111 protein-coding genes, 1 pseudogene and 1 riboswitch (2 of these 113 cut by a window edge) are annotated in these 114,464 nt (G+C 62.7%); of the genes and pseudogenes, 56 read left to right on the top strand and 56 right to left on the bottom strand.

Annotated features, from left to right (window positions below; genetic code table 11):
* The 4 genes from ABZ728_RS08020 to ABZ728_RS08035 all read left to right on the top strand — a co-directional run.
* Positions 1-260 carry the 3' end of a hypothetical protein gene (locus ABZ728_RS08020; protein WP_366655568.1) on the top strand. The gene continues 856 nt to the left of window position 1, outside the view, so only the last 260 of its 1,116 coding nucleotides appear in the window; the start codon falls outside the window, past its left edge; it ends in the stop codon at positions 258-260.
* Positions 261-428: 168 nt separating this feature from the next.
* Positions 429-923: a xanthine phosphoribosyltransferase gene (gene gpt / locus ABZ728_RS08025; RefSeq protein WP_366655730.1), complete on the top strand. Its 495-nt coding sequence runs from the start codon at positions 429-431 to the stop codon at positions 921-923.
* Positions 924-928: 5 nt separating this feature from the next.
* Positions 929-1,411, top strand: a complete 483-nt coding sequence (locus ABZ728_RS08030; protein ID WP_366655569.1) for an NUDIX domain-containing protein — start codon at positions 929-931, stop codon at positions 1,409-1,411.
* A 32-nt stretch (positions 1,412-1,443) separates the two neighbouring features.
* A complete protein-coding gene (locus ABZ728_RS08035; RefSeq protein ID WP_366655570.1) occupies positions 1,444-1,773 on the top strand; it encodes a hypothetical protein in 330 nt (109 codons plus the stop codon).
* Between the two features lie 69 nt (positions 1,774-1,842).
* Here ABZ728_RS08035 and ABZ728_RS08040 read toward each other — a convergent pair whose 3' ends face one another.
* The 10 genes from ABZ728_RS08040 to ABZ728_RS08085 all read right to left on the bottom strand — a co-directional run bounded on the left by ABZ728_RS08040 (position 1,843) and on the right by ABZ728_RS08085 (position 13,489).
* Positions 1,843-4,644: a TRAP transporter permease gene (locus ABZ728_RS08040; protein ID WP_366655571.1), complete on the bottom strand. Its 2,802-nt coding sequence runs from the start codon at positions 4,642-4,644 to the stop codon at positions 1,843-1,845.
* 97 nt (positions 4,645-4,741) lie between these two features.
* On the bottom strand, positions 4,742-5,722 hold the full coding sequence (locus ABZ728_RS08045) for a TAXI family TRAP transporter solute-binding subunit (protein WP_366655572.1): 981 nt from the start codon (positions 5,720-5,722) through the stop codon (positions 4,742-4,744).
* A 351-nt stretch (positions 5,723-6,073) separates the two neighbouring features.
* The gene (locus ABZ728_RS08050; RefSeq protein ID WP_366655573.1) at positions 6,074-7,843 is read right to left on the bottom strand and encodes a proton-conducting transporter membrane subunit; all 1,770 of its coding nucleotides are present in this window, start codon (positions 7,841-7,843) and stop codon (positions 6,074-6,076) included.
* Positions 7,840-9,363, bottom strand: a complete 1,524-nt coding sequence (locus ABZ728_RS08055) for a proton-conducting transporter membrane subunit (protein WP_366655574.1) — start codon at positions 9,361-9,363, stop codon at positions 7,840-7,842. The genes ABZ728_RS08050 and ABZ728_RS08055 overlap by 4 nt, the downstream gene beginning before the upstream one ends.
* Positions 9,363-10,874: a proton-conducting transporter membrane subunit gene (locus tag ABZ728_RS08060; protein WP_366655575.1), complete on the bottom strand. Its 1,512-nt coding sequence runs from the start codon at positions 10,872-10,874 to the stop codon at positions 9,363-9,365. The genes ABZ728_RS08055 and ABZ728_RS08060 overlap by 1 nt, the downstream gene beginning before the upstream one ends.
* Position 10,875: 1 nt before the next feature.
* Positions 10,876-11,187, bottom strand: a complete 312-nt coding sequence (locus ABZ728_RS08065) for an NADH-quinone oxidoreductase subunit K (protein WP_366655576.1) — start codon at positions 11,185-11,187, stop codon at positions 10,876-10,878.
* Between the two features lie 16 nt (positions 11,188-11,203).
* Positions 11,204-12,343 (bottom strand): hydrogenase subunit MbhD domain-containing protein, encoded by a 1,140-nt coding sequence (locus tag ABZ728_RS08070; protein WP_366655577.1) that lies wholly within the window; start codon positions 12,341-12,343, stop codon positions 11,204-11,206.
* Positions 12,343-12,654 (bottom strand): monovalent cation/H(+) antiporter subunit G, encoded by a 312-nt coding sequence (locus tag ABZ728_RS08075; protein ID WP_366655578.1) that lies wholly within the window; start codon positions 12,652-12,654, stop codon positions 12,343-12,345. The genes ABZ728_RS08070 and ABZ728_RS08075 overlap by 1 nt, the downstream gene beginning before the upstream one ends.
* Positions 12,651-12,950, bottom strand: a complete 300-nt coding sequence (locus tag ABZ728_RS08080) for a monovalent cation/H+ antiporter complex subunit F (protein WP_366655579.1) — start codon at positions 12,948-12,950, stop codon at positions 12,651-12,653. Before ABZ728_RS08080 ends, ABZ728_RS08075 begins: the two co-directional genes overlap by 4 nt.
* A complete protein-coding gene (locus tag ABZ728_RS08085; protein ID WP_366655580.1) occupies positions 12,947-13,489 on the bottom strand; it encodes a Na+/H+ antiporter subunit E in 543 nt (180 codons plus the stop codon). Before ABZ728_RS08085 ends, ABZ728_RS08080 begins: the two co-directional genes overlap by 4 nt.
* Before the next feature lie 161 nt (positions 13,490-13,650).
* On the opposite strand from ABZ728_RS08085, the gene ABZ728_RS08090 reads away from it, so the two are divergent.
* The 6 genes from ABZ728_RS08090 to phoB all read left to right on the top strand — a co-directional run bounded on the left by ABZ728_RS08090 (position 13,651) and on the right by phoB (position 19,880).
* Positions 13,651-14,688 (top strand): substrate-binding domain-containing protein, encoded by a 1,038-nt coding sequence (locus ABZ728_RS08090; RefSeq protein ID WP_366655581.1) that lies wholly within the window; start codon positions 13,651-13,653, stop codon positions 14,686-14,688.
* Positions 14,689-14,863: 175 nt separating this feature from the next.
* A complete protein-coding gene (gene pstC / locus ABZ728_RS08095) occupies positions 14,864-16,246 on the top strand; it encodes a phosphate ABC transporter permease subunit PstC (protein ID WP_366655582.1) in 1,383 nt (460 codons plus the stop codon).
* Positions 16,239-17,540, top strand: coding sequence for a phosphate ABC transporter permease PstA (pstA, locus tag ABZ728_RS08100; RefSeq protein ID WP_366655583.1), 1,302 nt, complete (start codon positions 16,239-16,241; stop codon positions 17,538-17,540). The genes pstC and pstA overlap by 8 nt, the downstream gene beginning before the upstream one ends.
* 10 nt (positions 17,541-17,550) lie before the next feature.
* Complete coding sequence (pstB, locus tag ABZ728_RS08105; RefSeq protein ID WP_366655584.1) at positions 17,551-18,363, top strand: phosphate ABC transporter ATP-binding protein PstB; 813 nt, start codon at positions 17,551-17,553, stop codon at positions 18,361-18,363.
* 29 nt (positions 18,364-18,392) lie between these two features.
* On the top strand, positions 18,393-19,112 hold the full coding sequence (gene phoU, locus ABZ728_RS08110) for a phosphate signaling complex protein PhoU (protein ID WP_366655585.1): 720 nt from the start codon (positions 18,393-18,395) through the stop codon (positions 19,110-19,112).
* A gap of 15 nt (positions 19,113-19,127) precedes the next feature.
* Complete coding sequence (gene phoB, locus ABZ728_RS08115) at positions 19,128-19,880, top strand: phosphate regulon transcriptional regulator PhoB (protein WP_366655586.1); 753 nt, start codon at positions 19,128-19,130, stop codon at positions 19,878-19,880.
* A gap of 40 nt (positions 19,881-19,920) precedes the next feature.
* Here phoB and ABZ728_RS08120 read toward each other — a convergent pair whose 3' ends face one another.
* On the bottom strand, positions 19,921-20,712 hold the full coding sequence (locus ABZ728_RS08120) for a cyclic nucleotide-binding domain-containing protein (RefSeq protein WP_366655587.1): 792 nt from the start codon (positions 20,710-20,712) through the stop codon (positions 19,921-19,923).
* Between the two features lie 86 nt (positions 20,713-20,798).
* Positions 20,799-21,689 (bottom strand): cyclic nucleotide-binding domain-containing protein, encoded by an 891-nt coding sequence (locus ABZ728_RS08125; protein ID WP_366655588.1) that lies wholly within the window; start codon positions 21,687-21,689, stop codon positions 20,799-20,801.
* Positions 21,690-21,969: 280 nt separating this feature from the next.
* Between ABZ728_RS08125 and ABZ728_RS08130 the strand changes: the two genes are divergently transcribed.
* Genes ABZ728_RS08130 through ABZ728_RS08140 form a run of 3 tightly spaced genes read left to right on the top strand, consistent with a single transcriptional unit; the run spans position 21,970 to position 24,411 of the window.
* Positions 21,970-22,770, top strand: a complete 801-nt coding sequence (locus tag ABZ728_RS08130) for an SDR family oxidoreductase (RefSeq protein ID WP_366655589.1) — start codon at positions 21,970-21,972, stop codon at positions 22,768-22,770.
* A gap of 10 nt (positions 22,771-22,780) precedes the next feature.
* The gene (locus ABZ728_RS08135; protein WP_366655590.1) at positions 22,781-23,809 is read left to right on the top strand and encodes an NAD-dependent epimerase; all 1,029 of its coding nucleotides are present in this window, start codon (positions 22,781-22,783) and stop codon (positions 23,807-23,809) included.
* A gap of 44 nt (positions 23,810-23,853) precedes the next feature.
* Positions 23,854-24,411 (top strand): macro domain-containing protein, encoded by a 558-nt coding sequence (locus ABZ728_RS08140; RefSeq protein ID WP_366655591.1) that lies wholly within the window; start codon positions 23,854-23,856, stop codon positions 24,409-24,411.
* Here ABZ728_RS08140 and hisD read toward each other — a convergent pair.
* The 5 genes from hisD to ABZ728_RS08165 all read right to left on the bottom strand — a co-directional run bounded on the left by hisD (position 24,392) and on the right by ABZ728_RS08165 (position 30,022).
* Complete coding sequence (gene hisD, locus ABZ728_RS08145) at positions 24,392-25,753, bottom strand: histidinol dehydrogenase (protein WP_366655592.1); 1,362 nt, start codon at positions 25,751-25,753, stop codon at positions 24,392-24,394. The genes ABZ728_RS08140 and hisD overlap by 20 nt on opposite strands.
* An 11-nt stretch (positions 25,754-25,764) precedes the next feature.
* On the bottom strand, positions 25,765-26,565 hold the full coding sequence (locus ABZ728_RS08150) for an ABC transporter permease (RefSeq protein ID WP_366655593.1): 801 nt from the start codon (positions 26,563-26,565) through the stop codon (positions 25,765-25,767).
* Positions 26,562-27,530, bottom strand: coding sequence for an ABC transporter permease (locus ABZ728_RS08155; RefSeq protein WP_366655594.1), 969 nt, complete (start codon positions 27,528-27,530; stop codon positions 26,562-26,564). Before ABZ728_RS08155 ends, ABZ728_RS08150 begins: the two co-directional genes overlap by 4 nt.
* A gap of 113 nt (positions 27,531-27,643) precedes the next feature.
* A complete protein-coding gene (locus ABZ728_RS08160) occupies positions 27,644-28,780 on the bottom strand; it encodes a PotD/PotF family extracellular solute-binding protein (protein WP_366655595.1) in 1,137 nt (378 codons plus the stop codon).
* A 105-nt stretch (positions 28,781-28,885) separates the two neighbouring features.
* On the bottom strand, positions 28,886-30,022 hold the full coding sequence (locus ABZ728_RS08165) for an ABC transporter ATP-binding protein (protein WP_366655596.1): 1,137 nt from the start codon (positions 30,020-30,022) through the stop codon (positions 28,886-28,888).
* Between the two features lie 231 nt (positions 30,023-30,253).
* Here ABZ728_RS08165 and ABZ728_RS08170 point away from each other — a divergent pair, with 231 nt between their 5' ends.
* The 4 genes from ABZ728_RS08170 (at position 30,254) to ABZ728_RS08185 (ending at position 34,724) form a co-directional block, all read left to right on the top strand.
* Positions 30,254-30,712 carry a PAS domain-containing protein gene (locus ABZ728_RS08170; protein WP_366655597.1) on the top strand — a complete coding sequence of 153 codons (459 nt, stop codon included), beginning with the start codon at positions 30,254-30,256 and terminating at the stop codon, positions 30,710-30,712.
* A 69-nt stretch (positions 30,713-30,781) separates the two neighbouring features.
* A complete protein-coding gene (corA, locus tag ABZ728_RS08175) occupies positions 30,782-31,972 on the top strand; it encodes a magnesium/cobalt transporter CorA (protein WP_366655598.1) in 1,191 nt (396 codons plus the stop codon).
* 171 nt (positions 31,973-32,143) lie between these two features.
* Positions 32,144-33,307 carry a HAMP domain-containing sensor histidine kinase gene (locus ABZ728_RS08180; RefSeq protein WP_366655599.1) on the top strand — a complete coding sequence of 388 codons (1,164 nt, stop codon included), beginning with the start codon at positions 32,144-32,146 and terminating at the stop codon, positions 33,305-33,307.
* Positions 33,291-34,724 (top strand): hypothetical protein, encoded by a 1,434-nt coding sequence (locus ABZ728_RS08185; protein ID WP_366655600.1) that lies wholly within the window; start codon positions 33,291-33,293, stop codon positions 34,722-34,724. Before ABZ728_RS08180 ends, ABZ728_RS08185 begins: the two co-directional genes overlap by 17 nt.
* 10 nt (positions 34,725-34,734) lie before the next feature.
* On the opposite strand, the gene ABZ728_RS08190 is transcribed toward ABZ728_RS08185, so the two are convergent.
* The 8 genes and pseudogenes from ABZ728_RS08190 to ABZ728_RS08225 all read right to left on the bottom strand — a co-directional run bounded on the left by ABZ728_RS08190 (position 34,735) and on the right by ABZ728_RS08225 (position 43,543).
* A complete protein-coding gene (locus tag ABZ728_RS08190) occupies positions 34,735-35,466 on the bottom strand; it encodes a Crp/Fnr family transcriptional regulator (protein ID WP_366655601.1) in 732 nt (243 codons plus the stop codon).
* 566 nt (positions 35,467-36,032) lie between these two features.
* Positions 36,033-36,236 (bottom strand): annotated as a pseudogene (locus ABZ728_RS08195) (transposase); the annotation flags it as partial.
* Positions 36,237-36,609: 373 nt separating this feature from the next.
* Positions 36,610-37,899 (bottom strand): FAD-binding oxidoreductase, encoded by a 1,290-nt coding sequence (locus ABZ728_RS08200; RefSeq protein ID WP_366655602.1) that lies wholly within the window; start codon positions 37,897-37,899, stop codon positions 36,610-36,612.
* 10 nt (positions 37,900-37,909) lie between these two features.
* Positions 37,910-38,839, bottom strand: coding sequence for a L,D-transpeptidase family protein (locus ABZ728_RS08205; RefSeq protein ID WP_366655603.1), 930 nt, complete (start codon positions 38,837-38,839; stop codon positions 37,910-37,912).
* A gap of 165 nt (positions 38,840-39,004) precedes the next feature.
* On the bottom strand, positions 39,005-39,751 hold the full coding sequence (locus ABZ728_RS08210) for a sulfite exporter TauE/SafE family protein (protein WP_366655604.1): 747 nt from the start codon (positions 39,749-39,751) through the stop codon (positions 39,005-39,007).
* Between the two features lie 115 nt (positions 39,752-39,866).
* Positions 39,867-40,802: a carbon-nitrogen hydrolase family protein gene (locus ABZ728_RS08215; RefSeq protein WP_366655605.1), complete on the bottom strand. Its 936-nt coding sequence runs from the start codon at positions 40,800-40,802 to the stop codon at positions 39,867-39,869.
* Between the two features lie 85 nt (positions 40,803-40,887).
* Positions 40,888-42,387: a pyridoxal-dependent decarboxylase gene (locus ABZ728_RS08220; protein ID WP_366655606.1), complete on the bottom strand. Its 1,500-nt coding sequence runs from the start codon at positions 42,385-42,387 to the stop codon at positions 40,888-40,890.
* Between the two features lie 70 nt (positions 42,388-42,457).
* Positions 42,458-43,543, bottom strand: coding sequence for a pyridoxal-phosphate dependent enzyme (locus ABZ728_RS08225; protein ID WP_366655607.1), 1,086 nt, complete (start codon positions 43,541-43,543; stop codon positions 42,458-42,460).
* Positions 43,544-43,717: 174 nt separating this feature from the next.
* Between ABZ728_RS08225 and ABZ728_RS08230 the strand changes: the two genes are divergently transcribed.
* Both ABZ728_RS08230 and ABZ728_RS08235 read left to right on the top strand, forming a co-directional pair.
* Complete coding sequence (locus ABZ728_RS08230; protein WP_366655608.1) at positions 43,718-45,307, top strand: winged helix-turn-helix domain-containing protein; 1,590 nt, start codon at positions 43,718-43,720, stop codon at positions 45,305-45,307.
* 298 nt (positions 45,308-45,605) lie between these two features.
* Entirely contained in the window at positions 45,606-45,950 is a 345-nt protein-coding gene (locus tag ABZ728_RS08235) for a hypothetical protein (protein ID WP_366655609.1), read from the top strand.
* Between the two features lie 16 nt (positions 45,951-45,966).
* Here the strand turns inward: ABZ728_RS08235 and ABZ728_RS08240 are convergent, their stop codons facing one another.
* Positions 45,967-46,632: a hypothetical protein gene (locus ABZ728_RS08240; protein ID WP_366655610.1), complete on the bottom strand. Its 666-nt coding sequence runs from the start codon at positions 46,630-46,632 to the stop codon at positions 45,967-45,969.
* 283 nt (positions 46,633-46,915) lie between these two features.
* Here ABZ728_RS08240 and ABZ728_RS08245 point away from each other — a divergent pair, with 283 nt between their 5' ends.
* From ABZ728_RS08245 to ABZ728_RS08270, 6 genes are all read left to right on the top strand, one after another.
* Complete coding sequence (locus ABZ728_RS08245; protein WP_366655611.1) at positions 46,916-48,541, top strand: ATP-binding protein; 1,626 nt, start codon at positions 46,916-46,918, stop codon at positions 48,539-48,541.
* 23 nt (positions 48,542-48,564) lie between these two features.
* Positions 48,565-49,227, top strand: a complete 663-nt coding sequence (locus ABZ728_RS08250; RefSeq protein ID WP_366655612.1) for a response regulator — start codon at positions 48,565-48,567, stop codon at positions 49,225-49,227.
* Between the two features lie 102 nt (positions 49,228-49,329).
* Complete coding sequence (locus ABZ728_RS08255) at positions 49,330-50,469, top strand: methyl-accepting chemotaxis protein (protein ID WP_366655613.1); 1,140 nt, start codon at positions 49,330-49,332, stop codon at positions 50,467-50,469.
* Positions 50,470-50,765: 296 nt separating this feature from the next.
* Complete coding sequence (locus ABZ728_RS08260; protein WP_366655614.1) at positions 50,766-51,182, top strand: hypothetical protein; 417 nt, start codon at positions 50,766-50,768, stop codon at positions 51,180-51,182.
* 42 nt (positions 51,183-51,224) lie between these two features.
* Positions 51,225-51,674: a helix-turn-helix transcriptional regulator gene (locus ABZ728_RS08265; protein WP_366655615.1), complete on the top strand. Its 450-nt coding sequence runs from the start codon at positions 51,225-51,227 to the stop codon at positions 51,672-51,674.
* Positions 51,675-51,676: 2 nt separating this feature from the next.
* Complete coding sequence (locus ABZ728_RS08270) at positions 51,677-52,273, top strand: hypothetical protein (RefSeq protein WP_366655616.1); 597 nt, start codon at positions 51,677-51,679, stop codon at positions 52,271-52,273.
* Between the two features lie 148 nt (positions 52,274-52,421).
* On the opposite strand, the gene hydA is transcribed toward ABZ728_RS08270, so the two are convergent.
* Positions 52,422-53,885 (bottom strand): dihydropyrimidinase, encoded by a 1,464-nt coding sequence (hydA, locus tag ABZ728_RS08275; RefSeq protein WP_366655617.1) that lies wholly within the window; start codon positions 53,883-53,885, stop codon positions 52,422-52,424.
* 105 nt (positions 53,886-53,990) lie between these two features.
* Between hydA and ABZ728_RS08280 the strand changes: the two genes are divergently transcribed.
* Positions 53,991-54,659, top strand: a complete 669-nt coding sequence (locus ABZ728_RS08280) for an aspartate/glutamate racemase family protein (protein ID WP_366655618.1) — start codon at positions 53,991-53,993, stop codon at positions 54,657-54,659.
* On the opposite strand, the gene ABZ728_RS08285 is transcribed toward ABZ728_RS08280, so the two are convergent.
* The 10 genes from ABZ728_RS08285 to ABZ728_RS08330 form a co-directional block, all read right to left on the bottom strand.
* Positions 54,651-55,340, bottom strand: coding sequence for a flavin reductase family protein (locus ABZ728_RS08285; protein ID WP_366655619.1), 690 nt, complete (start codon positions 55,338-55,340; stop codon positions 54,651-54,653). The genes ABZ728_RS08280 and ABZ728_RS08285 overlap by 9 nt on opposite strands.
* A 4-nt stretch (positions 55,341-55,344) precedes the next feature.
* A complete protein-coding gene (locus tag ABZ728_RS08290; RefSeq protein ID WP_366655620.1) occupies positions 55,345-56,277 on the bottom strand; it encodes an N-carbamoyl-D-amino-acid hydrolase in 933 nt (310 codons plus the stop codon).
* Between the two features lie 72 nt (positions 56,278-56,349).
* Positions 56,350-57,015, bottom strand: coding sequence for an amino acid ABC transporter permease (locus ABZ728_RS08295; RefSeq protein WP_366655621.1), 666 nt, complete (start codon positions 57,013-57,015; stop codon positions 56,350-56,352).
* A complete protein-coding gene (locus ABZ728_RS08300) occupies positions 57,015-57,758 on the bottom strand; it encodes an amino acid ABC transporter permease (RefSeq protein WP_366655622.1) in 744 nt (247 codons plus the stop codon). Before ABZ728_RS08300 ends, ABZ728_RS08295 begins: the two co-directional genes overlap by 1 nt.
* A 30-nt stretch (positions 57,759-57,788) precedes the next feature.
* On the bottom strand, positions 57,789-58,535 hold the full coding sequence (locus ABZ728_RS08305; protein ID WP_366655731.1) for an amino acid ABC transporter ATP-binding protein: 747 nt from the start codon (positions 58,533-58,535) through the stop codon (positions 57,789-57,791).
* Positions 58,536-58,614: 79 nt separating this feature from the next.
* A complete protein-coding gene (locus tag ABZ728_RS08310; RefSeq protein WP_366655623.1) occupies positions 58,615-59,460 on the bottom strand; it encodes a transporter substrate-binding domain-containing protein in 846 nt (281 codons plus the stop codon).
* A gap of 538 nt (positions 59,461-59,998) precedes the next feature.
* Complete coding sequence (locus tag ABZ728_RS08315; protein ID WP_366655624.1) at positions 59,999-60,568, bottom strand: hemerythrin domain-containing protein; 570 nt, start codon at positions 60,566-60,568, stop codon at positions 59,999-60,001.
* 145 nt (positions 60,569-60,713) lie between these two features.
* Entirely contained in the window at positions 60,714-62,099 is a 1,386-nt protein-coding gene (locus tag ABZ728_RS08320) for a HAMP domain-containing sensor histidine kinase (protein WP_366655625.1), read from the bottom strand.
* Positions 62,100-62,220: 121 nt separating this feature from the next.
* Positions 62,221-62,733: a molybdopterin-dependent oxidoreductase gene (locus tag ABZ728_RS08325; protein WP_366655626.1), complete on the bottom strand. Its 513-nt coding sequence runs from the start codon at positions 62,731-62,733 to the stop codon at positions 62,221-62,223.
* 172 nt (positions 62,734-62,905) lie between these two features.
* The gene (locus tag ABZ728_RS08330; protein ID WP_366655627.1) at positions 62,906-63,670 is read right to left on the bottom strand and encodes an SDR family oxidoreductase; all 765 of its coding nucleotides are present in this window, start codon (positions 63,668-63,670) and stop codon (positions 62,906-62,908) included.
* A 315-nt stretch (positions 63,671-63,985) separates the two neighbouring features.
* Here ABZ728_RS08330 and ABZ728_RS08335 point away from each other — a divergent pair, with 315 nt between their 5' ends.
* The 3 genes from ABZ728_RS08335 to ABZ728_RS08345 all read left to right on the top strand — a co-directional run bounded on the left by ABZ728_RS08335 (position 63,986) and on the right by ABZ728_RS08345 (position 66,168).
* Positions 63,986-64,141 (top strand): hypothetical protein, encoded by a 156-nt coding sequence (locus tag ABZ728_RS08335; RefSeq protein WP_366655628.1) that lies wholly within the window; start codon positions 63,986-63,988, stop codon positions 64,139-64,141.
* Positions 64,142-64,243: 102 nt separating this feature from the next.
* Positions 64,244-64,387 carry a hypothetical protein gene (locus ABZ728_RS08340; RefSeq protein ID WP_366655629.1) on the top strand — a complete coding sequence of 48 codons (144 nt, stop codon included), beginning with the start codon at positions 64,244-64,246 and terminating at the stop codon, positions 64,385-64,387.
* 263 nt (positions 64,388-64,650) lie between these two features.
* Positions 64,651-66,168 carry a peptidoglycan-binding domain-containing protein gene (locus ABZ728_RS08345; RefSeq protein ID WP_366655630.1) on the top strand — a complete coding sequence of 506 codons (1,518 nt, stop codon included), beginning with the start codon at positions 64,651-64,653 and terminating at the stop codon, positions 66,166-66,168.
* Between the two features lie 103 nt (positions 66,169-66,271).
* Here the strand turns inward: ABZ728_RS08345 and hppD are convergent, their stop codons facing one another.
* Positions 66,272-67,384, bottom strand: coding sequence for a 4-hydroxyphenylpyruvate dioxygenase (gene hppD / locus ABZ728_RS08350; RefSeq protein WP_366655631.1), 1,113 nt, complete (start codon positions 67,382-67,384; stop codon positions 66,272-66,274).
* 140 nt (positions 67,385-67,524) lie between these two features.
* Between hppD and ABZ728_RS08355 the strand changes: the two genes are divergently transcribed.
* Positions 67,525-67,995 (top strand): Lrp/AsnC family transcriptional regulator, encoded by a 471-nt coding sequence (locus ABZ728_RS08355; RefSeq protein ID WP_366655632.1) that lies wholly within the window; start codon positions 67,525-67,527, stop codon positions 67,993-67,995.
* A gap of 54 nt (positions 67,996-68,049) precedes the next feature.
* Here the strand turns inward: ABZ728_RS08355 and ABZ728_RS08360 are convergent, their stop codons facing one another.
* From ABZ728_RS08360 to ABZ728_RS08380, 5 genes are all read right to left on the bottom strand, one after another.
* The gene (locus ABZ728_RS08360; RefSeq protein WP_366655633.1) at positions 68,050-68,544 is read right to left on the bottom strand and encodes a copper chaperone PCu(A)C; all 495 of its coding nucleotides are present in this window, start codon (positions 68,542-68,544) and stop codon (positions 68,050-68,052) included.
* A gap of 119 nt (positions 68,545-68,663) precedes the next feature.
* A riboswitch (cobalamin riboswitch) is annotated at positions 68,664-68,885 on the bottom strand.
* Positions 68,886-68,991: 106 nt separating this feature from the next.
* Positions 68,992-70,008, bottom strand: a complete 1,017-nt coding sequence (locus ABZ728_RS08365) for a fumarylacetoacetate hydrolase family protein (RefSeq protein WP_366655634.1) — start codon at positions 70,006-70,008, stop codon at positions 68,992-68,994.
* Positions 70,009-70,066: 58 nt separating this feature from the next.
* A complete protein-coding gene (gene hmgA / locus ABZ728_RS08370; protein ID WP_366655635.1) occupies positions 70,067-71,386 on the bottom strand; it encodes a homogentisate 1,2-dioxygenase in 1,320 nt (439 codons plus the stop codon).
* 144 nt (positions 71,387-71,530) lie between these two features.
* Entirely contained in the window at positions 71,531-72,142 is a 612-nt protein-coding gene (locus ABZ728_RS08375; protein ID WP_366655636.1) for an alpha/beta hydrolase, read from the bottom strand.
* Between the two features lie 70 nt (positions 72,143-72,212).
* A complete protein-coding gene (locus ABZ728_RS08380) occupies positions 72,213-73,145 on the bottom strand; it encodes a VOC family protein (RefSeq protein WP_366655637.1) in 933 nt (310 codons plus the stop codon).
* Between the two features lie 169 nt (positions 73,146-73,314).
* Here ABZ728_RS08380 and ABZ728_RS08385 point away from each other — a divergent pair, with 169 nt between their 5' ends.
* From ABZ728_RS08385 to ABZ728_RS08395, 3 genes are all read left to right on the top strand, one after another.
* Positions 73,315-74,388 (top strand): maleylacetate reductase, encoded by a 1,074-nt coding sequence (locus ABZ728_RS08385; protein WP_366655638.1) that lies wholly within the window; start codon positions 73,315-73,317, stop codon positions 74,386-74,388.
* Between the two features lie 133 nt (positions 74,389-74,521).
* Complete coding sequence (locus ABZ728_RS08390; RefSeq protein WP_366655639.1) at positions 74,522-75,307, top strand: methyltransferase domain-containing protein; 786 nt, start codon at positions 74,522-74,524, stop codon at positions 75,305-75,307.
* Between the two features lie 105 nt (positions 75,308-75,412).
* Entirely contained in the window at positions 75,413-76,225 is an 813-nt protein-coding gene (locus ABZ728_RS08395) for a hypothetical protein (protein ID WP_366655640.1), read from the top strand.
* A 107-nt stretch (positions 76,226-76,332) separates the two neighbouring features.
* Here the strand turns inward: ABZ728_RS08395 and ABZ728_RS08400 are convergent, their stop codons facing one another.
* Both ABZ728_RS08400 and ABZ728_RS08405 read right to left on the bottom strand, forming a co-directional pair.
* Positions 76,333-76,911, bottom strand: a complete 579-nt coding sequence (locus tag ABZ728_RS08400; protein WP_366655641.1) for a GNAT family N-acetyltransferase — start codon at positions 76,909-76,911, stop codon at positions 76,333-76,335.
* 230 nt (positions 76,912-77,141) lie between these two features.
* Complete coding sequence (locus ABZ728_RS08405; protein ID WP_366655642.1) at positions 77,142-78,071, bottom strand: IclR family transcriptional regulator; 930 nt, start codon at positions 78,069-78,071, stop codon at positions 77,142-77,144.
* 282 nt (positions 78,072-78,353) lie between these two features.
* Between ABZ728_RS08405 and ABZ728_RS08410 the strand changes: the two genes are divergently transcribed.
* From ABZ728_RS08410 to ABZ728_RS08445, 8 genes are all read left to right on the top strand, one after another.
* Complete coding sequence (locus tag ABZ728_RS08410; protein WP_366655643.1) at positions 78,354-79,805, top strand: amidohydrolase family protein; 1,452 nt, start codon at positions 78,354-78,356, stop codon at positions 79,803-79,805.
* Positions 79,806-79,972: 167 nt separating this feature from the next.
* Complete coding sequence (locus ABZ728_RS08415) at positions 79,973-81,511, top strand: ABC transporter substrate-binding protein (RefSeq protein ID WP_366655644.1); 1,539 nt, start codon at positions 79,973-79,975, stop codon at positions 81,509-81,511.
* 102 nt (positions 81,512-81,613) lie between these two features.
* Entirely contained in the window at positions 81,614-82,555 is a 942-nt protein-coding gene (locus ABZ728_RS08420; RefSeq protein WP_366655645.1) for an ABC transporter permease, read from the top strand.
* Between the two features lie 4 nt (positions 82,556-82,559).
* A complete protein-coding gene (locus ABZ728_RS08425; protein ID WP_366655646.1) occupies positions 82,560-83,447 on the top strand; it encodes an ABC transporter permease in 888 nt (295 codons plus the stop codon).
* The gene (locus tag ABZ728_RS08430) at positions 83,444-84,490 is read left to right on the top strand and encodes an ABC transporter ATP-binding protein (protein WP_366655647.1); all 1,047 of its coding nucleotides are present in this window, start codon (positions 83,444-83,446) and stop codon (positions 84,488-84,490) included. Before ABZ728_RS08425 ends, ABZ728_RS08430 begins: the two co-directional genes overlap by 4 nt.
* A complete protein-coding gene (locus ABZ728_RS08435; RefSeq protein ID WP_366655648.1) occupies positions 84,483-85,544 on the top strand; it encodes an oligopeptide/dipeptide ABC transporter ATP-binding protein in 1,062 nt (353 codons plus the stop codon). Before ABZ728_RS08430 ends, ABZ728_RS08435 begins: the two co-directional genes overlap by 8 nt.
* Positions 85,541-86,977 carry an amidohydrolase family protein gene (locus tag ABZ728_RS08440; protein ID WP_366655649.1) on the top strand — a complete coding sequence of 479 codons (1,437 nt, stop codon included), beginning with the start codon at positions 85,541-85,543 and terminating at the stop codon, positions 86,975-86,977. Before ABZ728_RS08435 ends, ABZ728_RS08440 begins: the two co-directional genes overlap by 4 nt.
* Before the next feature lie 117 nt (positions 86,978-87,094).
* Positions 87,095-88,681 (top strand): ABC transporter substrate-binding protein, encoded by a 1,587-nt coding sequence (locus ABZ728_RS08445; protein WP_366655650.1) that lies wholly within the window; start codon positions 87,095-87,097, stop codon positions 88,679-88,681.
* 342 nt (positions 88,682-89,023) lie between these two features.
* Here ABZ728_RS08445 and ABZ728_RS08450 read toward each other — a convergent pair whose 3' ends face one another.
* Positions 89,024-90,460: an amidohydrolase family protein gene (locus ABZ728_RS08450; RefSeq protein WP_366655651.1), complete on the bottom strand. Its 1,437-nt coding sequence runs from the start codon at positions 90,458-90,460 to the stop codon at positions 89,024-89,026.
* 94 nt (positions 90,461-90,554) lie between these two features.
* Positions 90,555-91,979, bottom strand: a complete 1,425-nt coding sequence (locus ABZ728_RS08455; RefSeq protein ID WP_366655652.1) for an SLC13 family permease — start codon at positions 91,977-91,979, stop codon at positions 90,555-90,557.
* A 236-nt stretch (positions 91,980-92,215) separates the two neighbouring features.
* On the opposite strand from ABZ728_RS08455, the gene ABZ728_RS08460 reads away from it, so the two are divergent.
* The 4 genes from ABZ728_RS08460 (at position 92,216) to ABZ728_RS08475 (ending at position 96,254) form a co-directional block, all read left to right on the top strand.
* Positions 92,216-93,025: a putative hydro-lyase gene (locus ABZ728_RS08460; protein ID WP_366655653.1), complete on the top strand. Its 810-nt coding sequence runs from the start codon at positions 92,216-92,218 to the stop codon at positions 93,023-93,025.
* A 76-nt stretch (positions 93,026-93,101) separates the two neighbouring features.
* Complete coding sequence (locus ABZ728_RS08465; RefSeq protein WP_366655654.1) at positions 93,102-94,169, top strand: TRAP transporter substrate-binding protein; 1,068 nt, start codon at positions 93,102-93,104, stop codon at positions 94,167-94,169.
* Between the two features lie 163 nt (positions 94,170-94,332).
* Positions 94,333-94,968, top strand: coding sequence for a TRAP transporter small permease (locus tag ABZ728_RS08470; protein ID WP_366655655.1), 636 nt, complete (start codon positions 94,333-94,335; stop codon positions 94,966-94,968).
* Positions 94,965-96,254, top strand: coding sequence for a TRAP transporter large permease (locus tag ABZ728_RS08475; protein WP_366655656.1), 1,290 nt, complete (start codon positions 94,965-94,967; stop codon positions 96,252-96,254). Before ABZ728_RS08470 ends, ABZ728_RS08475 begins: the two co-directional genes overlap by 4 nt.
* Before the next feature lie 51 nt (positions 96,255-96,305).
* Here ABZ728_RS08475 and ABZ728_RS08480 read toward each other — a convergent pair whose 3' ends face one another.
* Both ABZ728_RS08480 and ABZ728_RS08485 read right to left on the bottom strand, forming a co-directional pair.
* Positions 96,306-96,767, bottom strand: a complete 462-nt coding sequence (locus ABZ728_RS08480) for a CIA30 family protein (RefSeq protein ID WP_366655657.1) — start codon at positions 96,765-96,767, stop codon at positions 96,306-96,308.
* Positions 96,768-96,889: 122 nt separating this feature from the next.
* Positions 96,890-97,570: a DUF2848 family protein gene (locus ABZ728_RS08485; RefSeq protein ID WP_366655658.1), complete on the bottom strand. Its 681-nt coding sequence runs from the start codon at positions 97,568-97,570 to the stop codon at positions 96,890-96,892.
* 153 nt (positions 97,571-97,723) lie between these two features.
* On the opposite strand from ABZ728_RS08485, the gene ABZ728_RS08490 reads away from it, so the two are divergent.
* Genes ABZ728_RS08490 through ABZ728_RS08500 form a run of 3 tightly spaced genes read left to right on the top strand, consistent with a single transcriptional unit; the run spans position 97,724 to position 101,036 of the window.
* A complete protein-coding gene (locus ABZ728_RS08490) occupies positions 97,724-98,692 on the top strand; it encodes a DMT family transporter (protein WP_366655659.1) in 969 nt (322 codons plus the stop codon).
* A 30-nt stretch (positions 98,693-98,722) separates the two neighbouring features.
* Positions 98,723-100,168 carry an amidase gene (locus ABZ728_RS08495; protein WP_366655660.1) on the top strand — a complete coding sequence of 482 codons (1,446 nt, stop codon included), beginning with the start codon at positions 98,723-98,725 and terminating at the stop codon, positions 100,166-100,168.
* A gap of 58 nt (positions 100,169-100,226) precedes the next feature.
* Complete coding sequence (locus tag ABZ728_RS08500) at positions 100,227-101,036, top strand: glutathione S-transferase family protein (RefSeq protein WP_366655661.1); 810 nt, start codon at positions 100,227-100,229, stop codon at positions 101,034-101,036.
* A 96-nt stretch (positions 101,037-101,132) separates the two neighbouring features.
* Here the strand turns inward: ABZ728_RS08500 and ABZ728_RS08505 are convergent, their stop codons facing one another.
* Complete coding sequence (locus ABZ728_RS08505; protein ID WP_366655662.1) at positions 101,133-102,515, bottom strand: MmgE/PrpD family protein; 1,383 nt, start codon at positions 102,513-102,515, stop codon at positions 101,133-101,135.
* 272 nt (positions 102,516-102,787) lie between these two features.
* Here ABZ728_RS08505 and ABZ728_RS08510 point away from each other — a divergent pair, with 272 nt between their 5' ends.
* The 6 genes from ABZ728_RS08510 (at position 102,788) to ABZ728_RS08535 (ending at position 110,385) form a co-directional block, all read left to right on the top strand.
* Entirely contained in the window at positions 102,788-103,768 is a 981-nt protein-coding gene (locus ABZ728_RS08510) for a tripartite tricarboxylate transporter substrate binding protein (protein ID WP_366655663.1), read from the top strand.
* Positions 103,769-103,816: 48 nt separating this feature from the next.
* Positions 103,817-104,332, top strand: a complete 516-nt coding sequence (locus tag ABZ728_RS08515) for a tripartite tricarboxylate transporter TctB family protein (RefSeq protein ID WP_366655664.1) — start codon at positions 103,817-103,819, stop codon at positions 104,330-104,332.
* A gap of 60 nt (positions 104,333-104,392) precedes the next feature.
* On the top strand, positions 104,393-105,892 hold the full coding sequence (locus tag ABZ728_RS08520; protein WP_366655665.1) for a tripartite tricarboxylate transporter permease: 1,500 nt from the start codon (positions 104,393-104,395) through the stop codon (positions 105,890-105,892).
* Positions 105,889-107,274, top strand: coding sequence for an MmgE/PrpD family protein (locus tag ABZ728_RS08525; RefSeq protein ID WP_366655666.1), 1,386 nt, complete (start codon positions 105,889-105,891; stop codon positions 107,272-107,274). Before ABZ728_RS08520 ends, ABZ728_RS08525 begins: the two co-directional genes overlap by 4 nt.
* Before the next feature lie 94 nt (positions 107,275-107,368).
* Positions 107,369-108,160 carry a hypothetical protein gene (locus tag ABZ728_RS08530; protein WP_366655667.1) on the top strand — a complete coding sequence of 264 codons (792 nt, stop codon included), beginning with the start codon at positions 107,369-107,371 and terminating at the stop codon, positions 108,158-108,160.
* A 191-nt stretch (positions 108,161-108,351) separates the two neighbouring features.
* A complete protein-coding gene (locus ABZ728_RS08535; RefSeq protein ID WP_366655668.1) occupies positions 108,352-110,385 on the top strand; it encodes a HAMP domain-containing methyl-accepting chemotaxis protein in 2,034 nt (677 codons plus the stop codon).
* 495 nt (positions 110,386-110,880) lie between these two features.
* On the opposite strand, the gene ABZ728_RS08540 is transcribed toward ABZ728_RS08535, so the two are convergent.
* From ABZ728_RS08540 to ABZ728_RS08555, 4 genes are all read right to left on the bottom strand, one after another.
* A complete protein-coding gene (locus ABZ728_RS08540; protein WP_366655669.1) occupies positions 110,881-111,555 on the bottom strand; it encodes a type 1 glutamine amidotransferase domain-containing protein in 675 nt (224 codons plus the stop codon).
* A 30-nt stretch (positions 111,556-111,585) separates the two neighbouring features.
* Positions 111,586-111,858, bottom strand: coding sequence for a hypothetical protein (locus tag ABZ728_RS08545; protein WP_366655670.1), 273 nt, complete (start codon positions 111,856-111,858; stop codon positions 111,586-111,588).
* Positions 111,855-112,109: a DUF808 family protein gene (locus ABZ728_RS08550; RefSeq protein WP_366655671.1), complete on the bottom strand. Its 255-nt coding sequence runs from the start codon at positions 112,107-112,109 to the stop codon at positions 111,855-111,857. Before ABZ728_RS08550 ends, ABZ728_RS08545 begins: the two co-directional genes overlap by 4 nt.
* 65 nt (positions 112,110-112,174) lie before the next feature.
* Complete coding sequence (locus tag ABZ728_RS08555) at positions 112,175-112,666, bottom strand: redoxin domain-containing protein (RefSeq protein WP_366655672.1); 492 nt, start codon at positions 112,664-112,666, stop codon at positions 112,175-112,177.
* 107 nt (positions 112,667-112,773) lie between these two features.
* Here ABZ728_RS08555 and ABZ728_RS08560 point away from each other — a divergent pair, with 107 nt between their 5' ends.
* Positions 112,774-113,148 (top strand): hypothetical protein, encoded by a 375-nt coding sequence (locus tag ABZ728_RS08560; protein ID WP_366655673.1) that lies wholly within the window; start codon positions 112,774-112,776, stop codon positions 113,146-113,148.
* A 23-nt stretch (positions 113,149-113,171) separates the two neighbouring features.
* Here the strand turns inward: ABZ728_RS08560 and ABZ728_RS08565 are convergent, their stop codons facing one another.
* Positions 113,172-113,471 (bottom strand): hypothetical protein, encoded by a 300-nt coding sequence (locus ABZ728_RS08565; RefSeq protein ID WP_366655674.1) that lies wholly within the window; start codon positions 113,469-113,471, stop codon positions 113,172-113,174.
* A 231-nt stretch (positions 113,472-113,702) separates the two neighbouring features.
* Between ABZ728_RS08565 and ABZ728_RS08570 the strand changes: the two genes are divergently transcribed.
* Positions 113,703-114,146 (top strand): hypothetical protein, encoded by a 444-nt coding sequence (locus ABZ728_RS08570; RefSeq protein WP_366655675.1) that lies wholly within the window; start codon positions 113,703-113,705, stop codon positions 114,144-114,146.
* Between the two features lie 150 nt (positions 114,147-114,296).
* On the opposite strand, the gene ABZ728_RS08575 is transcribed toward ABZ728_RS08570, so the two are convergent.
* Positions 114,297-114,464: the end of an HTH domain-containing protein gene (locus ABZ728_RS08575; RefSeq protein ID WP_366655676.1), read on the bottom strand. It continues 1,209 nt past the right edge of the window; 168 of the gene's 1,377 nt are visible here — the last part of the coding sequence; its start codon lies beyond the right edge, outside the window; its stop codon occupies positions 114,297-114,299.

A 114,464-nucleotide genomic window follows, 5' to 3' on the forward strand; every position in this document is an offset into this window, starting at 1 on the left:
ATGTGGCGTACGAGCAAGCCGTGCACCAGGTCGTACGCGAGGCGATGGAACGACGGCCGGCGTCCCGGTTCGAAGTTGTTGCCGTTTCTCCCCCGGACGATCGGCCGGGGACGGCGCGAATCGCCAACCGTGCACGGCGGCATGCCGCCGACGTCCGCCAGACTCTGATGCGCCTCGGACTCGAAGCGAGTCGGGTGCAGATCGCGTCACGCGCATCCGGGGATGTTTCCGGCCCCGAAGTCCATCTGTTCGTCAGATAGCCATCCAGCCTTCTGAGTCGAGGCGCGCAGAGACCCGTCATGAAACGGTCTCGTCGCCGTCCATGGCACGGCCGGTCGTCCATGGCGCTCAAGGCCGTGATTGCCCAGGCACCGCCGCTCGGCTATAAGCGGGTAACTCCGCGTCCAAAGCCTGAAGGGTGCCAATTCATGTCGGAAACCGCCCCATTCTCCAAAAATTTCCCGGTTTCATGGGAAGAACTTCACCGCCACGCGAAGGCGCTCTCCTGGCGGTTAGCCGATATTGGAGAGTGGAAGGGCATCGTCGCCATCGCGCGCGGCGGGTTGGTTCCTGCTGCCATCGTCGCCCGGGAACTCGATATCCGCCTCGTCGATACGATGTGCGTCGCCTCATACGACCATCAGAACCAGGGCGAGGCCCGCATCCTGAAGCCGCTCGAAGGCGATGGTGAAGGCTGGCTGATTATCGACGACCTCGTGGATACCGGCAAAACCGCCCGCCTCGCCCGTGACATGCTGCCGCGCGCCCATCTGGCGACGATTTACGCCAAACCGGAGGGCCGACCCTTGGTCGACACCTTCGTGACGGAGGTCAGCCAGGACACCTGGATCTTTTTCCCCTGGGACATCGAGCCACAATATTCGGTGCCGATCGCCGAATCCCGGCTCAAACCGACACCGTGAGGCCGATGACGTCCGCCGGCACCGCACCGGTCCCGCAATGGCCGCGAGTAGGTGTCGGCATCGTCATCATGCGCGACACGCCGGGGGGACCGGCGGTTCTCCTCGCCAAGCGCGGCCGGGCACCCCGTCTGGGCGAATGGAGCCTGCCGGGTGGTCGTCAGGAAGCCGGTGAAACGGTATTCGAAACCGCCCGGCGTGAAGCCGCCGAGGAAACGGGCACGACAATCCGGCCGATCGAAATCATAACCGTCATCGACAGCATCACCCGTGACGCGGGCGGCCAACTGGCATTCCACTATACCCTGATCGAGGTGCTCGCCGCCTGGGAAGGCGGAGCGGCCGTCGCTGGAGACGATGCCGACGCCGTGGCGTGGGTCCCGGTTTCCGACGCTGCAGACTGGCTCGATTGGGACAAGGCGGTTACCGTCGTCCGTCGGGCCACTGCTGTCTGGCAGGAAGCAGGGCGATCTCGAGACGACATTCCCTGAGACAACACCCAGAAACGAACAACGGTGTCCAAATGTATGTCCGCCAGCTTACCTATTCGATAGACCTGGATCAGGGCGAAACCTTTACAATGGTCCAACAGCACCTGGCCTCACTCTATCGGCGCTATGGGCTGGTCCGTTTCCTGCTGCTGGCCGATCCGGAGGCTCCGGAACGGATCACGGAATTCCAGGTCTTCTATGACGAGGATGCCTGGCGGGACGCATTTGCGGGGATCAAGGAAGACCCGTTCTACCCCAATTTGACCGAGACGCTCGACACCGTAACCGGCGGCACGCGCCGGGACGACCAGTCACGCGTCCATTCGCTGATCCTCGACGTCGGTGGTGCGGCCCGGGGATAAGCCACCGACCCCGGCACGCAAGAAGCGGCGCGCCCCGAAAAACCGGGCGCGCCAACTTCAGCGCCCGCCCTATCTGCCTGCCGCTGCCGGCTGCCTGGATCGGCCGGACTGCCGTTGTGCGCGGTACCACTGCATCAGGAAGACCGCGAGCAGCAGCGCCAGCGCCGGAATGAACATCCACTGATTGGCAGGGCGGTCCTCTGCCGGCTCAAGAACGGCCAGCACATCCCACCCGATTTCGACCCCGTACCGCTCGGCCTGGCTGCCATAGCGGACATTCATGATGTTGACCTCGTCGCCCATCGTCATGAGGCTCATGCCTGCGCCTTGCAGCCGATCTTCGCCCGACCCCGGCTCCCCGACCGGCAGCATCACCGTGCGGGTAACGTCGTCACCATTGAAATCCAGGCCACCAACGACCATGCGAATGTGGCTGCCGGCCGGCTTCTGTTCGACGCGTTCCACAAGTTCGGTCGCCGGCAGTTCATCATACTGGTCATACAGCATGTTCATCCAGTAGCCCGGCTGGAAAAGTGTGAACGCGACCAGCAGCAGCGCGACGGACTCGTACCACTTGCTTCGGATATAGAAGTAATTCTGCGTAGCCGCCGCAAATACCAGCATTGCCGTGGTCGCCGATACGATGGTCAGGACCAGTTCCCATGTCGTCGTCAACCCGATCAGCAGCAGCTGCGGATTGAAAATGAAGATGAACGGCAGAGCAACCGTCCGCAGGCTGTAGAAGAACGCCGTTATACCGGTTTTCAACGGGTCGGCCCGTGCGACCGCCGACGCTGCGAACGATGCCAGCCCCACAGGCGGCGTCACATCCGCCATGATACCGAAATAGAACACGAAAAGATGGACCGCGATCAACGGCATGATCAGACCGTTCAGCGCGCCGATATCGACCACGACCGGCGCCATGAGACTGGCGACGACGATATAGTTCGCTGTCGTCGGCAGGCCGAGCCCCAGTACGAGGCTGATCAGCGCCGTCAGCACGAGCATGATGATGATGTTGCCGCCGGACAGGAATTCGACCAGCTCCGTCATGACGAGCCCGATGCCCGTCAATGTGACCGTCCCGACGACGATGCCGGCCGCCGCCGTCGCGATGCCAATGCTGATCATATTGCGGGCGCCGACCACCATGCCTTCGATCAGCTCGCGGATCCCGACCGCAATTTCGGGCACGATCGACTTGTTCTGCCGGAAAAAGGCGAGGATGGGCCGCTGTGTGACCATGATTCCCATCATCGTCACCACGGCGTAGAAAGCCGACAGACCCGGCGACAGCCGTTCGACCATCAGGCACCAGATCAGCACGACGACGGGAAGCAGAAAATGCAGCCCGGTCTTGATCGTCGGCCCGGATTCCGGCAGCGAGACGATCTCGGCTTCGGGATCGTCCAGTTCCAGTTCTTCATACCGGGCGGCATACCAAAGCAGGCCGACATAGACCGCAACGACGGCGATGGCGATGACATAGGACGAAACAGGCCCCATGACGTCGCGGATCCAGCCGATCCCCCAGTAAACGATACCCGACAGGATGACGATGCTCGACACGGTGATGCCGAGGGAAATCAGGCTCATGTAAAAGGGGCGAACAGTCGGCTTCGGGATGGCGCGCAAATCCATCTTCAATGCTTCGAGATGGACGATATAGAGCAACGCGATATACGAAATCACCGCCGGCAGGAAGGCGTGCTTGATCACGTCGATATAGGGAATGCCGACGAACTCGACCATGAGGAACGCTGCCGCGCCCATGACCGGCGGCATGATCTGGCCATTGACCGACGCCGCGACCTCGACGGCACCAGCCTTGTGTGCGGGCATGCCGACCCGTTTCATCAACGGAATCGTGAAAGTACCGGTGGTCACGACATTCGCGATGGAGGACCCGGAAATAACGCCGGTCATGCCGGATGCGAGCACGGCCGCCTTGGCTGGTCCGCCACGAAGATGCCCCAGCAGCGAAAATGCGACCTTGATGAAATAGTTGCCGGCGCCAGCCCGTTCCAGCAGAGACCCGAACAGGACGAACAGGAACACGAACTGCGTGGAAACCCCCAGGGCGATGCCGAAAATGCCCTCCTGACCGATCCACTGATGGGTCAGGATCCGCTCTACCGAATGACCGCTATGGGCGATCATGTCGGGCATGTACCGCCCTAGATAGGAATAGGCGAGGAAGATGATCCCGATGACCATCAGGGGCGGGCCGAGCGCACGGCGTGTGGCTTCGAGCAGAAGCAGCAGGCCGCAGACGCCCGTCACGATATCCAGCAGAATGGGGGCGCCCATGCGCTGCGACAACGCATCGTAGAATACATACAGATAGAGCGTCAGCAGCGCCGCCACGATCGCCATCAGCCAGTCGCCCAGCGGGATTTCGGTCGTCGATGACGGAACGATCAATGGCCAGGCCGCGATCAGAACGGTCGCACTGCCGGCCAGGAATGCCCATCCGACCGCCTCGCCGGCGGCAAGCTGTTGTGCGGCGGTGACCGCCATGAAGACTGCCGCGATGCCATAAATCCCGGCCAGAACTGGTTTGCGGCCGCTGGTGGAGTCGACGGCGGCAGGAAAGGCCGTGAAGGCCAGGAAGAGCGCGAACGCGAGATGCAGGGCGCGCGCTTCGGCGTCATTGACGATGAAGACGCCAAACACGAAAGGCAGCGGCGATGCGTACCACAGCTGAAAAGCCGACCAGAGGAAAGCGACGACGAAAATGACCCTGGCGGCGATTCCGGCAGGCTGTCTGGCCCCGGTATCGGCCTTGGCGACAAGACTTTCGGCATCCGGAACAACTTCGTCACCGGCGGCACGGTTGTCCGGCGAGGTGGAAGACTGTCTGGCCATCGACGCATAGCCTCGTGATCACGCCCGAACTGGGCATTGCAAAAAATAGGGGTGGCCCGGCCTCGGCCGACGACCACCCCCGCTTGTTCAGCCCGCCTTACCGGAGGCCTGCTTCTTCGTAGTAGCGCATGGCCCCTTCGTGGATCGGCGCGGAAAGTCCGGCCGTCGCCATCGATTCGGCTTCGAGGATCGAGAACGCCGGGTGAAGCTGCTTGAACTGCTCCAGGTTCTCGAAGACGGCGGAAACGACGGCATAGATGCTGTCGGCCGGAACGTCGGCCGACGAAACGAACGTCGCGCCAACACCGAACGTCGTCACGTCTTCGTCGGTACCGTCATACATGCCGCCCGGGATCGTCGCCTCGAAATAGAACGGCTCTTCCTCGATCAGGTCCGTGATGATGTCGCCGGTCACGGGGATCACGTTCGTATCACAGGTCGTGGTGGCTTCCTGGATCGAGGCGCTGGGATGGCCGACCGTGAACAGGATCGCATCGACGCGGTTGTCGCACAGCGCCTGTGCCTGTTCGCGGGATGGCAGTTCCGAGGCCAGTTCGAGATCGTCGAACGTCCAGCCGTAAAGCTCGAACAGCATTTCCACAACGCCGCGCTGACCGGACCCCGGATTGCCGACATTCACGCGCTTGCCCGGCAGATCCTCGAAATGTTCGATCCCGCTATCGGCACGCGCGACGACGGTGAACGGTTCGGGATGGAGCGAAAAGACGGCACGCAGATCTTCGTTGGCGCCCGCTTCTTCGAATTGGTCGGTGCCGTGATAGGCATGGTACTGCCAATCGGACTGGACGACGCCCATGTCCAGCTCGCCCTGGGCGATGGCGTTCAGGTTGAAGATCGAACCGGCTGTGCTCTCGGCCGAGCAGCGCAGGCCGTGTTCGTCGCGACCCTGGTTGACCAGACGGCAGATCGCGCCACCGGCCGGGTAGTAGACGCCGGTCACACCGCCAGTGCCGATGGTGACGAATTGCTGTTGCGCGTTGGCCTGGCCAACCGATCCCAGCGCAACCATACCTGTCGCGGCCAGCGCGATCGCAGATGTCGTAACCACTTTTTTCATGGTTCATGTCCTCCGATTGTGTGGTTGAATTGCAGTGTCGCCCGCCATCTCGCGCCCGCAATGTTCGCGGACGCTGGCGAGCGGTTGTTTTCGACGGGACGGAACGTCAGCCGCCCAACCCGATCCGTCCGCGCGGGCAGCTCGGCGCTCATCATTGCCGCTCAAATCGGGAGAGTCAATTTTCCTGTTGCGCAACCAAAGGATGTCGACCCTCCCCACATAATATGTCACTATGCCTGCCGTTTGAGCAATTGAGGCTTGCTACAGTCTTAGCGATCCAGGCCCACGCGCGCAACCCTGGCCTGTCCCGGAACCGGCGATGTCCGCAATACTATTACTTTGAGTCCCGGATCACCCGCGGAGTACCGCGAAAAGCGCGGCCGCGACGGCAATGATCGATATGGCGGTCACGGCCCGCTGGCCGACCGCCCGGTTGACGGCATCCTCGATCCCTGACCGGCGGCGGACACTGTCGTCCCAGACCGACTGGACACTGGACCTGACACAGCGGACCGCGGAACCTGAATACTCCGACACTTTCCGGGCAAGGCGAACGGAGGACGCCGCCAAAGCCACCGCAGGCGGTGACGAGAGCGCCAGCAGGTCACCCTGGGGCACACGCCAGGCTTGCCGACCCCGGACCGCGAGCATGGAAGCCGCCGCCACGCCAAGTCCGACGGCGAGCGGCCAGCCGTTCTCCCACAGCCCATAGGCAGAAAACGTATCCGCGATCTTCGATGCCGGCGCGATCCACCAGATCGCCACCTGCCCGGACAGTATCGACGCCGCAGCGGTACCTGTCAGGATCCGGCGCGCGGGGCCGGCGGCACTGCCGTCGTTGGCAGTCGGCCGCCAGGGTGCGAATATATAAAGGAACCGCAGCACCAGCAGTGTCGTGGCGACCGCTGACAACGACAGCAGGGTGACGATCCGATCGGCCGCTTCCGTAGACGCCCCTTCGATGGCGCTTTTCAGGGTGAGTTTTGCGACCGCCCCGCTCGACAGGGGCAGACCGGCCAGAGCCAGCGCCCCAACGCTTGCCAGCAGAATAAAGGCGACGCGGCTTCCGGCGGTCATTGCACCTTTCTGCCGGGCGCCGACAAGAAGAAACAACCCGCCTTTCGTCAGCCCGTGATGCAGCATATAAACCGTAACCGCGACCAGAAGCGCGGGCCAGACAGCGGGCGCGGTCCAGCCCACCCCCAGAGCCGCAGCCAGTATCCCCATCTGGCTGAGGCTGGAATAGGCCAGCACCGCCTTGGCATCGTCCTGCGCGACGCCGCATATCACGCCATAGAACGCCGTAAAGAGACCGATGACGATCAGAACCGTACCCCCGGCCGACCACGGATCGAGCCCGATCGGCAGGAAGGTGATCATGCCGAACAGACCGGCCTTGATCATGGTACCGGAAAGAACCGCGGAAGCGGGCGCCGGTGCCGCCGGGTGAGCCAGCGGCAGCCAGACATGCAACGGGAACAACCCCATCTTGATGGCGAAAGCCAACGCAAACAGGACGATTGCGACGGCATTCGGGCCCGGCGGGTTCAATGCCAGCCGTGCGTCGGCGATGGAGATGCCACCCGACGTTACGGCCGCCAGCATCATACCGACAAGCAATGCGGTTTCGCCGATCACCGCCAGCACGATGTACACCGACCCGGCATGGAGCGCCTTGTCCGATTGGTCGTGCACCACGAGAACATAAGACGCCAGCGACATCATCGCGAAGAAGAGATAAAAGCTGGGGAAATCCCGCGCGATCAGCAGACCGAAATTGCCGGCCATTACCAGAAGAAACAGCCCGGCGAATCGCCGGCGGGGCGAGGACGGCGACAGATAGGCGCCGGCGTTCATTGCCGCCAGAAGCCAGAGAAACGCGGTGAAGCCCAGCACCGCCCGGCCGGTCGGCGTCATGACGAATCCGGCGCCGAACAGAAAATCGTGCAGGACAACGCTCCTCCCGTCCGGGACAAAGGCGATTGCGGCCAATGCCGGCAGGGGCGCGATCCATCCCGTGCGCAGAATTATGCGCTCGAACGCGGGCACCAGTGCGGCCACTGCCATGACCGCCGGCAAAACCGGCGTCAGCACCAGCAATATGGTCGAGAGCGACATCATAGCAATGTGTACTCCCGCTCGACGATCAGGATCGCCCATTGCAGCGGGCTGGCGGCAAAGGCCGCGAACAGACCGGCACCGACAGCAGCGGCGGCCGTAAACACGGCGGGAATGACAAGGGCCGGCTTTGCCTCCCAGACGGCTCCGCGCCAGGCCAATCCCGGATCGCGGTCCGGCCAGGGGTGCACCGGCGGGCGAAACCAGACGGCATAAAGGATCGGCAAAAAGTAAGCGGCATTGAGCAATGAACTGGCCGCGAGGACGGCGACGACCCAGTACTGGCCGCTCTCGATCGCGCCGATGCCCAGATACCACTTGCTCACGAACCCGGCCAGGGGCGGCGTTCCTACCATGCCGAGCGCCCCGGCGGAAAAGGCCAGCATGGTCGCCGGCATGCGCCAGCCGACACCGGCCATTTCATCGATTTCGTGGATGCCCAGTGTCTTCTGAAGTGTCCCGGCGCAGAAGAACAGGGTGATCTTCATCAGGCCCTGGTGGACGAGATGCACCAACCCGCCGGCAAGGGCAACCGGCCCCAGCATTGCCACGCCAAGCACGATGTACGACACCTGGCTGACGGTCGAGTAGGCCAGCCGCCGCTTGAGGCCGCGCTGGGCCAGCGCGATCATGCTGGCACCCAGGATCGTGACCGATGCGGCGATGGCCAGCGGCAGTGCGACGCCGAGCGCGGTGGTCAGTTCGATACCATAAAGATCGAGGACGACGCGCAGAATGCCGAACGCGCCCGCCTTGACGACGGCGACGGCGTGCAGGAGCGCGCTGACCGGCGCTGGCGCGACCATCGCGTTCGGCAGCCAGCCGTGGAACGGCATCATCGCCGCCTTCACGGCCAGGCCGCCGACCAGCAGCACGAAGCACGCGGTCAGTGCCGCGCGGTCGTCCAGCACATGGGCGGCCAGTTGTCCCGCCTGGCCGAAGCTGAGTTCGCCCGCCATGGATTCCAGCCAGACCGCGCCGATCAGGAATGCAGCACTGCCGGCCATGGTATAGCGCAGATAGCGCCGTCCCGCAGCGAGTGCCGCCCGATCTCCGCCATGAACGACCAGGGGATAGGTCGACAGGGTCAGCAACTCGTAGAACACGAAAAAGGTCAGCGGCGTCCCGGCAAGGGCGATACCGGAGGTCGACGCCACGCACAGATTGAAAAAGCCGAAAAACCGCCGTTGATCGGGCGTCCCGGCCAGATAGGCCAGCGCATAGATCGTGGTCACGAACCACAGCACGGCCGAGAGGCTGACGAACAGCAATGCCAGGGCATCGATCCGGAACGACAGCGCCATGCCGGGACCGATCGGGAGTTCCACGGCGAACAGCCGACCCTGCTGAACGCCGATCATGGCAATGGCCAGGACGATGAGCTTGGCCGTCGCGCCAGCCATGGTCCATATGGACCGCGCCCGGCTATGGGCGTCGCTCAGCAGGAACACCGCCACCGCCGGCAACAGCGAACAGGCGATCAGTACCAGTGGCAGCGCCTGGGACAGGATTGCCTCGGCCATTATCGACCCTCTCCGGCCCAACCGGGCTCGGCCATGGTCAGGGGCAGGATGCCGCCCCCGGCAATGCCGACGGCTATCGACGAAAACGCCAGGAGCAGGGCGACAACCTCCAGCGCCGGGCGGCGACGCCCGAGAATCCTGTCAGCGACAGCCTGGAACCGGCTATCGGGCAAGGGGCGGAAGGCGTATGCGAAAATCTTGAACATGTAGGCCGCCGACAGGAATCCGCCGCCGACGATCGGCACGACCCACACATATGCATCGCTCGCCATCGCCGCCCGCAGCATCAGCCACTTCCCCAGAAAGCCTGCACTGGGTGGCAACCCCATGATCGAGACGCCGGCAACGGCGATCGCCATCATCGCCACTGGCATGGTCCGGGTCGATCCAATGAGCACACGCAGATGGTCGCTGCCGGCCGCGACGACGATGGACCCGGCAGCCAGGAACAGGGCGGCTTTTGCCAGTCCATGGGACAGCGCATGAATGACGGCGCCGGACCATGCCTCAGCGGCGGCTTCGGGCATTCCGGCGGCGATGATCGGGATTGCGACCAGAAGATAGCCCATCTGGGCAACCGTCGAATAAGCAATGATCGGCTTCAGCCGCGACTGCCGAAGCGCCTGGATCGAGCCCCAGACAATCGCGCCGGTGCCGAGCAGACCGAGCAGCACGGGCGCGGCCGGTGGCACGATGCCGGCAAACGGGCCCGTCCACAGCCGCAACAGGAACAGCGCCGCGGCCTTGACCAGCAGCGCCGACAAGATGGCGCTGACCGGCGCGACCGCACCGGTATGAGCCGGTGGCAGCCACCCATGCAGCGGCCACGCGGCCATCTTGATCAGCAGCCCGACGGTCATCAGCGTGACGCCGGCCAGGACAATACCGGCGCCATCGACCGACAGTGAAACCGGAATCAGCATCTCCGGGACGAGCCCATGCCCGTCCAGGCGCCCGGTCACCGCGTAGATCAGAGCCACTCCCATCAGATAGATCAGCGACGCGCCGGTCGCCACCAGCAGATACCGTATCTGAGCGGTCAGCGCCCTGGCGGTCCCGGAAAGGGCGATCAGTGCCACGCCGGCCAGACCCGTGACCTCCAGCGTGACATAGGCGGTGAACAGGTCGGAGGTCAGGAACAGCGTGTTGAGGCCGGCCCACAGGAAGAGGATCGTGGCCCAGACCGCCGGCGACCGCGCATACCAGCCGTCTTCAATCAGGATATGGACGCCCGCGGCAGCGAGGACACATGCCGCCATCAGCACCATGATGGCCGCCGCCCGGTCGGCCAGCAACGCTATGCCCAGAGGCGTCGGCCAGCCGCCCACCGTCGCCCCGATCGTACCGCCGACGGCCACGACGGCGGTCAACACGATGGCCGCGGCAGCCACGAAGACGAGCGCAGTCGCCGCCAGCCGCGACACATGGCGTCCCGGCGCCAGGGCGGCCGAGGCCGCAAACCCGATCGGACCGAGGATGACGGCGGTGAAAATCAGATCCGTCGGCTGCATGTCAGCGCCGGTCCCCCGGCTCGTCCAGGGTCAACCGGCCGGTTTCCCGGTACAGCCGAATGACGATCGCCAATGCCAGCGCCGTCGCGGCAACCGCCACGACCAGTCCCGTAATCACCATGGCCTGCGGTATCGGGTCGGGCACGCCGCCGCCACGAACGGCGACGGCGCAAAAGGTCATGAACACACCGCTGCCGGCAATGTTCAGCCCCAGGACCCGGCGCACCAGATGACGCCGGGCGAACAATCCGTGCAGCCCGATAACGAACAGCGCCGTGCCACTCAGGAAATATAACGCGACCGTCAACGACATGGTTGTTTCCACTATCCTATGCGTCGCGATCCCGACCGTCGGACGGGTCGGTGCCGGACTCGTTGACGCTTGTCGTATCGGCATCGCGCATCTGCGGCCACCGCTCGCGGTCTCCCAGCGCCAGGGCCGCCAGGACCACTGCTATCCCGACGGTCAGGGCGATCTCGACCGCAATGATCACCACCTTCTGATCGCCGCCGATGAACGGAATGCCGCCGAAACCCGGCCCAACGACCGACGCGATCGCCAGCACCGCCGCCAGCACGGCGATCGCGGCCGACACCGTGGCGGTCACGAGCCGCGACCCGGCCGCAGGGTGGCGAAGCCGCCCGGAAAGGACAGCCACGATCAGCCCGGCGGCGGCAACCGTCCCGCCCTGAAAGGCGCCCCCGGGCCGATCGGCGCCGATCGCCACCAGATAGCCCGCCGTCACAAGCGCCACGGGCAGGATGACGGTCGTCAGCAAGCCCAGTGCCGCGTTGCTGTCGCGGGGAACGCGATGATACTGCGCTGCCGATGGTGCCTCGGCGGCTGGTCTGCCATCGGCGCCGACCAGCACGACACCCAGAAGCGCAATCATCAGAATGCTCTTCTCAAGCAGCGTATCCAGCACACGAAAGCTCAGCAGGACGGCATTGACCGCATTGCCGAGTCCGGTCGCTTCGGTCTGGGCGAGCGCCAGCGTTCCGGCGCTGTCCACCCCGGCAGATCCGGTCACGGCCAGATCGGTGAATTCGGCAAAACCAATCAGCCCGACACCCCCGATGCCTAGCGCGAGCAACAGGACGGCCATACCACCGGCCCACCGTTCGCTCCGCCCCGCCGATTCGTCGATGTCGACGGCGTCGCGCGGCGTCGCCCCTTCGGGCGACCGCGCGATGTGCCCCAGCCGTGCCAGGGTACCGATGAGCAGGACGCCCGTCAGTCCCGCGCCGATCGCTGCCTCGGCCACGGCGATATCCGGGGCATCGAGCCGGAACCACGCCAGCGACAGGATGATGCCATAGCTGATGAACAGCATCACGCCGGCCATGATGCGCGGGTGGGCCAGTGCGGCCCACGCCAGCACCGGCAGCAGGGACGCCAGCGCAATATCGAACGCCGCGCCGCTGTCGGCGATCGTCGCGGCAAGGATGTCCTCAGCGGCGTCCGCCATCAGCTATCGGCCCCGGGCCGATCGGTGTCGGACCGACCCGGGTCAACGGCGACGCGCGCCGCGACGAGCTGCGAGACCGTCGCCGCCGACACCAGCGCCAGACCCCAGATCAGCACCAGCTTGACGATAGTGGCGAATTCGCCCGACAGAAGGCAGAGGCCGAGGACGATCAGTCCCAGGCCGACGGTATCGGCCTTGGTCAATGCGTGCAGGCGGCTGAGCAGGTCCGGCAGCCGCAAAATCCCGAGCGTTCCGACCAGAAAGAAACCGGTGCCGGCGACCAGCAGGAGCACGGCGACGATGGCGATCATGGTTGCTCCTCCCCCGGTTCGGCTGTTTCCGACCGGCTTTCCTGCATCGCCAGACCGGATCTGGCCAGCGCCAGGCCGGTTACCGCGGCGAGCAAGCCGAGGATCAAGGCCGCGTCGATCGCCGCCTCTTCACCCGTCGCGATTCCCAGTATCAACAATATGGCGATGCCCGTTGTTCCGAACAGTTGGACCGCCAGCATGCGATCGCCCGGCCCCGGTCCCCGATGGACCCTGATCAGCCCGACGCCAATGGACAACAGCAGGATCGTCGCGACGACATAAAGAAATGCGCTCATCGGCGGCCCCTTAATGATCCCCTTGTCATGTGGCGTATCCGCCGCTCTTCTTCGTGCACCCCGGCAACGATCGACGGGTCATCGACGAGAACGTGGACCCGGACCCGGTCGCCCGCGCTGCCCGCCGTCAGCGACCCCGGCACCAGACTGACGACACCGGTGAACAACGCCCGCGGCCATCCATCCGGTGTCGACGTTGGAATATCGGTTAAACGCGGCGTTATGTTCAGGCGCGGGGCCAGAACACGCCCGGAGACATCGACCGCGCCAGCCAGGGCGCGCCAGAGAAAACCCGGTATCCAGGCAAGGAACCGTATCGGCGACAGGTGGGGGCCAGAGCGTGGCCCGGATTCCGGCCCCGGACTCGGCACTGCAAGGACCACGAGTCCGGCAGCCGCCGCGGCCACCGCGATTCCAGGCACCAGCATCGATGCGGCACCGCCGGTAAGCACCAGCCAGACCGCCGCACAGACGGTCGCAACCGCCGCATACCGGCGAACGGTGGCCGGCTCGGGGCGGCGCGAAATGAGGTGTCCCATGGCTAAGGATCTCGTTGGATCGCGTGCGGGAGCGACTGTCACAAAACAGTAATGGAAACGAAATATATCCATTACAGACCCTCTGTATAGTCCGCGGCGTTCAATCAGGGAAGTGACAACGCGCTTCGCCGAACCCACATTACAGGCCAATGGAGAAATCCGTGAAATTCAGGACCTATGCCAGCGCCGCCGCGCTCGCGGTTGCCGGCGTCGCCCTTGCCGGCACGGCCGACGCCCAGACCCGCGATCAGATTTCCATCGTCGGCTCGTCGACGGTGTTCCCTTATACGCAAGCCGTGGCGGAAGTCTTCGCCAACAGCACCGACTTCCCGTCCCCCGTCGTTGAGTCGACCGGCTCCGGCGGCGGCATGCAGATCTTCTGTCAGGGCGTCGGCGTCGACAATCCCGACATCACCGGCGCGTCGCGGGCCATGACCCAGTCGGAATACGATCTGTGCCAGGAAAACGGCGTCGAAAGCATCACCGAAGTCCAGATCGGCAGCGACGGCCTGTCGCTCGCGATCTCGGTCGACGGCCCGGATTTCGATCTGACCAAGGCCGAAATCTTCCAGGCCCTGGCCGCGCAGGTCGAGGTTGACGGCGAAATCGTCGACAATCCCTACACCAACTGGTCCGAGATCAACAGCGACCTGCCCGATATGGACATCGAAGTCTTCGGTCCGCCGCCGACATCCGGCACCCGCGACGCCTTCGTCGAACTGGCGATGGAAGAAGGCTGCATGGAATTTCCGGCGATCGCCGCGCTTGAAGGCGACGAGCAGGAAGACGTCTGCGCACGCATGCGCACCGACGGCCCCTTCGTCGAAGCCGGCGAGAACGACAACCTGATCGTCCAGCGCCTCCAGGAAGACTCTGCCACGGTCGGCATCTTCGGCTACTCGTTCCTTTACGAGAATCAGGACGCGCTCAAGGCCGTGACGGTCGGCGGCGTTTCGCCGAACCCCGACACGATTGCCGACGGCAGCTACGGCATTTCGCGTCCGCTGTTCTTCTACATCAAGAACGCGCACCGTGAGGCCATTCCGGGCATGGAAGAATTCATTGCCGAGTATTTGTCCGAAGAGGCCTTCGGCAATGGTGGCTATCTTGAGGAGCGTGGCCTTGTTCCGCTGCCGGAAGCGCGCCGTGAAGAGGTTCGCGAGGCCGCTATGAACGGCACGCACATGGACCGCTACTAAAGTCTTGTCCGGGGTCCTCGTATCGGGTACCCCCCGCCGGTTCGGTCACCTCAAAGGTGGCCGAACCGATCGGCGTTTTTTCATCGTGCTGTCTTGTTCGATACCCACTTTGCGTTGACGGACCAATGGATCGTCATTTTACGAACCTTTCGCCATTTCCAAGGGCTCACACGCCATGGTGACATCCCTGACATTCGGCCTGATCTTTCTGTTGACCGCCATCGCCTACATGACCGGCCGCAAGCGGGCCATCGGCAAGGCACGCGCCGCGAACGCAGCCCTGCATTCGCGCCCGCAATATTACGGGGCCTACGTCGCGCTGTGGTGTGCCATACCCTCGCTGGTTTTCGTCCTGCTCTGGCTGGCGTTCGACGAGACGATCGTCCAGCTCATCGTTTTGGCCAGCCTTCCGGCCGACCAGGTGGCGTTGTTGAATCCGGGGCAAATGAGTCTTCTGGCTGGCGAAATCATTTCAATCTACCACGGCCAGATATTCGGTGAACCGGAACCCTATCTGCGCGAGGCCGCCGCGTTTTACGGTACGCTGCAAGCCCTGTCGTCATGGGCGGCGATCGTCGTCGGGCTCGCCGCCGCAAGCTTCGGCCTCCTGTTCGCACAGCGCCAGATCGCACCGTCCATGCGTGCACGCAACAGGGTCGAGCGGACGATCACGACCCTGCTTCTTATTGCGGCCCTGGCGGCGATTCTGACCACCATCGGTATCGTCACGGCGCTGGTCTTCGAAAGCAGCCGGTTCTTCGCCCGCGTTCCGCCGCTTGAATTCCTGTTCGGCCTGAACTGGGAACCGCAGATTCCGATACGCGACGATCAGGTCGCCGGACTGGGAGCATTCGGGGCGCTGCCCGTGTTCTGGGGCACCATTTTCATCAGCATCATCGCCATGACGGTCGCCATTCCGATCGGCATCTTGTCGGGCGTCTACATGGCGGAGTTCGCTTCGCGGTCGATCCGGAGCATTCTGAAGCCGGCTCTGGAAATTCTGGCCGGGGTGCCGACGATCGTCTACGGCTTTTTCGCGGTGCTGGTGATCGCCCCGGCCCTGCGTCGGTACGGCACGATTCTGGGCCTGGACGTGGCCTCCAACAGCGCCCTGGCCGCCGGCGGCGTCATGGGCTTCATGCTCATACCGTTCATATCGTCGTTCGTCGACGACGCGCTCAATGCCGTTCCCCGCTCGCTGCGCGAGGGATCGCTGGCGATGGGCGCCACCAACACCGAAACCATCACCCGCGTGCTGCTGCCGGCCGCCCTGCCGGGCATCGTCGGAGGCGTTCTGCTGGCCGTCAGCCGTGCGATCGGCGAAACCATGATCGTCGTCATGGCCGCTGGTCTGACCGCACGCTTCACGCTCAACCCGCTTGAGGGCGTAACGACGGTAACGGTGCAGATCGTCACCCTTCTGATCGGCGATACGGCATTCGACAATCCAAAGACACTGTCGGCCTTCGGGCTGGGGCTGGTTCTATTCCTGTCGACCCTGTCACTGAACATCGTCGCCTTGCGAACGGTGAAAAAGTATCGGGAACAATATGACTGATATCACACACCGGACCGGCACGACGGTGGCAGCCTCGCCGCAAAGCGGGCCGTCGGCCGCCGAACGACGCCTGAAACGGCGCTATGCGAAGAACTGGCGCTTCCAGGCCTATGGCATTTCCGCGATCGCGATCGCGTTGCTTATCCTGGGCACGCTGATCGGCTCCATGATCGCCACCGGCTATCATGCGCTGACCCAGACGCATCTCGACCTGACGGTCGAGATACCGGCCGATGCCGTGGACCCGGCCTCTCCCGGCGACGGCGATTATCGCCAGATGGCGCGCACCGCACTGCTGGAACAGTTTCCGACAGTGGCGGCCGAGGACGAACGCGCGTTGACCGATATGCTGTCGGCCGGCGCCCCCCTGGCGCTGCGCGACCGCATCGTTGGCGATCCATCACTGATCGGCAGCACCATCGCCATAATGGTCCCCGTTTCCGATCCTTTCGACCAGCTTGCCAAGGGCCTCGTTCAGAGAGACACGCCGGAGGACAGGCGCCGCGTAACCGACCAGCAGATTGTCTGGTTCGACCAGTTGGCCGACGACGGCGCAATCTCGCGGCCCCTGAACTGGGCGCTCCTGACCAGCGCCGATAGCCGGCATCCGGAACTCGCCGGCCTCAAAGGGGCGTTGATCGGCTCGTTCTACGCCCTGCTCGTCTGCTTTCTGATCAGTTTTCCGGTGGGAGTTTCGGCGGCGATCTATCTGGAAGAGTTCGCACCGAAGAACCGATGGACGGACCTGATCGAGGTCAACATCAATAACCTCGCTGCCGTGCCGTCGATCGTGTTCGGCCTGCTCGGTCTGGCCGTGTTCCTGAATTTCTTCGGGCTGCCGCGCTCCGCCCCGCTGGTCGGCGGCATGGTGCTGTCACTGATGACGTTGCCGACCATCATCATCGCCACGCGCAACGCGTTGAAGGCCGTGCCGCCATCGATCCGCGAGGCCGCACTGGCGGTTGGCGCATCGCGGTTGCAGACAGTGCTGCATCATGTGCTGCCACTCGCCATGCCCGGCATCCTGACCGGCACGATCATCGGGCTGGCGCAGGCGCTGGGCGAGACGGCGCCGTTGCTGTTGATCGGAATGAACGCCTTCATCACGTCGGCGCCGGACAGCATGTTCAGTCCGTCGACGGCTCTGCCGACCCAGATCTACATCTGGGCCGACAGTCCGGAACGAGGCTTCACGTCGCGCACGTCGGCCGCGATCCTCGTCGTTCTGTGCTTCATGATCTGCATGAACGCCATTGCGATATTCATGCGCCGCAAATTCGAGAACAGATGGTAGGCCAATGACGATGCAATCCGCCCTCCCGCAAACGCATGTATCCGAACCAGCCGCCGCGACCGACAACCCGGTCAAGATCGCCGCCAACGGCGTCAACGTCTTCTATGGCGAGACCCAGGCGCTGCACGACGTCTCGCTGTCGATCAACCAGCACGAAGTGACCGCGTTCATCGGCCCTTCCGGCTGCGGCAAGTCAACGTTCCTGCGCTGCCTCAACCGGATGAACGACATCATCGCTACCGCCCGGGTCGAAGGCCTGATCACCATTGACGGTCAGGACATCTACGACCGCAGCGTCGATCCGGTGCTTTTGCGCGCCAGGGTCGGGATGGTTTTCCAGAAACCGAACCCGTTCCCCAAATCGATCCTGGAGAACGTCGTTTACGGCCCGCGCATCCACGGCCTTGCGAATACCAAGGCCGAATTCGAGGCGATCGCCGAACGCAGCCTGCGCCGTGCCGGTCTCTGGGACGAGGTCAAGGACCGCCTTGATGCGCCGGGCACCAGCCTTTCCGGCGGCCAGCAGCAACGCCTGTGCATCGCGCGGGCAATCGCCGTCGAGCCGCAGGTGATCCTGATGGACGAACCCTGTTCGGCGCTCGACCCGATTGCAACGGCCCGGATCGAGGAACTGATCGACGAGCTTCGGGAAAACTTCACGATCGTGATGGTCACCCACGCCATGCAGCAGGCGGCCCGGGTCTCGCAACGAACGGTATTTTTCCATATGGGCAAGGTGATCGAGGTGGGCGAGACGAGCCAGATATTCACCAATCCGCGCGAAAAGATGACCGAGCAATACATCACAGGGCGGTTCGGCTGAGCGAACAGATTCCAGGGGACGAGAGATCCATGGCGACAGACCACACGTCGAAATCCTTCGACAAGGAGCTGGAAAAGCTCAAGCAGCACATCTATCGCATGGGCGGCGCCGCGGAAGCGCAGTTCGAGGCGGCCATTCACTGCATTGGCAAACGCGACGGCGACAGCGCGCCGGACGTCATCGCCGGCGACAAGCAGATCGACGAATTCGAAGCGACGATCAATGCCGAAGCCGTGCGGGTGCTCGCTCTGCGTCAGCCCATGGCCAACGATCTGCGCGAGGTCCTTTCGGCCCTGAAAATCGCCAGCGATCTGGAGCGGATCGGCGACTACGCCGCCAATATCGCCAAACGCTCGATCGCCCTGGCCCAGGTGCCGGCAGTCGAGCCGGTGCGTGCGGTGCCGCGCATGGGCCGCCTGGCGCAAGGGATCATCAAGGACGTCCTCGATGCCTATATCGATCTCGACGTGGACCGGGCAATCGACGCTTGGCGGCGGGACGAAGAACTCGACGACCTCTATACCGCGCTCTTCCGCCAGACATTGACCTATATGATGGAAGACACGCGCATGATCACGCCCTGCACCCATCTTCTCTTCATCGCCAAGAATATCGAACGCATCGGTGACCACGCGACCAACATCGCGGAAACGGTTCATTTCCAGATCACCGGACGAACCATGGCCGACGACCGGCCAAAGGGCGACAACAGCAGCTACGAAGTCGTCAATCCCTCGCAAGACAAATAAAGGCGGACAAATATCATGGACGGAGGGGATAAGGCGGGCCGGTCAAGCGGTCGGCAAACCGTCCTCATCGTTGAGGACGAAGAAGACCTCGTCATCATGCTGACTTACAATCTTGAGCGCGAGGGCTATACCGTTCAGTCGGTGGCAGACGGTGACGAAGCCGTCGTCGCCGCGGGCGAGCATAATCCGGCAATCATAATTCTCGACTGGATGCTGCCGCACAAATCGGGCCTCGATATCTGCCGCCAACTCAGGCGGGGCGCGAAAACGCGCGACATCCCGGTCATCATGCTGACCGCGCGCGGCGAGGAAGCCGACCGCATTCGCGGACTCGATTCCGGGGCGGACGATTATATCTCCAAGCCGTTCTCGATCGTTGAACTGATGGCGCGCATCCGCGCGGTCCTGCGCCGCACCGGGCCGTCGTCGAACGAGGATTCGCTTGAATTCGGCGACACGCGCATGGATCTCGTCGCGCACCGCGTCACCCGTGCCGGACGGGACATCCATCTGGGTCCGACCGAGTTCAGGCTGCTGCGGCATTTCATGCAGTATCCGGGCCGCGTCTTCTCGCGCGAACAACTGCTGGATGTCGTCTGGGGCCACGACGTCTATGTCGAGCCCCGGACCGTCGACGTGCACATCCGCCGATTGCGCAAGGCGATCAATGACGGCGATCTGCCAGACATTATTCGCACGGTGCGGTCGGCCGGCTATGCCCTGGATCGCCCCAAACAGATCGATGACAGCGACGAGCAGGGTTCATGACCAGCGCGAGCTGCCGAACCGCCGGGGAGATCCGGCGGTTTCACGTTACCCGGATGATGAACCGGTAGGGACTGGACCCCGGCCCGGCGGCAACTTCGTTATCGCCATTGATCAAGCCGGCTGTCCCTGCATAGGCGCCTCGCGACACCGTTTCGCCATTGACCGTCGTGCCGCCGTCGCTGCCGAGATCATGGATTACCAGTCGGCCGTTCAGTTCGAACAAGCCGAAATGCTCTTCCTCAAGGGGATCCGTCTCATCGGTCTCAATGGTCATGCCGCCCTCGCTTAGCCGTGCCGGCAGGCCATCGGAAGCACGGCCGACGATATAGGGAAGGTGCTCGACCTCGAAGCCATGAACCCCCAGGCGCCACTGGGTCAGCGACGAACCGGGCAGAATGGTGATCGTGCGCACATGCTTCAGCGCAACGCCGCGGCCAAAGGGCTGCATTCGGGCCAGGGTGCCGTTTGCCTCGTGAAGTCGTTCGGTCAGCGTGCGCAGAACCGGCAATGTCAGGCTGGACACGCTGTCCAGCGATTTCAGAAACCGCTCCCGCGTCACCATGTGAAGCGACACTTCCGTCAGAGCGCGTGCGGTCGTCGATCTGGGGACGCCACGCAGCACGCCCATTTCACCCAGAATTCCGCCCTTTTCGAGGATGCCGACCCCCACACTGTCCTGCTGGTTGCTGCGCAGCAATTCCACCCGTCCCTCCTGAATCAGATAGACGGCATCGCTTTCGCTGCCCTGCTCGTAGATGACTGAGTGCGGCGCCAGGGTGAACGTCTTGCCATGACGGGTTTCCCGAACGCGGAGCGGCTTGTCGGGTTCCATGGGTCACCTCGTCTCGGGTGTCGTTCCGTCGGCCTGGGCATTCAGCAATCGGGCATCCGGTATCATTCGGGCCATCCCGGACGGCGCTAGACCTGGACGTCAATGCAGAAGCAGAAGGGCGAATCGCTGGTCCCGGCGACGATCTCGTTCCGGCCCACATCCAGCGCCGCCGTGCCGGCATGTTTGAATCGTGAGATGGCGGTCCCGTTGACGATCGTTCCGGTCGGTGTGCCCATGTCCTGAACGACCAGCCGGCCGTCGAGATCGGCGACCATGAAATGATTCCGTGCGAGGTGGAATATCCGCCTCGGCGACTCCGAGGACGACAGCATCGAAGACGTGGTTTTGACGTCGGGGAGCAGAAGCTGCCGATCCGACAGATAGACGTCGCCGCGATTCGCCCGTCGGCCGACCCGATAAGGATAGGCGTCGATGCGCACCATCTGCCGGCCGAGCATGCCCTTGACCATATTGCAGCCGGGCGCGAGTGTAATCGACTTCACGCGCCGCCGCTCCACGCCCACGCCATAGGGCTGAGCGTCCGCGATCCGGCTGTTGACCCCCTCAAGCCGCTCGCACAGCATGCGCAGCAGCGGCATCGCAATGGCATTGGCGCTGCGCAGCGAATTGTAGAACCCGGCCTTCGACACCCTGCGCAGACGTATATTCGTCTTGGCCCGTGCCGTCACCGAACGCGGCCGACTGCGCAATACGCCCATTTCGCCGAAGATCATACCCTCGGTCAATTGCGCGACGACATACATGGTGTGACGGGCGCTTTGCAGCAGTTCAACCGTGCCGGATTCAACGAAATAAACGGCGTTGCTTTCCTCACCCTTTGCATAGATGAGCGATCCGGCTTCGAGCGTGACGATATCATCGGAAACCTGGGCCTCGACCTGACTATCGGCCTGGACCTGGGCAACAGTGGCGTCACCATTCCGGGTGTCGGTCCGCCGCAGTTCAGCCATGGTCATGCCCGTTCCCCCAGTACATTGTCCGATGCCTCATCGCGCGCACCGGTCCTGTTTCATCTCCGCCGTCCGCAGCTCAGCCATAAAGCGAGTCGTCGGCTCACTTTTTACAATCTTTACGCTAATTTTTCTCAACGTCAAGCTGCATTCTCTCCGTCCATGGTATTCGGATGGTTTCGCCGGGAATGCGCGCCTGGCGAAGCCGTAACACCTGCCGTTTCGGTTCGACGAGGGCGATGGTATCCTGCGGCAGTAGTCCGATTTCAGCACCAGGCAGGTACCAATGACACAGCCCGACACCGCCCGCCCCACGGTTGACGCCGCCGGGATGTTCGACCTCGGCGGACGCATCGCCGTGGTTACGGGGGCAAGCCGGGGCATCGGGGCAGCGCTGGCGATCGGTTTGGCCAACGCCGGCTGCGACGTCGCGATCACGGCCCGGTCGGCCACCGATCTCGACGCCACGGCAGAGGCAATCCGGGCAAAGGGCCGCTCGGCGCTGCCGATCGCCATGGATGTCCGCGACAGCGGGGCGATTGCCTCGGCCGTGGCGAAGGTGGTCGCCGCTCTGGGCGCGCCGGATATCCTGATCAACAATGCCGGCGTGGAGGATGTCCGCGCGTCGACCGAGGTGGACGACGAATTGTGGGACAGGATCGTCGACACCAACCTGCGCGGCGCATTCTTCTGCGCCCGCGAGGTCGGCCGCGTCATGCTTGCCCGTCAGCGGGGCTCAATCATCAACATGTGTTCGCTGGCGTCGGGCATCGGCATCCCCACGGCAACTCCCTACGGCGCGTCGAAGACCGGCTTGCTGGGCGTGACGCGGGCGCTGTCGACCGAGTGGCTTCCCGGCGGCGTCCGCGTGAACGCGATCGCGCCGGGCTATTTTCGAACAGCCATGACCGAGGGTTTCTATCGCAACCCGGACTGGCAGGCGTCCATGCTGGCAAAGATTCCGGCACACCGGTTCGGCAATCTCGAAGACCTGATCGGTTCGGCGATCTTTCTGGCGTCGGATGCGTCGTTGTATGTCAGCGGTCAGGTGATCTATGTAGACGGTGGCTATATGGCTTCGGTTTAGGGGAACGAAGGTGGCGGGTTCGACCATACTGGTAACCGGAACGGCCGGCTTTATCGGCTATCATACCGCCGAACGGCTGATCGCGGCAGGGCACCGGGTCGTCGGCATCGATATCGTCAACGACTACTATGACCCGTCGCTGAAGGAAGCCCGGCTGAAGCGCCTTCACCGGCATGGCGAGCAGTTCATCGAGGAACGGATCAATCTGGCCGATGCGTCGGCTCTGTTCGCCGCCTTCGACCGCCATCGGCCGCAAAAGGTCATCAATCTGGCGGCGCAGGCCGGCGTGCGCTATTCGCTGGAAAACCCGCGTGCCTATGCCGACAGCAATCTGACCGGCTTTTTCAACATGCTCGAAGCCTGCCGACTGCACGATGTCGGACATCTGGTCTACGCGTCGACCAGTTCGGTCTATGGCGCCAACACGACCATGCCGTTCTCGGAGCATCAGGGTCTGTCCCACCAGAAGAGCCTCTACGCCGCGACCAAACGGGCGAACGAACTTCTGGCTCACAGCTACAGCCACATGTTCGGCCTGCCGACGACAGGGCTGCGGTTCTTCACCGTCTACGGTCCGTGGGGGCGGCCCGACATGGCGCTGTTCATGTTCACCAAAGCGATTCTGGCCGGCGAGCCGATCAATGTTTATAATCACGGCGATATGAAACGCGACTTCACCTATATCGACGATATCGTCGAGGGAATCGTGCGGGTCACCGACCGGACGCCGGCGCCCGACCCCGAATGGGACGCAGCGGGCGACAATCCCGACCCCGGCCGCAGCGGCATCGCCCCGTATCGCGTATTCAACATCGGCAATGGCGCACCGGTACAGCTGATGGATTTTATCACCGCCATCGAGGACAAGCTCGGCCGCAAGGCAGAGAAGAAGATGATGGACATGCAGATTGGCGACGTACCGGCGACCTTCGCCGACACCACCGCCCTCGACGCCGCCATCGGCTATAAGCCGGCGACACCGATTGACGTCGGCATCGACCGTTTCATCGACTGGTATCGCGGGTATTACGGCGTCTGAAGCCGCCGCTGCCCGGATTGCGCCGAAACACGACGGAGGCCGGAATGCGCATCGATCTCAAGAAAGGCTCAGTGGAATGTCTGGTCGGCGACATTACCGATCAGGCCGACGTCGAAGCCGTGGTCAATGCCGCCAATGCCCAACTCATGCCCGGCGGCGGTGTCGCGGGCGCCATTCACCGCCGGGCGGGGCCCGAACTTGCCGAGGCGTGCCGGCCCTTGGCGCCGATCGCGCCGGGTCAGGCTGTCCTGACACCCGGCTTCGGAATGCCCAACGCCCACATCATCCACTGCCTGGGGCCGGTCTACGGCGTCGATACGCCCAGCGCCGAATTGCTCGCCCAATGCTATCGCGCTGCAATCGAATTGGCGGATGCCCGGGGCATTGCCTCGATCGCCTTTCCGGCCATATCGACCGGCGCGTTCGGCTATCCCGTCGACGAAGCCGCGCCGGTCGCCTGCGAGGCGGCCATCCGGGCATTGGCGGACAGCCGCAAAGTGCGCCTGGTGCGCCATGTTCTGGCCGACCGTGCAGCCTGCGAACTGTACGAGTCCGAAAGCCGCGCCGCCGCCGGCAACGTTTTCACCGGCCCCGCTTCATGATCTCGTCGCGCAGCGGCGAAACGGCGTTGGCATGGGCCTCGAAACCCTCGTAGACGGCCAGCCGATGGGCGTGCGGCGCCAGGGCCTTATAGCCGTCGCGGGTGACATAGCCGACCGACGTGCGCTTCAGATAATCGAATACCGACAGCGCCGACCAGGTGCGGGCGTTGCGGCCGGTCGGGAGCACGGCATTGGGACCGAGAACGAAATTGCCCAACGGAATCGGTGTCGACTCGCCCAATAGAATTTCGCCCGCATTCTCGATCCGGCCGAGATGGGCGAACGGCTCGCGGCCGTGGATCATCAGATGTTCCGGCGCATAATCGTTGGTGAAGGCGACGGCGGCATTGAAATCCGGCGCTACGATGATACCGCCGCGCGGTCCCGAAAGGACGGTTTGCGAGAAACCGGCCCGTTCCGCGCCCATTTGCGCCCAATAGCCCGGCAGCGCCGCGACCGCAGCGTCGGCGACGGCCTGGCTGTCGGTGACCAGATAAGCGGAACTGTCGGGCCCGTGTTCGGCCTCAACCAGCAGATCGAGCGCCGCCAGCGCGCCATCGGCGGTCGCGTCGGCCAGAATCACGCTCTCCGACGGGCCGGCCGGGATGCCCGGATCGATCCGGTCCGCCAGCAATTTCTTGCCCGCCAGAACCCATGGGCTGCCGGGACCGACAACCTTGACGCAGCGCGGCACGGTTTCGGTGCCATAGGCGACGGCCGCCACGCCTTGCGCACCGCCGCATTTATAGACATCTTCGACCCCCGCCAGCCGGGCGGCGACCAGGGTTGCGGCATCGACCTTGCCGTCGGGGCCGGGCGGCGTCAGCACGATGACGCGCGGTACACCGGCAACGACGGCCGGAACGGTCGTCATCATGACGACGGACGGGAACGAGCCCTTGCCGCGCGGCACATAGCAGGCCACTGACGGGATCGGCCGCACCCGGTCGCCGGCGAAGACGCCGGGATGCATTTCCTTCAGCCACATTTCCTCCGGCATCTGGGCCTGATGAAACCGGCGGATGTTGTCGATGGCAAAGCGGATGGACTCGATCACCTCGGGGTCGACCGATTTGAAGGCGGCCTCGAAGTCGGCCGGTGTGGCCTTGAGTGTCTCGGCGGTGACCGACGGCGCCTTGTCGAACCGGCGGGCGAAATCGGCCAGCGCCTCGTCGCCCCGTTCCCGCACCGCGTCGATGATCTCGCGCACGGGGTCCAGATAGGCCGACAGATCGCCCTCGGTCCGCAAAAGAAGATCGGCATAATCCGCTGGCGGCAAACCCTGAAGATGGACAACCCGCGGAGCGTTTACGGGGTCGGGGCCGGGGTGGGCGGCGGTCATGGCAAACGCTCCTATTTCGACTTCAGGAAGATATCCAGCCCGACCAACCGGTCGAGGACGAAGATGGCGACGGCGGCGATGGCGATGTAGACCACCGCGACAGCGGCCAGGTCAGGCGTGATGATGTTCCGGATGGAGGTATACATCCATACCGGCAATGTGACGATGCGCACATCGACCAGAAACAGGCTGACGATGAACTCGTTGAAGGCCAGTATGAACATCAGCAGGGCGCCGGTGATGATGCCCGGCATCAACGCCGGTACCGTGACGGTGAAAAACGCCTGGAACGGTGTCGCGCCGCAATTGGCAGCGGCGTTCTCCAGATCAGGGTCGAGCCGATTGACCGAGGCGCTGACCGACCAGATCATGAACGGCAGGTTGATCGCGCAGGTCGCCAGCCCGACCGGCCATAGCTGCCCCAGTACGCCGATCTCGCCGAAGACGAACATCATGCCGATGCCCGAGACGACCAGCGGCACCGTGAAGGGCAGCAGAAAATAGATCTGCAGCGTGCGGGCAAAGCGCAGGCGATAGCGCACCATGGCAAGGGCCGCCAGCGTCCCCGCCGGTATCGAGAACAGCGTGCAGATGGCGGCGACCTGGACACTGCGCCACAGCGCGCCCTGAAAGTCGCGCATGCCCAGCAGTTCCTGGTACCAGCGCAGCGAAAAACCGTCGGGCGGAAAGGTCAGGATCTCGCCGGCGGTAAAGGACGCCGCCAGGATGACGAAAGTGGGCAGCCCAAGAAAGACGATATTGAACCACACCACTGTCCACACGAGCCGGCGCGCGAATGCCGATTGCATCATTGGTCGCTCTCCCGCACAAAGCCCATCGTGCCCGTCCCCGCCACCGCGAACAGCACCGCGACCAGAAAGCTGCCGAACAATATCAAAAGGACGGCAAGCGCCGAACCTGCGCCCATATCGCTGATCCGGAAGAACGCGTCATAGATCGCATTGGCAACATAGTCGTTCGTCCCGCCGCCGAGGATGGCCGGGATGGCGAATTCCGTCAGCGAAATGGTGAACACGACGACGGTCGCGGCGACGAGGCCGGGCTTCGCCAGCGGCAGGACGACATACCACAGCGTCTCCCACCATCGCGCGCCCAGACTGCCCGAAGCGGCCTCGATATCCTCGTCGATGGCGGTCAGCGCCGGCGCCAGCATCAGCACACCGAACGGCAGCATGTACTGGATCAAGCCGATGGTGACGGCGGTGTTGGTGTAGAGCACCGAGATCGGGCCAATTCCGAACTGAGCCAGTGTATTGTTCATGAGCCCCTGCTGCCCCAGAATGATCAGCCAGCCATAGGCCCGGACCACCTGACCCAGGAAAAACGGCAGGAACAGGTTGAAAAGCAGGAATTTGCGCATGAACGACGAGGTCGTGCGCACCATTGCATAGGCATAGGGAAACGCCAGCAACAGCACGACGATGGTAACTGTCGTCGCCCCGACGAAGGTTCGCTGCAGCACCGACCGATAGCCCGTGCGTTCATAGACGCCGATATAATTGGTAAGGCTGTAGTCGTCCGACTGCGTGAATGTCGACCGGTCCAGAACCCGCAGGCTGCTGTCGCCGATATAGAATAGGCCGGCGACGATGACGAAGACGATCAGCACCGCCGGAACCAGGAAAACATAAGGGATAAGCCATCGCGCCCGCGGCGGAAACAGCCGGCGCAGCGTGCCGTCGATGGCATCGATCGCCCGCCATCTGGCACGGGTCGAGGGCGGCGCTACGGCGCCGGATTGAGCGGCTGACGTCATGCGGGCTCGGATTCGCTGAAATGATGGATGGGCCGGACCGAAGCCGGCCGGATGACCGCGGTGACCGGTAAAGAAGGGGCGGCGCAACAGGCGCCCGCCCCTTTCCCGAATTACTAGGACTGCATGATATCGCGGAACATGGCGAACCAGTCGCTTTGATGTTCGACCAGAATATCGGTGGGAATGTTCAGCAGCCGGGCGAAGTCTTCCTCGGTCTGGGGATAGGCGGGATCGCCGACCAGATCGTCGGGCCCCTCCAGTCCGGGCCGCAACGGCGGCAGGCCGAGACCCGAACACCAGGTTTCCATGTTCTCGCCGGCGAGCGCGAAGTTGACGTACTGCTTGGCCCAATAGGCTTCATTGTCGGGCAGGCCGAGCGGCACCCACAATGCGTCGGTGTCGTATTTCGCGCCTTCCTGGGGGACGGTCCAGGAAACCGGGATGCCCGCCTGCTTGGCCGACCGCGCGTTGGAGATGATCGTGCAGGCAACGTCGATCTCACCGCGCTGGAACCAGTTGGTGAAATCCGGATCCTCGCCCAGCAGCGGCTGTTGCTCGCGGAACTGGCGATAGAATTCCCAGGCCGGCTCCATGTTATCCGGAATGTCGTCCATGCTGCCGCCGCCCATGATGACCGCGACCGGCTCGAAGCCGATGCCGTCATTATACATCGCGACCCGGCCGCGATATTGAGGATCGAGCATCACGTCCCAGCTTTGCGGCGGTCCATCGGGGAATGCTTCCTCGCGATAGGCCAAAACATAGACATAGGAATAACAGTTGACGATCGGAAAGCCTTCGAAGCCAGACGGCTGGGCAGCGCCGAGCAGGCCCTCCAGATTGGGCACGACATCGGGGGTGAGTTCGTCGCAGACGCCGCGCAACGCCGACTTGGTGGCATTGGTCGTCGTGTCCCAGTTGACGTGAATCGGCGGGACGCGGTTCTGTGCTACGGCCGCCCAGATCCTGGGCTGGACTTCATTGTCTTCGGTCAGATCGTGACGCACTGCAATTCCGGTCGCTTCCTCGAACGGACGGGACACACCCTCGGCCAGGCTTTCCGACCAGATCCCGCCCCAGGCGCGAACGATGATCTCGGAGGGCTTCGGCACATCCTCGGCGAATGCCGGACGCGGGGCAATACCAGCGCCGAGGGCGCCAAGGGCTCCCATGGATGCGGCGGACTGCACGAACCGGCGGCGCGGCATCATGAACCGCTGTTTGGGGACGAAGGGGTTTTTCGACGACATGGATTCAGGCCTCCTTGCTCTCAGTTGATTCCGGGTTCAGGTTTGTTCTGACGCGTTCCGGCCGATGCTGTTTCCGCGGTCCCTGGGGACGGTCCCTGGCGCAGGTCATTGCGGAAAGATCATGAGATCGCGGCTGTTCCAGCCGACATGGACGGCTTCGCCGGCTTTTCGCGTGCGATGTTCCAGCGGATCGTGATCGAAAACGCGCATGGCGGCGCCATCGAGATCATCGACCGAAACGGTGTAGACCACCCGGTCGCCCTCGAAGATCGCTTCGGACACCGTGGCGGCGACGACCGTGTCGAGCGACGCATGTTCATCGACAAGACGAACCTGTTCGGCCCGCAGCGCGCCATCGGCCCGGCTGCCGGCGGCGACGGCATCCGCGCTGGTCCGCCCGGTGACGGTCCGTTGCCCGATCAGGACGGTTGCCCACCCGTCTTCGGCGGATTTCACGGTGCAGGGCAGGAAATTGGTCACGCCGATAAATCCGGCGACGAAGCGGTTGGACGGCGTTCGATAGGCGGTTTCCGGGGCTGCGGTCTGCTGAATGCGGCCATGGTCCATCACCACGACCCGATCCGACATGACGAGCGCCTCACGCTGGTCGTGCGTGACGTTGATTGTCGTGACGCCGAGTTCCTGCTGGATGCGCCGAAATTCCAACTGCATGTCTTCGCGCAGCTTTTTGTCGAGCGCGGCCAGCGGCTCGTCGAGCAGCAACAGATCCGGCTGGAAAACCAGGGCGCGGGCGATGGCGACCCGTTGCTGCTGCCCGCCCGACAGTTCGTGGATGCGACGGGCTCCGTACCCGGAAAGCTGCACCAGGTCCAGATACCGCTCGACCCTGTCGTCGATTTCGGCCGGTGGCGCCCGGCGCATCTTCAGCGGATAGGCGACATTCTGCGCGGCCGTCATGTGAGGGAAGAGCGCGAGACGCTGAAAGACCATGCCGATCGACCGCCGGTTGGGTGGCAGATCGGAAACCGCCTCGCCATTGATATGGATCTCACCCGAGGTCGGCGGCAGGAAGCCCGCGATCATGCGCAAGACCGTCGTCTTGCCCGATCCGCTAGGGCCCAGTATCGTCAGGAAATCGCCCTTCGCGACCTCGAAACGGGCGGCGTCGACCGCCAGCGTCGTGCCGAATTTCCTGGACACGCTTTCGACACGCACCATTGGTTCGGTGGTGCCGGTCGAACTGTCGGTTTCCGGCCGGCATCGGCTGCCGTCCTGCCCCATGGATATCCCCCTTGTCCGACCTACCCGACCGCGCGCCTGTGAATGCGCATATATGAGCGGGAAGGGATTGGAACGTCAAGGTGTGTATAGACAAGATCCGCCGGATCCCGCCGGTTGCCGATCACGCCCATTACACGCGGCAGCGATTCCTGCTACGCTCCGATAGCCGGAATCGCGGGGTGCCATGGTCCGGCCGACTGCTCACGCTCGATCCCGAAATCGGAGACACGGATGGACGGCATTGCACCGGAATCGGCAATACTGCGGGATCTCCATGCCTATTGGAAACGGCTCTGCGGCCCGGACAGACTCCCATCCCGCGCCGATATCGACCCCATCGATCTCGGACCCGCCCTGCCCCACATCGTATTGCTGGATGTCCTCGGCGGCAGCGACGATTTCGTCTATCGGTTGGTCGGCACCCATGTCGTCGGAGCAGCGGGCTTCGACTTCACCGGATGGACCGTCAGCGGTTTTTTCGCCAACATGGTCGATGACGGCCGCATCGAAGAATACGCCCTGACCGTCGCCGACCAAAGGCCGCGTTACGGCCGCTACAGAATGATCGAACAGGAGCGCAGCCACTTTTTCTATGAACGCCTGATCATGCCGCTGGCCGCTGACGGGCGAAACGTCGATATGCTGTTCTGCGGCTTTCACTTCCGTCCGGTCGATCCGGCGCAAATCTGACATCACGGGCGACATCCGCTTTCGTCATGGCGCAAGCACCATGGCCGGACGAAGCATGAAGAGGCAGGCATGGCGCGACTGTTCGGCAAGCAATACCATACCCCGGGCACGGCGCCCGGCACCTTGCGGCGTCCCAGCGAAACGACACCGCGTGACACAGGATCGCCTCCCGTTTGGCGGGCGGCGATCTTCGCCAACGGCGAGTGCGATTCCCTTACTCTTTCCGGTGCCGATGAGCTTGGCGCCCTGACGCTGCATCCAGCCGGCAAGGCTTCTGCTCCAGCCAAGCCCGGCGAGCTGGCGGGAGCCGGACCTGCGGGCGCCAGTCTGACATGGGTCGACATTCAAGGAACGCCCTCGGCGGATGATCTGCACCTCATCGGCACGCAGTTCGGATTGCATCCGCTGGCCCAGGAAGACGTCCTCAATGGCGGCCAGCGGCCGAAAGCGGAATCGTTCGGTGAAATTCTCGCTGTTACCCTTGGTATACCGACCGAAGACGAAGACCGGTCAATCTCGATCCGCCAGTTGTCCATTTTTGTCGGCGACGGCTTCGTGCTGAGCATCGTCGGCGGTTTTGTTCTCGGCTCCGGGGCCGAAAGCGCCCGCTCTTCCGGCGATGACCCGTTCGCGGAGACGAGGCGGCGACTGGCGGCGCCAGGTTCTGCGACGCAACCGACGACCGAGCATATATTATATGCGCTTATCGACGCCGCCGTCGACCACGCCTTCCCCGCCCTCGACACCATCGGGGAGCGCATCGAATCGCTGGAACTCGCAATACTGGAGCGCCCGGACAACAGAACGCTCGAAGATCTTCATGCCATCAAACGCGAATTGATCATCCTTCGGCGGCACCTGTGGCCGACGCGCGATGTCATCAACCAGTTGCTGCGCGATCACGCCGAGCGGTTCACGGGCGACACGCTGATCTGGATGCGCGATGTCTACGATCACACGATCCAGATCATGGACCTGATCGAAAGCTATCGCGATATGACGGCCAGCCTGCTGGATGTGTATCTTTCCAGCATGAGCAACCGGACCAACGAGAGCATGCGCACGCTGACCGTCATCGCGACGATCTTCATGCCGCTGACATTCATCGTCGGCGTCTATGGCATGAATTTTCATAATCCCGACAGCCCCTTCGCCATGCCCGAACTCACATCCTATTATGGCTATCCGCTGGTCTGGCTCTTCATGGCCCTGTTGGCCGGGGTCATGATCTGGTTGTTCAAGCGCAACCGCTGGTTCTAATGCTTTTGAATATATTGCAAACAAAAGTTTCGGAAACCGATCGTCGGTTGGGTATACGTGGGTATCGAATAGCGGATGGAAACCGTCGGCGCGCTCAACGCGGCGTTGCCAGCGACACCGGATATCGGTGGGGACGGACCTCTGCAGCATCGGTATCGAGGAGCCATGAACGTGCCGCAGACCGACTACAATGAACCCCTGGAAAGTGAGCAGACAGCCGGTCCCGACGCCGTCGAGGCGTTTCTGGCGGCTTTGGTGCGCCGTTTCGGTGCCGGGGCGACGACGGCGATGGCGACCGCTGTCGGCACGGTCGCATCGTTTCTGGTCAGTTGGGCGATCTGTACAGCTCTGGGCTTTCGCGTCTGGGGCAACGTCATGGCGATGACCATGCCGATCGTCGTACCGCTCATCGTCGGGCCGCCGTTCACCTATGTTTATCTGCGCGCGGTCGCACGCCTCGACACGCTGGCAGAGGAGCGCCGGGCGGCGCTCGCGGCGGCGCACCGCGCGAACGAGGCGCGGCTTCATTTTTTTGCCAGTGTCAGTCACGATCTGCGGACGCCGCTCAACGCCGTCATCGGCTTTTCCGAGATCATGCAGACGGAGGCCTTCGGGCCTGTCGGCCATCCGAAGTATCGGGAATATGTTGGCGAGATCAAGCGCAGCGGGACGCATCTCCTCGACCTCGTCAACGATCTGTTGACCGTCGCAGAGGTGACATCTTCCGATCGCCGGGTCGACGTCACGACTCTGCATCCGCGCCCCATCGTCCGGGACCTTCTGGCCACGGCCATGATCCGGGCACGCGACAGCGGTGTGCGCCTGCGCGTGTCTGCCCCGCGCAAGCTTCCCCGGTTTCTGGGCAATCGTCAGTGCGTCCGGCAAGTCCTCCTCAATCTTCTGGGCAACGCTTTCAAATTCACGCCAAAGGGGCGGCGCGTCGATCTTACAGTCCATGTGGATGGCCAGGGGCGAACGACGTTCGAAATCCTCGATCAAGGTCCCGGGATCCCGTTGGCCGTGGCCGAAGCAATCGGCCAGCCCTTCCTCCACGCCGGATCCGGCGAACGCCAGAGCGGCGCCGGCTTCGGTCTGGGCCTGTCAATCGCAAAATCTCTTTGCGATGCCATGGGCGCTGAACTATCCCTGACCAATGAACCTCAGGGCGGCACCAGAGCCTGCGTCTCGTTCCCGCCGTCATTGCAGCAGCGCCTTGCGCAGCCGGACGACAGTCCGATAAACCTTTCGGACACGGGGCCGGAACCCTGCCTGCCCCCCGCCGCCATTTCCGGCGGCGCCTTCAACGGAAAGCCAGACCGTGTCGCCGCTCTCTGACAGTCATCGCCCGCCGCCAACGCCCTCATCGCCATCGCCTTCACCTACTGCCGAGGCCCGGCGCCTGGTTATCGCAGGTGAGATCGACGCCGCACAAAACGTGCTGGCGGCTCTCATCGGCGAAGCGTTTGATCTCGATGTCGCGCAGGTATCGATCAACCGCGACGGCTACAGCCTGAATTCGCTGAACGGAACGGTCATGACCGGTCCCGGCGCCGCCTATTTCTTCAAGTTTCACCAGGAAGAGGACGAAGCAGCGGGACTGGACGAATATTATCGCGCAGATCTGCTTGCGACTGCCGGGTACCCGGTCGACCAGCCATCGCATGCATCGACCGAGGTGGGCCGCCAGATCCTCCTCTATCCGCTGCGCCAGACACCACGTCTCGCCGACCTCTGTGTGGCAGCGGAAGGGCATGAACCGGTCATTCCGGCCGACGATCTGACCGGGGCGCAAGCCGCGCTCGACCGGCAGGTCGGCGCCATCATGCTGGAAACGCTGCACATGGCCCCGACGGGAACGGCAGCGGCGGAACCGATCCATCAGCTTTTCCACCACCGTCTCGCACGCGCGCCTTTCGCCCGCGAGCCAGGTGGGCGGCTGGCCCGGTTTTATCAGGATCGGCCGGTCGAGCTTCCGACAGTGGGAACGGACAGGCGCTGTATCGGATGGGATGATTTCGCCGCCGCGCGCTGGATCATCAACGGTGTGGAACGCCGCGACACGGTCGCAACGGTTGTTCAACGCTCACTTGTGAGCCTGCACCCGGACCGGTTCGATGGCGGCCCGGCAGTAACCGCCCATGGCGACGCCCACAACGCCAATGTCTGGTACGATAACGGCCGACTCGTCTATTTCGATCCGGCCTTCGCAGGCCGCCACGTGCCGGCCCTGCTGGCCGAAATCAAGGCAACCTTCCACAACATCTTCGCCCACCCGTTCTGGCTCTACCATCCGTCCCGGTCAACCGTGTCGGTGACGGCCGACTACGCCGATGGCGTTATCACGGTGTCGCATGACTGGACGCTGACACCGCTGCGCGCGGCGTTCCTGGACAGCAAGATACGCCATGTCTGGCAGCCGCTGATCAGGGCGCTCGACCAGAAGAATGCCCTGGCACCCGATTGGCTGGATATCGTCATGCTGGCGATGTTCTGCTGCCCCACGCTCGTCCTGCCGCTGACTCCCAATCCGCCGCCGGGTTTCCCGCCGTCCCATACCGCGAGCACCGCGCTGCTGGGATGGGCGATCGCCATGGCGTTCGCAAGCCCGCCCGCCAACGCCAGTGGCGATCCCGTCGGCGACCCGGTGGAGATCTTCCGAAATGCCCTGACCGGTTGCCGCAATCCCGGTAAGGTTCACTACTTCGGAAAACTCTGCCGTCCGGACCAGATGGTACAGTGGCCAGGGGCATGACGCCGCCTGATCATTTGAGCAAGGGGCCGTCGTGATCAAGATAGGTTTTATCGAAATCCGCGAGCAACATCAGACCTTCGAGATCGTGGATTCTGACCTGCCCATGCTGAAACGTAACCAGGCTATCCTCACGCAATTCGCGCAGCACGCGGTTGACGTGAACGGCGGTGAGGCCCAGCACATCTGCCAACAGATTTTGCGACAGCGGACAATCATATGCTGAAGTCGACCCTAGGCCGACAAGCTTAAGCCGAGCGCCGAGTTCGAGTAAAAAGTGAGCGGTGCGCTCCTTTGCATCCCGCCGTCCGATACCCACCAGATGCTCAACCACCATCGCTTCATCCCGCGACGCGGCCCACAACACGGCGGTTGCAAGACGGGGCGTCCTGCTGAACATTTCGAGCAGATCATTGGCAAGAACCTCCGACGCCTCAACCCTGGTGACGGGCTCGACGTTGTGATCGGCGGTGCGGAACAGCACCGATCGAAGACCTAGAAAGTCGCCGGGTATCTGGAAATCGACGATCTGACGTGTGCCGTCCGATAGAATCTTGTAGGAACAAACCCAGCCTGAGGCCAGAATATAGGCGGATTGATTGGTCTGACCTTGATGCACCATGTCGCGACCGGCCGGGAACACCTTGCGACGACCATGCAACAGTTCCAGGGCTGAAATTTCCTCTTGGGAAAGGGCGACAAAAGCTCCGAGTTTCCGCGCCAAGGGGCTTTGAAGGGGAGTCAATATTGGCACTCCTTGGACGTTAATTTCGTCATTGACAGCCAAATGAAAATAGACAGGAAAGTGTCTTTTATTTGTCAATTCGATCCGGAAAACTGGCCTTACGCAGTGCACGATATCATATTTCTGCGACTATTCGTCAAGCCTGAATGCAAAGGGCATTCCGCCCCGGGCATGCAAGCCCATGAAAGGATCGCCAGTGGCCGAGATTGTCGGGATATTGCGTACTGCTGCTGCGCATTCAAACGGCGATCGTGAAGATGGAGCGCCGACCTGCACATCGCTGTCGCGGCGCCGATCCAAAGCATCCCGCCCGACGTCATCGGTTCGAAAATACTCTGCGCCAGGTATTAATCTGCGTGAGTGCAGGCCACCCCGCAAGCTGCGAAAGTAGCGAGGTGAACAGTAGGATTACCGTGAAAACCGGCGCGACTGTGAGCGCACCCTGCAACCAAGTGGCTGGCCGGACTGGGCGCACATGTTCCCTCTCTTCCACTGCCAGCATGACGATCGGGATGTCGTGACGAACACCATCATACTGGGCGGCGACGTTTCTTTAGGGCCGGGACTCATAACCAGTAGCCGACAATGGCGGCAATCTGGACGGCAGCCAGAAAGTTGACGGCGAGGCGATCGTATCGAGAGGCAATGCGGCGGAAATCCTTCAACCGCCCGAACATGCGCTCCACAGCGTTGCGGCTGCGGTACAGGTAGGGCGAGAAGCAGCTTCTCCAACGGCGATTGCCCCCGCGCGGGATGTTGGGTGCCGCGCCTCCCGCAGGCGCTCGATCAAATGTCAAATTCGAAATTCCACTAGATAACAATGTTTTCCTAGTGGTTCATAGATTCCGACATTTGCGACGGAGCGTGAGGAAATGGGATGCAAATGTCGGAATCGAACCACTAGTGAGGCGACTTCGACCCGGCCTCTAGACAAAGCGTACCGGACCTGACAAACGATGATGCTCTGATCGACGACACCGAAGACCTCGGTGCCCGATTTCGACGGTGAGTGCCGGAACACAGGGGAAAGTCGCATCCGCCGTCATCCCACCCAGCCGATGTCGGCGACCGCATTGAGGCAGATTCCCGCAACTCATAATCACCTCACGGACATAGTGGTTTGTCCGATCGACAGCGGCCTCGTCAGCCCAACCGGAACCGCCTGAAGCGGTCGGGCGCGAACGCGCCGATGTCCGGATCGGCTGCGCGCCCGGCGGCGAGGTCGGCGACGATGCGGCCGGTAATTCCGGCAAGCGTCAGCCCCAGATGACCGTGACCGAAGGCGTGGATGGCGTTGGCGACCGTCGGCGACCGCCCGACAACCGGCAGCGAGTCCGGCATGGACGGCCGGAACCCCATCCATTCCGATACCGGTTCGGGCAGGTCGGGCACCAGGTGGCGCGCACCTGCGACCAGCCTGCGCAGCCGTCGCGGGTCTGGCGGCCGCTTCAGTCCCGCCAGTTCGACAGTCCCGGCGACACGCAGCCCCTCGACCATCGGCGTCAGATAGAATCCGCCGCGCGACCACGCAACGGGGCGCGCGACCACATCCCGGCGGGGTATCATGACGTGGTAGCCCCGTTCGGTGTCGAGCGGAACGCGATCGCCCAGCGTCGCCGCCAATGTCTTGGACCACGCACCGGCGGCAAGAACGAACTGGTCGCCGCGGATATCGCCGCCAGCGGTCACGGCACCGGTTGCCCGGCCATCGACGACCTCGATCCGCTCGACGCTGTCGCACAGGATCCGCCCGCCCTGACGCCGGAACAGGTCGGCCAGATCGAGCGTCAGCGCCCCCGGATCGATCGTATGTGTGGCATCGGGAAAATAGACGGCTTTCGCGTAAACCGGCGCAATGGCCGGTTCCATTTGCCGAACCGCGTCGCGGCCCAGCACCTCCACCGCAACGCCGCGCCGGGCCTTCAGCGCCAGATCGGCCGCCGCTGCATCGAATTCAGCGTCGGTACCGAACAGATAGAGGCATCCCTTGCTGCGCACGAGACTGGCGCTGTCGATATCGCGAAGCAGCGGCGCGTAGCCCTCGTGCGCGCGGTCGAGCAACAGATGAAGCGCCCGCGAAATACGCTCGACCTCGGCCCGGGTGGAATGTCGGGCGAACCGGGCCAACCAGCCCGCCAGTTTCGGCAGATAGCGCCAGCGGATCGACAGCGGACCGGCCGGGTCGAACAGCATGCCGGGAAGGCCCCGGATAACCTTCGGCGTTCCGACCGGCGCGCTGGCATAGGTCGCGAAGGTACCGGCATTGCCGAATGAGGCGCCCGACCCCGGCTCGGCGCGATCGACAAGGGTCACGCCCATACCCGCCCGCTGCAGCCAGAGGGCGCAGGCCACGCCGACCAGCCCGGCGCCGATGACAACGACATGTTGCTTGCCACCGTGCGAACCGGTGCCAGCGTTCCGCACCCCCGTCACTTGTTCCCCGTCACGTGATCCGGATCGGATACCCGGGGCGGAACATGCCGATACGACGAACATCGTCGAGGGCAACGTCGTTGCGCCGGTCGCCGGCTTCGTCCATGACGCGGGCGACAAGGTTTTCCGGCAGCCGTCGCGTGAAGTCGCCCTGCATTTCGATTTCGTCGGCCTGATCCTGGCTCGGATTGACTTCCAGGTACAATTCCCCTTCATGCCAGCCGAGTTTGACCTCCTGGTCGACGATCGTGACCAGGGTGTTGATGGGCACAATCTCGAAAACCGTCTCAATGTCCTCCGGGTACATCCGGATACAGCCGGCGCTCACGCGACGGCCGACACCCTCCGGCGTGTTGGTCCCATGCATCAGATAGGCAGGCCAGTCGAAGTAAAGGGCGTGTTCGCCCAGCGGATTGTCCGGGCCTGGCGGGACAGCACCCGCAAGTTCCGGCCGTTCGGCCCTGATCGAGGCCGGCGGGTACCATGTCGGCAAATGCTGGCGCCGCACGATCCGCGTCGTGCCGGTTGGCGTTCCGCGCCCCTCGCGCCCGATTCCGATCGGATGCGTGCGCACCTGGGACGTCTCGGGATTGTAATAGTAGAAGCGCATCTCGCTGAGATTGAGCACAATGCCTTCTCGCGGAGCGTTCGGAAGGATGCGCTGCGTCGGCAGCGAAATCCGGGTGCCCTCGCCGGGAAGCCAGACATCCACACCAGGATTGGCCAGCCGAAGCTCGACAAAGCCGACATCGTTTTCGCGCGCGATCGTAACGAGGGTATCCTCGTGCCGCGCGACGTGGATTCGGGGAGTACCGATGATGTCGGAACCCCGTTCCGGCTCGGCCATTTCCGCCGCGATCGCAGCCGACCGGCGGATTCCCGCCGCCGACGCCACGGCAAGCGCACCGGCGCCAACGACAAATTCTCTCCGCCTTAACATTCGACTATTCTCCCTCAACTTGCCGGGCATGACGCACCGGCTGGTCATCGGCGACACATGTTCGAACACAATGGTGCGCTAACACGTTATATCTGAAAACACCTACGCATATTATATTTTCGCCCCGGCAAAGCAATACGGGTCAACCACAGCAAATGGATATGGTCAAAGGATGCCGATCATGTTCAGTGCCGGGAATAGCAACAGCACCGCGATCATGCGGCCGAACAGCCGGGCGTCGACACGCGGATGCATCCAGGCGCCAAGCACGAGGCCGAACAGCATGCCGGGAACCGCACCGCCCACGATCGCCAGCAACGCCGCGTCGATTAATCCCGAATACGCGTATCCCGCCGTCTGAACCACGGTCCCGATCGTGAACACGACCACGAAGATGGCCCGCGAATCCGATCGCTCGTATCGAATTGCAAGATACGGCACCATCGGCAGCGCGCCACCGCCCAGAGCGCCGGACAGGACACCCTGCACGGCCGCGGCGGAGCCGAGCACGGCGCCCTCGCGCCGCGTCCAGGCGGGCGATACGGTCGTTACCGGCGTCCGCAAGAACATGTACGACACGAAGATCACCAGAACCGTGCCCAGTGCCGCCCGAAGCGCCGATTCCGGCAGGGTCACGAGCAGATGGACGCCAAACGATGCCCCGAGCGCAAAGCACGCGGCGACGAAAAGGTCCCGGCGCGGCATGATCCGCTGGCGGACCACGCGCAGCATCGGCACCGTCGCCACCAGGCTCAACAGGATCGTGATCGGCACTGCCATGGTAAGCGGCAGCCAGAGACTGAACAGAGGCACCATCACCAACGGCGCGCCGAATCCGGTAAGCCCTTTCGAGAATCCGCCGAAAAAGCTCACGGCATTCGCGGCCATGATCGCCAGAACGATATTTTCCATGGGGAAGAAGCCAAATCAGACTGTGTGCGGCCTGAACCTGCCTGCTCACGCCCCGGAGTTCAACATTTTCCAATACGTCGTATTCGGTTTTGAAATTTCTACTTCTGCCTGGACACTAAATTTCGAACTGCACTGGCCGCTGTTTCTTCCTGTTCACGGTGAGAGAGAAAACGTCGGGTCGAGCATAATGTCCGCTGGCATCGAATTTTCGGCGAGAGGCCCGCGCGGCCGAGACGTCGATCTCGGCTATCAGGAGGCCCTTTTCCTGATGCATCGGGCCGGCGATGGCTCCACCAAAGGGCTTGTAGACGACAGCGTCGCCCGCGTTAATCCATTCGTCCTTGTTCGGGAAAAGCTCGTTGCGATACGGCACGCTGTCGGGAATATCGGATGCTTCCAGCGCCGTCGCGCAGCCGACCACCCAACATCCGCCCTCGCGCGCTATATGCTGCATTGTCGCGAGCCATGTATCGCCGCTGTCCCATGTCGGGGCAACATAGATATCAATGTTCTGGGCATAGAGCGCATAGCGCGCCAGCGGCATGTAGTTTTCCCAGCAGATCAAGGTCCCGACACGGCCGACGGCGGTGTCAACCACGTTCAAGCCTGAGCCGTCGCCGAAACCCCAGACCATCCGTTCCGGGTTTGTGGGCATGAGCTTACGGTGATTGTTGACCAGCCTGCCATCCGCATCGATTATCGCGCAACTGTTGAACAACGTGCTGCCACTGACGGAGCCGTCGATCTCCTGGTACCCGATCACCACCACGACAGCGCACTCGCTTGCCACTTCCTGAAGCGGCCTCAGTCCATTTCTGGTCAAATCCACCGAGTTGGCTTGCGAAAGGGCGAAAAGCTCATCCGTCTTGCCCATGCCAGCCCCAGGCGGAAGCCGCCAGACGAAGGTGGGGTAACCAGGAAGCCAGGTTTCGGGAAAAACCACCATGCCGCAGCCCTTGGCGGCGGACTCCTGCACAAGTTCGACCGCGCGAGTCATGGATCTTTCGAGGTCGAGGTAGATCGGTGGTTGTTGTACGATCGAGATCTTCATATTCGTTCCTCTGCTGGAAGAATGCGAAACGCGCATTTGCAATGATAGAGCCGCACTTGTTCTTGGAGCACGGGGCGCGTGAAGCTCAGTGACTGCCAGAAACGGCGTCACCGATCAGCGCCGCGCCCTGGCGTGCAACCTCGTCAATCAGGATATCCAGGTCCGCGCGCGTCGTCCGATGATTGTTGAGTGCGGCGCGCAGGCAATGGCGGCCCTGCACTGTCGTGTCTGACACCGCGGCGACGCCGGCTTCCTGCATACGCACCATGATCTCGGTGTTCAGTCTCTTGAGCTCAGGCTCGGACAACCCGCCCGGATCATAACGAAAGCAGACGATGTTGATCGTGGTCGGAAAGCACAGCCTCAGATCGGGGGTGGCTGTTATCCGTTCCGACAGATGACGGGCGTGAGCAAGGTCCTGATCGATCAGACGGCCGAATTTGGCGGCACCCTGCTCCTCAAGCGCCATCCAGACCTTGAGCGCACGGAAGCCACGCGACGTCTGAAGACCGAAGTCGTGCAGCCAGGCCCCTGAAGCGATGCCGCGCGGTGCGTTTTCAAGATATTCCGGCGTTACGGTGAATGCGCCGAAATGGGCGTCGGCGTCCCGGACCAGTGCACAGCCAACCTCAAAAGGAGCGTGCAGCCATTTGTGCGGGTCCAGCGCGATGGAATCGGCGCGCGCGATCCCGCGCACCAGCGCCTTTCCTTCGGGCGCGATGGCCAGCAATGCACCGATGCAGCCATCCACATGCAGCCACAGCCCTTCGTCGGCGCAGAAATCGGCGATCGCTTCCAGATCGTCGATGGCGCCGGTATTGACCGTGCCGGCGGTCGCGATCACACAGGCTGGCTGGAGCCCTGCCGCCCGGTCACGGGCGATGAATTTGCGCAGGGCCGGGATGTCCATCCTGCAGGCTGCGTCGGACGGCACGCGGCAGAGGGCCCGGTTGCCCAGTCCCATGGTTTCCAGTGCGATCCGGTGGCACGAATGGACCTGGTCCGAGCTGTAGAATCGCAGGGGCGCCTTCAGGGCACCGATTCCCAGGTCGCGCATGTCGATGCCTGACATCCGGTTGCGCGCGACGGTCAGGCCGATCAGATTTGCCATCGACCCACCCGAGACCAGCGTGCCGCTGGCCGTCGCCGGGTAGCCCATGATTTCCTTCATCCAGGCGACGACCTGCTGGTCAATCTCGGCCGCGGCATGATCGCCGCCGCCGAGATTCGAGCCCAGAATGGCGGCAAGAAAGTCCCCCAGCGCACCGGTGAAATTGCTCGCCCCCATGTACCACATCCAGAAGCGCGGATGGATGTTGCCCATCGGGTAAGGCAACATGTGGGTAACGAGATCGTCATAGACCTCCGCCAGCGGGCGGCCCTCTCGCGGCAACGGACTGCGGAACCGGGCGCGCACCTCGGGCGGCATGTCCCGCCAGAGGGGGCGTTCGCGAATGTCACGGGTGTAGTCGACCGCATCGTCCGTGATCCGACGGGCAAGGACGCGGAGCTGTTCCCAATCCGCCGGGTCGAGGGTCTCTTCCCCGGCAGTCTTCGCCTTCGCTTCATTAACGAATGCGTTCATGATCGCTTTCCCAAGCTGCAATGGTCACGCAAATTGTTCGGCGCGCGTGTCGGCCTGTTGCCTGCGGTGCCTATTCGGCGGCCATCTGGAAACCGGGCGTCGACCGCGACAGTGCGCTTTCCTCATCGGTCATTTCTCCGGCGATGGCTTCGAATAGCGGCGTCGACATGTAGCGTTCGCCCGTGTCGGGCAGCATGCAGAGGATCACGCTGCCCGGCTCGGCCCGTTCAGCGATCTGCATGGCGACGGCGAAAGTCGCTCCTCCCGAGATGCCTGTCAGGATGCCTTCCCGCCGTGCCAGTTTTTGCGCCCAGGCAATGCCATCGGCGCCGGCCACGGGGATCAACTCGTCATAAAGCGCGTCATCCACCGCTTCCTGCAGGACATCGGGTATGAAATCAGGAGTCCAGCCCTGGATCGGGTGAGGCTCGAATGCGGGATGGCTTTCGGCGGGAGAGCGGTCGGGATTGCGTGCCTGTGTGTGACCGCTGCCCAGAAGCTGCGCATTGGCGGGTTCCGACAGCACGATCCTGGTTTCGGGTCGCTCGCGGCGCAGAACGCGACCCACGCCCGTCACCGTGCCGCCCGTGCCATAGCCCGTGACCCAGTAATCCAGCCGCTCGCCCTTGAAATCGGCAAGGATCTCACGGGCGGTTGTGTTCTCGTGGATGCGGGCATTGGCCTCCGTCTCGAACTGACGTGCAAGGAACCAGCCATGCGCCTCAGCCAGTTCCACCGCCTTGCGATACATGCCGAAGCCCTTTTCAGCGCGCGGCGTGAGCACGACCTTTGCCCCCATCATCCGCATCAGCTTGCGGCGCTCGACAGAAAAGCTGTCGGCCATCGTCACCACCAACGGATACCCCTTCGCCGCGCAGACCATGGCCAGTCCGATGCCGGTGTTGCCCGACGTCGCTTCGACCACCGTCTGGCCCGGGCTCAGGGTTCCATCGCGCTCAGCCTCCTCGATGATACTGAGCGCCAGCCGGTCCTTGACCGACCCGGCGGGATTGAAGGCCTCGGCCTTGACATAGAAATCCACACTGGCCGGCGCGAGTGAGTTGATCCGAATCGCGGGCGTGTCTCCCACGGTTTCCAGGACGCTGGCGAAAAGCCTGCCACGTCCTCTTGTTGTGCGCATCGTCATGTCGTCCATCGATCTTCTCCGTCCTGTCTCCATCGGGCCGGGGCATTCCGGCAGAAGGATGTATTCAGCACCGTTTCAATCCTTGATCCTGAGGCCTTGATCCTGAGGCATCCGCTTCAGGCAAGCTTGACGGAGTTCTGAAGATTTCTTGTAGGAGTTGGCAATGGCGCTGTATGCTCTTCCATGACCTGGGCATTCGGTGATTTTCGCCTCGACCCGGAGCGATTTCAGCTCAGCCGCTGCGGCAAACCGGTGCGGCTGGAGCCACAGGTCCTTTCGCTTCTTATCCATCTCATCCGAAACCGTGACCACATGGTCTCGAAGGACGAGCTCGTCACCGCGGTCTGGCACGGTCAGGCAGTTTCGGACGCCAGCATCTCCAGCCGCGTCCGCTCGGCCCGTCAGGCGGTCGGCGACGATGGAACGCAACAGTCTGTTATCCGCACGGTTCATGGCCGGGGATTCCGCTTCGTCGCCGAAGTAACGACCGTGCCGCCCGTACATGCGGCTTCCGCGGAGGCCTCTGGGGAGGCAGCCGGTGGGGAGATTGTCCACCAGTCTTCCGGCCGCCCGGGCGGCCTCCCCGGCGGACGGCCCTCAATCGCCGTGCTGCCGTTCCAGCGGCTCGGCATGGTACCGGCGCTCGCCATTCTGGGCGATGCGATCCCGCACGAAATCATCGAGGCATTGTCGCGGCTGCGCTGGCTTGCGGTGATTGCGCGGGGCTCGACCTTCCGGTTGCGGCAGCAGGCTGCAGATCTCGATCTCGTATCAAACGCACTGACGGCACGCTATATCCTGTCCGGGATCATCGAGTGCCCGGACCGCAGCATCGCTGTGACGCTCGAACTGACCGATACCAGCTCGCGCGAGATCGTCTGGGCCGACCGGCTCGTGGCACCCCTTGGCGAAATAGGCGACCTGAGGGCGCGGATCGTGGCTCATCTGGTATCGGCGCTCGAAGTCCACATACCTTTCAACGAGGCACGCCTCGCGCGGCTGAGCGACCCCGAGGGGCTGGACGCCTGGGCGAACTACCATATCGGCCTCGGTCATTTGTACCGTTTCACGGCGGCCGACACGGCACTGGCGCAGGTTTGCTTCGAACGGGCGCTCAGGGCGGATCCCCAATTTGCGCGCGCTCATGCAGGGCTGTCCTTTACCAGCTTTCTCGACGCATTTCTGCACCTCACACCCGATTCGGCTTCAGCGGCCCGCGACGCGCGGCGTCACGCCGAACGCAGTCTGGAACTGGACGCGCTCGACCCGTTTGCGAACTTTACAATGGGGCGCACGTTCTGGCTGACGGACGAGCCCGACATCGCCGCTGACTGGCTGGCGCGGGCGACGGCACTGAACCCCAACTATGCGCAAGGTTTCTATGCCACGGCTTTCACCGAAATGCTGACCGGGCAAGCGCCAGCCACGTTCGCCGCGCTCGACACCTCGCTGCATCTGAGCCCGCTCGACCCGCTGCTCTACGGCATGCACGGCGTCCGCGCGCAGATGCTGATACAGCAGGAGGACCACGAGGCCGCGGCGGGCTGGGCCGACCGTGCCGCCACCACACCCGGGGCCCATTACCTGATCTCCATGATTGCACTTGCCGCCAACGGGCTGGCCGGCCGTCACGACCAGGCAGCCCGATGGCGGCAGAAAGTCCGCCGGCTCAGACCGGATGCTACAGCGGCTCATTACTTCGCCGCCTTTCCAACGCGCGACACTGCGTCCCGGGCGCGCGTCGCCGCGGAACTGCAGCGGTACGGCTTCTGATCCCGATCTCATTCAAAGGGTGAAGGTTCGGAAGTTTTCAATTTTCGACTGCATACAAAAATGGTTACTTCTTCCGGATTTGGCGGCAGAGTCCCCTCCTGGTTCGGTCGACAGTGCCAGCGGCAGTCCGGAACCCCGATGATACTGAACGGCAACGGGTCGCCAGCTGAAACATTTAAAAATATAAAAGGAGAACACAGTGGGGCTCATATCGTGGTTGAGAGACGTTTCCGGCGGCAAAACGTCCAGACAAATACAGAATAGATACGACAGAGCCAACAAACGTGCCGTCGAATACATGGCTGTCGTTCAGTGGTATGTCGAGGAAGCCGATTACGACAATCCGCTCGTCCTTCAGAACTATGCCGATCTATACAATCAGAAATTCCGACAGGGGCACAAGGCGATCCTTGCCGGCAATCGGAATGACATCGAGCGCAAGCTCGGCCATGCCAGAAATATCGGCACGAAGCAGAACCCCTGGATCGCCGCCTTCGTCAGACCGTCCGAAGAAACGGTTTTTTGTGCCTATGTTCTGTTGCGCGACGATCAGCAACAGTTTGCGGTCGTAAAACCCTACTGGTTTCTATCCTCGGGGGAAAAAGAGTCGGATTACAAGAAAGACGTCATGAGCTTTATGTGACCAGCCGACACCGGCTTCAATTCAGATAGTGCAGTTTGATGTACTCCACCTGGCATGTCATCATGTCGAGCTCGAACTGCTGGCCATAAAATTTCCACCCTTTTTGCGGCAGGTTCACGCCGACGACGGTCATCAGCAGGCCTGCCTGCTGCATCGGCGACACGGCCCGGCCGTGCTTCCGGGTCCGGTAGCTATCGCGGTGGGTATAGTTCGTGAATCCGTTCGTATTCTGCTGAATGCGGCCATGATCGATCGTGCCTTCTTCGGTCTGATAATTGGCGTGTGCGACCTTTGCGGTGCCGTTCTTGTAGGTGGCGCTGGCGAAGGTGCAACCGCTCAGAGGTGCGGTGAACATGAGTCTGGCGTCGCTCCGCCCGGCGCTGGGCAGCGTGGCGGTCTTGGTATTGTCGGCTTCATAGGGTAGCCAGAATCCCGCCAGCGTATCGGACCCGGAATCCATGTGAGCCCACGAGACTTTCAGCGCCTTGATGCCATAGCTGCTTTTCCAGAACCGTTTAGACTTGCGGATCACATTGTCGAAACGGTCGTCGGGCTTGATCCGGAACATGCCGACCGCCTGAACCATGAATGGACAGACCCCGTTGGCCGACGTGTCCATGATCAGAAGATTGTATTTCAGGAATTCACGCGGGTCTGAGATAAGCCCGGAAAGATCGGTCATTTTGCGCCCCCAGTTTGCCCCCGGCTTCCTGCTCCAGCATCCGGCCGTGGCCGGTAGTCGCCTTTTTTCGCTGCAGGATTGCCGACATCTGATTTTTTCTTGCTGTCAGGTTCAAATCTCTAGAGCCAGAAAACAGGTTTGGCAAGCAGATGAGAAGAAAGTTTCACCACCGGCCAGAGGGGACAGGATATCGTACCGACAGGCGGATATCGGTTTACCCCGATGGGAAGGGGCGCGTTTTCGCGCTATTCTGGTGCGGTAAACATGGGCCTGGAGGATAGCAGTGACGATCAGCCTCGGTGGTACGCAGCGATCGAGTGAAAACCTGTTTCACCGCGCTTTGAAGCTGGTCGCCGTCTGGCTGGCGGTTGGGCTTGCTTATCATATCGCAGCCCGAATCGGCTCCGGTGTCAGCATTGGCCCCATGGCGATCAGTCTTTTCTGGCCCTCCAGCGGTGTAGCGATGGCCGCCGTGGCCCTGCTTGGCCGTACGGCCATGCCACCGCTGTTTCTGGCGGCGACCTGGTTCTATCTGGGAACCGATGTCGCTCTGCTCTATGCCGTTATAGCCGGCGCAGGGGCCACTGCGGCCGCCGCGACCGGCGCCTGGCTGCTGCACCGGTTGGCTGGCGAAACGACACTGGACCGTTCCGCCGATCCCGCGATCCTGCTGTTCATCGCAGCCGTGGCAAGTGGCGGAATTTCCGGATTGACCGGCGCCGCGGCGATGGCGGCCGAGCATGGCGCCATCATGTTCACTGAAATGTGGTGGGTCTGCTGGGTCGCCCATTTCACGGGTATCGCCTTCATTGCGCCGCTCATTCTGGTCTGGGGACGCCGGCGCGATCCCCTGCCCCGTTTCACCGCCGAAACCGGGCTGATCGTCGCCGGCAGTCTGGCCCTCGCAGGGATCGGCTATACCAATTTCATTGGCGGCGCCTTGATGGAAACCCTCTCCTATGCGGTATTCCCCGGGCTCATCCTTGCGGCGATACGCATGGATACCCGCATCACGACGGCTCTGCTGACGATCACGGCCGGGATCGCCATTACTTGCACCGCATGGGGCCACGGCCCGTTCGCCGGCCATGATCCCATGTACGACCTGCTCTCGCTCCACATCCATCTGACGATCCTGGTCATGACGATCCTGGTCATCATGGCCGCCACCGAGGAACGGCTGCGCGCGGACCGGCAGTCCGCGGAAACGCTGGCGGCCCTGGCGCAGGCCGGCCGGATCAGCGCGCTCGGCGAAATGGCGGCCGGGCTGGCACACGAACTGAACCAGCCACTAGCGGCACTGAAAAGCTATGCTCAGGCTGCGGCACGAATGACCGACAGCGGCGACGCGCGAGGCGCCCGCGAGGCGGTGACCCGGATCGCCGCCATGGCTGACCGCGCCGCCGCCATTCTTCAGGGGATACGCGGATATATCGGCGGCCGCGGCGATCAAGCCGAAGACATTGCCCCGGCCATCTCTGTGCGCGAAGTGATCCGCCTGCTGGAGAACGATCCCGTCCGTCGCGCTGTCACGATCGATGTCGACATCGAAGAAGACCTTCCATTCGTCCATGCGGCACCCGTTCAGTTGCAGCAGGTTCTGGTCAACGTGATCCGCAACGCCTGCGAAGCCACAGGCCCCGGCGGAACAGTGCGCCTCCACGCCGAAACCGGCGACGGCAACCTTACGATCTCGGTGGACGATGACGGTCCCGGCCTCCCCGACCGGCCGGACCTGTTCACACCGTTCGCCAGCGAAAAGCCCAACGGGCTCGGATTGGGACTCGCCATCAGCAAAAGAATTGCCGAAGCGCACGGCGGCACCTTGACCGGCGGGACCGGACCGCTTGGCGGCGCCCGGATGACCCTGAAGCTGCCTGCGAGAGCCATCAGGCGCGCAGCCGCCTGAAGCCGATAGGACGGAGAACTGCCATGAGATCATCACGGGACCGCGAAGCACACCCACTGGAGACCGTCTATCTGGTCGAGGACGACGACGATGTGCGCGACAGCACCTCGATGCTGTTGCGGGCCAGCGGCTTCACGGTCGAGGGATTCAGGGACGGCGACGCGTTCGAGACCGCACTTCCCGCCGACGCTGCGGGGTGTTGCGTTCTGGATGTGCGGCTGCCCGGACGCGACGGTCTCGCGCTTCACCAGGCCCTGACCGAGAACGGCATCGGACTGCCGGTGATCTTCATCACCGGTCACGGCGATATCCCCATGGCGGTCCGGGCGGTCGCCGCCGGGGCGCTCGATTTCCTGGAGAAGCCCTTCGACGAGACGGCGTTGATCGACCGCATCGAAAAGGCGTTCGAGATCGACCGGCGGCGGCGATCGCTCGATCTTGCCCAGGCGGGCATCGATGCCCGCATAGAACGGCTGACGGCACGCGAGCACGACGTTCTCCGGCTTATCCTCGACGGACGGCCGAACAAGGTGATCGCCTATGAACTCGACGTCAGCATCCGCACGGTCGAGATCCACCGCGCCAATGTCATGCGCAAACTGGAATGCACGACGGCCTCCGATCTGGTCCGCACAGCCCTGTCATCGACCGCCTATCGCAACCGGATCGACGTCGCGGAACGATGAACACCGCTCATGGGAGCTTCGTGCGTCTTTACGAAATTCAAACGATCACGCGGCTATGCGTCGGACGGGGAAGCAGCAAAAGCAACGCAAGGAGGGCCGGTGATGCCGGATGAGGTGACGGTATTTTCCCGCGCGACGGAGGCCGGGACCCTGCGCCGATCCGCGTTGACGGCGGCTGTCGTCGGACCGATCCTGATCGCGCTGAATCAGTGGGACGCTTTGACGGGATCGGCACCTGTGTCGTGGACGACCGCAGTTTTGACGGTCCTTGTGCCCTTCGTGGTCGCCACCATCGGCGCTGCAACCACCCCGAGACCGGCTGCCACCGCGATACCCGTTCCGGATTCCGGGCCGCCGTCGGCGCAAAGTGAAGACGATGTCCCGGCGACAAGCGACCGCACCGCACCGTCGGATGCGCCAGTGGCAACCGAGGCATTGCGTGATGCCAATTCGATCGGCCGCGATATGGGCGAAACGGCCCGGACGGTCAACGCCAACTCGCGCGAACGGCTGACCTTCATCGGCGATGTAGTGCGGGAGGCGCGACAGACGGCGGACGAAGCGGCCAGGACCAAAGACGCGGCAAGCACTGCGACGCAGGCCCTGGCGACGGCCAAGGACGAAGCCAGCCGCGCGCACGCGCAGGTCGCCGATATGACCCGGTCGGTTTCATCGGGCGCGGAAACGACCAGACAGGCCACGGAACGGCTTGCCGAGTTCAACAGCCGCTTTCAGGATATCGGCCGTATGGCGACCGACATCTCGCGCATCGCCGAGCAAACCAACCTGCTGGCGCTGAATGCGACGATCGAAGCCGCACGCGCGGGCGAGGCCGGACGCGGATTCGCCGTCGTGGCGACAGAGGTCAAGTCGCTGGCCAGAAGCGCGTCGTCATCGGCAAGCGAAATCAATGACCTGATCTCGGTTTTGTCCCCGGTTTCCGAGACGCTGACCACCCGTTTGACCGAATTGTCCGAGCGAATGACGGCGCTCGACCAGACCGGACGCGACGCCCATTCCCTGATCGAGACGATATCAGGAACGCTCGACCATGCGGCGTCCATGGCCGATCAGACGACGGCCCAGGCGGAAAACCAGACGATCGTGTTCACGGCGATGGTCGACAAGCTGGTTCAGATCGAGGAAGACACCGAGCGGGCGATAAAAGGCTCCGAGGCCAATATGGAGTTTGCAAGGCGCCTCGTGACCATCACCGACCAGGGTTTGGCCACGAGGTCATAGAACCGCTCTGGCAATGCGGTAATGCACGTCAATGCCCCGCGCCGCATCACGGACCGCATCAAATACGACCAGCCGGGACATTTTCTCGGCGTAGCCACCGAGCGTGTGCTTGCCAGTTTCACACCGCAGCAAAGTCTCTGACGCCATTCGCGCAGCTCGGCGGGCCCATTCGTCCCTCGCGCTACATTTCATGGCGATATTCTGATAGCGATACGCGCGCTATAAGGGTATTTTGCGGGCGCAACGTCAATATATCCGGTTGACAAAACGGCAAACTTAACCTAGGTGTTTAGTACGTGACCCAAGAACCGTTTTTGCTGGAGAAACCCTATGATGGCATTTTTTGTGTCGCGCGGGGCCGAAACGGTCGCATTTGCATTCTCAAATCTGAATGGTTGGTTGCGCTAGAAATTATTAAAGAAGATCGAAGAGAAAGCACCGTTCCAAATAAATATTTCGGGCGATGGCGTAATGGCGAGTATCTTGGTTCAGATGCGTTTCGTAACGAAGGCACCTATAAATCAGGATTTGGACAAGAATATAAGATTTATGCTTTCAAAGGACGCCAATTGAGAATGTACGGTTCTGAAGTTTTGTTAGGTGGAGTAAATACGTTTTTGATCACAATGTGCATGAAGAAAAAACAAAATAAAATGAAAACTTCTGATGGCGCTGTTGCTTCCAAGAGGATCGGCACTATTCTAATGAGCTGAGAACTGAAACACAGGCTTGATCTTTAGGAACTGGAGATTAGTATGAGCAAAGGGACTGAAATGGCAAAGCCGTTCCCCGATGCGGAGAATGACCTGATCGAGGCAGAGGAATGCTTTCTCGCCGATGTTGTGAACGACATAGCGTGGCTGATGGATGATAGCGGGATGACTCAGCGCGCTCTTGCCGAGCGGCTGGGAATTTCCGAACAACGTATAAGCCGCATCTTCTCACAAAACGGCCGGAACTTGCAGGCGAGGACGATTGCCCGAATCTACCATGTTTTGAAGCAGGAACCCCGCCTGACCTGCAGCCGCCTTGACCAACTGCGCGCCGATCTCGATCGCCACTATGGCGTCACGGTCGATGAATGGGAACGTCGACACAGTACATGGCAGAACGTCGTGCGCCTTGAGCACAAAAGCATCAGATTCCGAAGCGAAGAAGCCGTCGGCACGGATCGCTATGAACCCTGCAATAATCAGGCAGCATAATCATGGATGGAGACGACGACAAAAAGGACGGACCAGCGCGGAAATCCGGTTCCAAGACTGGCGCGGCCAAGGGCAAGAAAGGCCGCAATGTCAACCAAAGCCTCCGCAGCTTTATTCCCGAAGAACCGCCGATGCCCAAGGCGGCACCGTCCGCAGAAGATTATAACCGAGTGGTCAAGTCGGCGCGCTTGGCGCGGATATTCATGACTGGGTCCGAGTTCAAAAGCGAACCAGCCTATTTCAATCATGGGGATTCAGGTTCATTCGACCATAACCTTGATCATGAACTGACCGTTATTGATAACGACACAGACGCGGGTCGGATCGCCGCCATTTTGCAATGGAAGGTATTCGTTACCGAACGCGCCACAAAGGGGTCGGAGAAGAGCAAGTCGGAGTCGGATGCCAGCCCGGTTTTATCGATAGAAGCGCGTTATCTGATCGCCTATGACCAGATCGAAGACGGCAGCGAAGATGCCATGAAGCATTTCATGGAGAAGGTTGGCAAGATGGCGACCTACCCCTATTTCCGTGCGCATGTGAGCCATATCAATGGCGAGGCCGAGGCGAGTCTGCCGTTGTTGCCGATCCTGCGATAGCGTCGCCTTCCTCCGGACTCGCCTCGACCGTGCAAGGTTTCACATTCGTCAATCGTTCAATTTCTCCTCGATTTGGTCAGCCGCGGATTGCTGCGCCACGGAGACCGGGGATGTCGCCAATGCTTTCCCCGATCTCATTCGGCCGCGGTCAGTAGAGTTGCGCGCCAAAATTCCGCTGCGGATCGAATTCCGGCGACAGGTTGCCGGTCGGTTCGGCGGCGGGTCCGGCTTCGCGCGCCAGGAACTCGCCAGACCCGGCCTTGACGTGAAGCCCGCCATTCTCGACCACGGTGCGGCCGCGCGACAGCACCGTGACGGGCCAGCCGGTCACGGTCCGGCCCTCGTAGGGGCTGTAGCCGGTGCCGTCATGCATGATGTCGGCGTTCAGGGCGACCTTCTTCTCGGGGTCCCAAATCGCGATATCGGCATCGGCGCCGATGGCGATCGAACCCTTGCGCGGATGGAGGCCGTAGAGCTTCGCCGGCGTCGTCGACATGATGTCGACGAACCGCTGCAGGTTCATGCGCCCTTTCGAGACCATGGCGTCGAACAGCAGCGGCATCCGCGTTTCGAGACCCGGCATGCCATTGGCCACCTGCTTGAAGGTCGGGTTCGGGCCGGCGGAAAGTTTGCCGGTTTCGTCGAAGCGATAGGGCGCATGATCCGACGACACAGTCTGTAGATCGCCCAGTTCCAGGCCCCGCCAGATGGCTTCCTGATCCGCCGTGGTGCGCGCCGGCGGACTGAAGCACCATTTGGCGCCCTCGGCGCCCGGCTTGTCCAGATCCGCCGCCGTCAGGAACAGATATTGCGGGCAGGTTTCGCCGAAAACCTTGAGCCCCTCGCCCCGCGCCTTGCGGATCACGGCAACGCCCTCGGCGGTCGAGACGTGGTAGATCATGATCGGCTGATCGACCAGCGATGCCATGGCGATCAGGCGGTTGAACGCCTCGGCCTCGGACGACCGGGGGTGACTGACGGCATGGTATTTGGGCGCTGTGTATCCACGATCGAGAAGCCGCTGGGCCAGCCACGCAATCATACCGTGGTTCTCGGCATGAACGCACACCATCGCCCGGGTCTCGCGGGCGGTTATCAGGATGTCGAGCAGCTTCTGATCGTCCACCTTCATCCGGTCATAGGTCATGAAGACCTTGATCGAAGAATGCCCCTCGCGCACCAGACGCGGCAGTTCGTCCTTGATCACGGTTTCCGTCGCATCGGCGACGATCATGTGAAAGGCATAATCGATGACAGCGCCCTTCTCGGCCAGGCCGTGATACTCAGCGACGACATTCGACAGACTCATGCCGACATGCTGGGCGGCAAAGGACACCACCGTTGTCGTGCCGCCGAAGGCAGCGGACACGGTTGCCGACTCGAAGGTATCGGCATTCATCAACCCGCTCGCGGAAAGCTGCTCGATATGTGCGTGGGTGTCGACCCCGCCCGGCAGAACCAGCTTGCCGCCTGCGTCGATTTCGCGATCGGCGCCGGACAGGCCTTGCCCGATCGCGGCGATGCGGCCGTCCTTGACGGCGACGTCGGCGGCCATGACGTCCGCAGCCGTCGCGACGGTGCCGCCCCGGATGATCAGATCGTACGAAGTCATTCCCCTATACTCCCCCTTAGCGTTAGAATGGCCTTTGCCATTTCGACTGTCTCACCCACCGGTGAGCGTCCCTGTCCGATTGCCCCGAAGTCAAGGAACACGCCCATGAGCCGCATCCTCGTCATCAACCCGAATTCCAACGACGCGGTGACCGCCGGGCTCGATCAGGCCCTGGCGCCGTTGCGTCTGGCCGGCGGGCCGGTGATCGATTGCATCGGTCTGGCCGAAGGGCCGCACGGCATCGAAACCCAGGCGCATATCGAGACCGTGGCGCTGCCGCTGGCCCGGCTGGTGGCCGAGGAAGAGCCCCGGACCGACGCCTTCGTCATCGCCTGCTACGGCGATCCCGGAATCCATGTGTGCCGCGAGGCCACCAAAAAGCCGGTTTTCGGCATTGCGGAAAGCGGCGTTCTGACGGCCTTGTCGCGCGGCGAACGTTTCGGCGTCATCGCCATTTCCGGCAAATCGATCCGCCGGCATCTGCGGTATCTTCGCCAGCTGGCCCTCGATGTCCGTCTGGCGGGCGAGCGTCCGCTGGACATGTCGGTCGCCGAATCCGCGTCCGGCGCCGACACGCTGGAACGGATGATCGCCGTCGGCACCGATCTGCGCGACCGGGACGGCGCAGATGTCGTCATCATGGGCTGCGCGGGCATGGCAAAGCACCGGGCTCCGCTGGAAGACGCTCTCGGCATCCCGGTGATCGACCCGACCCAGGCTGCCGTCACCCTGGCGATGGGCGCGATCGTCTTTTCGGCGGCGCATTCAGGGTGACCGTGCAGGCGGGCGCGCGCCCTGGCGCGCCTGCCACTCGTCCAGGTTTTCGCGCACCATCGAAAACACGTCACTCTGGCGGCTGTACTGGCTGCCGGCCAACCGCCCGACCGGCCGATACGCCTGCATGTTCGTGCGGTACGATACCGGGTCGATAATGCCGGCGCGCGCGTGCAGACGGACCACCTGGCCGATCAGCAGGTCGCGGTGCGGCCCGAAGGCGATCATCATCTCCTGCCGGCATTCCAGCGAAACCGGGGCCTCGGCGATCCGCGGCACGGCGATGTCGGTGCAGGGCGCCGTGGTCAGACCGGCTTCGGCCAGTTCGCTGACCTCGGGCGGGAAATCGACCGCACACAGGTTCATAGCCTCGGCAAGGTCCTCGTCGACGAGATTGACGACGAACTCGCCGCTGCGCCGGATATTGGCGGTCGTATCCTTGGGCGAATTGTCCGGCTTCGACTGAAGGCCCAGCACGACCAGCGGCGGCTCCTCGGAGAACACATTGAAGAAGCTGAACGGCGCGGCATTGACCTGGCCGTCCGCGCCCAATGTGGTCACGAACGCGATCGGCCGGGGTACCACGACCCCGACCAGCAGCTTGTAGCGCAGGGCCGGATCCAAGGCGTCGAATCCGATATCGGCCGCAACGCCGCCCCCTTCGTCGTTCCGATCCGTCATGGGATCACTTTTCCGGCGGCACAACGACGCCGACCTGCGAGGTGATCAGGCCATAGTGCTCGATCCGGCGGTGCTTTGCGAAGTTGAAGATCGTTTCCTTGCCGAAGATCGTGTCGTCGAGGTCGCAGGCATGAACTATCAGTTCGTCGTCTTCCGTCTTCGCCTGGGCCATGATTTCGCCGTCGGGATTGATGATGACACTGCCGCCCATCAGCGGGTGGCCGTCCTCGCTGCCCGCCTTGGCGATCCCGACGACCCAGGTCGAGTTCTGGTAGGCGCCGGCCTGCATCGACAGATTGCTGTGGAAGATCCGCTTGTCGCCGGCTTCCTCGCCCTTTTGCGAATTCACCGACGGGGTGTTGTAGCCGAGCACGACCATTTCCACGCCCTGAAGCCCCATCACGCGATAGACTTCGGGCCAGCGGCGGTCGTTGCAGATGCACATGCCGAAAATGCCGCCCATCGTGCGAAAGACCGGAAAGCCGGTGTCGCCCGGTTCGAAATACCGCTTTTCGAGATGCTGGAACGCGCGCTCGGTGTCGAACTCGGCGTGACCCGGCAGATGCGTCTTGCGGTACTTGCCGACGATGCGGCCGGTCTTGTCGGTTAGGATGCTGGTGTTGAAATGGTGGCCGTCGGGCGTCAGTTCGGCATAGCCGAACGACATGCCCATGCCGTATTCCTTCGCCCGGTCGAACAGCGGCTGGGTAGCCGCGTTCGGCATTTCCTTTTCGAACCATTTGTCGACTTCGGCCTGATCCTCCATGTACCAGCGCGGAAAGAACGTCGTCAGCGCAAGTTCGGGATAGACGATCAGATCGGCGCCCTTCGCCTTGGCCTGATCCATCAGGTCGATCATGCGCGCGACAACCTGTTCCCGGCTCTCGGCTTTCTGGATCGGGCCCAACTGGGCGCCGGCAACGGTCACGGTCCTCATGGCATTCATTCCCTCGTATGATTATCGGTCTGGTATTCTTGTTGTCCGTCGTTTTATTGGCGCCTTCGCCGGCTAGCGGCCCATCCGATGTTCCAGGCGGCTCAGCAGGCGCACGCAGGGCCATAGCAGGATCAGATAGACGATGGCTGCCAGCATGATCGGCGACGGGTTGTAGGTTATCGATCGCGCCATATCGGCTGAATACAGCATTTCCGGCAACGCCACCACGCTGGCGATCGATGTCAGCTTCACCACCTCGACCGTATTGGAGACGAGATCCGGCAGCACGTTCCGGACCGCCTGCGGAATCACCACATAGCCAAGCGTCTGGAACCCGTTCAGCCCCGTCGACCGCGCGGCTTCCCACTGCCCATTGCCGATGCTGTCGATGCCGGCACGATAGATTTCGCCGTAGTAGCTGGCATTGTTCAGCACGAAGGCGATCACCACTGCCAGGAACGGCGACGGCCGCATCCCCGCAAACGGCATACCGGCATACACGAAGACCAGCAGCACCAGCGGCGGCACCGCGCGAAAGAAATCGACGAAGCCGTACATGGTCCAGCGGACGGCGCGATTGCGGACGCCACATGTCAGCGCGACGGCCAGACCGCTGATCAGGCCGAGCGGGATGACCACGATGCAGAGCAGCAGGGTCATGCGCAGCCCGCGCCAGACGATCGGCCAGGCATCCATCATGATCTGGATGTTGAAGAACTGATCGAGCAGCGCATCCATCAGGCACGCCTCCAGGCAAAACGGGTTTCCAGCCAGCGCCCGAACAGGACGACCGGAATGAACAGCACGACATAGGCGATCGCGCCCATCATCAGCGGCGTCGCACTGCCGGAAAAGCTCTGCGCGCTGCTCGCCTGAGACAGAATCTCGGGCACACCAATCACCGATCCCAGCGCGGTGTTCTTGGTGATGGCGATCGTGCGGTTGGTCAGCGGCGGCACCGTCAGTCGCACGGCCTGCGGCAGGACCACGTAACCCAGGGTCTGGGTCATGGTCAGTCCTGTCGATCGCGCCGCCTCCCACTGGCCCTGCCGGATCGACAGGATCCCGGACCAGAAGATTTCCTCGGCGAATGCAGCCAGTATCAGCGACAGCACCAGCCAAAGAACGGCGAAGCCGGTGAGACTGATGCCCACGCCGGGCAGGCCGAAATAGACCAGCAGGATCACGACCAGGGGCGGCAACGCCCGGAACATGTCGACAAATACGACGATCAGAAAGTTGATCGGCCGGATACGAAAGGTCCGCAGGCTGGCCAGAATCAATCCCAGAACGATGCCGGTGATGACCACCAGTGCCGCCACCTGAATCGTGATCCACATGCCTTCCAGAATCGACGGCGTATAGCGGTCGATCAGTGTCGGATTGAAAAAGGTCCGCACGAAGACGGACCAGGCATCGGTGGCCGGCGCGTCCAGCAGGGTCGTGTCCGGCGGCGATGCGTCGGGCGCAATATCATCCATTGGCGAGAAGTCCCATACCCACGGTTCCGCTCAATTGGGCGTCAGATCGGAAAGGAATGCCTTGGTACGCTCATGGCTCGGGGCCGTGAATATGTCGGCTGGCTTGCCCTGCTCGACGATGCTGCCCTGATCCATGAAGATGACGCGGTCGGCCGCGTCGCGCGCGAACCGCATCTCGTGGCTGACGACCACCATGGTCATGCCCGATTCCCGCATGTCACGCATGACAGCGAGCACGCTGCCGACAAGCTCCGGGTCGAGCGCCGAGGTGGGTTCATCGAACAGCATGATCTTCGGCTCTAGCGCCAGCGCGCGGGCAATGGCGACGCGCTGCTGCTGCCCGCCGGACAGTTCGGCGGGATAGGCATCGGCCTTTTCGGCCAGGCCGACGCGATCGAGCGCCGCCCGCGCCCGCTCCGAAGCCTCGGCCCGGCTGCGCCCCAGCGACTTTCGCAGCGCCAGCGACACGTTCCCAAGCGCCGTCATGTGGGGGTAAAGGTTGAACGACTGAAAGACCATGCCGATGCTTTGCCGCATCAGATTGATGTTGGTCTTCGGGTTCAGAAGATCGACGCCGTCGATCATGATCGACCCTGCGGAGGGTTCCTCAAGGCGGTTCATGCACCGCAGGAAGGTGCTCTTGCCCGACCCCGACGGGCCGATGATGAACACCAGTTCCTGCGGATCGACCGCCAGATCCAGCCCCTTCAGGACTTCCGTTGGTCCGAAAGATTTGCGCAACCCGCGCACATCCAGAATGACTTCCGACGTCACCAGTTCGATCTCCTTACAGCCGGACGGGCGGGGCCGGGCCCCGCCCGCTGGAGCCTCACTCTCTGGAGGGAAAGGCCGGGCTTCAGCCGCAATCGGGCTCGTGCTCGGTGTCGTCATAGCCCGGCGTGCCGGGAACGCCGTAGCCCGGGAACACCGTGACCGCCGCCGACCCCTCTTCTGGCGGGACGCCGAACCACTCTTCGTGCATCGCCGCCATGGTGCCGTCGAGCTTCATGCACTCGATCGCTTCGTCGATCTCGTTGCGCAGCTCCGCGCTGTCGAGGCGCAGCGGCGTCGCCCAGACCAGACCGGTGGAGTGCAGGTACGACAGTTCGATCGAGTCGTTATTCTTTGTGGCCCAGGCCGCAACCGTATTGCCAGCGACGTTGGCAAGGGCGCGCCCGGTGATCACGGCCTGGACGGCATCGGTATTGGTGCCATAGGTCTCGATGATCCAGCCGATCTCGTCTTCGAGTTCGCGGACCCAGGATTCATAGGCAGACCCGCGATTGACCGCGATGACCTCGCCCTCAAGCTGTGTCAGATCGGTGATCTCTTCGGTGCCTGTGCGGACGACGAATTGATAGTCCGTGTTCAGATAGCCTTCGGTGAACAGAAGGTTCTCCGCGCGTTCTTCGGTGACGGTCGTCGGTGCGGCGATGAAGTCGTAGGTACCGGCCTGCAGTGCCGGCAAAAGGCCGGAATACTGCGTGGCGTCGATCTCGATCTCGCGGCCGAGACGCGCTGCGATCTCGTTCGCGAGATCGACGTTGAAGCCCTCGACGCCGCCATCGAGGGTCGGCATCGCGTGCGGGGCAAACGTGCCGTCGACGCCGGTTCGCATCGGCTCCTGCGCCGAGGCGGTTGCCGCTGCCAGCGCAAGCGCCATGGCGCCGCCCGCGATCGCTGTATTCTTGAGATTGAACATTTTTTTGTCTCCCTGTGCCTACGCAATTCGAACCGTTTGGCCGCCCCACACCCATCAGCCGTAAAGGCCGGATGCCGGACGGGACCACACGGCCCTCCTTGTTCATACGCAAGTCGTATGCCGAAGGTATACCAGCATGGACGGCCATGAGAAGGCAATGGTATGGCGCAAGATTATGCGCTTGTGCAGCGCCGGGATGGTCCGTGCCCATCCAGTGAGCAAGTCAATGAGGTGGGTTCAGGGGCCGAATCCCGGGGCCTTCCGTGTGCACAGATTGGTATCGACAGCGAGAATGGTGATGTCCACACCCTGATCGTCCCGGGCGCTGCGCGGCCACTAAGGGACGCGCTGCCGACCCGGGACCTCGTGCAGCAACTCTCCCAAGTAGACACGTGACCGGGCTCATCCGGCTCGCGGTCCCCGATCGGTGCCCAGGGACGATAAGGGCGGGGACGATCAGGGTGGGGGCCAGGCTGCGCCGATGCCCTCTCAATCGCGTAAAACATGATCGGGGCAAAGTCGCAGGACCGGGGCACGCTCAGAGAATTGTGCCCTCGCCTCGATCCATCAGCAGCGGGATGATGAGATCCTCTTCATCGTCCAGGTGACGCTGCAGCATCGTCACCATCGACGCGCTGGCGGTCGCATGCGCATCGGCGGCGCGCCGAAGCGCATCGGCCTGCCCGGCCTCGGTCTGCAGCAGGGTGTTGACCGTCTGGACCTGCCGTTCGATGGCGTCGTGCAGAATGTGATGATCCTGGTCCAGAATCTCGAATCCGCGTGCCAGATTCGGTTCAGCTTTCTGAAAGGCCGGAAAATAAGCTGTATCTTCGATGCGGTGATGATCGTTCAGTGACGACAGAAAAAACTGCAGGCGGGGGATGAACCACTGCCTGAAATCGTCCGCACCGATCTTCTCCTCCCAATAGGACGTGGTGCCGTTGAGCAGCAGGCCGCCGAGTTCGCGGAACATGCCATGGCGCTGCAGCCAGAATGCGCCGGTCTGCCCAAGCTTCGGATTACCGGGCCATTCCTCGCGCGGGTATTTCTTCAGCAGGAAGGTGAGGTCGTCAGGCAGCGCGCCGCGCTGAGGAAGGTCTGTCATCATGAGTCCGTGCCAAGATTTCCGGGGTTCGCCCTCTATCAGACAGTGGGCGCGCCTCGTGGCCGGATCAATAGCGGCGCAAAAAGACCGGCTCGATGGGGCATGGCGGCAGCGTCACACTACATGGCAATCGCTGGCCTTGCTCTGGCTATCCGGCCGCCCGATCAGGGGTCACTTGGTCCGCAGTCACCCGATCTGAAGTGACCGGGTCGACCGCTTCACTGTCGACGCCGGGAACAGGACGATGACCGGCCCTTGCGACCCGGGGGTTCGGCACCAGAGAAATCCGATCCCGCGGCAGGGTCAGCACGGCTGTTGTTCCTTCTCCCGGCTCGCTCTCCAGCCAGAGATCGCCGCCATGCTCGCGCGCAAAGCCCCGGGCGATCGGCAGCCCCAAACCGGCCCCCTGATGGGAGCGTGTCCAGCTCTGATCGGCCTGAAAGAATGGATCGAACACGCGCCGGCGGTCGCGGCGATCGATGCCTGGCCCTTCATCCTCGACGCGAATCTCCAGCCGGTCGGTCCGGACGATGCAAATGATGCCGATACAGCCATGCGCCGGCGTGAATTTGACGGCATTGCTCAGGATATTCAGCAGGATCTGGCGAAACATCTGAAGATCGCCGCGGATCTCGATCGTCGTGTCGTCATCGACCCCGCGCTGGACATCGAACTGCTTTTCCTCGCGCACCCGGTGCGGCTCGTGAACCGAGACGGCAAAGTCCAGAACCTCGTCGATCAGGAAGCGCCCCTCGTCCAGATTGATTTCCGATCGCTCCAGCTTGGCGATATCGAGGACGGCATTGACGACGTTCAGCAGGTGATTGCCGGCCTGATGAATGTCACCCAGATAAGAGTGGTACCGCTTGGAGCCGACCGGCCCGAAGGCTTCCGAGCGCATGATCTCGGAAAACCCGATGACAGCATTGAGCGGCGTTCGAAGCTCGTGGCTCATATTGGCGAGAAAGGCCGATTTGGCGGCGCTGGCCGCTTCGGCACGGCGATAGAGTTGTTCCTGCTCGGCGGCATAGCGTCGACGCCGCAGGACCTCCACGACCAGAAATCCCAGAATGGTCGTCGCCGTGACCAGCAACCCCACCGTCAGGTAAAGCGAAATGCGCTGATTCCGGAAAACCTGGTCGAACAGTTCCTGCGCCCGGCGACCGGTAGAAAACGACGCCGTCAGACGCGAAAGGTCATCGGCGAATGGCCCCAGCGCACTGTGGACCTGCTCGCGGACCCGTAGCAGCGCCTCGCGATTGGCGGGATCGACGTTGAAGATCGCGCTTTCCAGCCCCAGCACCGCATCCCGCAGCGACAAAACGGTTTCGAGGGCTTCGGGATCATCGCGGAGAAAGGCCGACTCCGTTCCGTTCAGGGCGACGGGAAAGCGGCTGAGCAGCAGATCGAAATAAAGCAGGGCATTTTCATGAGCAGCGTCCGTCGCCTCAATACTCAATTCGTCCACGGCGCCGAGAAACCGCAGATGCTCTTTCTCGATCTGCCACGCAACCCACGAATTGGTCCGGGACAAATAGGATTTTATCTCTTGTTCTTTATAGAGATAAAATACATTTGATATCAACAGACATAAAAACGAAAGGCCGAAAGCGGCAATGAAAAAGACCCGCAAGCGGATACCGCGGTCCATGGGTTCACTGCTCCGATACATGGAGCTTCTGCAACTGCCATACCATTTTGCTGTTATCGATATCGGGTTGTCCGCTTTGCCGATTGTTTGACGGATAGATAATCCAAAGCGGGCCACGATCGCGGACCCGCATGCGTTCGCCATTCCAGGTATGAGCGATGAGGATATCGTGCCGGGACAGATCGGACGCCGGGATTTCGGCGTAATAGTCGTTCAGCGCATGCGCCGTGATGACCGATCCCTCGACACCGACATGATCGAGCAGGTCAACCAGAAGCACGCCGTCGAATTGCTGGGGCCCGTCGGTCCAGTCGGTATAGGTTTGGATCGAGGTCTGCGGCAGCGCCATTAGCGCATCGCGATCGAACCGGCGAAGGACCGGTGCGCCGCCCTGTCCGGATACTTCGAGCAGCACCGGCCCGGCAAGCGCGCGGCTTTCCTGATCAGCCGCAATCGCCGCCGCCGAAAGGAAAACCGCCGCCAGCACACAAAGATGAGAAACTGTACGTACTATCACCTGTCGTACCCATCGGCTGCCAGCCGTTGCGGCGCCGCTGCCATAGCAGCACCGTCCCGACGACCCCCAATAGCACAATTCCTCAATAAAAATACAGTTTAAATTCCCGATTACGGCAATGTTAACTTCGATCTCGAAGCATTACTATTGTAATTATTTTTTCTGAGATTGCTTATCCTCGGCCGACAAATGGCATCTTCGTCGCCATCACTGTCATATTGAGCACATTGGCATCGAGCGGCAAGCTGGCCATATAGATGACTGCCCGAGCCACATCGTCGGCGTTCATGCGCGGCTCCGGGCGCTTCGTGCCGTCGGGTTGAAGTACGCCGTCCTTCATCGCCTCGGTCATTTCCGTCGCTGCATTGCCGATGTCGATTTGACCGCAGGCAATGTCGAAGGCCCGCCCATCCAGGGCGCACGACTTCGTCAGACCCGAGATCGCATGTTTGGTCGCCGTATAGGGCGCAGAATTGGGCCGTGGCGTATACGCCGAAATCGACCCATTGTTGACGATGCGCCCGCCGCGCGGCGTCTGGGCCTTCATCAGACGAAACGCCTGCTGGCTACACAGGAACGCGCCGGTCAGATTGGCGGCCAGGGCCTTTTGCCAGTCTGCCAACGGAATTTCGTCGAACGGAACCGGCGGTGTCCCGGTGCCCGCGTTATTGAACAGCAGATCGAGTCGGCCAAAGGTAGATTGCACGGTATCGAACAGCGACCTGACCTGATCGGGATCGCCGACATCGGCCGGAACAACCAGCGTCTTCGCACCCGGCGTCGCCGCCGCTACCGCCTCGGCAACCGTCTCCAGCGGCTCCCGGCGCCGGCCGGTCAGGACAACCGCGTATCCCTCGGCGGCAAGCGCCTTTGTCGTTGCGCTGCCGACCCCTGTGCCGGCCCCGGTGATGACCGCTACCTTTGTGGCGCTGCTCATTGCGTTTCCCCATTATGTTTCATGATCCAGGCGTTGCCGACGATCATAGGCTTCGAGACGGCGTGAGGAAAGCGGCGGACACCAGCCACAGCCAATCCAAGACCGAGTTACAACTTTTACGTGCTTTTCTATTGACTCCCTCATGTTTCGGGGCAAGACTGTAAGGGTATCGGGGTCAAAAGAAGTATAGCATGCATTTCCGATGCGACGACGAAAGATCAGATACCGCAAAAGCGGGATCTGTATAAGATATAACAGCATCAGAGTCAGCCCGTATATCTGGCTGCTTTCAATCACGTCCGGGAGACAAAAACCATGCTTAACAAAAAGTCCAGCACGACCACGGAAACCGAAATCCGCACGCTGTCCGCCAACGAAGTCGATGACATCTCCGGCGGTGTGATGGAAGGCGGCTGCATCATCTGGATCGACCTCCCGGTCGAGCCCATTCCCTTTCCGTCGCCCCTGTAAGGGCCGACCGCCGAATTCGATTGCCAGTGCCGGCGCTGGAGCATTCCGGCTCCGGCACGCATTTCATCGCGCCAGCTTCATCCATGACAGGAGAGAGAACCCATGATTAACGAAACGTCGAACACGATCGCCGAAACCGAAATCCGCACCTTGTCCGTCAGCGAGATCGACGATATCTCCGGCGGCGTCATCGACGGTGGCTGCATACCCGACCCGTTCGAAGACATTTTCCCCATCGGCCTCTGATCCCAGTGGCCACACGACGGGGGCTGTCGGTTTGCCGGCAGCCCCCAGTTGCGTCGCTACGCCCCGACACGCAGGAAAAACAAAACAGCAACAAATTCGGCGGCAGCCGATCCGAACTTCAATCCATATAAACAAGCGCTCATATAATCACCAAGATATCACGCCGCGCGACTCTGCAGGCGTCTAGTCCTCCTTATTGATTCTGATCGGGCAATGGTCATCTGTATGCCTGTACAGTTGCGATAATAAGGAGGAATTTGCCAATGATCCCCAAGCGGCATCCGACAGCACTCGTCGCCGTTCTATTGGCCACCACGGCGATGCCGGGGGCGGCCTTTGCGGCTTCCGAGCGCGCCAATCCACCCGCCTGGGCCGCTGCGGATCGCAGTTCCGTGGGCACGCAGCCCGCTTCGGGTCAGTCGGACACCGTGCAGGTCGCGCAATCGCGCGGCGTTATGGCGATCCAGACCCGGCTCAACCGGCTCGGTTACGATGCCGGTCCTGAGGACGGCCTGATGGGATCGCGCACACGCAGCGCGATTGAGGCTTATCAGGACGACCAGGGACTGCTGGTTACCGGCGAGCCCTCGCAATCGCTGCTGAACCATATCAGTGAAAGCGTCGAGGAGCGGTTCGGCAGCGTCGAGGAGCCCGAAGAGGAACCCGAGGACGATACCAGCACCGACGACGACGAGGCGGATATGATCGCCGCCATCCAATCGGAATTGCGCCAGCGCGATTACCGTATTCCCGCCGTTTCGGGAGAAATGAACCAGGCCACGCGCGACGCGATCCGGGACTATGAACGCGATCGGGGATACCTTGTGACGGGCCGCGCCACGTCTGAACTGCTTGAGGATCTGCGCGCAGACGACAATCGCGATGACAGCGACGATCTGACGACCAGGGATGTCGCCACCGTTCAGCAGGCCCTGAACGACCGCGGATACGATGCCGGCCCGGCCGATGGCGTGCTTGGCCCGACCACCCGGACGGCGATCAGAACCTACCAGTCGGATGCCGGTATGGACCCCACCGGCCGCGTTTCGGCCGAACTGCTCGCCCGACTGCAGGGCGAAGCCCCCGATGATGATGATGATGATGAGGATGATAGCGCCGAGGACGATAACGGCGATAGCGGTCCGGGCGATTTCGTGACCCTGCTGTCCGACGATTTCGATGACGGCGATTATACCTCGAACCCCGGATGGCGGATCTCGACCGGTCAGTTTTCCGTGCGCAACGGCGGATTGACCAGCCGTATGGCACAGCCCCGCGCAGATACACTGGAAGGCGCCGGGCTTGAGTTGCTGGGATCGGTTCTTGAACGCGAACTCGGCATCCGCCTGCCGTCTCAGGGCGGTGTGGCCGCCGCTCAAACCGCTGTCTCCATACCCGACAGTTTCCGGATTACAACGGAAATTTCCGGACGCGACTTCAATGGCGGACAGATCAATATCGGCCCGTATCGCGGCAGCCAGCTCGGCCAGGGCTATCGGCTGGCCTATCTTGAGGACAATGCCGAGCCGCTGACGCTGCTGCGCATCACGAGCGGCGATCAGGTCGCCCTGGACAGTGCATCTCTATCACTGTCCAACGACCAGACGGTAACGCTGGATTGGGAACGCCAGCCCGACGGCACAATGACGGTCGCCGCAAATGGCAACGTCATTCTGCGCGCCAGGGACAATGCCTTTTCCGGCGGGTTCGACGGCTTCTCGCTGATCAATGCCGGCGGCGAATGGACCCTGCACAGCGTCACGGTCGAGGGTCGCGAATAACCCTGCAAAGGACGCCGGCCGGGAACCATTGCGGCTCCCGGCCGGCCCGTGTCAGGCACCGGGGTCAGGCACCGGGGTCAGGCACCGGGGTCAGGCACCCGGGTCAGGCAGCAGACTCGTCCTTGAATACGCCGCGCCGAATCTGATCTTCCTCGATGGATTCGAACAGGGCCCGGAAATTGCCTTCACCGAACCCTTCATCGCCCTTGCGCTGAATGAACTCGAAGAAGATCGGGCCGATGACGGTTCTGGAAAAGATCTGCAGCAGGATCTTGGTCATACCGCCGTCGATGACGCCTTCACCATCGATCAGAATGCCGTGCTTTTTCATCCTGTCGATCGGCTCGTCATGTCCGGTGACGCGGCCATGTGACTTCTCGTAGTAGGTCTCCGGCGGGCCGGGCATGAATTTCAGCCCGTTGTCGGCAAGCTTGTCGGTCGCGTCATAGATGTTGTCGGTACCAACCGCGATATGCTGGATACCTTCGCCATTGTATTTCCTCAGATATTCCTCGATCTGGCTTTTGTCGTCGCGGGATTCGTTCAAAGGAATGCGGATTTTGCCACAGGGCGACGTGATCGCGCGGCTGACCAGCCCGGTCATCTTGCCTTCGATGTCGAAGAAATGGATCTGGCGGAAATTGAACAACTCCCGATAGAATGCCCACCATTTGTCCATATTGCCACGGAAAACATTATGGGTCAGATGGTCGAGATAATAGAATCCGACGCCTTCGGGGCGCGGGTCGGGCTCGCCCAGCCATTCAAATTCCGCTTCATACGGCGATTGGCCGTCTTCGGGACGCGTGACGAAATACAGCAACGACCCGCCGATGCCCTCAACCGCCGGCACGTCGAGCGTCTTGTCGTCGCCTTCATAGGGAACGGCACCCTTGGATACAGCATGCTGGAAGGCGTGATCGGCGTCGACCACGCGCCATGCCATTGACGGGGCGCACGGGCCGTGCGTTTCGACGAAACGGTGCGCAAAGCTTCCGGGTTCGGCGTTGACGATGTAATTGACATCACCCTGTCGCCAGACTGTGACCGCCTTCGACTTGTGCCGGGCGACGGGCACATAGCCCATACGCTCGAACAGCGCTTCCAATGCCGCCGGATCGGGATGGGCGAATTCAACGAATTCGAATCCGTCGGTGCCGGCGGGGTTCTCATCGTCGATCTTTGCCGGCGGGGCGTCGTGGGGAAACGGTCCCATGGCTCATATCTCCTGAAGGTAGAGGGAGCGCGCTCTAGCGCATTGGGAGCCATTATTGCGCATCACTGCCGCAATGTGTTTGCATACGGGGCCGCGAATAGCCGATCCTGTGCACGGATCATGCAGAAAAGGTGGCAAAGATGACGGACTCCAGGCCCCTCGATGACTTCGACCGTCGATTGCTCGCCTGCCTGCAGGCCGATGGGCGCCTGACCAATAACGAGTTGTCGGACCGGATCAATCTGTCGCCGTCGCAATGCTCGCGCCGGCGCTCGCGGCTGGAGGCCGACGGCTTCATCCTCGGCTATCACGCCCGGCTCGACCGGGCGAAGCTCGGCTATGGCATCGTCAATATCATCTCGGTGACGCTGGCGACCCACAACCGCGACAACGCCCGCCGGTTCGCGGACCTGGTGCGGGGATTGCCACAGGTTCTGGAAGCGCACGCCCTGACCGGCGAAATGGATTACTTTCTCAAGGTCGTGACGACCGACCTCAAGGGCCTTTCCGAATTCGTGAACGACATTCTGCTGCCGCACGAGTCGGTCCAGCACGTCAAGACCTCGATCGTGCTGGACTCGCTGAAGGAAGACGACGCCCTGCCACTATAGCGCCAGGGTCATACCTCGGTCGCGCGCCGTCCCTTTCCGACCGGTCGCTTTAGATCAGGACGCGCGGTCGTGATCGCGGGCGTCGTCATCATCATGACCGTGATCGACGTCCACCGCGACCCTCACGCTTCCGGCCTTCTCGAATTCCAGATCCATGTGGAAGTGATCGCCTTCAAGGAATGCCTGCTGGACATCGGGCAGCACGATGTGGACGCCGCCGGGCTCCAGCGTCAGGGTCTGGCCGGGGGCGATCTCCACGGCGGGGACATCGACGACCTGAAGCGCCCCGTCCTCACTCAGGACCGGCGCCCGGAATACACCTGCATCCGCGAAGTCGGTGCCGGCCGAAATCAGGCGGTCGGATTCCTCGCCATGATTGTCGATGGTGGTGAACACGGACATGGAATGGGCAGTTGCCGAGGTTTCCTGGGTCCAGGAATGGCTGACCGCCATCGCCCCGACTTCAACTGGCGTTTCGCCGTGATGGGCAATGGCCACGCCAGCCGCCATGAATGCCGCCAGCGATGCGGCCAGGAAAGTCTTCTTCATTATCGTCTCCCACGAATGCGAGGGAATGGTCCTCACGATTGAATCGGCCGACAGCATTGCTGGAGTACGCGAAGAGGGAGTCATCATACGGTCCTCCGGGCACACCCCGTCCCAGCCTGTCGGCCATGGTATTGGATGGCAGGTCTCCTGGCTCGCGGGTCCGAGACAATTATTCCGCCTTCCCGGGCATTGCCCAGTGGCATGTCGAGTCGAATGACCCGACTGCGAATACCGTCTATCCGCTTACAGTTGCGGGGGCAGCCCCGGCTTCAAACCGGGTTCCCTCTTAGCCCCGCCTACGGCGTTTGCCGTCGACGCGGACCATCCGGGTCGGACGCTATCACGACCGTTGAATCCGTGTCCACACGATCGGCGGTGCCCGGCGGCCCGGCGGCGAAAACGTCGATCAGCCGCTACGAGCCGGCCCGATCGGTCACCTGTTGTTTGCTATTCGCGATACGGCTCCACCGTCTGTTCGATCGCCCCGAAGATCGACCGTCCGTTGTCGTCCTTCATTTCGATGCGGACGGTGTCGCCAAAGCGCATGAACGGCGTCTTTGGCGCGCCGTCGCGGATGGTCTCGATCATGCGGATTTCCGCGATGCAGGAATACCCCGCCCCGCCGTCAGCCACCGGGCGGCCCGGCCCATCGCCTTCCTTGTTCGACACCGTCCCGGAGCCGATGATCGTACCGGCGGACAGCGGGCGAGTCCGCGCGGCATGGGCAATCAGGCGCGGAAAATCAAAGGTCATGTCGACGCCGGCATTCGCCCGGCCGAACGCGGCGCCGTTATAGCTGACGAGCAGCGGCAGATGGACCTTGCCGCCGTCCCAGGCATCGCCCAGTTCATCGGGCGTCACGGCGACCGGCGAGAACGCCGACGACGGCTTGGACTGGAAAAAGCCGAAACCCTTGGCCAGCTCGCCGGGAACGAGGGCCCTCAGCGACACGTCGTTGACCAGCATGATCAGCCGGATCGCGTTGCGGGCGTCGTCCTCGCTCGCGCCCATGGCGACGTCATCCACAATGACGGCAACTTCCCCCTCCATATCGATGCCCAGACTTTCATCCTCGGGCATGACAATCGGCGCGCGCGGCGCGAGGAAGCTGTCCGATCCGCCCTGATACATCAACGGATCGGTCCAGAAGCTGTCGGGCATCTCGGCATTCCGGGCCTTGCGCACCAGTTCGACGTGGTTGACGTAAGCCGACGCATCCGCCCACTGATAGGCGCGCGGCAGGGGCGAATGGGCCTCACGTTCATGGAAGCGATGGGCCGGTGCGGTCCCGGCGGCCAGCGTCGCGGCCACTTCGTCCAACCGGACCGACACCGACGCCCAGTCATCAAGCGCGGCCTGCAGGGTCGGTGCGATATGCGCCACCTCGGTGTACCGGGTTATGTCGCGGGAGACGACGACAAGGCGCCCGTCGCGGGTACCGTCCTTCAGTGTGGCCAATTTCATCGCTCGTCTCTCCTGTTGAGGGCGTATTTGCCATCGGGTACCGGCCGGCGGGCCATCGTCACGGTGTCCCGTCGAACCGTCGCTCCAATCCCGTCCAGCAATCGGGATAGTCGTCCTGCAGCATTTCAGTCGTCGCCGCGAACCGCGTCACCTGCTGGGGAAACCGCGTCTCGAACATGAAGGCGAGCGTGTTGTCCAGCTTGACCGGTGCGAGATCGGCTGTCGATGCTTTCTCGAAGGCCTGGGCGTCGGGTCCGTGCGGCAGCATCATGTTGTGCAGGCTCATGCCGCCCGGCACGAAGCCCTCTTCCTTGGCATCATAGCGGCCGTAAACCAGCCCCATGAACTCGGACATGATGTTCCGGTGGAACCATGGCGGCCGAAAGGTGTTCTCGGCCACGGCCCAGCGGGGCGGGAAGATGACGAAATCGACATTCGCCGTACCCGCTTCCTCGGTCGGGGCGGTCAGCACGGTGAAGATCGACGGATCGGGGTGGTCGAACAGGATCGCGCCGACCGGCGAGAACGTCCGCAGATCGTATTTATATGGCGCATAGTTGCCGTGCCAGGCCACGACATCCAACGGCGAATGCCCCAGTTCCGTGACATGGAACCCGCCGCACCACTTGATGTGGTGGCGGCACGGCGTCTCCTTGTCCTCGTATGCCGCAACCGGCGTCTTGAAATCGCGCGGGTTGGCGAGGCAGTTGGCCCCGATCGGGCCGCGATCCGGCAGCGTGAATTTCGCCCCGTAGTTCTCGCAGACATAGCCGCGCGCTGCGTCGACCCCGGCGCCCCGTGTCACCTTGATCACCATACCGCGCGGCACGACGCAGATTTCCGCCGGCGCGACATCCATGACGCCCAGTTCGGTCGCCACGCCTATCGCGCCCTCTTGTGGCACGATCAGCATCTCGCCGTCGGCGTTGCTGAAATAGTCGTCCACCATGTCGGCATTGAAGGCATAGGTATGCGCGGCCATGCCGGCCTGGTTCAGCGCATCGCCGGCGGTGGTCATGGTGCGGATGCCATCGATAAAGCTGGTCGGTTCCACCGGCATCGGCAGCGGCGCCCAGCGAAGCTGGCCCAGCGGCAGGCCGTGATCGTCGATGGCCGGCGCCGTTCGCCACCAGGGGCGGTCGACCGGCTTGAATCGCCCGGAATGGCGCACGCTGGGCCGGATGCGATAGAGCCACGACCGCTCGTTCGTGCCGCGTGGCGCGGTAAACGGCGAGCCTGAAAGCTGTTCGGCGTAAAGGCCATAGGCGCACCGTTGCGGCGAGTTCTGACCCTGGGGCAAGGCGCCCGGCAGGGCCTCGGTCTCGAAATCGTTTCCGAATCCGGGCATATAGGTCCCGGGATGCTCGGCCAAGGTCATGATTGCACTCCTTCCCGCACCGTTTCAGGCTGGCGTCTGCTCTTGCCGGCAGACGAAGAGGGGCTCGCCCCTCGTGTCGATGCCGGACCATTCTGCACCCGATCGCGGCGCGCGGAAACCGCTACACGCACGAGCGTTCCCGGGTCAGTCGGGGCGGGTTAGGAAAGCGGCGACGGCGTCGATTTCCTGCTGGCGCACCTCATGGCCGCCGTCGTGCAATGTGAGTTCGACCGCGGCATCCTGGATTTCGAGATAGTCGACCAACGCCTCCGTCAGCGGCAGCGGGCAGATCGGGTCCCTGCGGCCGGCGGTAATCAGGACCTTCGCCCCGGGGAGGCCGGGGTTCGGCTCCGGCTGCCACGGGATCAGCGGGTGCATCAGCACCACGCGGTCGAAAAGCTCGGGCGCCTCGAACAGAACCGAAGCGAGGATGTTTGCCCCGTTGGAATAGCCCAGCGCAAGGACCGGCGCGCCGGGGTTCGCTGCGCGATGGGCACTGATGAAACCGGTCATCTTCGCGGTACGCGCGGCGAGGTCGTCCATGTCGTAGACGCCCTCGCCCGTGCGGCGGAAGAAGCGGTTGGCGCCGAGTTCCGAAACATCGCCGCGCGGCGCGATAACGCCGGCCCGCGGCAGAATCCGGGCGACCAGATCGGTAAACTGATGCTCGTCGCCGCCGGTGCCGTGAAAGGTGAAGATCAGGGCGGCGCCGGGTTCCGGCCGCCGCGAGATGTGAACATAGGCGTCGATGGACATCCGCTCGTTCCTTCCTGGCCGCAGCGGGACCGGGATCACCTGGACTGGGCCCGCTGCGGGTGGTGATGGGTCAGTCGATGATCGGCTGAAGTCTCGCTTCGATCCGGTCGCGCAAATGTGCGTGCTGGGCTGGAACGCGCAATGCCTCGCCCAGATGCGCGGTATCCTCGTCGCGGTCGAAGCCGGGCTCGTTGGTCGCGACCTCGAAGAGCACGCCGCCCGGGGTGCGGAAGTAGATTGCCCAGAAAAAATCGCGGTCGATCACCGGCGTGACGTTATATCCCGTGTCCATCAGAGCCTTGCGCACTTCGAGTTGCGCAGCGCGGTCCTCGACGGCGAAGGCGACATGGTGGACGGAGCCCGCCCCCTGACGCGCCGGTGTGGCGTCCGGCAGGACCTCCAGGTCGACGACGTCCGCGCCGTTGCCGCCCCTGACCGCATAGCGCGTCACCGCTCCCTTGCGGTCCACCTCCTCGTAGTTCATGAACTTCAGCAGTTCAGCCGTGGCACCGCCGTCGCGCAGCCGCATGGTCATGCCGCGAAAGCCGTGCACGCCGTCCGCCGCGGGCACCGGGCCGCCAGCCCATGGCGCGCGCGGGTCGTCCGCCACCTCGGCGAGCACGAAGCCGTCGCCATCAGGCCCCTGGAAACCAAGCCGCTTTTCGCCGAAGCTCTCATCCTCCCGGAGCCCCGCGACGCCCTGTGCTGCCAACCGCTCCGCCCAATAGCCGAGCGAGCCTTCCGGCACCGCAAAGACTGTCTGCGAGACCTCGCCCGCGCCGGGGCGGCCTTCGGCGATATTGGGGAACGGGAAGTATGTGATGATGCTGCCCGGCGTGCCGACCTCGTCGCCGTAATAGAGGTGATAGACGCTGGGCTCGTCGAAATTGACCGTCTTCTTGACCCGGCGAAGGCCGAGAAGCTTGGTGAAGAAGTCATTGTTCTGCTGCGCATCCGCTGCCAACGACGTGACATGGTGCAGGCCTTTGATCTGGGTCAGCATGGCACTCGCTCCAATTCCGGTATCATATTCATGACCGAAGAGATGGGTGGCCCGGCCTGTTTTCGGTATGGTCATTATCGTGCATGGACTGTTGCAATTTCTGTAATGATGGCAGCATGGGCGAGATCCACGTGAGGGCGACGTGCCCTTCTGATCGAAAGTATCGACTATGGATATATTTCAGCAGGAATTCGCGCTCTCGCAGCCGGCGCTGCGCGTTTCGTTCGGCCCCGGCCGGCGCCGGACGCTTCCCGAGGAAGCCGAGCGGCTGGGCGCACAGCGAGCCGTGGTCCTGTCGACCCCCCGGCACGAAGGGCTGGGGCAGGAGCTTGCGGGGGCGCTGGGGCCGCTGGCCGCCGGCGTTCTGCCGCGAGCGCAGATGCACACGCCGGTCGAGGTGACCGCGGCCGCTCTCGACGATGTCCTGGCGATGAGGGCCGACTGCCTCGTCGCCGTCGGCGGCGGTTCGGCCATCGGTCTCTCGAAGGCGCTGGCGTTGCGCACCGGCCTGCCGCAGATCGCCCTGCCCACCACTTATGCCGGTAGCGAGGCGACACCGGTTCTCGGGCAGACGAAGGAAGGGCGAAAGACGACGATCACCGACGCGCGGGTGCAGCCCGCGGTCATCCTCTACGACGCGGAATTGGTGCGCGCCCTGCCGCTGCCGATCACGGCGGCGAGCGCCATGAACGCCATCGCGCATGCGGCTGAAGGTCTCTACGCGCGCGACCGCAACCCGATCGCCACACTTCTGGCGATCGAGGGAATGAAAGCCTTTCGCAACGCCCTGCCGACGGTCTGCCGCGATCCGCAGGATCTGGAGGCCAGAGGCGAGACGCTCTATGGCGCATGGCTGTGCGGAACGGTGCTGGCGCAGGTGGGGATGGCGCTGCACCACAAACTGAGCCACGTCCTCGGCGGATCGTTCGGTCTTCCTCATGCGGAAACACACGCGATCCTGCTTCCGCACACCATCGCCTACAATGCCGGCGCAGTTCCCGAACTGCTGCAACCGGTGGCGGAGGTGTTCGACGGCGACTCCCCCGGGAAGGCGCTTCACGACTTCGCCAGGCGCATCAACGCGCCGCGCGCCCTTCGGGATATCGGCATGAAGGAAAAGGATATCATGACGGCGGCCGAAATCGCGCTGGGGTCTCCCTACTGGAACCCGCGCGAGTTGAATCTGCAGGGAATCGCTGCACTTCTGCGCGCTGCCTGGTCCGGTGACGCGCCTCTGTGGTAGACCGTCACCCAGGCCGTTCGGCGGAGACAAGGCGGGCTCGCCCCTCGTGTCGCTGCCCGGCCATTCCGCATCCGATCGCGGCGCACGAAAACCGCTACACGCACGCCCGCAACACGACCGAAAAGGAACCGACGTGACGACTGCCAATGACCAAGCCCCTAACGCCGCCGGCCAGACCTGGAATCCCGAAGCATACGCCCGAGACGCCGGATTCGTTCCCGTCCTCGGCTCGGCGGTGCTCGACTTGCTCGCCCCGACGCGCGGCGAACGCATTCTCGATCTCGGCTGCGGCGACGGCGTTCTGACCGCCCGTCTGGCCGAGGCCGGCGCCGATGTGGTGGGCGTCGATGCTTCGCCGGGCATGATCGCCGCCGCCCGGGAACGCGGGCTTGCCGCCCATGTGGTCGACGGCCATGAACTGGCATTCGAGGGCGAATTCGACGCCGTATTCTCCAATGCGGCCCTGCACTGGATGTCCCGCGATCCCGCCGCTGTCGTGGCCGGTGCCGCCCGCGCGCTGAAACCCGGCGGCCGGTTTGTCGCCGAGTTCGGCGGCCACGGCAATGTCGCCGCCATCGTCACCGCCCTGATTGCGGCCCTCGATGCTCAGGGCGTGGACGGCGCCACCCGGATGCCGTGGTATTTTCCGGCACCTGATGCGTATCGTCGAGTGCTCGAAGCGCACGGATTCCGGATCGAGACGATCGACCTCATTCCCCGGCCGACGCCGCTGCCCACGGGCATGACCGGCTGGCTGCGTACCTTCGCCGATCCATTCCTGAAAGGCCTGTCCGACAGCGATCGCGAGACGGTCCTGAACCGCGCGACCGGATGGCTCGCCACCAGCCTGTGCGACGAAGACGGTCACTGGAGCGCCGACTACGTGCGCCTGCGGTTCCGGGCTGCGCGCGGTGATTGAAATATTCAACCGCCAAAGTCATTCAAGGGAACATAAAAATTTAATAACCGGCCGCTTAAGCTCACCTCATGTCCTTGACAATTCTGGAACAGAGGAGCGAAATGCATGCCGGATCCAGCCTCCATAAACGACCTCGGCCAGGGTGATGCGGAAGACATCGCCTGGCTGGTGATCGAGACTCTTGCTCAAAGCAACGATGCGGCGTCGGCGTTCGTGACCATCGGCCATCTTTTGCGCAACGCCCACGGCCTGAAGGACGACGGCGAACACACCGTCATCAAGAATCCGCTGTTTCTGAGCCATGGCTTCTCCGGCATGTCGCCCCGAACCCGCTCATATATAACAGACCGGGGGGTCAAGAGCTTCGGCAGCAGCGTTGCCTCCGTCGCCAGCGGGGCGGCATCGGCAGTGACCATGGTGGACGTCGCCGGTTTGGCCCTGCATGGCAGTGCCGTGGGCACGACTGGCGCCCATATCATGGGCATCAAGGCATCCGGAAAAGGCTTCAGGAACAGCCAGACGATCATGTACTGGATGGACGCCATGCTGAAGGCGAAATACGCCAAGCTTGCCGTGCGCGGCACCGGACTGGCAGGCGCGGCCATTCCGATTCCCGCCGTCGGTCTGGGCGTGACCATCGCCAGCACCGTCGCCAAACTCGGCATCAAGGTCACGCTGGGCAAACTGATCGCCCGCGTCGCGATGGAAGTCCATTGGCGCGCCTATCAGGAAAACAAGATCAACAGCATCCTTCCCGGACGCTCGGCCGGTCTGGCCGTCGGCCCCGCCTCGGCCATGTTCGTCGAGATATTCACGCGGCGAGGCCTTACCCGGATCTTCGGCCAATACGACGTCGACTCCTTCATGAAGGAACCGGGTGGTTGGATGGCATTGAACGACAAGCTGATGCTGATGTAGATGCGCAGCCGGGCCCGCCACACCAGGGTTATCGCGGCAAGTGCGGACCCCGGACAGCGCTTCACGCTTCCGGGGGATAGGCAAGTGGACCGATTGCGAAAGATGCCTTAAAGCGGTTTCGTCAGGAGAACCCAGTCGTCAGCATCAGACTTCCAGCCTTCCTTCACGCATGGCAATCTCGCGGTCTCTGAATAATCGTTCCGCTCATAAAGACGGCGGGCCCCTGAATTGTTGCTCGCGACAATCAGACTCATCCGTCTCATACCCTGATCTTGCGCGATTCTTTCTGCCAAATGGAGCAGCTGCGATCCGATCCCTCGTCCACGATACTCCGGATAGCAGGCAAGAACGTTGATGTACCAGCTGTCGAGAGCCCTGTTTTCCAGTTCCACCATCGGTCGGAACAAAGGCGGCAAATCTTCACCAACAGGGGTTGGCTGCGCGCCAATTGCGTAACCGGTCAACCCAGCAACGGCTCCGGCTCCGAAATCCATTACGATGATTTCGCCTTCCCGCGCCTTTGCCGCCTGTCGGCTTCGGCCTACATCCCACGGGTCCTGATCCTTTTCGGCCATGCTTTCCCAGATGTAAAGGGGTAGCCCTTCTCCAGCAAAGTTGACAAGATCTGCCAGTTGTTGTGCATCGGCTTCAGTGGCGGGCCTAAAGGGGGTCTTGAGTTCGATCATGCCTTCCTCCCCAGCAGATTCAGGACCGGTAGGTTCGGGTCGCCATCATCGGCAACGGACTTGACCTTGACATCGTAGCCCGAACCGCTGGGCTCCGCACGGAAAGATCGCTGTCCGACTGCGTACCCAGTCCGTCGAACGCCGGTCGGCTGGCACTCGCGACGTCGCTGGAATGGGTCGCGGTCTCGCCGCACCCGCACGGATTGCCCAACCCGGGTTTTCAGAACTCTCTAAAGCGCCTGCGAACCGTGGCGCGCCACCGGCCGCGGGAAATCGTCCGGTATGATGCTGCCGAACAGGCCGTGGATTTCCGAGGCGGCTTTAACGAGTTCGGCGACCGTGCCGGCTTCCTTCTGCACCAGCGTCGGATAAGTTGAGATGCAACTGATGATGAACTGCACGGCGCCATTGGGCGAAAAGATCGGCAGCGCAAGGGCCATCAATCCATCGGTGAATTCTCCGATGCTGCGCGCGTAGCCACGTCTGCGGGTCTCGATCAGTTCCGTTTGAATATCGGCACGGTCGGTTACGGTGCGGTGGGAATACTGATGCGGCTCCCATTGCGAAAACCACGCATCGATCTCGTCCGGCGACCGCCATGCGAGATGAGCGCGCATTTGCACCGGCGCATCGCGCGGAAACCAGTGGCCGATGGGGTACGAAATCTCCATCTCCAGCGGCGCACTGACCTTGTCGGCCACGACGAACGAGCCGTCCGGCAGAACGCGTGACACGATGGTCGGAACACCGGTTTGCCGGCAAACGCTTTCCAGATAAGGCCGGACGAACGCGACGTGGCTACGGTCGTCCAACAGGCTGGAGAAGTCGCGCAAGACGCCTGCGTTCAGCCGGTATGCCTTCGCCCGCTCATCGAAATACAGCCAGTCATGTGCCACGAGCGTTTTCAATAGTCCGTGGCAATGGCTGCGGGTGATGTTCAACGTCGACGCTATGGCGGCCAGGGTCGATCCCGCATTCTCCTGCTCGTTCAGAAAAGCCAGGATGCGGATCCCCTTGTCGAGCGCGGGCACGGAGCCTTTTGGCTCGGCCCAGGTGGCGGACTTGTTGCGGTGTCTGAGAAACCACTTGCCGTCCTGTTGAACGAGTTCTTCCGGCGCCAGGATTTCCGGTTCGCCGTCATCGTTATTTCTGTCCGCCAACTTCGAACTCCATTCGGATTTAACGCGTTGCCGCCGGCGATGGATCGTTAATGCCGGCGCCTTTATGCAAGTGCCTTTATCGTTGACAGGCTGCGATATTGCATCCTACCGTCAATCATACACTACAGAGAACACTGTTCTCTATAAAGAACGACAGGTAATGAGGCATTCCGGCCCAATGGCCGGCCTGTGGCTTCGCAGGATTACGAGAAGCATCTGATACCCAAGCCGTTCCCCCCGTGTCCGCGCCGGCCCCCAAAGCAGGCGAGCGAAGCGGAATGAATGCCGCCCATAGTCGGCGGCAGCGAACCAGGTGGCGAGGCTGATGTGACGACTGTTATCCACGACACGACCATCATTGCCGGCGATGCGGCAGGCACGATTCACACCGCCGCGGCCATCGCTGTCGACGGGGGCCGGATCACGGCCGTTGGCGACAGTGCCGACATTCTTTCCAGATATCCCGCAGCCGAGCGGGTGTCCGGCGAGGGGAAAGTGGTGTTTCCCGGTTTTGCCAATATCCATACACATTTCTCGATGATTGCCGCCAAGGGCATCTACGAAGACCTGTCGCCGCCGAACGCGCCCCCCTTCACCAGCGGATTGGCGCCGGTGCCAATTCCGGAATTCACCGCCGACGAAATGCGCGTAATGGTGCGGCTGGCGGCGCTGGAAGCGATCCGCAGCGGCACCACGGCCGTTCTCGAAGACGGCGCCAATATTGCCGAATATGCCGAGGAAATCGCCGAAACCGGGCTTCGCGTCCTGTTTTGCGAGCGGGCCTGGGACAAGGCCGAAGGCAGCATCGGCGATCAGGGTGGTTTCAAGGTCAGCGAGACCCTGGCACGCGACGGCGTCGAGCGGATCCGCGCACTGCACGCCGCCTGGCACGGTGCGCGCGGCGGCCGGATAACGGTTGGCATCGCCGCCTGGGCGCCGGACATGTGCTCGCCCGAACTTCTGAATACGCTGCGGGCGCTACAGGACGAACTCGGCTGCATCTCGACCATCCATCTGAACCAGATTTGGGGCGAGGTGGCGGCGGTCAGGGACGTGCGCGGCAAACTGCCGACTGAATACCTGAATGATCTCGGATTCCTGAACGACCGCGTGATCTGCGCCCATTGCCGCTGCATGGCGGGGTCCGAAGAAACGGCGCTGGGTGCGGCGCACGCTTCCGTCGCCTTCAATTCCGCCATCGCCGCGCGACGGGGCCTGAGTCCGCGCATCGCCGAACTGGCCGATGCGGGCTGTCTGATCGGCATGGGGTCGGACAACATGGCCGAGGACATGGTCGAGGTCATGCGCACCGGGTTGTTCATGGAACGCGTGCGCCGCCGCGACGGCCGCGCCCCGACGCCGGAAGAGGCATTGGCATGGGCAACACGCAACGGCTATCGGGCCATGGGCATTGACGACGGAGGCTCACTCACCGCCGGCAGCAAGGCCGACCTGATCATGGTGGATTTCCAGCGCGCCCATCTGGTGCCGCATCTGCGCCCGGTTTCGACCTTCGTTCACCAGGGACAGGCGCGCGACGTCGACGCCGTCATGGTCGACGGCGCCTGGCTCATGCAGGGCGGGACCGTGAACACGATCGACGAGGTATCCACCGTCAAGGAGGCGCAGGCGATTGCCGAGCGCGCATGGGGCCGACTGCGGGCGGAACGGCCCGATCTGGCATGGCCGGCCGGCTTCGCCTTCGGCACGGCGGCTGGCCGGCACCCCGAGTGATCGGGGCAGAGGTATCACCCGGGCCACGGTGGCCCGTGTGGTTCGAGCTTTTGGCAAAGGCTCTGATAGAAGAGGTGACAATACTGAACCAATCTTAACCGAGCGGGGAAGCAATGAAAAATTTCAGTAAATCCGCGTGGTGTGCCGCGTTACTCGGCTCCACCATAATGATCGCACCAATCGGACAAGCCAATGCGGACGACGAAGAAATTGTGGTCCGTTCCGTACCGATCGGCAACCTGACGGTTCTGGATCCGATCTGGACCACGGCCTACATCACCCGGAACCATGCCTATATGGTCTGGGACACATTGTTCGCCATGGACGCGAACAACGAAGTCCAGCCGCAGATGGTCGACACCTACGAGATCAGCGACGACGGGCTGACTTATACCTTCACATTGCGGGAAGGTCTGCTCTGGCATGACGGCGAACCCGTCACGGCTGCCGATTGCGTTGCGTCGATCGAAAGATGGGCGGCCAATGACGGCATGGGCCAGGCGATGATGCGCTATACCGACAGCATCGACGTCGTCGATGACGACACCTTCACCATCCAGCTCAGCGAACCGATCGGATTCGTGCTCGAAGCTCTGGGCAAGATCGACAGCAATGTGCCGTTCATGATGCCCGAGCGTCTCGCCGAGACGCCGCCGGACGAGCAGATCGAAGAAGTCATCGGCTCCGGCCCTTTCCGCTTCGTTGAAGACGAATGGGTTCCGGGCAGTGTCGTCGTCTATGAGAAATTCGAGGATTATGTCCCGCGCGACGAGCCACCCAGCATGGCCGCCGGCGGCAAGGTCGTCCACATCGATCGCGTGGAATCCGTTTATATGCCCGATGCTGGCGTTGCCATGTCGGCGGTGGCCGCGGGCGAGGTCGATCTGCACGAATCCCCACCGCCGGATCTGCTGGAAATGGTCGCTGGCAATCCCGACGTCACCATCCAGCCGAACGATCCGCTGGGCTGGCAGCTGTTCATGGCGCTGAACCACCTGCACCCTCCTTTCGACGATCCGGAAGTGCGCCGAGCCTTGCTGTGGGGCACGGATCAGGAAGCCTATATGGCCAATGTGATCGGCGACCCCGAACGCTATGACGTTTGCGCCGCGGTCTTCGGTTGCGGCGGCCCGAACGAAAGCGACGCCGGGTCCGAAGCTCTGCTGGGTGTCGATATCGAACGGGCGCGTCAGATGATCGAGGACGCGGGCGCCATGGGCGCGGAAGTCCTGATCATGGATCCGGCCGACAACTCCACACTGCACCCGGCAGCACTGATGGGAACGCAGACGCTGCGCAATCTCGGCTTTGACGTCACAGTCGAAGCGGTCGACTGGTCGACCCTGACCCAGCGCCGGGCGCGGCAGGATCCGCCGTCCGAAGGGGGCTGGAACGTGTTCATCACGAACTCCACGGCTACCGGCATCGACAATCCGCTGACCCACAACTTCGTCAAGAACTGCGACGATGCCTGGTACGGCTGGCCGTGCGACGAGCGGATCGTGGAACTCAACGAGGAATGGGCGCTGGAAACGGATGAAGACCGGCGCGCGGAACTGATCGACGAGATCCAGGCCCTGCACATGGAGAACGTCACCTACATTCCGCTCGGACAGTACCGCCCGGCCATCGTCTATTCCAACCAGATCAGCGACGTCATCCCGGCGCCGGCGATATTCTACTGGAATATCAGAAAGGAAGACTGACCGCTGACATGTCGGTGGTTTTGCCCCGGACCCGAGCGTCCGGGGCAGGACCGCGCCGGCGGCGCAGACGGATTTCCGGAACGGCAAGCACGGGAAACTTAAATGTGGGCCTTCATTCTGCGGCGCGTCCTGGCGACGATTCCAGTGCTGTTCGTCGTCTCGATCGTCGTCTTTTCCATTCTTCATTTCGCGCCGGGCGACCCCTCGGCCATGATCGCCGGTGATCAGGCGTCACAGGAGCAAATCGCCGCCATTCGTGCCCAGCTCGGGCTGGATCGGCCATTCCACGAGAAATACTTCCTGTGGATCGCCGACATCCTGCGGGGCGATCTCGGCACATCGATCTTCTCCAACAGGCCCGTCAGCGTCCTGTTCATGCAGCGCCTGGAGCCGACCATCGCACTGACCGTGACGACGACCATCGTGACGGTGCTGTTGGCTGTTCCCATCGGCGTTCTGGCCGCGTGGAAAGCCGGAAGCTGGATCGATCGCGCCGTGATGAGTTTCGCGGTGCTGGGCTTCAGCTTTCCCGTTTTCGTCGTCGCCTATATCCTGATCTATGTCTTCTCGATCACACTTGGCGTCCTGCCGATCCAGGGCTACAGACCGATCGCGGAAGGGTTCTGGCCGTTCCTGACCTATCTGATCCTGCCCAGCTTTGCACTGGGGCTCAGCTTCATGGCCCTGATCGCCCGCATCACGCGGGCCAGCATGCTGGAGGTTCTGACCCAGGATCACATCCGCACCGTCCAGGCCAAGGGATTGTCCACCCGCGCCGTCCTGTTCAGCCATGCCCTGCCGAATGCCGCCGTCCCGATCCTGACCATCATCGGCGTCGGCATCGCAATCCTGCTCGGCGGCGTCGTGGTGACGGAAAGCGTGTTCGCGATTCCCGGCCTCGGCCGGCTCGTGGTCGACGCGATTCTGAACCGCGACTATCCGGTCATCCAGGGCGTGCTGCTGATCTTCTCCGGGGTCTATGTGATGGTCAACCTGACCATCGACCTCCTCTACGTCATCCTCGATCCACGCATCCGGTATTGAATTCATGACAACCATCGAGAACGATGCGGCAAGTGACGCAAGTCCGCCGAAATCGCGATTCCGGACTACGCTGCGCTGGGTCCGGCGTCACCCGACCGTAACAGCCGGCGCCTCGATCCTGGGACTGATCATCGGGGCCACGGTCGCAGCGCCGCTTCTGACCGGCTACGATCCCCTGATCATGGAGCCTCTGTCCCGGCGCCAGCCACCCTCGGTCGACCACATTCTCGGCACCGACGCCGTCGGCCGGGACATGTGGAGCCGGACGATCCACGGCGGGCGCGTCTCGCTGGTCATCGGCATCGTCGTGGCGCTGCTGGCGACGACGATCGGGCTGGTGATCGGCCTGGTCAGCGGCTACAACCGGATCGCGGACGCCATCCTCATGCGCGTCATGGACGGGCTCATGTCCATCCCGGCGATCCTGCTGGCGATCGCGCTGATGGCCGTGGCAAGCGCCAGCATAACCACCGTCATCGTGGCGATCACGATCGTGGAACTGCCGCGCGTCGTCCGCCTGGTGCGCAGTGTCGTGCTGTCGCTGCGCGAACAGCCCTATGTCGAGGCCGCCGTCGTCGTCGGCTCCCGTTTTCCGAAAATCCTGTTCCGGCACATCCTGCCGAACACCATCGCGCCCCTGACCGTCCAGGCGACCTATATCTGCGCCGCCGCCATCATCATTGAATCCCTGCTGTCGTTTCTGGGCGCGGGCACGCCGCCGGAAATCCCGAGCTGGGGCAACATCATGGCGGAAGGGCGGAGCTATTTCCAGCTCGCGCCCTGGATCATCCTGGTGCCGGGCATCTTTCTGGCGGTCACCGTGCTGGCGATCAATCTGCTCGGCGACGGCCTGCGCGACATGCTCGATCCCCGAATTGCGAGGCGGCTATGACAATCACGGAAGCCGAACGGCACCCCGCAGCGGCAGACGAGGCGGTTCCCGTTCTCGATGTCCGGGGGCTGAAGACCTATTTCGACACACTCGACGGCACGATCCGGGCGGTCGACGACGTAAGCTGGACCCTGAACAAGGGCGAGATCCTTGGCGTCGTCGGCGAATCCGGTTGCGGCAAGAGCATCACGGCGCTGTCGATCATGGGCCTGGTGCCGATGCCGCCCGGCCGCATCGAAGCCGGCAGCGTCAAGCTCGACGGCCGGGAACTGATCGGCCTGGACCAGCCGTCCATGCGCAAGCTGCGCGGCAATCGCATGTCGATGATCTTTCAGGAACCGATGACCTCGCTCGACCCGGTGATGAAGATCGGACGCCAGGTCGCGGAAACACTGATCCTGCATCGCGGGATGAGCCGGGCAGAAGCCCAGCGCCGGGCGGTGGAAATGCTGCGCATGGTCCGCATCGCCGAGCCGGAACGCCGGGCCGAGGAATACCCCCATCACCTGTCCGGCGGCATGCGCCAGCGCGTCATGATCGCCATGGCACTGGCCTGCCAACCGGACCTGCTGATCGCCGACGAGCCGACCACCGCGCTGGACGTGACCATCCAGGCCCAGATCCTGACGCTGATGCTCGACCTGCGCCGCGAATTCGGCACCGCCATCATGCTGATCACCCATGATCTGGGCGTCGTCGCGGAAACGGCGGACCGCGTGATCGTCATGTATGCGGGGCGCAAGGTCGAGGAAGCGTCGGTCTGGCAACTCTTCGACAGGCCGCGCCATCCCTATACCGTCGGCCTGCTCGGATCGGTGCCCAAGGTCGATCGTAGCGCCCCCGCCCAACGGGACCGGCTGGTCGAGATACCAGGGATCGTCCCACGCCTCGACCGGCAGATCGCGGGCTGCCGGTTTGCACCGCGATGCCCGCTGGCGACGGACATTTGCCGTCAGAAGGACCCGCCATTGGAACGACAGGACGAAGGCCACTATTCCGCATGCTGGCATGCAGAACGGGCGACGGAGGCCGCTTATGCTTGACGGAAATGCAACGCCATTGCTGGAAGTCGACAAGCTGGCCATGCGGTTCCCGATCCGCCGCGGCCTGTTCGGACGCACCGCGGGTCATGTTCACGCCGTCGATGGCGTCAGCTTCACGCTGGGACAGAGCGAAACGCTGGGCGTCGTCGGCGAATCCGGCTGCGGCAAGTCCACGCTCGCCCGGATGATCGTGCGCCTGGTCGAACCGACCGAAGGCTCGATCCGGTTCGAAGACACCGACATTACCCATCTGAAGCCGAACGCCATGCGTCGCTACCGGCGCAATATCCAGTTCGTCTTTCAGGACCCCTACGCGTCGCTGAACCCGCGCATCCGGGCCGGGGACATCGTCGGCGAAGCTCTGGAAAACTATGGCATCGCGCGCCGACAGGACCTGAAGGACCGCATCGAGGGCCTGTTCGACCGGGTCGGGCTGCGTGCCGATCAGATCCACCACTACCCGCACGAATTTTCCGGCGGCCAGCGCCAGCGCCTGGGCATCGCAAGGGCGCTGGCGCTCAATCCGAGCGTCATCATCGCCGACGAACCGGTTTCCGCGCTCGACGTATCGGTGCAGGCGCAGGTGATCAACCTGATGGCTGATCTTCAGGCCGAGCTGGGCATGTCGTATCTGTTCATTGCCCATGATCTGGCGGTGGTCCAGCATATCAGCCACCGCATCGCGGTGATGTATCTCGGCCGCATCGTCGAACTGGCTCCCCAACGCCGCCTGTTCGCCAACCCGGTCCACCCTTATACCGAAGCGCTGCTCGATTCCGTGCCGGTTCCGGACCCTCATCAGCGGCGCGAAAAGGCGGTTCTGCCCGGCGAGGTCCCGAGCCCGTCGAAACCGCCGCCCGGTTGTCATTTTCACACCCGGTGTCCTTTGGCCGAAGAACGCTGTCGACGGGAAGTGCCCCCCACCGTCGAAATCGAACCCGGCCATTTCGTCGCCTGCCATGTTCGCGCCCCGGCGCCATCAGAGGCGGCGCCGTCGTTTTCAACCCAAACGCCGCACCCGACCGGGAAACGGCCAGCAGGAGTGACCGCATGAGTACGACAGTGATCCGCAACGCCGCCTGGGTCGTCGCCTGGGACGCAGCGGCGAAAAAGCACGTCTATCGGCGCGACGCCGACGTCGCCTTCGATGGTGCGACGATCACCCATGTCGGTCCCGGATTCGCCGGCGACGCCACCACCGAAATCGACGGCCGTTCGCTGATGGTGATGCCGGGCCTCGTCAACATTCACGCCCACCCCCAACACGAGCCGTCCTATCGCGGCATCCGTGAAGAACATGGCCTGCGCAACCAGTACATGACCGGCCTCTATGAACGCTCGCAGGCGTTCGGCGCCACAGACGACGCGTTCCGCGAAGCGAGCTTCGAAGTCGCCGCCTCCGAACTGCTGTTGTCCGGCGTCACCAGCCTTTGCGACATCGGCGCCATCTGGCCGGGATGGCTTGACCTGTTCGCGCGCACGGGCCTGCGCGGCTTCGTCGCGCCGGGTTTCGCCACCGCCAAATGGAAGATGAAGAACGACCACAGCCTTGATTTCGACTGGGACGAGGCGCGCGGCCGCCAGGGTATGGAAGACGCGCTCGCCCTGATCGATACCCTGGCGGCGCATCCGTCGGGCCGCCTGTCCGGCGTCGTCTCGCCGATGCAGATCGAGAACTGTTCGGAAGATCTGCTGCGTGACAGCCATGCCGCCGCCCGCGAGCGCAGCATCCCCTTCACGCTGCACCTGTCGCAAGGCGTGCTTGAGCTGCAGGAGATGATCCGGCGCCACGGAAAGACGTCGATACAATGGGCCGAGGAAATCGGCATCCTCTCCCCCGGCACGGTGCTTGGGCACGCCATCTTCATCGATCAGCACTCGTGGATCCGGTGGTGGACAAAGCGCGATCTGGCGATCCTGGCCGAGAACCAGTGTGCCGTCGCGCATTGCCCGACCCCCTTCGCGCGCTATGGCCATATCATGGAGAATTTCGGCGATTACGTTCGGGCCGGCGTGATCATGGGAATCGGCACCGATACCACGCCGCACAACATGCTGGAGGAAATGCGCAAGGCCATGACCTTCGCGCGGATCGCCGGCCGGGATCTGGATACCGTATCGACGGAAATGATGTTCCACGCGGCCACGGTCGGCGGCGCCAAGGCCTTGATGCGCGACGATATCGGGCGTCTGGCGCCCGGCGCAAAGGCTGATATCGTGCTGTGCGATCTGACCAACCCATGGATGATGCCCGCGCGCGACCCCTTGCGGTCGCTGATCTTCCATGCCGCCGATCGCGGGGTAAAAGATGTCTTCATCGACGGGCAAAAGGTCGTGGCTGACGGCCACGTTCTGACCATCGATCATCTGGACGCGTGCGAGCGCCTGACCGAGGGACAGGCCCGTATGATGGCAAACGTGCCGAACCGGGACTATCTCGGCCGGACGGCCGACCAGATCGCGCCTTTGTGCTTGCCCGTTCAATAGACGGGACGCGGAAGGTTATCATTCCAAGTTCCCCGGGAATGCGCGAGGACATTCCCGGCCCCGTTTTATTCGCTTCGGTATGAATACCCAATAATACAACAAAACAGGGATGCAATTATGAAAATGAATAAATCCGCATGGTGCGCTGCTTTATTGAGCACCACCATACTCGTCGGCTCGATGGGGTCATCGGCGGCCGACGAAGAAATCACCATCCGGTCGATCCCGATCGGCAATCTGACGGTTCTGGATCCGATCTGGACCACGGCCTACATCACCCGGAACCATGCCTATATGGTCTGGGACACGTTGTTCGCCATGGACGAGAACAACGAAGTCCAGCCGCAGATGGTCGACACCTACGAGATCAGTGACGACGGGCTCACCTATACCTTCACATTGCGGGAAGGTCTGCTCTGGCATGACGGCGAACCCGTCACGGCTGCCGATTGCGTTGCGTCGATCGAACGATGGGCCGCCGTTGACGGCATGGGCCAGGCGATGATGCGCTATACTGACAGCATCGACGCCGTCGATGACGACACCTTCACCATCCAGCTCAGCGAGCCGATCGGATTCGTGCTCGAAGCCCTTGGAAAAATCGACAGCGTCGTCCCCTTCATGATGCCGGAACGATTGGCGCTGACACCCCCCGATGAACAGATTGAGGAAGTCATCGGCTCCGGCCCGTTCCGCTTCGTCGAAGACGAATGGGTTCCGGGCAGCGTTGTCGTCTATGAGCGGTTCGACGACTATGTCCCGCGCGACGAGCCGCCGAGCATGGCCGCCGGCGGCAAGGTCGTCCACATCGACCGCGTGGAATCGGTCTATATGCCCGATGCCGGCGTCGCAATGTCGGCGATCGGGGCCGGCGAGGTGGACATCTACGAATCCCCGCCAACCGATCTGCTGGGAATGCTCGAAGGCAATCCCGACGTCACGCTCCAGCCCAACGACCCGGTCGGCTGGCAGATCTTCATGGTGCTGAACAATCTTCATCCGCCCTTCGACGATCGCGAAGCGCGCGAGGCGATGCTCTGGGCGACGAACCAGGAAGACTACATGGCGAATGTGGCGGGCGATCCGGACCGGTACGAGGTCTGCCCCGCCTTTTTCGGTTGCGGCGGCCCGAACGAGAGCGATGCCGGGTCCGAGGCGATCCTCGCCGTCGATGTCGACCGGGCCCGCGCGATGATCGAGGAAGCCGGCGTTATGGGGGCCGATGTCGTTCTACTGGATCCGGCGGACAATTCCACACTTCATCCCGCCGCGCTCATGGGAACCCAGAGCCTGCGCGAGCTGGGATTCAACGTCATCGTTGAGGCTGTCGACTGGTCGACGTTGACCCAGCGCCGCGCGTCGCGAAATGCCCCCTCCGATGGCGGGTGGAATGTCTTCATTACCAGCGCCACGGCGACCGGCATGAACAATCCCCTCACCAACAACTACGCCAAGCACTGCGACGACGCATGGTATGGGTGGCCCTGTGACGAACGGATCCCCGAACTGACCGACGCGTGGGCTCTGGAAACCGATGAGGAGGCCCGGGCCGAGATCGTCGACGAACTTCAGCGGATTCACATGGAACACGTCACCTATGTGCCGCTGGGCCAGTTCCGCCGGGATGTCGTTTACTCCAACCAGATTTCCGGTGTTCTGCCGGGTCCGGCAATCTTCTACTGGAACATCAGAAAAGAAGACTAAGGCTCTCCCGATCGGAAACGCGAACCGGGGTCATCTGGAATCCGTGGACCCCGGATGACGCTTCGCGTCTCCGGGGAGGTGATCGAGCGGTGACGCCGCAAAGAGTCCCCTGCCCCGGACGCAATGCAGCATGAAATGCTGCTTTGCAGAGCCGGGGCCCACACTATCAACGCTCTCGCGGCACATGTGGACCCCGGATGTCGCTTCGCTCCTCCGGCGAATGGAATAGGAGGCGGATGGCGTGTCGAGAAACACAGTTGCCGGGATGAGAGGAATGGCGCGGATTGGAAATCGGCGCGTTTCCACCCTAACCAATTCCCGGGCGCAGAGAATGGAGTCCCTTCAGCGTCGGATCGGCAAGCTGCGCGGCGCCATGGCCTCGATCGAACGATTCGCCCAGTCCAGTTCCGGAATGCGTTTCAGCACGTCGGCCTGCGCCTTTTCCAGCGCCGCGGTCGCCGCCTCCAGGTCGATCGTCAGCACCCGGCCCTCTTTCACGACCTCCACGCCATCGACCCAGACATCGCGGATGACGCGGTCATCGGCGCTGTAAAGAAGCGTGCGCATCGGATCGTAGACTGGCCGCATCGCCGGGTCGTCCAGGTCGACGATCACGAAATCGGCCTTCGCCCCGACCTCCAGCCGCCCGATATCATCGCGCCTCAATGCCCTGGCGCCGTTGATCGTGGCGGCATTCAGAATATCGCTCGCCCTATGGTCGGCGACCGTTTCCGCAATGGTGCGCGCGGTATAGCTGGCCACGCGCAATTCAGTCAGGAAATTGTGCGGATAGGTATCGGTGCCGATCCCCACATTGACCCCGGCCTTCAGATACGACCCGAAGCTGCGCAGCGATATTCCCCGCCTGACAAATACCGTCGGGCAATGCGCGACCGTCGCGCCACGCTCGGCCAGCAACGGCAGATCGTCCCGCGAGGTCCAGTGCAGCCACGGGTGATGGTCGAGAAATATCGCATGCCCCAGGATCGCGCGATCGTCGAGCACGCCGAGGTCGTCCATCCACTGAACCGGCGTGCGGCCGTGCCGCCGATACATTTCGTGGAACTCCGTCACGCTCTGCGACACGTGAATCTGGAACGGCAGATCGCGTTCCACCGCAAAGGCGTGGCTTTCCTTCAGCAGTTCCGCCGTGCAGGTATCGATCTGCGCCGGACAGATCATGCCCGACAACCGACCGGACGGATGCTGGCGCGCGCGTTCGACAAGCTGAAATGCGTTGTCCATCGCCGCGCGGCCCTGCCCGGTGTCCCATTCGTATTCCAGCCGATGGCCGTCCCGGGTAAACCACCGCGCATCGCGATACATTGGCGCCGCACAGACCCGCATGCCGCTCTCGCCCAGAATATCGAGCCAGCCGTCGAAAGGCATCGACAGATCGACCAGCGTCGTCACCCCGCTTTTCAGCAGTTCGGCAATCGCGACCTGCATCGACGCCGCCGCGCTTTCCGGCGTCGAGGCGAAGACCGGCAGGTATTCGTAAAGCGAACTGTGGTGAAATCCCGGACTCAGTGTTTCGTCGGTCATGCTCCGCCGCAGCGGTTCGCTGGTCGGATGGCTGTGGATGTCGACGAAACCGGGCATCACCATGCGGCCGCGCCCGGAAATCGTCGTGTCGGCCGCGCCGTCGTACCCGTTGCCGATATGGATGATACTGTTGCCTTCGAACACCATATCGACATCGTTCATGAAGACATGTTCGCCCAGTTCCTTATCCCAGGCGATGAGCCAAGCGATGTTCTCGATTTTTGTTTTCGCCATGATTTTCCCGGTCGATCGTTTTCGGAAAGATTCTGTATCCCTGTAGGCTCGATCATACCGCGTCCGGGCCGGGACGTTCACGAAATTTCCGGGATCACCCCGGCATCCAGCCCAGAAACGACCACCACACATAGGCAAGGGGCAGCACGATCGGCGTCGTCGTGACGGCGAGCAACAGCAGAACCTTTACCGCGTCGGCCGCGCGCACGCCGCCCATGGCAAGCGCGACCACCAGCGGCGGCACCTGGTAGGGCAACAGAGGCGTGGCATAGCCGAATACCTGGGCCATGCCGACGGCCTCGATCGACCAGCCGGTCAACTGGGCGATTTCCGGGAACAGCGGCGCGGCGACGGCGGGCGCGCCCGGCATGGTCGCGGCCAGTCCCATGACCGTGGCCATCCCGGCCATGGAGACCATGACAGTGAAATCGCCGGCGCCGCTCAGCGGCACGATGCCCAACAGCCAGTCGCCCAGCGCCTGACCGGCGCCGGTCGCGGTCATGACAGGGCCAAGACTGAGCACCGCGGCGATATAGAGCAGGGTCGGCAGCTGGACCTTCTCCGCAAAGACCTTGAACGGCAGAATCCGCATCATCGGCAGCAGGCACGCGATCGCGGCGGCCATGCCGACCCACGCGGCAGCAATACCGTGGACGACATCACTGGCCCAGAACAGCAGCGTGATCAACAGGATGATCGCCAGCCGCCGGCCGTCCGGGGACAGGGCCGCCCGATCCGGCGCCTGTGCCGGCTCTTCGTCGCCGTCAGCGTCGATGACCGGCCGTTCGCCGAACAGGACGGTGATCAGGATGACGAGCACGAGACCCTTGATCAGGCCGATGACCGGGAAATGCAGCAGGAAATAGGACCCGTAGGTCAGCGTGACATCGTGCAACGCTTCCAGCGACCCGGCCAGCACGATATTCGGCAGATTGGCGGGCAGAAACGTGATCGGCACCACATAGGTGCCGATACCGCCGGCAAGGATCATTCCGGCATGCCCCCGACTGCCCGCCGCGTACCCCAGCCGTGGCGCCAACGCCGCGATCACCGGTATCAGGATCACGATCCGGCCCATGGTGGACGGCAGCACCAGCGCGAGGCCGGCGGAAAGCAGAACGATGAGAGCCACGAGCCGGCCGTAGCCGACCGCCGCAGCAGCATCTGCAGGCCCGCCTTCAGGCAAAGTCCGCGCCGCCAGCCACGACGCCAACCCCGTTCGGCTGACGGCAGCGCCCAGGATCAGGCCGGCGAAGATCAGCCAGAAGGCGCTTGTGGTAAAACCGGAAAAAGCGACGGACGGGGTTACGATTTCGCCGCCGACCCCGGCAACCAGAAAGATCATGCCTGTCACGGCTTCAGGCAGGATGCCGAATGCCCAGAACCCGATCGCGAAAACGATCAGGCCGGCGCCGCGCGCAAGCGTCGGGTCGGCGCTGCCAAGTTCCAGAATGACGGCGATCGACACCGCCGCCAGAATGATAGCCGTTCCGAGAATCTTCTTGTCGATAATCCGCATCGATAACGCGCTTCCCTTTTTGCGTCTCATCCGACGGAAATGCAGGACCGATAGGCGTTTGACACGGCCGAATGCCTGCACTAACCTCGATCCTTAGGAATCTAACAATGAGACGGCATGACAGTGAGTGACTTCGCTCTGTATTCTTGAATTGCCTTAAAACTTTTTGTATATGAGCGCTAGTCAAAAAAGCCATTGTTAGTGTTTACTTTTACGATCAGTAAAAGGACGCGCGCATGAATGCAGTAAATTCCCACCCGAAGTCAGGCCCCATTATGACGCCGGGTGAGGTCCGCAAGAGGATCGCATCGGGCGCTCACACCGGCACCACCGCCAATCTGGCGCCGGAATACGTTCAAGGGAATCTGGTTATACTGCCCAAGGCATTGGCATACGACTTTCTATCCTTCTGTCACGCCAATCCCAAGCCTTGTCCGGTGCTCGGCGTCAGCGAACCGGGCGACCCCGCCATCCCCAGTCTCGGCGAGATCGACATCCGCCGCGACATCCCCCGCTACAATGTCTATCGCGACGGTGTGCTGGCCGAGCAGGTCACTGATCTGGACGGTCTCTGGCGCGACGATCTGGTGAGCTTCGTGCTCGGCTGTTCCTTTTCATTCGAGGAGCCGCTGCTGGCTGAAGGCATCCCGCTGCGCCACATTTCCGAAGGCACCATTGTTTCGATGTACCGCACGAACATCGACACGCGGCCCGCCGGGCCATTCAGCGGACCGATGGTCGTCTCGATGCGCCCGCTTTCGCCGGCTCATGCCATCCGGGCGGTGCAGATCACAACGCGGTTCCCGTCAGTCCACGGCGCGCCGGTGCATCTCGCCGAACCGGGCCTGCTGGGCATAAAGGATATCGAAAAGCCGGACTGGGGCGACCCGCCGGGGATGCGGCCCGGTGAGATCCCGGTCTTCTGGGCCTGCGGCGTGACCCCTCAGGCCGCCATCGAACAGGCGCGGCCCGAGATTTGCATCACCCACACACCCGGGCACATGCTGATAACCGATCTGCTCAATCGGCATCTGGCAATCCTGTAACAACCAAACGAACGCGGGCCGCAAACTCTTCAATCCAATGATGGCCCCATCTCCAATGCACAAACAGGAGGCATTAATGACAATCAAGAGACAGGGATTATTGCGTTCCGCCGCGCTACCAGTCCTCGGCGCGGCCCTTCTCATGGCCGCACCGGCGCAAGCCGACAGCGGCCTGGACGAACGCGAATTCAATGTCGTCGGCAGTTGGAGCACCTCCAACCTTTATCCGGATTACGAAGAGCCGTTCTGGACAGAGACGCTTCCCGAAGCCTCCGACGGACGCCTGACCGCAACGGTATCGGCCTTCGATGAGCTGGGCCTGGCCGGCGGCGAGGTTTACGAGCTGGTGCAGCAGGGCGTCTACGATAGCGGCGCCACGGTGATCGAGTATGTCGCCGGCGAGGACCCGCGTTTCGAAGGCCACGACCTGCCGGCCATCGCAGATCCGGCTGTGTCCCGCGAACTGGTCGACGCCTACCGCGACACGCTGGCCCAGGCCTTTGACGAGGTTTACGATGCCCGGCTCGTCGGTATCGTGCCGTTCACGTCCCAGGTGGTCTACTGCAATACCGAAATCAGTGGCTTGCAGGATCTGGAAGGACTGCAGATCCGTGGCAGCGGCCCGATGACCATGGGCTTTATCGAGGCCGTCGGCGGCAGCGCCCAGGCGGTCAGCTTCAACGAAGTGCCGATCGCGCTCGAACGTGGCGTCATCGATTGTGGCATCACCGGCGCGCTGTCGGGTTACCTCGCTGGATGGACCGAAGTCGCCACCCATTTCTATCCGCTGCCGACTGGCGGATGGGACCATATCGGCATCGTTTTCTCCAATCAGACCTGGGATGGACTAAACGAGGAAACGCAGAGCTTCCTGCTCGACGAATTCGCCGCTCTTGAGGACCTGGTCTGGGGCGACGCGACTGCCATGACCCAAGCCGGGATTGCCTGCAATACTGGCGGCGACTGTCCGGCCGGCGAGGCGCACGACCTGACACTCGTCGAAGTGACGGACGAGGATCTGGCCTACGCCGCCGAACTGGTTCAGGAGACCGTGTTGCCGGCCTGGTTCGAGCGCTGCGGCGAAGAATGCGCCACCCAGTGGCAGAATACTGTCGGCGAGGTCTATTCCGCCCAGTATGACTGACCGGTATGACTGACCGGTATGACTGACCAGGACGACTGATGCCATGTCCGGGCGCTGCTGCCGGGTTTGCCGGCCGCAGCGCGCGGCGCCTGCGCTTTGGTCGTCACGCAGACGATCCGGTCTTGCCCGCTCGTTACCCCGCTTGGGAGACCTCTTGTCCTTCATGGCCTCACCCGACCGAGCTGCTCATAATTTCGACGCACTCATCGCCAGGATCCACACCCTATCGCGTATTGCCGTCATCATCGGCGGAAGCCTGATGCTGCTGTCGGCCGTCGGCATCACCATCGATGTCATTCTGCGCCGGATCCTGCACCTGTCGACCTGGGGGGCAAGCGAGTTCTCATATTACGCGCTTGCCGTATCCACGAGCTGGTCGTTTGCCTATGCCCTTCTGGTCAAGGCGCATATCCGCATCGACGCGCTGACCCAGCGATTGGCAACGCCACTCCGCGTCGCCTGCGACGTCATTGCCATGGTGGGTCTTGCCGCCTTTGCAATTCTCGCCACCGGCGCGGTTTACGATCTATTCGAACGATCGTGGCAGCGCGGGTCGACATCGATCACGACCATGGCCACGCCGCTCTGGATACCGCAAGGGCTGTGGCTGGCAGGATTTGCTTTCTTCGCGTTCGTCAGCGCATTGCTGCTGCTGCGCGTCGCGTTCGCGCTGCTCGTTGAACGGAAGCTCGCTCCCGTCGACCGCTACGCCGGCTCGCCGCTGCTTGAGGATGATATCGACAGCTCCACGCAAAGCGTTGCCGCGACAAGGCGTTCAGGCACGGGGACCGGCCAATGATGCTGACCACGACGATCGTTGTGCTGCTGGTCCTGCTTGCGATCAGCATTCCGGTGGCCGCGGTCATGTTCATTCTGGCGCTGATCCTGGACTGGCAGTTCGCCGCGCCGCCGCTGACCGCAGCCCTGCCCAACCAGCTCTGGAATACGAGCACCAGCTTCATTCTCGTCGCCATTCCATTGTTCATCATGATCGGCGAGATCCTGCTGCGTTCGGGGATCGCCAACAAGGTCTACGAGTCCCTGGACAGCTGGCTCTCCTGGATGCCGGGCGGGCTGATGCACGCCAATATCGGCACGGCGACCATGTTTTCCGCGACCTCGGGATCCAGTGTCGCGACATCGGCCACGGTAGGCACGATCGCGCTGCCGCAGGGGGTGAGGCTGGGATACGACGATCGGTTCTTCGCCGGATCGATTGCTGCCGGCGGCACGCTGGGGATCCTCATCCCGCCATCGATCAACCTGATCATCTACGGCTTTCTGGCCCAGACATCGATTCCGCAGCTTTTCCTTGCCGGGATCATTCCCGGTCTGGGGCTGGCACTGATTTTCATGCTGATCATTCTGGTCATGTGCTGGTGGCGGCCAGCCTGGGGCGGAACCCGGCGCAGTTCGGATATGGGAACGCGCATGCGCAATCTGGTGCATCTGGTTCCCGTGCTGATCCTGTTCGCCTTCATCGTCGGATCGATCTATGGCGGCTGGGCGACACCGACCGAGGCCGCCGCCGTCGGCACCATCGCCGCCATCGCCCTGGCCTGGAACGCCGGCGGCCTGTCCTGGCGCATGATGGGTGCCGCGCTGGAAGGCACGATGCGCACAACCGCCATGATCATGCTGATCCTGCTGGCCGCTAACTTCCTCAACTTCGTGCTCGCTTCGGTCGGCCTGACCGATCAGCTGCTGACCTATATCGACTCGCTCGATCTGACCCGCCTTCAGACTCTGATGGCGATTATCCTGTTCTACATCGTGCTGGGATTCTTCGTGGAAACCCTGTCACTGATGATCGTGACCATACCCATCGTCGCGCCACTGATGGTCGAACTGGGATACGACCCGGTCTGGTTCGGGATTCTGCTGATCGTCCTGATCGAAATGGCGTTGATCACACCCCCGATCGGCCTGAACCTGTATGTCGTTCAAAGCGTTCGCAAACGCGGAAGCCTGACCGACGTCATGGTCGGGGCGATTCCATTCGTCATCGCCATGTTCGGCATGGTCATTCTTCTGGTGCTTTTCCCCCAGATCGCGCTGTTCATACCGCAACTGGCCAGCGGATAGCCGCGTTTTACATCTGCGGTCAAGCGGCGACGCTGCACCAGACTCACGGGATCAGTAGAAACCCACCTCGCGCACGTCGATCTCGGCGTCATGGTCCCGGCCAAACGCGACGACAGCGACCGACCTCAGACTGCGGGCGCGCGGGATAGTGCGCAGCAGGGCGCCCGAGGCGACGAATGCGTCCAGGGGCAGGCGCACATCGCTCCACGTCCGTGTGACGTCAAATCCCGCCTGATAATATTGCCAGGGCAGAATCGTGCCCGCCGTGCGCAGATGAACGAAATAGCGCTGATCATTGCCGCGGACGACAAGGCGAACACCGGTCGTGCTTTCTGGCGGTGGGCTGGCCAGATCCAGCCGAATCTGAATGAAACCACCCCTGTTGGCCGTGCTGACGCGGCCGGTCATGCGCGCATAGGGTTGGCCGTCTTCCTGCAGATAGACGACCTTTCCCGACGACACGCCGCCCATTACTGCATCCGAAAAGAACCGCCAGCGGGTTTCCGGCTGCATCGTGCAATCCTCGATCACTGTTTCGCTGGTCGATACGGGCGCGCACAGTTCCGACCCGCGATTGCGACCCCGATGATCGCAACATCGATCATGCCAGCGTCATCACGGTGCTGATCCCCGGATCAGAAATAGTTGTTCAGCACCCTGATCGTGTAATCGTGGCGAATCATACCCATGCCGTTCGGTGTCGGATCGTTCAGGCGCAGCGATACGGTGGCGCCTTCCTTCGGCGGTTCGGCCCGCGTCGGGACCGTCCCGCTCAGGATCATCATGCCTTCGCGGTCTTCGCCAGGTGCGGTGCGCGCGACGAAATCGAAGATTTCCTGCCACGGAAGCAACTGGCCGAGCGTGCCATCCTGCAGCACCGTATCGCCGCAGGTCGAGGTGAGTTGCAGGTCGTCCCAACGGTCGCTGACGGCATCCAGCGGCCAGACGGTCCGGCCGACGATTTTCGGGCAGACATTCTTGGAAAGCTCGATTGACTGCGCTTCCAGTTTGCGGTCGGTCTGATCGCTCGCCACCGTGACATAGTCGCGGCCCTGATAGCGGATGAAGGCGCATTCGATCTCCGGCGTCGTGGCGTCCTTGTAGACCGATATCTGTTCGGCATTGGTGACGAGCGTCGGGATCACCGGGAACAGGATCGGCACGCTCGCTGGCGGACTGACGCCGATCGCGCGCATCTCCTCGATGTGGTGATCGATTGACGCGCGGTCGCGGCCCGTGAAACCGGCTGCCACGACCGTCTTGATCGGCATCGTAATCCGGTCCTCACCGCAGTCGAACGTGATACTCTGATGCATTCTCCGGCTCCTCCAGGCGCAAAATTCATTAGACAACGTAGCTTACGCCATCGTTTCTTTAGACGAAAGCGCCGAACCCCTTTCACCAGACCGGCAAGCCGCGCTGGTCCGGGGGCAGGCATCGCCAGATAGTGGATGGGGACGGAGGATCGATTGAGCCCGACAGCACTGGAGCGAAACCCGGAAAAAGCGGGACGGCAAAAGCTGGTCGGGCTTGTGTGTGGGGTGTCGGTAACGCTGATCTGGTCGGGCTGGATCGTGGTGTCCCGGTTCGGTGTCCAGCAGACGCTGACCATATACGACATCACGGCGCTGCGGTTCGGCGTCGCGGCGGTGATCGTCCTGCCCTTCGCGATCATGGACAGAAGCTGGCGCCGCCGCCCCGGCCTGATGGTGCTGATCGCGGTCTCCGCGGGCGCCCCCTATGCGCTGACCGCCGTCGCCGGAATGCAATACGCACCCGCGTCCCATGCCGGGGTTTTCATCAACGGACTGCTGCCGATATTCGCCGCCCTGATCGGCTGGCTCTGGCTGGGCGAGGGTGTGGGCATGGCCCGGCGGGTCGGCATGGCCCTGATCGTTGTTGGCGCCGGAGCCCTCGCCGTCGCCGCCACCGGCGGAACGGGTTTTCAAGAACTGGCGACCGCCCGGCGCGGGCATCTTTTCTTCCTCGCGGCCGGTGCGATGCTCGCCTTCTACATGGTCGCCGTCCGGGCGTGGCGGATCAGCCTGCGCGAGATCATCGTTGTCGTGCCGCTGTTCAGCGCGCTGGGATTCGTGCCGCTATGGCTGGCGGTTCTGCCCAGCACCCTGCTTGAGGCGCCGGTCGGCGAGATCGTTTTGCAGGGGGCCTATCAGGGGCTGCTGGTCAGCCTGGCCGCGCTGTTGCTGATGGCAAGGACCGTGCAAACCCTCGGCGCCACGACCACCGCCGTATTCATGGCCGGCGTGCCGCCATTGTCCGGCCTGTTGAGCATTCCGGTGCTGGGGGAAGTTCCCGGGCCACTCGAATGGGCGGGTATGGCCCTGACGGCAGTGGGAATTGCCCTGGCCTCCGGATCTATCGGGGGCGCTATGGGCTGGACTTTCGGCCCGGCGCTTCGCCGCATATCCAATAGATGATGTTAACGTTCCAGAATTGGAGAAGACGCCATGATCGATTCCGCCACCACCGCCGCCTCTCATCCGGACGCGTATGGACCTTTCGCCCCGATCGAGGTCCTGTCGGGCCTGATCCAGACCGGCGCACTGAAGCCCAGCACACTGGTCGCCGATTGTCTGAAGCGGATCGATGCGCTGGATCGCCGGGTGCATGCATTCGTCGAGGTCTATGCCGACGAGGCCATGGCCGCCGCCGAGGCGCATGATCGGCTGATCGCCGCCGGTCACCGGATCGGGCCGCTGCACGGCATCCCGGTGGCGCTCAAGGATCTGGTGGAAATGAAAGGCAAGCACACCACGGGTGGGTCGGCCGAATGGCGCGGCCGGATTTCCGAAGAGACGGCGACGCTGGTGCGATTGCTGGAAGCCGCCGGCATGATCGTCATCGGCAAGACCCATATGGTGGAATTCGCCTACGGCGCCTGGGGCACCAACGCGCATATGGGCGCGCCATGGAACCCGTGGGACATGAACACGCACCGCATCTGCGGCGGGTCCAGCAGCGGTTCGGCCGCAGCGGTGGCGGCCGGTATGGTGCCGGCGGCGATCGGCACGGATTCCGGCGGCTCCGTCCGCATCCCGGCCTCGCTGTGCGGGATCGTCGGCCTGAAGACCACGGTCGGGCGGGTCAGCCGGGCGGGGACGCTGTACTTGAGCCCGACGGTCGACACCATCGGGCCCATGGTCCGGTCGGTTGCCGACGCTTCATTCATGCTCGATGCGCTTCAGGGGCAGGATCAGGGCGATCGGTCCACCTTGGGCGTTGCGCCCTGCACGCCTGGCGCCAGCCTGAACACAGGCGTCGAAGGCCTGCGCCTGCTGGCCATGGAAGACAGCGATCGCGCCAAATGCTCCGGCCCCGTCAACGCCGCCTATGATGCCGCGCTCCAGACATTCCGAGATCTGGGCGCGCGCGTCGATACGGTGACACCGCCGGCATCCCTGATCGACGTCGCCGCTGAGGGCGGCCGGATCCTGTCCGCAGAAAGCTATGCCATCCACAAGGCCTGGATCGACGACGAGACGAAACAATTCGATCCGGCAGTGCGCCGCCGCATCCTGCTGGGCCGGGATATCGATGCCGCCGCCTATATCGACATTCTGGAAAGGCGCCGGCAGAACATCGCCGCCTTCGACGCCTTCATGGCCGATTTCGACGCCATGATCACGCCCACGACAATCTCGTCGGCGGTACCGCTCGACGCCGTCGATGAGACCCAGTCGCCGATGAGCCTGATCACCCGCGCCGGAAACTATCTGGAGCAATGCGCCATCGCCGTTCCGGCCGGCATTGATGACCAGGCCGGGGCCGAGAACGGGTTGCCGCTGTCGATCCAGGTCGTCGGCCGCGCCTTTGACGAGACGCGGATTCTCAGGATCGCCCGCGCCTTCGAACAGGCCACCGACTGGAAGGACCGTCACCCGGTCGGTCTGTGATGGCCCGCTTGAACGGCGAATTCCGCATACCCCTATTGAACGCCCAAGAGAGACCCTTATGCCGGACACGACGCGCCCCCTTGTATGCCACATACCGGTCTGCCCTTTTTCCCAACGGCTGGAGATCCTCCTTTCGCTCAAGGGACTGACCGGCGCGGTCGATTTTCATGTGGTGGACATCACCCGCCCCCGGCCGGACTGGTTGCTGGAACGCACGCGCGGCACCACGGCGATGCCGATCCTGCTGACACCGAAAGGCGGGGTGATCAAGGAAAGCCTCGTGATCCTGCGTTATCTTGAGGAGATCTTCCCCATCCCGGCGATCGCGCGGCATGACCCCTTCGAGCGTGCGATCGAACGGATGCTGATCGCGCATGAGGGGGCCTTCACGACCTGCGGCTATCGGTTCGTGATGAATCGCGACACTTCGGTGCGCGCGGAATTCGCCGCGCGGATGCTGGACGAATACGCCAGGCTCGACGCCTTCCTGCGCCGGCACAATCCGGGGGGCATATTCCTTTTCGAGGAATTCGGCCTCGCTGAAACAGTGTTCACGCCAATGTTCAAGCGGTTCCTGTTCCTCGAATACTATGAGAATTTCGACCTGCCGGAGTCCGCGGATTTCGCTCGCGTCCGCCAGTGGCGCGATACCTGCCTCGCTCATCCCTCGGCGCAACAGGTAAGCCGCGAACAGATCGTCAAGCTCTACTATGACTACGCCCTTGGCGCCGGCAACGGTGCGCTTCCCGAAGGCCGCACGGTGTCGAGCTTCACCTTCGATCCGCATTGGACCGAACGCCCCTGGCCGCCCCGAGAGAAATACGGTCGCGCCGCGACAGACCGGGAGCTTGGCCTTCTGAACGACTGACCTACCTTCAATCCGGTCCAGGAGGAATTCCCACGATCCGCAGATCCGGAACACCGAAGCCGCCATTCGCCAACCCTCTGCCAAGACACCGTGCTGCTAAGACACCGTGGCCGCGACCAGATCGGCAACGTCGGCCAGGTTCTCCAGATCGTCCACCATGGCGATCAGCCGCGCCACCGGCTCTTCGGGCAGCGGATGACGGCCAAAGGAACAGCAGCGCCGGAACTTGTCGCGCTGCTGTTCCGGCGAAAGCGGCGCCTCCGGATGCCCGAACACCACCGGCAGCGTGATCGCGTGCTCCTGCCCGCCGGTCAGCCTCACGCGCACTGTCTGCGGGTTCAGCGCGTTCTCGTCGGCATTGGTGTCCTGCACCACGCTGACCATTCCGGCGAAATGGTGGACGCGGGGATCGCTCAGCATTTCCGGCCCCATGAAATCTGGAACGTCGACGCGCCCCCGCGCCAGAAAGACGCCAGCGACAAAGGCCAGGCACAGCTTGGCATAGGTTGTTGAGGGCTGCGCTATGGCCGGCCGCCCGACCAGCCGACAGATCAGGGGCGGGGCCTCGACCGTGACGGCTTCCACGGCGTCGGCGTCAAACCCGTGCTCGGCCATCAGCCGGGCCAACCCGTCGACCACACCGTGGGTCAGGCGTCCGGTCGGATAAGGCTTCTGCGAAAGCCGCGTAATCTGCCAGCGTGTGCCCAGTTGCGAGATCGGTGCAAGATCGTAGAGACCCTGTTCATATAGTTCGAAGTAGCCATACCGCCCGATCAGGAAGTCGCGCGGCCCCTCGACCCCGGCTTTGGCCAGATCCACGGCTGTCAACGCTGCGCGGGCGTTGAATCCGATCTGCAATCCGACCAGCATCGACCCCTCCAGATGGGGTTGCAGCGTTCCCGATGTCTGGCCATAGGCATTGCCGAGCGCGCTGGCGACCCTATCTTCGTCCAGCCCTTCGATCCGGGCAACAGCGGCCGTGGCGCCGAACCCGCCCGCTGTTGCCGGGCGATAAAAGCGCACGGGTGCTTCGACGGCCATACCGATCACCGTGGCGACATCCACCCCGACCGCCAGCGCGGCGATCAGGGTTCGGCCATCGACCGGCTTGCCGGCGGCGCTGAGTTCCTGGCAACGCGACAGCGTCGCCGCCGCGATCGACGCCATGGGATGAACCACGGCGTCCTCGTGCACGCAGTCGAATTCCTGACAGTGGATCAGATACGCATTCACGATCGCCGCCGACGGAGCCGGAAGCATGGTGCCAGTATGCCAGACCTGGGCCGCGCCGCCCTGCCCCCACACCGATGCCGCCTTGATGACGTCATCAACGCCCGCTGCGGATGTTCCGGCAATGCCGGCGCCCAGGGTATCGAGCAGGAAGGTTCTGGTTTTGGAAACGGCGTCGGCCGGAATCGATTCCGGATCGGTTCGGGCGACATGGCGGGCCAGGGCGTCGGCGGGGTTGGCAAGTGTCATATTCGATCGCCTCGCGTTTTCGTTTCGCCCGCTGAAGTCTCGCAGAATCGCCTGCGCCCGTCACACAAAAGAACGAAATTAAACGAAAAATTCAGTGCATCGTAAGGAGATATCTAAACCTGCGAAACCTGAATTGCCACTTCGCTCCATAGACGAACGAATATTATTCACTTAACCTGAATCTTCCCAGTCATGAGACTCGGGCGAAAGATCCGTAGCGGGCAAAACAAGCTGAATACGAAACGCTGCGGATACTACCAAGGGAGGAAGAAATGGTTCATTCGCTCGTCGGCGGCCGCTATGCGCACGCCGCCATCACCGCTGCCCTGATGCTCGGATCCAGCACGGTCGCCTATGCTGACGCAGGGATCGACTATCCCCATGATCTCGTGACGCTGGTCACGCATTCGAGCGCCGGTGGCGGCGGCGACGTCTTCCTTCGCGACATGATCGGACCCCTTTCGGAAATCATGGGCGTCGAGTTCGTGGTCGAGAACGTCGTCGGCGGCAGCGGCGGCGCCGCGATCGCCTATATGGCCGAGGCGCCCGCCGACGGTTCGGTCATCTATGCCAGCAACCCGACCTATATCTTCACATCATTTCTGAGCGACCTCGACCCCAACTATACCGACCTGGACCCGATTGTTAACGTCTTCTATGACCCTCAGGTCATTTTCGCCCGGGCCGATGCCCCGTACGAGACACTGGAAGACGCCGTCAGCGCCGCCCAGGAAGAGGACATGGTCTGGGCCGCTGGCGCCGCGGGCGCTCTGGGCCGGATGGCCATGGAGCAGCTGAAACAGGAGACCGGCGTCGATGCGGCCATATTGACGGGCGAAGGCGGCGGCGAAACCATCCTCAGCGTCCTGAATGGCACGGCGGACATCGCCGTCGGCGAAGTTCTGGAACTGAGATCACAGCTGGAAGCCGAAGAGGTCAAGCTGCTGGCGGTCCTGACGCAGGAGCGGCTGGCGGAGAATCCCGATCTGCCAACGGCGCGCGAACTGGGCATCGATGTGGTGGTCGAAAAGTACCGCGGCCTCGCCGGTCCTGCCGGGCTGCCGGACGACGTGATTGCCGCATGGGAATCGGCCATTCAACAATTGCTCGAACATCCGGAATATCGCGAGATGTATACTGCGGCAAGTCTTGAGCCGGCCTATCTCTCGAACGAAGAGTTCAGGCCTTTCATCGATGATTTCGCGGCCAGCACGGAAGATTTCATGATATCGGTTGGAATAATCCAGGAATAACCACCAAGGGAGCACAGACGGCGGGCGATGGGAGCGACGGGGTATCACATGAACAGGAATTTCTTTCTGGGCGTAATGACCCTGGCGCTCTCAATCGCCTTTCTGATCGCCGCGCAGGACCTGCCCAGCAGCCGCCTCGACGGCCCTGTCGGGACGGCGGGGTTTCCCCGGCTGATCGGCTGGACCCTGTTCGGCGCCTCGATTCTGCTGATGGCGCAATCGGCCCTGTCCTTCATGTCGCGCCGCAGTTCGCCGACCCGAGCTATTGACGCGACTGCGCAGATCGAGGGCGAGGCGCCCGACATCTGGGCAACCCCGGGGCGGACCGCGGCACGAGCCGCGGGATTCCTGGCAATCGCTGTGGCTTTCCTGCTGCTGTTGCCCCATCTCGGCTACCTGATTTCGGTGTTCCTTCTGATGACGGTCGCCATCCGGTACCAGGGCATGCGCCTCAGCGGGCGCGTATTTCTCGTCGCCGGCTTGGGCGCCTGCGCGTTCTGGGTCCTGTTCGTCTGGGCCATGGACGTGCCACTGCCGAGCGGCCTTCCCGGCCGGATCTTCTGAACGAACGCCGCACGTCACGGGCGATCGACAAATCAATCACCCTCAGGAACGGGGCCCACTTTGGATGCAATTCTGGTCGCACTCGATGTCCTGACCACGCCGACGATCATCGTGGTCGTCATCATCGGTGTCACCTGGGGCATCTTCGGTGGCGCGATGCCCGGCATTTCTCCGCCGATCGCCATGGCGCTGCTTCTGCCATTCACCTATACCATGGATCCGGCTTCGGCGTTGATCCTGCTGACGGCCACCTATATCGCCGCAGAGTACGGGGGCTCGATCCCGGCCATACTCATTCGCACGCCGGGCACGAGCGCAGCTGCGGCGACCCTGATCGAAGGGTACGAAATGCAGCGCCGCGGCAAAGGCGGAGAGGCGCTTGGAATTGCCCTGGTCGCGAGCGTGATCGGCGCGGTATTCGGTCTGCTGCTCGTCATCTTCCTGACCGAACCGCTGTCGCGAGTCGCACTGGCCTTCCGGCCTCCGGCCTATTTCGCGCTGGGCATACTGGGTTTGAGCGTCATCGCGTCACTTTCGGAAAAATCGCTGCTGAAAGGGATCATAGCGGCCCTGATCGGGCTGATGATCGCCACGATCGGCACCGACCCCGTTTCCGGCGTCGTCCGGTTCGCGTTCGGCTATCCGGAACTGCTGTCGGGCGTTCCTTTCGTACTCGTGATGGTCGGGCTGTTTGCGGTCAGCGAACTGTTCGAACAGCTCTCGATTCCGGTCTGGGAGAAGATTTCGGCGACCCGGACGAAACTCAAGCTGCCGACATGGGCGATCCAGAAGGGACTGTTCCGGGCCAACATGATCGGCGTCGGCATCGGCAGCTTCTGCGGCCTGATGCCGGGTGCGGGCGGAACGGTCTCGTCGTTCCTTGCCTATAACGAGTCCAAGCGGTTCGCCCGCGACAAGGCCTCGTTCGGCAACGGCGCGCCGGAGGGCGTCGCAGCGCCGGAAAGCGCGAACAATTGCGACGCAAGCGTCAGCATGATTCCGCTTCTCAGTTTCGGAATACCGGCATCGACATCGGCCGCCGTTCTGCTCGGCGGATTCCTCATCCACGGCCTCGCCCCCGGCCCGGCCCTGTTCGGACGAAACCCGGACCTTCTCTACAGCCTGTTCACCGGCATGTTGATGGCCTGCATCGCACTACCGTTTATTGCCTTTGCGACGCTCAAGCTTTGCGTACTGCTCGTCAATCAGCCCAAGCCATATCTGATCTCGTTCATCCTGGTTCTGGTCTTTTCCGGGTCGTATTCGATCAACAACAGCATTTTCGACATGTCCATCGTCCTCGGCGCCGGTGTGCTGGGGTTTGGCATGCGCTATTTCGGCGTTCCGGTATTGCCGACGGTTCTGGGCCTCGTGCTCGGCTATCTCATCGAAGCGAACTACCGCCGGTCGCTCGTCATATCGCGCGGCGACCACGCGATCTTCTTCACCGATCCGATTGCCGCGGCGTTTCTGACGATTGCCGCCGTGTTCATGGTGCTGTCGATCGTTCAGGCCGTTCGACAACACCGCAAAGCAAACAACAGGGGAATGCCGTCATGACCAAGCACACCGACCAGATGGCGGCATCGATCAGCAGCCAGCTTGCCGATTGGACGGTGGCGGTCGACGTTGATCGCCTGCCCCCTCATGTTCTCAACTATGCCCGGATGATCCTGCTGGACGTCGCCGGGCTGTGCATATCGGCCCGGAACACGGAGTATGTTGCTGCCACGCTGGCCACGGCTGAGCCGGGTCCGTGCACCGTTCTCGGCCACGCCGGCGGCACCGATGCCTATGGTGCCGCGCTGACCAATGGAACGGCCGCCCATGGCGAGGATTTCGACGACACCTTCGAGGGCGGCCCCGTTCATTCAGGCTCTGTCGTCGCGCCAGCGGTGCTGGCGGCCGGCGAGCGATTTCAGCTCAGCGGCACCGACGTCACCGCCGGTCTGGTCGCCGGGATCGAGATACAATGCCGTCTCAGCCTCGTGGCACCAAAGGCGATCCACAAGGCCGGCTTCCATCCGACGGCCGTCCTTGGCGCATTGGCGGCTGCGGCCGGGGTCGGCCGGGCACTGCGTCTCGACAGCCGCCAGATCATGTGGGCGATGGGGATCGCCGGCAGCATGGCGTCCGGCATAATCGAGTATCTGGCGGACGGCAGCTGGACCAAACGCATGCATGTCGGCTGGTCCGCCCAATCCGGACTGCGCGCGGCGCTGATGGCGAAAGGCGGATTCGTCGGGCCGGCGACGGTCCTTGAAGGCACCCATGGCCTTTACAACGCGTTCGCTCCCGGCATCGCGCCCAACTACCGGCCACTGCTCGACAGCCTGGGCGAGCACTGGCACCTCCCGACCATCGGCTTCAAGACCTATGCCTGCGGAACCATGACCCAGCCCTATATCGACTGCGCGATCGAACTGGGATCGAAAGGCATCGACCCGAGCAACATCGACTCCATCACATGCGGCGTCGGCGAAGGAACGGTTCACAGGCTTTGGGAACCGCTTGCGGAAAAGCAGAATCCCCCGTCGGCCTATTTTGCAAAATTCAGCGCGCCCTATTGTATGGCCGTCGGCTTCTTCGACCGCGCCGCCGGACTGGCCCAGTTCACTGACCAGAAGGTCCAGAACGAGGATATCAGGGCGCTGATGCGGAAAATCTCCTATTTCATCGATCCCGGAAACCCCTATCCCCAGCGCTTTACCGGCCACCTTTGCGCCAGACTGAAGGGCGGCGGCGAAATCGAGATCAGGCGCAACAATCTTCGCGGCGGCATGCACGACCCGATCAGCGAAGACGAACTCCAAGCCAAATTCTTCGCCAACACATCGTTCGGCGGCTGGACCGACCACCAGTCCCGAAGTCTGCGCGATTTCTGCTATTCGATCGACCGCTTCTCCGATCTCTCGGGCCTGCAGCAGTATCGGGGCCGCTGAGGACCCGCGGATTCCGTCCCCCAGGGAACATTCGCCGCCCCGCAAATCTTATCCCTGGACGCGACATTGATCCGCGCAATCCGGGAGACAGGATATGAAACACAAACTCGTGGTCACACTTTCGCTGGCCACCCTGCTGGTCGGCGGACCCGTATTTGCCCAGACGCCGGAAACCGGGGAGGATACCGAGGGTGGCATTTCCGGCATGATGCAGTCGCTGGAAGGCATGGCGCCCGACATGATGGGTGAGATGCGCGAAATGATCGAGGGGCTCGACCCCTCACAGATTCGCGACGTACACCGGCTGATGCGCGATATCGACGTCGAGCGGATGCGGGAAGTTCACCAAGCCATGCAGGAACTGGATATCGACCGGATTCGCCGCATGCAGGAGCAGATGGACCGGATCGAACCGTTGCTTGGCAGGATCGAGGATGTCGACGTCGACAGGCTCCGGCGCATGACCGAACGTATGGCCGAGTCCGGGCGTGAACGGGGGCCGGAAAGCGGCGCCGGGCGCAATGGGGAACGCGACGGGGACCGGGATCGGGATCGGGATCGGAACTGGCGGCACGACAGTGACTGGATGATGGGTCAACACATGTCCGGCGGGGCAATGATGAGGCCGCCTGCCTTGACGCATTTTGCGCCGGGCCTTCTATACGGTCTCGGCGGGCCGGCCCTTCCCGAACCGCTGGAGGTGGAAGACGTGGAAGATATGCTGGAAAGCCTGATCGATCGGCACGGCAATCCCCGGCTCGCCCTTGGCGCGCTGGAGGAAACCGACACCGGCGAGATCATCGCCGACATCGAGACAGTGGACGGATCGCTCGTCCAGCGCCTTGGCATCGACCAGCATACCGGCACAATGCGCCAAGTGCGATGACGTCAACAATCCGGCGACTTCCAGAAATCGCATGGCTGCAGCGACTAAATCTCCTGACTTCTTCTAATGACCGGGAATCGCCGGATTCCAGCCTTTCAAGAATAGCGGGGTCGGCCGGCAGGATTAACACCTAAGCAACGAATATACGTGAGTATGGCATAGTGTCCAACCTCCGGCCCAGGATCATTGCCATGCCCGCCGACAGCCCACGCCGCGCGTCGCTTTTTGCCAACCTTAAAACGGGAACCAAGATCTTCAGTGGCTTCGCCATCGTCCTCGTCTTGCTAATCGGTCTTGCCGGTATGTCCTTGCTCAATAGCCGCGAAGCTCAGGACACTCTCTCGCAGTACGCCAATCAGTCGGCGCTACAAACCGATGTCGCCAGTGGTGAACGCGCGTTGCTGCGCGCCGGCATCGCTGCCAACCACTTTCTGGCCTACGCCGAAGAAGACAGCAGGGCGGCGTTTCAAACGGCAATCGATCAGGCTGACGAACAGTTTCAGGCCGCGCGCGTAAGGTCCACACTTGAAGAGAGTCAGCAGGCCATCGATGAAATTCTGGCGCTTGGGACTGACTATGCGGATCAATTTTCCCGCGTTTCCATGCTGATCGACGAGCGCAGCGACCTTATCACCCGCATTGTCAACAATCTGGGCGCCGAACTGCGTCAAACAGCAACCGATGTGCAGAATGCGGAGGCCGAAGAATCGCTGGAAACGTACGTTCCCGCCGCCAAATTGAACTCCGAATTTCTGTTGATCCGGACCGTCGCCGCCCGATATCTGGCGGAACTTTCTCCGGCCGATCGCGACGAAGTCATTGAGGAACTCCCGCATATCGCCGATGACGTGGCGGCGATGCAGCAACTGCCGTTCAATGAGGCTCAACAGTCTCGCCTTGACCGATTCGCGGACGGCTTGCCCGTCTATGCGGCCGGCTTCGAAGAAATCGCCGGCATCAACGCTGAACTGGATCTGCTGCAAGACCAATTGTCGGAGACAAGTGCGGAAATGTTCCAACTATCCGCCGCCACACTTGATGGCGCCAGCACGCTGCAACAAGAAGTAGCCGCATCGGCCGAAGCCGGCGCCGTCGACGCCGAGCAGGCATCGCTGATTTTCGCTGCGATCGCGCTCGCCGCCGGAGCTGGCATCGCATGGCTCATAACCCGCGCCATCACGGGGCCGATCGGATCGATGACGGCCACCATGAAGCGTCTGGCCGGCGGCGATGCATCCGCCGAGGTGCCGGCGATCGGGCGGCGCGACGAAATCGGGTCGATGGCCGACGCCGTTCAGGTGTTCAAGGAAAACCTTATCCGCGCCCGCGAATTGGAGCAGGAAGCGGCCGAACTGAAAATGCGGGCCGAAAAGGAACAGAAGCGGGCGATGAACGAAATGGCCGACAGCTTCGAAGACTCCGTCGGCGAACTCGTTCAGATGATCGCTTCCGCGGTGCAGGAACTCGAAGCGGCCGCCCAGACCATGACCTCGTCCGCCGAGGAAACATCGTCCCAGGCAACGACGGTCTCGGCCGCGGCCCTTCAGGCCTCGTCGAATGTGCAGACGGTGGCAAGCGCTACCGAGGAAATGGCGGCTTCCATCCGCGAGATCAGCCAGCAGGTCGCCAGTTCCGCCCGTTCCGCCGATAATGCTGTTTCCGGCGCCGAGGAAGCCGGTGTGACCGTTAAATCCCTGGCCGAAGCCGCCAATCGGATCGGGCAGGTCGTGCAACTGATCCAGGATATCGCTGCACAGACCAACCTTCTCGCCCTCAACGCCACGATCGAGGCGGCCCGCGCCGGCGAAGCGGGTAAGGGCTTTGCGGTCGTCGCGTCGGAAGTCAAGAATCTGGCCAATCAAACGGCCAAGGCGACGGAGAATATTTCCGAACAGATCAACGGCATGCAAGGCGTGACGCAGGATACCGTCAAGGTGATCGAACGGATCAACCAGATGATCACCGAAAGCCGCGAGATTTCGAACTCGATCGCGGCCGCGGTCGAGGAACAGGACTCCGCGACGGGCGAAATCACCCGCAACATCCAGGAGGCCGCCAACGGCACCGGTGAAGTGTCGAGCGCGATTACCGAGGTCAGTCAGGCCGCCGGCGAAGGCGGTGCCGCCGCCAATCAGGTTCTGGCCAGCGCGCGGGAGCTGGGCGAAACCGCAGGCCGGCTTCAGAAGGGCGTTGCGGAGTTTGTCGGACGCGTCCGCGCCGCCTGATCGGCGGCACCGCATGAGCGCGATCACGCAAGGCTCATGACGGTCATGAGAACAAGGCTGGCGCCACGCGCCAGGTCCGCGTGGAGGCTCGGCCCCCTGATAGCGTGCCGCGCCTCATCGTGGCAAGACCCCGCAAGACCGACGGACTGACGGGAGGCTGACACTGCGCGAGTCACAGATCGTAAGCGCAGCGCCTCCCTCCCTCTTCGTCGCCCCCTATCTCATCCCCGGAGTCGCGAAGCGTAATCCGGGGCCTACACGCTCCGCGAGAGCGTTGATAGTGTGGTCCCCGGCTCTGCAAAGCAGGATTTCATGCTGCTTTGCGTCCGGGGCAGGGGAATTCCTCCAAACAACCCAATCCATCGCACTGTATCGATATCGATGCGTGAATACCCCAGGAGGCTGACCGGGGAACTTTGGAGGAACCGGGGCTCAGGACTGGCTTTCTGCCCCTATCCGCTCCGCCGTCGCCGCTTCGATGGCCCGACAGTCACGTCAAAGCAGGCGCAGCAGTTCGCGCGCAGCATCTTCCGAGGACGCCGGGTTCTGGCCTGTGACCAGCTTGCCGTCAGTCACCACGAAAGACGCCCAATCGGTGCCCTTTTCGTAATTGCCGCCGTTTGCCTTCAACATGTCCTCGACCAGAAAAGGCACCACCTTGGTAAGGCTGACACCTTCCTCTTCGGAATTGGCAAACCCGGTTACGGTCTTGCCCGAAACCAGTGGTTTGCCGTCTGGGCCTTTGGGGTGCTTGAATGCCGCAGGTGCGTGGCAAACCGCGCCGATCGGGCGATCGTTGGCGGCGAAAGTTTGGATCAACTTGATGCTGTCGGCGTCTTCGGCCAGATCCCAAAGGGGGCCATGACCGCCAGGATAGAAGATCGCATCGAACCCATCCGCCGATATCGTGGAAAGAACTGCCGTATGTGCCAGATCGCTCTGGGCCGCCTTGTCGTCCTTGAAGCGTTTCGTAGCCTCGGTCTGGGCGTCGTCCGCGTCGCTGGTGGGGTCCAGCGGGGGCTGCCCGCCCTTGGGTGAGGCAAGAATGACCTCGGCGCCTGCGTCTTTGAAGACATAATAGGGCGCGGCAAACTCCTCCAGCCAGAAGCCGGTCTTCTTGCCCGTGTCACCGAGTTTGTCGTGCGACGTGAGAACCATGAGGATTTTCATGAAGGTGCAGCCTTCCGATTTGTTTGTGTTTCAGACGCTCAGCTTGACGACACGTTTGCCGATAGCTTCGCCTTTCAGCAATCCAACGAATGCCGCCGGGGCAAGTTCCAGGCCCTCGATCATTGCCTCGCGGTACTGGACCTTACCTTCATTGACCCACGCGCCCATCTGCTTTGCAAACTCGGGGTACAGGTGGCCGAAGTCATCGAAGACGATGAAACCGCGCACGGTCATCCACTTGCGCAGGATCAGCCCCAGCAACAAGTTCATCCGGTCCGGGCCGTCCGGCACCGCTGCCTTCACCCGCGTGCAATCTTCCAGACCATCGGAAGTTCCCGCGCAGCGGGCAGGTTCTGGACGTATTTCGGCGAAACGGCAGCGTCATCGATGACGACGCCAAGCGATTTCGTTCCGGCCTTCGCGGCGTCATCGATAACCGATCCGGTAATTTTGACGCCGGCCCGGGAGGCCTGCGACGCGACATCGTCGACGTGCACGGCCGCAAGCTTGGCGAGGGCCGCCACGTCGTCGAGCAATGAGAGCAGACCACTCATTCACTGCGCTCCGACCCGCAGCATCTTCGCAACAATCGCGCGAGAGTCATGCCCACCCAAACATCTCAGACCCGTGTCGTGCGAAGATAAGGGCGAATTTCCGTCCAGCCCTGCGGGAATTGCACCTTGGCAGCGGCGGTGTCGATTGACGTTGGAATGATCACTTCGCCGCCCTTTTCCCAGTCGGCAGGGGTGGCTATCTTTTTCACGTCGGCCAGCTGCACTGCGTCGATCACCCGCAGGATTTCGTTGAAATTCCGGCCCACGTTCATCGGATAGGTCAGCGTGGTATGCTGGGTATCGTCGACATCCTCGATCCACTTTAGGTGATCCTCGACACCGTCTGTCGACAGGCCCAGCGGCTTGACGTTGCGCTTTGCAAATTCATCGGCCAACTGCGCCGTCCGCCCGATCTCGGTTGTGCAAACGGGCGTGAAATCGCCGGGGTGGCTAAAGAAAAAGACCCAGGCCGAGCCGATCCAGTCGTGAAAGGTGATCCTGCCGGTCGATGTGTCGGTGGTGAAGTCCGGGGCGGTATCGCCAATGTGAAGTCCCATTTAAAAAATCTGGTGTGCATCTTCGAGCCCGCGCATGACATTCTCGCGCCCCGACACAAGTGAGTTCCCGGTGACCCGATTGGCGAACCGCGCCTAAAGGTAAGTTCGTGGCCAATCAGACGGCCAAGGCGACGGAGAACATCTCCGAACAGATCCATGGCATGCAGGGCGTGACGCAGGAAACCGTCACGGTGATCGAGCGGATCAACCGGACGATCACTGAAAGCCGCGAGATATCGAACTCGATTGCCGCCGCCGTCGAAGAGCAGGACTCCGCGACGGGCGAAATCACCCGCAACATCCAGGAGGCCGCCAACGGCACCGGTGAAGTGTCGAGCGCGATTACCGAGGTCAGTCAGGCCGCCGGCGAAGACGGTGCCGCTGCCAATCAGGTTCTGGCCAGCGCGCGGGAGCTGGGCGAAACCGCAGGCCGGCTTCAGAAGGGCGTTGCGGAGTTTGTCGGACGCGTCCGCGCCGCCTGATCGGCGGCACCGCATGAGCGCGATCACGCAAGGCTCATGACGGTCATGAGAACAAGGCTGGCGCCACGCGCCAGGTCCGCGTGGAGGCTCGGCCCCTGATAGCGTGCCGCCGAGCGCCAGACCCCGACGACAGCCAGGATGTTGTAAGGCACCGACAACACATAGCCGAGAAGCAGCGCCCCCCACGGCTGGTCGAGCATGATCATCGCCAGAAACAGCATTGTGGTGATGACGTTGACGATCAGGCCGATGGCGATAGCCCACGTCCAGAAGGCTTCATTGAGAGGAAGGTCGCCCCGCCAAAGGGCACTGAGCTTTGCCATGAGACAAACCTGGTCGCTGGCGTGGATTTGTGCAAGCTCCCTGATCCGGCCAGAAAGCCCGGGAGGCTGGTCGAACCACTCAGAACGGCTTTTGCCTTTCACCGCCGGGGCACGGCGGCCCCCAACTCATGTTGCCGGAACGTTGAGGCGAACCGAAACTTTGCGTCTTGCATTCCGGTGCGAAAAGGGTGACCTTAAACATGTATTTATTTTCCATGTTTGGAGGGCGCCATGTATGTCGATACGCATCTGGAACGGTCGATGGTCGTTTCGGCCCCCACCTGGGTCGCCGAACGGCAATTGGACACCGCGAGGAAACCGGCGGGGCTGAATGGGATGCATCCCGGCGTCTACGCTATCTCGGTGGCGGGGTGGGTCTGGCTGATCGCATCCTGTTGGGCGGTTTTCGGGACGGATTCCCAGGCCGCCTTTGTGGTCGCCGTCAGCACCTTGTTCATCATCGTATTCTATGGCCTTGCCGCGGCGCTGATGGGACTGAACCGGGTCGACAACGACAACCGAGGCGGCAGTTTCGCCGACTTCATGCGGGCGGGGATCGACACGCTCACCGGGCACATGTCCGGTGTCGCCGCCTTGATACAGGTGGCGCTGATCCCGATCTCGCTCGGCGCCGGCACCATGGTGATGGCCATCATCATTACATTGGCACGGTAAGCCGCCCCGCTCAGGCCCGGGGGACTGGGCCAGAGGAACACGGGCGGGTCCGCAACGCCAGATCGGCGGCGCCACTTCTCCGGATCGCCCCCGCCTTGAGCGGGGGCTGGCCGGGGACTGGCCGGGAACTCAAGCTCTCAGGACCGGCGCTTATGAGGAATCCGGAGCTGCGCCCATCCGCTCCGCCGTCGCCGCTTCAACGTGGCTCTCCATCCGGCGGTGGGCGGGGCGGTCCGCCAGCCCGGCCCAGTAACTCTCGAATTCCGGGCGCTTCTCAAGCGTGCCAAAGCGCATGCCCCAGCCGATCTGCGCGCCGAC

The organism is Fodinicurvata sp. EGI_FJ10296, assembly GCF_040712075.1.
In the GTDB taxonomy this organism is placed as follows: domain Bacteria; phylum Pseudomonadota; class Alphaproteobacteria; order DSM-16000; family Inquilinaceae; genus JBFCVL01.

Bases quoted from the DNA above. Each gene is read 5' to 3' on its own strand.
- gpt (WP_366655730.1), top strand. From the start codon at position 429: ATGTCGGAAACCGCCCCATTCTCCAAAAATTTCCCGGTTTCATGGGAA.
- ABZ728_RS08030 (WP_366655569.1), top strand. From the start codon at position 929: ATGACGTCCGCCGGCACCGCACCGGTCCCGCAATGGCCGCGAGTAGGT.
- ABZ728_RS08035 (WP_366655570.1), top strand. From the start codon at position 1,444: ATGTATGTCCGCCAGCTTACCTATTCGATAGACCTGGATCAGGGCGAA.
- ABZ728_RS08040 (WP_366655571.1), bottom strand. From the start codon at position 4,644: ATGGCCAGACAGTCTTCCACCTCGCCGGACAACCGTGCCGCCGGTGAC.
- ABZ728_RS08045 (WP_366655572.1), bottom strand. From the start codon at position 5,722: ATGAAAAAAGTGGTTACGACATCTGCGATCGCGCTGGCCGCGACAGGT.
- ABZ728_RS08050 (WP_366655573.1), bottom strand. From the start codon at position 7,843: ATGATGTCGCTCTCGACCATATTGCTGGTGCTGACGCCGGTTTTGCCG.
- ABZ728_RS08055 (WP_366655574.1), bottom strand. From the start codon at position 9,363: ATGGCCGAGGCAATCCTGTCCCAGGCGCTGCCACTGGTACTGATCGCC.
- ABZ728_RS08060 (WP_366655575.1), bottom strand. From the start codon at position 10,874: ATGCAGCCGACGGATCTGATTTTCACCGCCGTCATCCTCGGTCCGATC.
- ABZ728_RS08065 (WP_366655576.1), bottom strand. From the start codon at position 11,187: ATGTCGTTGACGGTCGCGTTATATTTCCTGAGTGGCACGGCGCTGTTC.
- ABZ728_RS08070 (WP_366655577.1), bottom strand. From the start codon at position 12,343: ATGGCGGACGCCGCTGAGGACATCCTTGCCGCGACGATCGCCGACAGC.
- ABZ728_RS08075 (WP_366655578.1), bottom strand. From the start codon at position 12,654: ATGATCGCCATCGTCGCCGTGCTCCTGCTGGTCGCCGGCACCGGTTTC.
- ABZ728_RS08080 (WP_366655579.1), bottom strand. From the start codon at position 12,950: ATGAGCGCATTTCTTTATGTCGTCGCGACGATCCTGCTGTTGTCCATT.
- ABZ728_RS08085 (WP_366655580.1), bottom strand. From the start codon at position 13,489: ATGGGACACCTCATTTCGCGCCGCCCCGAGCCGGCCACCGTTCGCCGG.
- pstC (WP_366655582.1), top strand. From the start codon at position 14,864: ATGGTGACATCCCTGACATTCGGCCTGATCTTTCTGTTGACCGCCATC.
- pstA (WP_366655583.1), top strand. From the start codon at position 16,239: ATGACTGATATCACACACCGGACCGGCACGACGGTGGCAGCCTCGCCG.
- pstB (WP_366655584.1), top strand. From the start codon at position 17,551: ATGCAATCCGCCCTCCCGCAAACGCATGTATCCGAACCAGCCGCCGCG.
- phoU (WP_366655585.1), top strand. From the start codon at position 18,393: ATGGCGACAGACCACACGTCGAAATCCTTCGACAAGGAGCTGGAAAAG.
- phoB (WP_366655586.1), top strand. From the start codon at position 19,128: ATGGACGGAGGGGATAAGGCGGGCCGGTCAAGCGGTCGGCAAACCGTC.
- ABZ728_RS08120 (WP_366655587.1), bottom strand. From the start codon at position 20,712: ATGGAACCCGACAAGCCGCTCCGCGTTCGGGAAACCCGTCATGGCAAG.
- ABZ728_RS08125 (WP_366655588.1), bottom strand. From the start codon at position 21,689: ATGACCATGGCTGAACTGCGGCGGACCGACACCCGGAATGGTGACGCC.
- ABZ728_RS08130 (WP_366655589.1), top strand. From the start codon at position 21,970: ATGACACAGCCCGACACCGCCCGCCCCACGGTTGACGCCGCCGGGATG.
- ABZ728_RS08140 (WP_366655591.1), top strand. From the start codon at position 23,854: ATGCGCATCGATCTCAAGAAAGGCTCAGTGGAATGTCTGGTCGGCGAC.
- hisD (WP_366655592.1), bottom strand. From the start codon at position 25,753: ATGACCGCCGCCCACCCCGGCCCCGACCCCGTAAACGCTCCGCGGGTT.
- ABZ728_RS08150 (WP_366655593.1), bottom strand. From the start codon at position 26,565: ATGATGCAATCGGCATTCGCGCGCCGGCTCGTGTGGACAGTGGTGTGG.
- ABZ728_RS08155 (WP_366655594.1), bottom strand. From the start codon at position 27,530: ATGACGTCAGCCGCTCAATCCGGCGCCGTAGCGCCGCCCTCGACCCGT.
- ABZ728_RS08160 (WP_366655595.1), bottom strand. From the start codon at position 28,780: ATGTCGTCGAAAAACCCCTTCGTCCCCAAACAGCGGTTCATGATGCCG.
- ABZ728_RS08165 (WP_366655596.1), bottom strand. From the start codon at position 30,022: ATGGGGCAGGACGGCAGCCGATGCCGGCCGGAAACCGACAGTTCGACC.
- ABZ728_RS08170 (WP_366655597.1), top strand. From the start codon at position 30,254: ATGGACGGCATTGCACCGGAATCGGCAATACTGCGGGATCTCCATGCC.
- corA (WP_366655598.1), top strand. From the start codon at position 30,782: ATGGCGCGACTGTTCGGCAAGCAATACCATACCCCGGGCACGGCGCCC.
- ABZ728_RS08205 (WP_366655603.1), bottom strand. From the start codon at position 38,839: ATGTTAAGGCGGAGAGAATTTGTCGTTGGCGCCGGTGCGCTTGCCGTG.
- ABZ728_RS08210 (WP_366655604.1), bottom strand. From the start codon at position 39,751: ATGGAAAATATCGTTCTGGCGATCATGGCCGCGAATGCCGTGAGCTTT.
- ABZ728_RS08215 (WP_366655605.1), bottom strand. From the start codon at position 40,802: ATGAAGATCTCGATCGTACAACAACCACCGATCTACCTCGACCTCGAA.
- ABZ728_RS08220 (WP_366655606.1), bottom strand. From the start codon at position 42,387: ATGAACGCATTCGTTAATGAAGCGAAGGCGAAGACTGCCGGGGAAGAG.
- ABZ728_RS08225 (WP_366655607.1), bottom strand. From the start codon at position 43,543: ATGGACGACATGACGATGCGCACAACAAGAGGACGTGGCAGGCTTTTC.
- ABZ728_RS08230 (WP_366655608.1), top strand. From the start codon at position 43,718: ATGACCTGGGCATTCGGTGATTTTCGCCTCGACCCGGAGCGATTTCAG.
- ABZ728_RS08235 (WP_366655609.1), top strand. From the start codon at position 45,606: ATGGCTGTCGTTCAGTGGTATGTCGAGGAAGCCGATTACGACAATCCG.
- ABZ728_RS08240 (WP_366655610.1), bottom strand. From the start codon at position 46,632: ATGACCGATCTTTCCGGGCTTATCTCAGACCCGCGTGAATTCCTGAAA.
- ABZ728_RS08250 (WP_366655612.1), top strand. From the start codon at position 48,565: ATGAGATCATCACGGGACCGCGAAGCACACCCACTGGAGACCGTCTAT.
- ABZ728_RS08255 (WP_366655613.1), top strand. From the start codon at position 49,330: ATGCCGGATGAGGTGACGGTATTTTCCCGCGCGACGGAGGCCGGGACC.
- ABZ728_RS08265 (WP_366655615.1), top strand. From the start codon at position 51,225: ATGAGCAAAGGGACTGAAATGGCAAAGCCGTTCCCCGATGCGGAGAAT.
- ABZ728_RS08270 (WP_366655616.1), top strand. From the start codon at position 51,677: ATGGATGGAGACGACGACAAAAAGGACGGACCAGCGCGGAAATCCGGT.
- hydA (WP_366655617.1), bottom strand. From the start codon at position 53,885: ATGACTTCGTACGATCTGATCATCCGGGGCGGCACCGTCGCGACGGCT.
- ABZ728_RS08280 (WP_366655618.1), top strand. From the start codon at position 53,991: ATGAGCCGCATCCTCGTCATCAACCCGAATTCCAACGACGCGGTGACC.
- ABZ728_RS08285 (WP_366655619.1), bottom strand. From the start codon at position 55,340: ATGACGGATCGGAACGACGAAGGGGGCGGCGTTGCGGCCGATATCGGA.
- ABZ728_RS08290 (WP_366655620.1), bottom strand. From the start codon at position 56,277: ATGAGGACCGTGACCGTTGCCGGCGCCCAGTTGGGCCCGATCCAGAAA.
- ABZ728_RS08295 (WP_366655621.1), bottom strand. From the start codon at position 57,015: ATGGATGCGCTGCTCGATCAGTTCTTCAACATCCAGATCATGATGGAT.
- ABZ728_RS08300 (WP_366655622.1), bottom strand. From the start codon at position 57,758: ATGGATGATATTGCGCCCGACGCATCGCCGCCGGACACGACCCTGCTG.
- ABZ728_RS08310 (WP_366655623.1), bottom strand. From the start codon at position 59,460: ATGTTCAATCTCAAGAATACAGCGATCGCGGGCGGCGCCATGGCGCTT.
- ABZ728_RS08315 (WP_366655624.1), bottom strand. From the start codon at position 60,568: ATGATGACAGACCTTCCTCAGCGCGGCGCGCTGCCTGACGACCTCACC.
- ABZ728_RS08330 (WP_366655627.1), bottom strand. From the start codon at position 63,670: ATGAGCAGCGCCACAAAGGTAGCGGTCATCACCGGGGCCGGCACAGGG.
- ABZ728_RS08335 (WP_366655628.1), top strand. From the start codon at position 63,986: ATGCTTAACAAAAAGTCCAGCACGACCACGGAAACCGAAATCCGCACG.
- ABZ728_RS08340 (WP_366655629.1), top strand. From the start codon at position 64,244: ATGATTAACGAAACGTCGAACACGATCGCCGAAACCGAAATCCGCACC.
- ABZ728_RS08345 (WP_366655630.1), top strand. From the start codon at position 64,651: ATGATCCCCAAGCGGCATCCGACAGCACTCGTCGCCGTTCTATTGGCC.
- hppD (WP_366655631.1), bottom strand. From the start codon at position 67,384: ATGGGACCGTTTCCCCACGACGCCCCGCCGGCAAAGATCGACGATGAG.
- ABZ728_RS08355 (WP_366655632.1), top strand. From the start codon at position 67,525: ATGACGGACTCCAGGCCCCTCGATGACTTCGACCGTCGATTGCTCGCC.
- ABZ728_RS08360 (WP_366655633.1), bottom strand. From the start codon at position 68,544: ATGAAGAAGACTTTCCTGGCCGCATCGCTGGCGGCATTCATGGCGGCT.
- ABZ728_RS08365 (WP_366655634.1), bottom strand. From the start codon at position 70,008: ATGAAATTGGCCACACTGAAGGACGGTACCCGCGACGGGCGCCTTGTC.
- hmgA (WP_366655635.1), bottom strand. From the start codon at position 71,386: ATGACCTTGGCCGAGCATCCCGGGACCTATATGCCCGGATTCGGAAAC.
- ABZ728_RS08375 (WP_366655636.1), bottom strand. From the start codon at position 72,142: ATGTCCATCGACGCCTATGTTCACATCTCGCGGCGGCCGGAACCCGGC.
- ABZ728_RS08380 (WP_366655637.1), bottom strand. From the start codon at position 73,145: ATGCTGACCCAGATCAAAGGCCTGCACCATGTCACGTCGTTGGCAGCG.
- ABZ728_RS08385 (WP_366655638.1), top strand. From the start codon at position 73,315: ATGGATATATTTCAGCAGGAATTCGCGCTCTCGCAGCCGGCGCTGCGC.
- ABZ728_RS08395 (WP_366655640.1), top strand. From the start codon at position 75,413: ATGCCGGATCCAGCCTCCATAAACGACCTCGGCCAGGGTGATGCGGAA.
- ABZ728_RS08400 (WP_366655641.1), bottom strand. From the start codon at position 76,911: ATGATCGAACTCAAGACCCCCTTTAGGCCCGCCACTGAAGCCGATGCA.
- ABZ728_RS08410 (WP_366655643.1), top strand. From the start codon at position 78,354: ATGCCGCCCATAGTCGGCGGCAGCGAACCAGGTGGCGAGGCTGATGTG.
- ABZ728_RS08415 (WP_366655644.1), top strand. From the start codon at position 79,973: ATGATCGCACCAATCGGACAAGCCAATGCGGACGACGAAGAAATTGTG.
- ABZ728_RS08420 (WP_366655645.1), top strand. From the start codon at position 81,614: ATGTGGGCCTTCATTCTGCGGCGCGTCCTGGCGACGATTCCAGTGCTG.
- ABZ728_RS08425 (WP_366655646.1), top strand. From the start codon at position 82,560: ATGACAACCATCGAGAACGATGCGGCAAGTGACGCAAGTCCGCCGAAA.
- ABZ728_RS08430 (WP_366655647.1), top strand. From the start codon at position 83,444: ATGACAATCACGGAAGCCGAACGGCACCCCGCAGCGGCAGACGAGGCG.
- ABZ728_RS08435 (WP_366655648.1), top strand. From the start codon at position 84,483: ATGCTTGACGGAAATGCAACGCCATTGCTGGAAGTCGACAAGCTGGCC.
- ABZ728_RS08440 (WP_366655649.1), top strand. From the start codon at position 85,541: ATGAGTACGACAGTGATCCGCAACGCCGCCTGGGTCGTCGCCTGGGAC.
- ABZ728_RS08445 (WP_366655650.1), top strand. From the start codon at position 87,095: ATGAAAATGAATAAATCCGCATGGTGCGCTGCTTTATTGAGCACCACC.
- ABZ728_RS08450 (WP_366655651.1), bottom strand. From the start codon at position 90,460: ATGGCGAAAACAAAAATCGAGAACATCGCTTGGCTCATCGCCTGGGAT.
- ABZ728_RS08455 (WP_366655652.1), bottom strand. From the start codon at position 91,979: ATGCGGATTATCGACAAGAAGATTCTCGGAACGGCTATCATTCTGGCG.
- ABZ728_RS08460 (WP_366655653.1), top strand. From the start codon at position 92,216: ATGAATGCAGTAAATTCCCACCCGAAGTCAGGCCCCATTATGACGCCG.
- ABZ728_RS08465 (WP_366655654.1), top strand. From the start codon at position 93,102: ATGACAATCAAGAGACAGGGATTATTGCGTTCCGCCGCGCTACCAGTC.
- ABZ728_RS08470 (WP_366655655.1), top strand. From the start codon at position 94,333: ATGGCCTCACCCGACCGAGCTGCTCATAATTTCGACGCACTCATCGCC.
- ABZ728_RS08475 (WP_366655656.1), top strand. From the start codon at position 94,965: ATGATGCTGACCACGACGATCGTTGTGCTGCTGGTCCTGCTTGCGATC.
- ABZ728_RS08480 (WP_366655657.1), bottom strand. From the start codon at position 96,767: ATGCAGCCGGAAACCCGCTGGCGGTTCTTTTCGGATGCAGTAATGGGC.
- ABZ728_RS08485 (WP_366655658.1), bottom strand. From the start codon at position 97,570: ATGCATCAGAGTATCACGTTCGACTGCGGTGAGGACCGGATTACGATG.
- ABZ728_RS08495 (WP_366655660.1), top strand. From the start codon at position 98,723: ATGATCGATTCCGCCACCACCGCCGCCTCTCATCCGGACGCGTATGGA.
- ABZ728_RS08500 (WP_366655661.1), top strand. From the start codon at position 100,227: ATGCCGGACACGACGCGCCCCCTTGTATGCCACATACCGGTCTGCCCT.
- ABZ728_RS08505 (WP_366655662.1), bottom strand. From the start codon at position 102,515: ATGACACTTGCCAACCCCGCCGACGCCCTGGCCCGCCATGTCGCCCGA.
- ABZ728_RS08510 (WP_366655663.1), top strand. From the start codon at position 102,788: ATGGTTCATTCGCTCGTCGGCGGCCGCTATGCGCACGCCGCCATCACC.
- ABZ728_RS08515 (WP_366655664.1), top strand. From the start codon at position 103,817: ATGAACAGGAATTTCTTTCTGGGCGTAATGACCCTGGCGCTCTCAATC.
- ABZ728_RS08525 (WP_366655666.1), top strand. From the start codon at position 105,889: ATGACCAAGCACACCGACCAGATGGCGGCATCGATCAGCAGCCAGCTT.
- ABZ728_RS08530 (WP_366655667.1), top strand. From the start codon at position 107,369: ATGAAACACAAACTCGTGGTCACACTTTCGCTGGCCACCCTGCTGGTC.
- ABZ728_RS08535 (WP_366655668.1), top strand. From the start codon at position 108,352: ATGCCCGCCGACAGCCCACGCCGCGCGTCGCTTTTTGCCAACCTTAAA.
- ABZ728_RS08540 (WP_366655669.1), bottom strand. From the start codon at position 111,555: ATGAAAATCCTCATGGTTCTCACGTCGCACGACAAACTCGGTGACACG.
- ABZ728_RS08550 (WP_366655671.1), bottom strand. From the start codon at position 112,109: ATGAGTGGTCTGCTCTCATTGCTCGACGACGTGGCGGCCCTCGCCAAG.
- ABZ728_RS08555 (WP_366655672.1), bottom strand. From the start codon at position 112,666: ATGGGACTTCACATTGGCGATACCGCCCCGGACTTCACCACCGACACA.
- ABZ728_RS08565 (WP_366655674.1), bottom strand. From the start codon at position 113,471: ATGGCAAAGCTCAGTGCCCTTTGGCGGGGCGACCTTCCTCTCAATGAA.
- ABZ728_RS08570 (WP_366655675.1), top strand. From the start codon at position 113,703: ATGTATGTCGATACGCATCTGGAACGGTCGATGGTCGTTTCGGCCCCC.